Below are 114,253 nucleotides of genomic sequence, written 5' to 3' on the forward strand. Positions count from 1 at the left end.
AGCGGGGATGAGCCCTTATCGGAGGTTAAGTAATGCCAGCAGTGCAAGTGTTCCCCGCGCGAGCGGGGATGAGCCCAACACCAGAGCTGTTGAAGCGTTGCAGTGGTTGTGTTCCCCGCGCGAGCGGGGATGAGCCGATTAGCCCCAACGCCTGGAAGTCGACGGATTCGTGTTCCCCGCGCGAGCGGGGATGAGCCCGGCCGGCTACAACACCATCGATGAAAAGGCCTGTGTTCCCCGCGCGAGCGGGGATGAGCCGCGCCACGCCGACAGGCTCTTCTAGGAGGAATTGTGTTCCCCGCGCGAGCGGGGATGAGCCGCACTAGCCCCCCTGACCGCGCAGGTCACGGGGGTGTTCCCCGCGCGAGCGGGGATGAGCCCCATTCAGCGCACACCATCGGTTCGATTCCGATGTGTTCCCCGCGCGAGCGGGGATGAGCCCCAGTGTGTTCGGATCGCCCGCCTCAAACGTTTGTGTTCCCCGCGCGAGCGGGGATGAGCCCAGAAAAGACACTAGTGGACAATAGCGGACATGGTGTTCCCCGCGCGAGCGGGGATGAGCCCTGTCCGGTGAGCTGTACTTCCGCTTCGAAGTCGTGTTCCCCGCGCGAGCGGGGATGAGCCCATCTCGTAGCCAAGATTGTTCAGCGCCTTGTTGTGTTCCCCGCGCGAGCGGGGATGAGCCGCAGCCGGGTTGATCACTGGCAACGAGACCGAAGTGTTCCCCGCGCGAGCGGGGATGAGCCCGCATCGCTGCTTCAAATGTCGAGAACCCAATCGTGTTCCCCGCGCGAGCGGGGATGAGCCCCGCCCTCTCTGGGCACAAATTGGGCACGAATCGTGTTCCCCGCGCGAGCGGGGATGAGCCTGTTGGTGACGATCTCGAAGTCACTCTTCGTCGGTGTTCCCCGCGCGAGCGGGGATGAGCCGCCCTGCAACTGTTCGTGCACTGCCGACGTGGCGTGTTCCCCGCGCGAGCGGGGATGAGCCGAGTTCGCGACCATGTACGAAGCATGGGAGCGAGTGTTCCCCGCGCGAGCGGGGATGAGCCCCTGGCTATCGGAGTCGGCGCGCTGGGCGAGGAGTGTTCCCCGCGCGAGCGGGGATGAGCCTGTTGCTGGCCGGTTTGGTGGTGTGATGTTCCTGTGTTCCCCGCGCGAGCGGGGATGAGCCGCCCTCGTACACAGCTTGGAAAATCATCTTGATGTGTTCCCCGCGCGAGCGGGGATGAGCCTTCCTGGGGTTGTGAGCCACGCGTCAATCAGACGTGTTCCCCGCGCGAGCGGGGATGAGCCGGGAACACTGCAGTTGGCGAGCGCTGCCCAGATGTGTTCCCCGCGCGAGCGGGGATGAGCCCGACGCTCTCGATCACCTCACTGAATGCCTGAGGTGTTCCCCGCGCGAGCGGGGATGAGCCCATCACCCACATCAATCTTCACCGGGCTATCCGGTGTTCCCCGCGCGAGCGGGGATGAGCCGTCGATGTCAGTAGGCCTGCTGCTTCGGCATCGGTGTTCCCCGCGCGAGCGGGGATGAGCCTATTGGCACTGTGCTCGAGGCGTCTGAGGACGAGTGTTCCCCGCGCGAGCGGGGATGAGCCGCGGAAGATAAGGAAGCTGTCAGTTCTGGAAAGGTGTTCCCCGCGCGAGCGGGGATGAGCCCTTTCGATGGTGGGCGGGTGATCACACCGCCAAGTGTTCCCCGCGCGAGCGGGGATGAGCCGTTTATTTGAACTACGCGATTCTATACGGCATAGTGTTCCCCGCGCGAGCGGGGATGAGCCGCTTTGATTGCTGGACGTCGATTTTCTTTGCGAGTGTTCCCCGCGCGAGCGGGGATGAGCCGGCGGGTTGGCGGCCACGGAGCCGCCAGGCAGTGTGTTCCCCGCGCGAGCGGGGATGAGCCCGTGATTGGCTGGCCCAAGCGTGAGTTCGCCGAGTGTTCCCCGCGCGAGCGGGGATGAGCCGGAAACGAAGTGCCCACGGTTGAGGCCTTGAAGGTGTTCCCCGCGCGAGCGGGGATGAGCCGAAAAACACCACCTAGAGAGGCAAGAAAATGACCGTGTTCCCCGCGCGAGCGGGGATGAGCCCTACTAACCACCCCCCTATATAGGCCCCTATATAGGCACTGTGTCGTGTTCCCCGCGCGAGCGGGGATGAGCCGTCGTTCTCTGTGTCGAAGTTGTTGGAGACGATGTGTTCCCCGCGCGAGCGGGGATGAGCCGGACACCTGGAACGGAATCGTCGGACAGTGTCGGTGTTCCCCGCGCGAGCGGGGATGAGCCCGAAAATGACATCGATATCTATGAGGAAGATGAGTGTTCCCCGCGCGAGCGGGGATGAGCCTTGACCATGCCGGAAAAAGTCCCGCCAGTATTAGTGTTCCCCGCGCGAGCGGGGATGAGCCGCAGGAAAAGCGCGCCCACAGGTGGGCAGCTGAGTGTTCCCCGCGCGAGCGGGGATGAGCCCTATGCCCACTCTCCTCGATTCCTTGGCTCCATGTGTTCCCCGCGCGAGCGGGGATGAGCCCGAGTGGGCAGCCCGCGTCCCCTCCGGCGAAGCGTGTTCCCCGCGCGAGCGGGGATGAGCCCCCCGGACACACACTGTGTGCCGGGGTTTTGGCGTGTTCCCCGCGCGAGCGGGGATGAGCCCGAATCGGTAAAACCAAAACCGGATCCGATCCAGTGTTCCCCGCGCGAGCGGGGATGAGCCGTCGAAGCCGCCTGTCGTGGTGAGTGTGGTCGAGTGTTCCCCGCGCGAGCGGGGATGAGCCGCGTTTGGGCTTTTCGTGGCGCTCGCGACGGTCGTGTTCCCCGCGCGAGCGGGGATGAGCCCTTGACCGCAAGGTCGAGGACATGCACGCCAACGTGTTCCCCGCGCGAGCGGGGATGAGCCCCCCCGACCATCACGGTCAGGGGTTGTGTGGTTGTGTTCCCCGCGCGAGCGGGGATGAGCCGGGCTGTGGGGGCGTAGCACTCGACAAGAAACCGTGTTCCCCGCGCGAGCGGGGATGAGCCCACATCGGACAGCGTTTTCTGCCTAGTCATCGAGTGTTCCCCGCGCGAGCGGGGATGAGCCCACGGTCGTGTCCACGGTTGGTGGTGTGATCACGTGTTCCCCGCGCGAGCGGGGATGAGCCGGACTGGATTGTCGATGTGGTCTTTGGTGGCCTGTGTTCCCCGCGCGAGCGGGGATGAGCCGCGGTACATCGATACACAGGCCTCCCGTAATGAGTGTTCCCCGCGCGAGCGGGGATGAGCCCGCCATTCGCTGCTCTGGTCACCCGGTATTCTTGTGTTCCCCGCGCGAGCGGGGATGAGCCTACTGATGCCCACGCTTGCACTTATCCTGCAAAGTGTTCCCCGCGCGAGCGGGGATGAGCCCGCCATTCGCTGCTCTGGTCACCCGGTATTCTTGTGTTCCCCGCGCGAGCGGGGATGAGCCAGGCTTCGCCCACTCTCGGATCTTCCCGCCGATCGTGTTCCCCGCGCGAGCGGGGATGAGCCGATGGGTAAGTCGCTTGGTGTGACGCATGTTTTGTGTTCCCCGCGCGAGCGGGGATGAGCCCTGGTTTAATTTCCTGAGCGGTTGGGTGTCTAAGTGTTCCCCGCGCGAGCGGGGATGAGCCCCTGCTAGGCACTATTCTCACCTGGATCGCAATGTGTTCCCCGCGCGAGCGGGGATGAGCCGAGCTAGAAGACCGGACCATCGAGCAGGATGATGTGTTCCCCGCGCGAGCGGGGATGAGCCCGTTTTCGTTGGGAATTTCTGTCTCATACATGTGTGTTCCCCGCGCGAGCGGGGATGAGCCGGGCACGATCACCACGGTAAGCAAGACGTACGGGTGTTCCCCGCGCGAGCGGGGATGAGCCGTGTATCCCTCGTCGCGGGCGCGGGCGAGGGACGTGTTCCCCGCGCGAGCGGGGATGAGCCGACACCCCAGCCCCAGATCAACCATGGGACCCAGTGTTCCCCGCGCGAGCGGGGATGAGCCGTCATCGTCATGGACGACGAAAATAATCAACTTGTGTTCCCCGCGCGAGCGGGGATGAGCCCTACACCCTGAACATCTACAACTTGTCCGAAACGTGTTCCCCGCGCGAGCGGGGATGAGCCCAGGAGCAGCAGCATGACCACCTGGCTAGAAACGTGTTCCCCGCGCGAGCGGGGATGAGCCCGGTCATCGCCATTGCTCGCGCCTATGATCAATGTGTTCCCCGCGCGAGCGGGGATGAGCCGGCATTCCACATGTGCCCATACTCGGTGCATCCGTGTTCCCCGCGCGAGCGGGGATGAGCCCCAGACGCAGACAAATGGGAAGGCCTACTGCGCGTGTTCCCCGCGCGAGCGGGGATGAGCCGGTTGCAGCTGAGTTCGTTGCAGAGTGCTTAGCGTGTTCCCCGCGCGAGCGGGGATGAGCCCATCGGTTACCAGACCGATGCCGACAAGGTCGCGTGTTCCCCGCGCGAGCGGGGATGAGCCCAACAAGTTCTACCCACCACACAGAGAGGCAACGTGTTCCCCGCGCGAGCGGGGATGAGCCCGCTTTCAGCCGCCTGAGAACAGCACTCAACGAGTGTTCCCCGCGCGAGCGGGGATGAGCCCTCAGGCTTATTTGTCACCGCTTCCCGCGTCGTGTGTTCCCCGCGCGAGCGGGGATGAGCCCTCAGGCTTATTTGTCACCGCTTCCCGCGTCGTGTGTTCCCCGCGCGAGCGGGGATGAGCCCCTAGAAGAGCTAGCGGAGTTCATGGGTATCCGGTGTTCCCCGCGCGAGCGGGGATGAGCCCGAATCCACCACGAACTTACCCACGAATTCCCAGTGTTCCCCGCGCGAGCGGGGATGAGCCCCCACACCAGACCGGACGCGATAATGAGGATCGGTGTTCCCCGCGCGAGCGGGGATGAGCCCATGAGTCCGAAGCGCCTGGAGGAAGCGGCCGAGTGTTCCCCGCGCGAGCGGGGATGAGCCGAATATCCCTCGTCGCGGGCGCGGGCGAGGGACGTGTTCCCCGCGCGAGCGGGGATGAGCCGCGCAGACAATATGGAATACATGGACAACATGGTGTTCCCCGCGCGAGCGGGGATGAGCCGCCAGGACGATCAGCGTCGAGAGGATCGCCAGGGTGTTCCCCGCGCGAGCGGGGATGAGCCCGAAGCCATCGCGCAAGAGATTACCGCAATCCTGTGTTCCCCGCGCGAGCGGAGGACACTTTGGCCGAGGCAATTTCGAGCGGAAATATCCAGCCTCTGCCTCTTCGGACCACTTGTGCGTTTTACCGTTTTAAAAAAAGTCCGAAATTTAGTGTGAGCTCAACTCTGGACGTAGAGGTAACTGAATAACTTTCAGCCACCCCAAAGTACCCCCTGCTTTGGAAAATGGTTGACATATTAATCAGACAAGCCACCAGTTCCCTGGGCCTAAGCTGTCAAAAATTCGCCAGCCAAGATCCACCTGCAGTTTTCCCTGGTAAGGGTAGGCTTTCCAAGCTGGTAGCACCTCGGAAACAGGCTTACTTTTTAGTTTGTGAATTTTCTTATTGGCGGGATCCCCGCTCACCCTTTATTTGTCCACGCCGCCGTTGTCCTGATTCCACTCACTGCGCTTGTTCTTCTCGCTTGGGCATTCGTGCCTCGGTGGAAAGAGTCGTTCGCTATCCCAACACTGCTCGGTGGCATTGTCAGCTTCGTTGTTCTGATTCTTACTCGCCAGTCAGGTGAGGCCCTTCCGAAGGACCCTGGCATCCATGAGACCTATGCGGGTGCTTTCACAATCGCTGTGTTTCTGATGGTCGTCGCTATCATTGCTCTCTTCTGGGCCTACAAAAAGGGCAAGTGGAGCAATGGACTCGGATGGACGCTGCGTATCTTGGCAGCCATCTTCGCGGTGGCCGTGCTGGTTACTTCGGTGCTCACTGGGCATTCCGGTGCTGCGCTTGTGTGGCAGTAGTACACAAAGGACAGCCGCCCTATGCGGATTCAAATCATCCGGGTAGGGCGGTTTTGCAAACCTAGGGCCGCCAAAACCCACCCCGAAACGGGTAGCTGAGTAATAGGCAACATTGATACCTGGATAAATCAGTTGTAATCGTCATCCAGTAAAGAAGAGGTTTGCAATATGGTCAGTTCGGTTCTACTCATTTCTCTCGCGTTCACCGTGATAAGCGTCATAGTTCAAGCGATGTTCGTGCAACCTATGGAACCGATGGGGACTACTGAGTTCGTCGAAAGCCTGTCCTCACTCGTTCAATCGGCGTTCTAACAAGGAGTAAGTAACAATGGATTTTCTAGTTTATTTCGTTCAAACGTTCATTTCTTACGTTGTCATGTTCGGTACTTTATTCAGCAGCTGGTCCGTGTAGTCAATTTTCAGCAAAGTAGCTGCACCATAACTGGTATCTCAGTGGTCGCTGAAGATTCCGGTGCCACAATTGTGTAGCCCCAACCAAAAAGGCCGCCCGACTCGGATCCGCAACTTCCGGGTCGGGCGGCTTTTTCATGCCAAGCAACCTAGTAATAAAACGGGAACTGATCCCAGTTCGGTTCGCGCTTCTCCAAAAAGGCTTCCTTGCCTTCCACGGCCTCGTCGGTCATGTACGCCAGGCGGGTGGCTTCACCTGCGAAGACCTGCTGGCCCATCAGCCCGTCGTCGGTGAGGTTGAACGCAAACTTCAGCATGCGCTGTGCAGTAGGGGATTTGCCGTTGATTTCGCGGGCAACCTGGATGGCCTCGGCTTCCAGGTCGGCATGGTCGGCAACAATATTTACCGCACCCATGTGGTGCATGTCCTCTGCGCTGTAGGTGCGACCCAGGAAGAAGATCTCGCGGGCAAACTTCTGGCCCACCATCTTGGCCAGGTAAGCGGAGCCGTAACCGGCGTCGAAGGAGCCCACGTCGGCATCCGTTTGCTTGAAGCGCGCTTCCTGGCCCGAGGCGATGGTCAGATCGCAGATCACGTGTAGGGAGTGGCCACCGCCGGCAGCCCAGCCGTTCACCACGGCAATGACAACCTTCGGCATGGTGCGAATCAGGCGCTGCACCTCAAGGATGTGCAGGCGTCCTCCCTCGGCTTTGGCTCGGGCTTCGTCCACGGTGGAATCGTCGGCAAGCGCATCATTATGCTCATGCGTGGTGGCGTACTGGTAACCGGAACGACCGCGAATGCGCTGGTCACCGCCGGAACAAAAGGCCCAACCGCCGTCCTTCTCGCTCGGGCCATTGCCGGTGAGCAGGATGACGCCAACGGTTGGGTCGCGGCGCGCGTGGTCGAGGGCTTGGTAGAGCTCGTCGACGGTGTGGGGGCGAAACGCATTGCGCACCTCGGGGCGGTCGAAGGCGATGCGCACGGTGCCGTCCTTGCGCGCGGTGCCCACGTGGCGGTGGTAGGTGATATCGGTGAAATCGAAACCCTCTACCGTCTTCCACTGCGTGGGGTCGAAGGGCTGTTCCTTGGAATACGTCATGGGTCTGATTCTAGATGCCTTGCTGTACCCGAAATGCCGAAGGCGGAATTGGCCTACCATCGGCACTATGAAACTCTTGCTCACTTCGTTTCTTCATCCATCGATTCCCGAGTTTGTCTCAGGCAAGATCGCATATGTCGACGACGCCACGCGCTCCTTCGCCGACCAGCCGTTTGTCGATAACGAGCGCAAGCAGCTTCGCGAGATGGGCCTCGAGCTGATCAATCTGCCCATGGCCACCACTGATCCCGCTGATACCGCCCGGATTCTCGACGAAGTCGATGGCGTCTACGTCGCAGGCGGCGAGACCTACGATCTGCTCTACGTTCTGCGCAGCACCGGCAACTTTGACGTGCTCAAGGAGAAGGTCGAGGCGGGCCTACCATATATAGGTACAAGCGCCGGTTCCGTGCTCGCGGGCCCGGACATCGATTACGTGCGCCACTTGGACAACGCCGATATCGCCCCCGAGCTCACCGACTACACGGGCCTGGAACTGACCGAGTACGCCGTCGTGCCGCACGTGGGCGACAATCCGCCTTTCACCCTAGACATGTTTGCCCAGCTAGTGGGCACTTACGGCGCAGATTACAAGCTGGTGCTGCTCCGCGACGGGGAAGCGCTGCTCATCAACGATGGCCGCACGGAGTTGATCTAGGCTCTATATATGGTTTCCGTCGATGAGATTTTAGAGCGCGCCCACGTAGTCAGTTTGCCCATGGCGATGAAGTTCCGCGGGGTGACTCGTCGTGAAGCAATGCTCATCGACGGCCCCGCCGGCTGGGGCGAGTTCTCACCATTTCTCGAGTACGGGCCGCGCGAATCCGCCGCCTGGCTGCGCGCCGGGCTCGAAGCCGCCTTCGAGGGACTGCCCGAAGCACACGGATTCGTCGAGGTCAACGGCACAATCCCGGCCGTCCCTGCCGCCCAGGTCGCGTCGGTATTGGAGCGCTACCCCGGGGTGCGCACCTTCAAGATCAAGGTGGCAGAGCAAGGACAATCGCTTGACGACGACGTCGCCCGCGTGGAAGCCGTCCGCGCGCTTCGGCCGGACGCCGTGCTGCGCGTGGATGCCAACCGGGGCTGGAGCGTGGCCGAGGCCGTTGAGGCATCTCGACGTTTAGGTGAACTGGAATATATAGAGCAGCCCTGCGCCACGGTGGAGGAATTGGCGCAGGTCCGCGGGCTCGTCGATACGCCTATTGCTGCCGACGAATCGATCCGCAAAGCCGAGGACCCGTACCGCGTGGCCGAACTGGGTGCTGCGGATGTGGCTGTGGTGAAGGTCGCACCGCTGGGCGGGGTGCGCCGACTGATCCGACTAAGCGAGGAGCTAGGGCTCTCGCTGACTGTGGCCTCGGCGCTGGATACCGCGGTGGGAATCTACTCGGGTTTGGTGGCTGCGAAGCTGACCAATTCGCGCGCGGCCGGCCTGGCTACGCAGCGGTTATTCGTAGAAGACGTGGTCGAGCCCGCCGAGTTAGTCGATGGTGCTTTGGAGATTAAACCAGCGCACCCGGACCCGGAGCGATTGCACGATTTGCGTGCCACGCCCGAGCGCCGGGACTGGTGGTTTGAGCGTGTGCGACAGACGTATGGCGAGCTAGGAACTACGTAGTTTTCCCGCAGCGAATGAAAGCGTAACCGCGAGGAGGACGCCGACCAGCGGTGGGATGCCCCAACCGGTGATGCTGGCGAGGTAGGCGGCAGCGCTGGCGATGACGTAGACGGCAATGTTTGCAACCTGGAAGGAAGGCAGGACTGCTCCTTCGGGCATTTGGGTTTTTGACCATTTGGCCAGGTAATCGCCGATGATCACGCCGCCGAGCGGTGGCACAAACACGCCGAGCAATCCGAGGAATCCCACCAAGTGGTCTTGTACTCCGGCGACGGCTAGGGCGGTACCGATGATGGAGCCACCGATGATGAATGGGGTTTTGGACTTGTGATTGAACAGCGCAGCACCTGCAACACCGAAAGCGTAGGCGGTATCGGCGTTAGTCTTCCACAAGTTGCCGAAGAGCAGAAGGAGTCCGAGGGCGACCAATCCCAGCTGGTACAGGATGACTACGAAGTCTCCTTCACCGAAGGTAATGGCACCGATTGCGCCGAAGAAGATCATCAAACCATTGCCCACAAGGAATCCGATGAGGCAGGCGAACACTGCATCTCGTCCGCTGCGGGCGAAGCGAGTCCAGTTGGGAACCTGAGTACCGGCGGCCACGAACGTACCAACAACAGTGGTGATTGCTACTGATGCCGGCATTGAATTGGTTGGCTCGATGGCGAACAACCCTGCCCAGCCACCTGCTTCTTGAACGCAGAGGTACACAACCCACACCGCGAGGACTAGCATGAGTGGGGTGGTGGTTACCGATACCCAATACATTCCCTTGAATCCATAACACGCGGTCAGGCACATCAATGCGCTGGCGGCGAGCATGATAGCGACGACTGCCGCGCGCGATTCCCATCCGAAGGCCTCAGCGGTCAGCGAGCCGATCGTGCCGATGATTACTCCGTACCAGCCGATTTGGGTGCCACCGAGCAGGATGGATGCAAGTTTTGCGCCCTTTGTTCCTAGCGTGTAGCGCGACATTACTACTGTGGTTAAGCCTGTTCGCGCGCCAATCCAGCCAAGGATGGAAACGTAGGTGGTCAGAATCAATGAACCGCAGGTGATTACAAAGAGCAGTGTGGCGAAGTTGAAGGAAGTTCCGATTTCGGCTCCGGCGAGCATGGTCGGGGTAAACACCGTGAATCCCAACAGGACCATGGCTAGCGAAATGAACGAGTTCCTGGCGTGCTTGGGCACAGGGGTGACGGGGTAGTCGGGATCTACTGGGGCACTGGAGGCGGTGTGGCCGGTGGGGTCGGCCGCAGTTGCTGGAGCAGCACCCGTGTCTTCGGGTCTCAAAGTTGTACTCATCATAAATCCCATCGTGATAGCGGTGGAACACCACAAGAGGTGTTTTCTATTGACCTATTGAAAAGGTAGGTTTAACAATCCCTAAATAGTTTTAAACTGTCAACCGATAGAAATATGTTTCATGTCACCATTGGACCGGTCGACAGGTACGCCACCTGCCGTTAGAGTTTCTATCGAAATATAGTTTCTAGCAGGAAGGTGCAAGATATGAAGATCGTGAATGCTCGGCTGCGTGACCGAGAGGCAACTGGCAACCATGGGGAAGCGCTCTACGAAATTTTCATCAACGGAACCCGGATTGAAAAGGTTGTCCCACAATCGGTAGACGTCTCGCCAGAAATCGGTGAGGGGGACATCGACGCGGGAGGAAAACTTGTCACCGGCCAATTCGTCGAGGCGCACATTCACCTGGACTACGCCTTCACTGCAGGTCAACCTCGGGTCAACGAATCGGGCACCTTGTTCGAGGCGATCGAAATTTGGCGTGAGCGAAAGGAACTCGGTCTCCACAATGCCGAAGCGATCCGAGAAAACGCCTTGAAGGCAGCCAAGATGGCGGCATCTCATGGAGTTGGCTTCATCCGCTCGCACGTCGACGTAACTGATCCCGAATTAATTGCGTTGGACACCCTGCTGGAGGTGAAAGAAGACATTGCCCCGTGGATGGAGCTGCAGCTGGTTGCCTTCCCGCAGAACGGTATCTACGCCTACCCGGGTGGAGACGAACTGATGAAGCGCGCCGTAAGCAAAGGTGCTGACGTGATCGGCGGAATCCCGCACCTCGAGCCGACGCGGGAAGCGGGCGTGGAATCGGTGAAGTTCTCCTTCGAGCTTGCCGAAAAACACGGATTGCCAGTGGATATCCACTGCGACGAAATCGACGATGCCCAGTCGCGCTTCATCGAAGTGATGGCGGCCGAGGCAACTCAGCGCTCAATGGGCGCCGAAACTGTGGTCTCCCACGCCGTGGCCATGGGGTACTACGAACCTGGCTACCTCGGCCGACTTTTGCCAAAGCTGAAAAATGCTGGCCTGAGCTTTGCTATCGCTCCCAACGAAAACCTGCACCTCCAGGGCCGTGGCTTCCACAATCCTGTCCCTCGCGGAGTTGCCCCGGTAAAAACACTCACCGATTGGGAAATTCCCGTTAGTTTCTGCCAGGATTCCATCTCCGATCCGTGGTACCCCATGGGCAGTGGCGATCCCCTACGAGTCCTGGACTCCGGTCTCCACGTCGGGCACATGCTGGACAAGGAACACCTTGCCAACAGCCTCGACCACATCACGTATAACCCTGCTGGAAATCTGGGTATCCAAGACGATTACGGTGTCCGCGAGGGCGCACGAGCGAACCTAATAGTTCTTGACGCCACCTCGGATCAGGAGGCAATCCAGTATCAAGCCGACGTCCTGGTAAGCATCCACGACGGTACGACTGTCTTTACCCGTGAGCCGGAACACACTCAGTGGCAAGTGTAATGGTCAGCTACTACAGGTCCGCGTATGCACAGCTAGATTTTGGCGCGCGTACAGGTTCGCCGGAGATCGCTGGGTAAGGTTCAACCCATGAATGATCAGACTCGTCAATTTGGTGTGCCCGACAGGGACCCGAACAGGGACTCAGACCGCGACCAGGGCCAGCGCGGTGACGCGGGCCAGCAGCGTCCGCGGCAGGTCTTCCCCGACCAGTCTCAATCGGAGACGCGCTACCAGGCGTCCTACCAGCCGGAATACGAAACCCGCTATGGCTCGCAGCAGTCCAACGCGGGCTACGAGCCTTATGACGAGCCGTACCGCCCCGAAGATTACAACGCTAATTACAACGACGACTACAACTACCAAGACCAATCCAAACAGTCCGGCGGCCGTGGCTCAATGATCCTTGGCATCCTTCTCGCCCTCGCCGTTCTCGCAGGCATTGTCCTGTTCTTCATGTGGCGAGGTGCCGCCGACAAGGCAAATCAGCCGCCTCCCGCGCCGGTAACCGTGACCCAGACCCAGACGTCCACGGAAACCACTACCCGCAACTCGCCGATCATCCCAACGAGCATCATTCCGCGCGATGACCAGGGCAATCCGCAGGTCCCGACCCAGATCCCCACCGAGATTCCTACCGAAATCCCGCCGGCCGTCACCAGCGGCGCGCAAGAGGCACAAAACTGGATCGATGGTCTGATCGGCGACCTCCAGGGGCAGCTTCAGGGACAGTAGTAAGCTTGTGCGCATGCCTGATTCGCAGCCCAACTCCATGGACCTTGCCACGCACGTTGCCAGCCACCTCGCCCGCAACCTCACCGACGTAGTCATCAGTCCAGGTTCGCGGAACTCGCCCCTTACTTTGGCACTGCTTGCACGCAAGGATCTGCGAGTACATGTGCGTATCGACGAACGCAGCGCCGCCTTTACCGCACTCGGAATCGCGCGCGTCCAGCGTCGTCACGTGGGTGTGGTCACGACTTCGGGAACCGCCGTTGCGAACACGCTTCCCGCGGTCGTCGAGGCCCACATGTCGCATACCCCGCTGGCCATCATCAGCGCGGACCGGCCGGAGCGCCTGCTGGGCACCGGTGCCTCCCAAACCATCTGGCAAGAAGGCATCTTCGGCCGCTACGCACAGACGCAGCAGATTACCTCAGTAGATGATTCCATCAGCTTTGACGCAGATCAGGTGCACCTCAACGTCGCCCTTGATACTCCGCTGACTCCTGCGGAACTTCCGGCACCAGTTGGCGAGCCGCGCCGGGTTGGACCCGGTCGCCTGGATTCACAAGTGAGCTTCATCGATCACGGTGAAGTAGAGGTGGACCTGAACAAGGACACCCTGGTTATCGCAGGTGACGAAGCCTGGGAAGTTCCCGGCCTCGAGTACGTTCCTACCATTGCCGAGCCCACCGCGTATACCCCTTATCACCAGGTGCATCCTTTGGCTGCGCAGTTCTTCGCCCAGCCTGAGGTTGCTGTTAGCCACGATGGTGGGGATTTCTCTGCGTCCACGAAGCCGGACCAGGTCATCGTCGTTGGACATCCCACGTTGCACCGCGATGTGATGGCCTTGTTGGCCGACCCCGAAATCACCGTCATCGGGCTCTCGCGCACCGATACCTTCACCGGGCAGCCTGATATCCGCGGCTCCCGCGTGAAAGTCACGGGCCAATCCTCCGATCACTGGATCAAGGTGTGCGAGGCGGCCGGCGAGGTCGGAGCAAACACTGTTCGCGACGTACTAGAGAACAAGGAATTCGGTTTCACCGGGCTCCACGTTGCAGCAGCTGTGGCCGATACCTTGGCGGTGGGCGATACCTTCGTCGTCGGCTCGTCGAATCCCGTGCGTGATGCCAGCCTGGTCGGCCTACCTTTCGACGGCGTGTCTACCTATTCTGCCCGCGGAGCCGCAGGCATCGATGGCACAGTCTCCCAAGCCGTCGGCATCGCGCTGGCAACGCAAGAGCTACAGCCCGACGAAATCCGGGCACCACGCACCATCGCACTGTTGGGAGATCTTACTTTCTTGCACGACGTGAATGGTCTACTGATTGGGCCTGACGAACCGCGCCCGGGCAATCTGACCATCGTGGTGGCCAACGACAACGGTGGTGGCATTTTCGAAACCCTTGAGGTCGGAGCGCCCGAGCTGCGTGGCTCTTTTGAGCGTGGCTTTGGAACCTCCCACGAGGTCGACCTGGAAGCCCTGGCCGAAGCCTATGGCGTGGCGTATGAAAAGGCGACCTCGCTGCAGGAGCTTTTGGAGCACCTGATGGACGACGTTGAAGCACCCGAACCTATCACCATCATCGAGGCCGTGACTACCCGAGAGACCCGTCGCGCGCTGGCAGAAAGCTTGAAAAAGTAGTGGTGCGCCGCAGGCTTCGGCAGCTGATATTGGTGCTCTACGCAGCAGCCATGATCGGTGCCGTGGGCATGGTTGTGGGGCCGGCTTTAAACGACGCCACGATCATGAGCGACCCCGGTCGAGGCATGGCTACCGTGACTGGCGTGACCCCAATCCGCACTGCGGTGGATTATCAGGACGAAGAAGGCCGCTATCATTCGCCACCCACGGGCTTGCTCTATCCCACAGGACTAGGACAAGGTCAACAAGTCTGGGTCACCTATGCCAAATCCAATCCAGAATTGGTTAAAGTAGAAGGGCGAAAGTGGACGCTTTCCATCATCCCGGCTTTGTCGGTCGCCGTTGTATCAACGCTGTTGGCGGTGCTTGCGTGGTGGGGCGTGGAATCGTCCCAGCGGAAACATCGAGCAAAGCATGAGGAACACCCTAAGAAACATGGTGAACACGAAATATAATGTTCATCTAACGTTTCCTCAAGGTATAGTGCTCGTTGAACTTCATAGGAGATGATGGCGCCTATGCGTGTCGGTATCGTTGCTGAATCTTTTCTCCCCAGCATTAACGGGGTAACTAACTCGGTGTTGCGTGTGCTCGAACACCTCAAAGCACACGGGCACGAGGCAATAGTTGTAGCTCCAGGGGCGCGGGACCACAAAGAAGAAGTCCCAGACTATCTTGGTTTCCCCATCGTTCGAGTTCCTACGGTAAAAATCCCTATGGTTGATTCGCTGCCAATTGGTGTTCCTACCCTGGCCGTGCGCGAAGCACTCGCAGAGTTTAAACCGGATATCGTTCACCTTGCCAGCCCATTTGTCCTCGGTGGGGCAGGCGCAGTGGCAGCCCGCCAGCTGCGGCTTCCGGCGGTTGCGCTGTACCAAACAGACGTTGCTGGGTTTGCCACCAAGTACAACGCACCGGGATTGGGCACCGTGATTTGGGATTGGACCCGCACGCTCCACAACATGACGCAAATGACGCTCGCGCCTTCGTCGTTAGCTATTGCGGAGCTGGAAAAGCACGGGATTAAGAATGTGCGTCACTGGGGCAGGGGAGTCGATGCCAAGCTCTTCCACCCAGAAAAGCGCTCGCAGGAACTGAGGCGTCAGTGGGATCCCACAGGGCGAAAGAAGATTGTTGGCTTTGTGGGGCGCCTCGCCGCGGAAAAGGGTGTGGCGCGCCTGAAGCCACTGGATAACCGCAGTGACATTCAGCTGGTGATCGTGGGTGCCGGGCCTGAAAGTCAAGCGCTGCAGACCGCTCTGCCCGGGGCAATCTTTACTGGCGGTCTCAAGGGCGAGGAACTGGCACGCGCCTACGCCAGCCTGGATCTGTTCGTGCACACCGGCGAGTTTGAAACTTTCTGCCAAGCAATTCAGGAAGCCCAGGCCTCTGGTGTTCCTACTATCGGCCCTCGTGCCGGCGGTCCGGTGGATCTGATCCAAGACGGCTATAACGGCTACTTGTTGGATGTGGACACCTTCGAGCAGGACCTCCCAGCCGCGGCGGAGTGGCTTTTGGATGATTCGCGCCACCGTGAGCTTTGCCTTAATGCCCGCGCATCGGTAGAGAACAAGACCTGGGAGGCCCTGGGAGATCAGCTTCTGGGCTATTACGACGAAGTGCTCGAGGGCGCAAGCCGAGTACCTTTGACTTACTTTGGTCAGATCCCAGAGTTGCCCAATTGGGCGGCCCGCGCACTCGGCGCACGACAGGCTGCATAGCTAGGTAGCTAGTTTGGGTATCCGTTAGACTCGGTTTCTATGGCCAAGGCAGATTTAGACAAGAAACCCTTCGACGTTGCAGGAATGTTCGACGATGTGGGCAAAAACTACGACATCACGAACACGATTCTGTCCTTTGGCCAGGACCGAGTCTGGCGCAAACGCACCCGCGAGCGCCTCAACTTGAAGCCAGGCCAGAAAGTCCTCGACCTGGCTGCCGGTACCGCCGTGTCCACCGAAGAGCTGGCGAAGTCCGGTGCATGGTGCGTAGCCTGTGATTTCTCACAGGGCATGCTGCAGGCCGGCAAGGAGCGCGACGTACCGAAGGTCGTGGGCGATGCGATGCAGCTGCCTTTCGCCGACAACACCTTCGACGCCGTGACCATTTCTTATGGTCTGCGCAACATCCACGATTACCGCCAAGGCCTGCGCGAAATGGCGCGAGTGACCAAGCCAGGCGGCACCTTGGTGGTCAGCGAATTCTCCACGCCCATCGTGCCAATCTTTTCCACGGTGTACAAGGAATACCTGATGCGCGCGCTGCCGGCGATTGCCAAATTGGTCTCCTCCAACGGTGAGGCCTACGAGTACCTGGCAGAATCCATCCGTGCCTGGCCAGACCAGGAAGAACTAGCCGCTGAGATCAATGCCAACGGCTGGGAAGACTGCGGCTGGCAAAACCTCACGCTGGGTATTGTGGCAAACCACGCGGCTACGAAGCCTCGTTAATTAATGGTTAATCAATTACTGCACAGACCACAGGGGGGTATCGCGGCGGATCTTGCTAATGACAGATCCCGCGCCACGCCACGCACGAGCGATGAGATCGCGGTCCTCGTCGGTAATTAAGTTGCCCATCAACCGGGCAGCTGCGGGCATGAGTACCGCGCCCACGGGCCCGCGCAGGGCGATTGGTCCTGCGAATGGCAGGAACTGTGGGTACGTCAATAAGCGAGCTGCCGTACGCGCGAGCACAAAGGCTTCCCCGTAGGTGCCGCGGAGTGCAAGAGGCCACGTCAGTGTGAAATCGGTCACTTGTTTCAGCATGTCCACAGCCATGATGGCGGTTTCTAGGCCGTAATCAATGCCCTCGCCGTTGAGCGGGTTGACGCAGGCAGCCGCGTCGCCGATGAGCATCCAGTTGCCGCCAGCCACGTTGGACACGGCACCACCCATGGGCAACATTGCCGAGGTGACGTGCTGTTCTGGGCCGAGCTGCCATTCATTGCGCACGTAGTCGGCATAGGCGGAAAGCAACTTTTTGGTGTTGATCTTGGCTGGTCGCTCCGCTGTAGAAAGTGCGCCGCAGCCGAGATTGACGTGGCCATCGCCGAGCGGGAAGATCCAGCCGTAGCCTGGCTGAATTTCCCCGCTGTCGTCGCGAAGCTCTACGTGCGAATGCATCCATGGCTCCTGATCAAGAGGCGAGGTGCAATACGAGCGTGCGGCGATGCCGTACACCTCGTCGCGATGCCACTGCCTGCCCAAAAGCTTGCCGAAAGGCGAGCGCACGCCGTCGGCGACGATGACCCATTTCGGGCGCACGGTGCCCTTCGGGGTGATAATCGCGGAGATTTTTCCGCCGTCGAACTCGACGTCCTCGGCGGCACACCCTTGCCAGACCTCGGCGCCGGCGTCGCGCGCGGCATCGACGAGTGCTGCGTCGAAAACCATGCGAGGGCTTGCGCTACCCTCGGTGCCGAAATGGCCATCTGGCCACGGGGCGGTGACGGATCCGCCGTATCCGTGGAGCTTCAATCCGTTGCTGCGGTACTCGGGAAGGACGTGGTCAACGCCCAATTCCTTTAAAGAGTGGACTGCGCGGGGAGTGAGGCCATCGCCGCAAGTTTTATCGCGGGGGAAGGTCGCTGCGTCCAAGAGAAGGGTGTCAATGCCAGCTCGTGCGGCGGCTAAAGCGGCTGCCGCTCCCGAAGGTCCGGCACCAACAACAACCAATTCTCGTATTTCGCTCACTCGGTCTATTGTGCCAGAGGGTTTAAAATAACACCCTTGAGTGTGAGGTGTGAGTTCTCTGGACTACGGTGGAGTGCAATAATTGCCTAAACTACTCAGGTATCTTCAGCACGTATAAAAGCACCAAAGCACAAGGACCGTATTGATGACTTTCGGCACTACCCCCTCTCCTCGCAATGTGTCGAGCGTGGATCTCGGCGACGCAGACCTCACAGCGCGCATCAATGAAGGTATGCAGAAAGTAGAAAATCTGCTGGTGGAGGAGCTCTCTGTGGGCTCTGAATTTGTTACGGAAAAGGTCTTGCACCTAGCCAAGGCTGGTGGCAAGCGCTTCCGTCCGATGATGACTTTGCTGGCCAGCGAGTTCGGCCCGAACCCTGGCTCAGAGAACGTGATTAAGGCGGCAACAGTCGTCGAGATGGTGCATCTGGCCACCCTATATCACGACGATGTGATGGACGAGGCCGATATGCGCCGAGGAGTGGAATCGGCGAATTCTAGGTGGGGCAACTCGGTGGCCATACTGGCCGGTGACATCTTGCTCTCTCACACCTCGCGGTTGATGAGTCAGCTGGACACAGATACCGTGCGCCACTTCTCCGAGACCTTCGGCAAGCTTGTTACAGGCCAGATGCGCGAAACTATCGGCCCCGAGGGCTCCGACCCCGTCGAGCACTACATGAAGGTGATCGAGGAGAAAACGGGCGTCCTGATCGCCTCCGCGGGCTATCTGGGTTCGAAGCATTCGGGCGCGCCCGACGAGTACGTGGACGCCCTGTACAACATCGGCGGCGCCATCGGCATGATCTTCCAGATCATCGACGATGTGATTGATATCTATTCCGACACCAAAGACTCCGGCAAGACACCCGGCACAGACCTCCGCGAGGGCGTATTCACCCTCCCAGTGCTCTATGCACTCGAGGACGACTCAGAGGCCGGGGAAGAGCTTCGGGGGATGCTTACAGGCCCGCTTCACGACGACGCCGACGTCGAACGCGCCCTGACGCTTTTGGCACAGACAGACGGCAAGGCACGCTCGCTGGAAGTGGTCCGCCACTACCTCAGCATTGTCGACGACGAAATTGCCCGCCTGCCACAGATCCCTGCCACCGACGCGCTGCGAATGCTTGCTCGCTACACCATCGATAGGGTGGGGTAGGAGTTAGAAAATATAGCCTCTGAGCAGCCGATTTGCACATCACTAGGGAGGCTGTTGTAAGGTAGTCCTCGCACTTAAAAATGCATTGCCAGGTTGTCCGAGTGGCCAAAGGAAGCGGATTGTAAATCCGCCGGCGTATGCCTTCAGAAGTTCGAATCTTCTACCTGGCACCACCTAAGATCCACTGCGAAAGCAGTGGATCTTTTTTGTTGTCTGCAGGGTTGTGCGGTGGCTGTGGGTGGAGCAGGAAATCGTCGTAAAGCTGCTTTGCGCAAAGCGATGAATATGCGTTGCTTAAACGTGCTGAAAACCCGTACTGACCAGACGATTTGTGTTCTATACGCGTTGCGGGTTAATCTTTCTAAGGCTTCAACGGAGCGGGACAAACAAAGTCCTAAACCAGAGGCTGTGCCCCCTTAGCTCAGTCGGTAGAGCGTTTCCATGGTAAGGAAAAGGTCAGCAGTTCGATTCTGCTAGGGGGCTCTGCTGTTTGTCTGGTACTTTTCAGGCGGACATCATGGCGGTGTAGCTCAGCTGGTGAGAGCGCGCGACTCATAATCGCGAGGTCGAGAGTTCAAGTCTCTCCACCGCTACAACTGCCCAAAGCGAATGGTCTTCCATTCATGGTAGGGTGGTGCGTACTGTTCCTTAAGTGCAGTACACCAAGGGGCGTAGTTCAATTGGTAGAGCAACGGTCTCCAAAACCGTAGGTTGCAGGTTCGAGTCCTGTCGCCCCTGCCAGAAGTTTTATCCAGAGGAGTCCCGTGAGCGAAGACGATCCAAAGGGCCAAGGTCCTGCCCAGCCAGTGGGCAAGCGTCAGCTGAGTGGTACCAACACAACCTCCGCTTCGACCTATGAGTCGAAGAAGGTTTCCCGCAACGAGCAAGACTCCAACGAGAAGCTGGGCGGTGGCTTTCTAGCTTTCCCTGGTGAAGTTGTTGCGGAGCTCCGCAAGGTTGTGTGGCCAACCGGTAAGGAAATGGTCAATTACACCTTGATCGTGTTCGGCTTCCTGATCATCATGACTGCGATTGTGTGGGGCGTAGATGCTCTTGCAACGCGCGGCGTCGAGGCAGTTCTCGGTTAATCTCCAACTAAAAGTCGGAATTGCACGGAGTATTTCTCCTTCGCTATACTGGCTCACATAATAATCATCCCGTCTCCCAGCACCTTGGGTAGGCGGGATAATTCGTAGGGCAACCAAGAAAAGTAGGGAATCTTCCGTGAGCGATGAGAACGTAAGCTTCGAGGCAGACATCTTCGAGTCAGACATCGAAGCCGAGACCGACATGATTGAAGAAGGTGGCGCTGTCACCGAGGCAACCGACCCTGAGGAGTTCGCAGAGGCTGCAGAGACAGCGGCTGCAGAGACCGAGGCTTCTGACGAAGTCGCTGAAGAAGAGGCTCCGGCTGAAGAAGAGGTCGTCGAGCTCGACCCCGAGGACGCTGCCGCAGCACTCGGCGATACCGACGCTTCCGACGAGGACGCAGAGTACCGTCGTCGTCTGCGTGAGTTCACCCGCGAGCTGAAGAAGCAGCCTGGCCAGTGGTACATCATCCAGACCTACGCTGGATATGAGAATAAGGTCAAGACCAACCTGGACATGCGTATTGTCACCCTCGAAGTGGAAGATTCCATCTTCGATGTTGTTGTGCCTATCGAGCAGGTCATCGAGCTCAAGGACGGCAAGCGCAAGACCGTTAAGCGCAAGCTGCTGCCAGGCTACGTTCTCGTGCGCATGGAAATGAACGACGCAGCATGGTCCGTAGTTCGTGAGACCCCAGGCGTGACCTCCTTCGTGGGCAACGAAGGCAACGCAACTCCAGTTAAGCACCGCGACGTGGCTAAGTTCCTCCTTCCAAAGGACACCCCAGTCGAGGGCGAGTCTGCAGAGAAGTCTGCGGCTGATTCCGAAGGCCAGACTGTCATCGCTCGCCCTGAAGACGAGTCGAAGCCAAAGGCAACCCATGACTTCCAGGTCGGCGAGGCAGTGACCATCCTTTCTGGCGCACTGGCTTCCGTTTCCGCAACGATCAGCTCTATTGATCCTGAGACCGGAAAGATCCAGGCCCTGGTGTCCATCTTCGGTCGCGAGACCCCAGTCGAGCTCACGGCTGATCAGGTCGAGCGCATCAGCTAGTCCTCACCCGGGTAGCGTTTTGGTTTATTTCCTGCTACCGCGTAAAATCAACGTCCGCGTGTGTTCATCACACGCGGATTCGTTTTTAACCCCGTTTAACTCCCCGGTGGCTGGCAAGTAATTGGCTGGCATCCGGTAGGCAACGTTATTCATCGTGGCGTTGGCTCATATCAAGGAATTGAGGTAATCCGATGGCAAAGAAGAAGGTAACCGGTCTGATCAAGCTTCAGATCGAAGCAGGCCAGGCAAACCCAGCACCTCCAGTTGGCCCAGCACTTGGTGCACACGGCGTCAACATCATGGAGTTCACCAAGGCTTACAACGCAGCGACCGAGTCTATGCGTGGCAACGTGGTCCCAGTTGAGATCACCGTCTACGAAGACCGCTCCTTCGACTTCATCCTGAAGTCCCCACCAGCTGCAAAGCTTCTGCTGAAGGCTGCTGGCCTGAAGAAGGGCTCCGGCGTTCCTCACACCAACAAGGTCGGCACCGTGACCTGGGATCAGTGCAAGGAAATCGCAGAGACCAAGAAGAACGACCTCAACGCTCGTGACATCGAGGCTGGCGCAGCGATCATCGCTGGTACCGCTCGTTCCATGGGCATCGTCGTCGAAAAGTAAATTCATCACCGTGGTAGGGCCAGGCCTGGCCCGCACACCACAATTCCACTGACTTAAAGGAACCCAACATGGCAAAGAAGAAGTCCAAGGCATTCCGCGAAGCGGCTGCCAAGATTGATAACGAGAAGCACTACCACCCAGTAGATGCTCTTGAGCTTGTGAAGGAAACCTCTTCCAAGAACTACGACGCATCTGTTGACGTTGCAATGCGTCTCTCCGTCGACCCACGTAAGGCTGATCAGCTGGTTCGCGGCACCGTCTCCCTGCCAAACGGCACCGGCAAGACCGTCCGCGTTGCAGTTTTCGCTGAGGGCGAGAAGGCTACCGCTGCTGAGGCTGCAGGCGCTGACATCGTCGGCACCGACACCCTGATCGAGCAGATCAACGCTGGCACCATCGAGTTCGATGTTGCTATTGCTACCCCTGATCAGATGGCAAAGGTCGGCCGTGTGGCTCGTGTCCTGGGCCCTCGTGGTCTGATGCCTAACCCTAAGACCGGCACCGTCACCCCAGACGTTGCAAAGGCTATCGAAGAGGTTAAGGGCGGCAAGATTTCCTTCCGCGTTGACAAGGCTTCCAACCTGCACGCAATGATCGGTAAGTCTTCCTTCACCGCTGAGCAGCTTGCACAGAACTACGGCGCTCTTCTCGACGAAGTTCTGCGTCTGAAGCCATCTTCTGCAAAGGGCATCTACCTGAAGAAGATCACCGTATCTTCCACCAGCGGCCCAGGCGTCCCAGTGGACACCTCCGTTCAGAAGAACTACGCAGACAAGACTGCTTAAGTCTTAACGCGTCACAGTTAGCCCGTACTGCTTTAGGCAGTGCGGGCTTTCTGCTGCGCTCAACTATTCGATATCGAAGTCCTGAAAATTATGTGCGGCATGGAATGCATAAAGGGCGATTTTGGGGCGAATTCCCGGAGGACTTCGATATCGAAAAGGTGTAAACAGGTAGACATGTCTAGTCCACGCGCCATCGTCGTCGGCGGGGGAGTCAACGGGCTTACCGCCGCAGCTTTTCTTGCCCGCGCTGGCTGGGACGTCGAGGTGTTTGAGCAGGCAGATCGCGTTGGGGGAGCGGCGACCTCGTCGAGCAAGATCTTCGGCCCCGGCACCATCGTTGATCTTGGAGCCGCCGGGCACCCCTTCGGCATCACCAGCCCGGCATTCCGCGAGCTGGGCCTCGAAGGATACGGGCTGGAGTGGCTGCACGCGCCGATCGAGATGGCACACCCGCTCGAGTCGGGCACAGCAGTGCTGACACGCGACCTTGAGCGCACAGCCGAGCAGTTGGGCAGGGATGCGCGGCGGTGGACGGCCCTGCATCGGCCGATCGTGGAGCGTATCGACGAGCACCTGGACAACTTCCTCGGCCCCATCCTGCGCTGGCCGAAACACCCGGTGCGAATGGCACAGTTTGGCATCCCGGGTCTTGCAAGTGCTCAATCTCTAGGCCGAATCTTTGCATCCGAGCAGGCCCGCGCGCTGCTGGCGGGCAGTGCAACCCACGCCGTTACCTCACCGGCGAGGCCTCTGACGGGTGCTTTCGGCCTGCTCTTTGGAGGACTGGGCATGACGCGTGGCTGGCCAGTGGCCAAGGGAGGAACGCAGGCCATCGTGGATGCTTTGGTGCGCGTTCTTGATGAAAACGGCGTGAGAATTCACACCGGCATCGAGATACAGAATCTGCATGAGCTTCCGCAGGCAGACGCCACGATTCTCAATCTCACTCCACGCCAGATCCTCAGGCTTGAGGGGGTGGAGTTGCCCAGGGGCAAACAGCAACAATTGCGAAAGTGGAAATACGGAACCGCGACGTACAAGGTGGACTTCCTGCTTAAGGAACCGGTGCCGTGGAAAGATCCCCAAGTGGGCCAAGCGGGCACGGTGCACCTCGGTGGCAGTGTTGCAGAGATCGCGCATGCCGAGGACGAAGCGAAGGCAGGCCGGATGCCCGAAAAACCCTTCGTGATGGTGTGTCAGCAGTACGTGGCGGACCCCTCCCGCGGACTCACGCTGTGGACCTATGCACACGTTCCGCACGGCTTCATCGAGGCATACCGAGGACAAGTAAAAGAAGCGATTACCAAACAAATTGAGCGCTTTGCCCCAGGGTTTCGCGACGTTATTAAAGCCACCCATGAAATGTCTCCCGCCCAGCTAGAGGCATGGAATCCCAACTTTGTCGGAGGCGATATTGCGGGTGGTGCCATGGCGGGCACACAGGTGCTCATGCGGCCCGGGATTGCGCTCACACCTCACCGGATAAAACCAGGGTTGTACTTGGCCAGCAGCTCAAGCCCACCCGGGGCGGGCGTGCACGGGATGCCCGGAATGTGGGCGGCGCGGAATGCCCTAGAGGATAGCCATAGAGGACTATGAATTTGGCGCGGGAGCGATCGTCGTAAAGCGACGATTTGGTTCTTAGCATGAGCTCTTGCTATTGTCACTCCTGAAAGTTGAACGGCATGAAAATGCTGTGCTCAAGTTTCACCGAAGACCGTCGGTTATCTCCCTTAGAGGAGATCGAAGGACTTCCTTAAATGGAAGCGGCCTACGCAGGAGAAACGCGGCAAACACTTGATATGTGTGCCTCGTGCTTCTGCACGGGGCATTTTTTGTTGGAAACAACCGATGTGCTCCGGCGGATCAAACCAATGAAGCATTTGGAAGGAGGCGTGTGAAGATGGCAAACCCAAAGAATACAGCAGAGCTTGCAGCACTGAAGGAGAAGTTTGAGGGCGCTAGCTCCGTTGTACTCACCGAGTACCGCGGACTGACCGTTGCTCAGCTCCAGGAGCTGCGTGGCCAGCTTGGCTTTGATGTCGAACTCCACGTCGCCAAGAACACCCTCGTGAAGATCGCTGCTAACGAGCAGGGCATCGAGGGTCTCGATGATCTTCTGGTCGGCCCAACCGCTGTTGCCTTTATTAAGGGCGAGGCAGTTGACGCTGCAAAGACCATGAAGAAGTTCGCCAAGGATAACGATGCATTCGTTCTCAAGGGCGGCTACATGGACGGTAACGCTCTGAGCGCTGACGATGTCAACGCTATCGCAGAGATGGACAACCGCGAGACCACTCTTGCCAAGCTCGCTGGCGCATTCCAGGGCTCCTTGGCCAAGGCAGCCGGCCTGTTCCAGGCTCCAGCATCCAAGACCGCACGTCTTGTTGCTGCCCTGCAGGACAAGCAAGAAGCTGCTTAAAACAAGTTTTAAATCAACACCACATACTTATTTCAGGCCGAACAGAAATAGCGGCCTGATACAGAAAGGAAGCCATCATGGCTAAGCTCACCAAGGACGAGCTCATTGAGCAGTTCAAGGAAATGACCCTCATCGAGCTCTCTGAGTTCCTGAAGGAATTCGAAGAGGTCTTCGACGTAACCGCTGCTGCTCCAGTTGCAGTTGCTGCTGCAGGCGCACCAGCTGGCGAGGCTGCTGCTGCTGAAGAGCAGACCGAGTTCGACGTTGTTCTCGAGTCCGCTGGCGACAAGAAGATCGGCGTCATCAAGGCTGTCCGCGAAGTTGTTTCCGGCCTGGGCCTGAAGGACGCAAAGGAAATGGTTGAGTCCGCACCTAAGGCTATCCTCGAGGGCGCATCCAAGGATGACGCTGAGGCAGCTAAGGCTAAGCTCGAAGAGGCTGGCGCAACCGTTACCCTGAAGTAATTTCACTTCTTGCGTAATGCTTGAGTAACACCTGAAGTCTTCACATACTTCATTTAAACCCCCACGACCTGCACGTTGTTTTCAACGTTGCACGGTGTGGGGGTTTACTCATGCCCGCATAAAAGTTGCTGGAAAGTTAGGGTCGCCGCCGAGCCGGAAACTTGGTCTCACCCGGCTGTCTTGTAGACTGCACCCTATGCTTCCTAAGTCCCGAATCCTGTCAGCCTTCCTCGTCGGCCTTGGCGTCGCGCTCATGGTTGCCGGATTCGCCGCACCTAAGTTCTTGTTGGGTGATGGTAGGTTGCCGCTCAACCTAGAGAACACAACATATACGCTTCACGACGAGAACGGCACCGTGGAAGGTCAAGCACAGCCTGTTACTCGTCAGCTGCATATGGAGATCCAAAACCCTTCAGACGAGGACATGGCCTCGCTGCGCGTGGGTGAGACCCTCTTTCGCGGCTCTGAGGGAGATAAGCTCGAGGATCTAATCACGGCTCAAACCTGGTCTTGGCAGGTGGACCGGAAATCCGGCGATCCACTCACCCCAGCCACTGTCTCTTCCGTGATGGTTATGCCGGCGGAGGAAGTGGACATGGGAGGCCCGTGGCTGAAGATCCCGGTGAACTCCGAAGCCGACACCATTGATCTCTTTGATCCAGTTCTGCGTGGGACCGCACCTGCCGAGCGCGTGAGCAACGAGAAAATCAGCGGGCGCCGGGTGGATAACTACACTCAGAATATTCCAGCGACTAACCTGGCTCGCGAATATGCGGGAATGAATAACACCAAGACCTTCCAAGACGAAGGGGGCAACGCTTTTACTGGGTACTTGACCTATGAAGTCCAGCGCACCCTTCAGATTGATCACGTCAGCGGAATCGTTATCGGTATTGACGAGAACGTAGACATGTTCTACGCCAACGCCACCGGTGAGCGGGTAGAGGAGTTCGTGTCCTACAACGCTGCTACCCAAGACAACGAAGATAAGTTGGGCCAGCTCCGCAAACTCGTCTCCCAATCCACCTCGTGGACGATCACAGCGATCATCATTACTATTGGCGCGGTCATTGCCATCATCGGGCTGATCGGCGCTCTGCGTCCAGAGTCACGCCGCTCCAAGAATTAAAGCTGCGCAACTTTAGCCGGTTAGTAGAAACTGCTGGTGTCAGCGTATAATTTCTGCTTGGAATGCAGGTTTTTGCCCTGGGAATTCTCATAAAGTTGGCAATGTTGTTGCAGTTTTCTTAGGATTTGGTGCTAGAGTCCCTTCCAACGTGTTCGAACGGGAAGCCTCGATACGGGTCCGCACCTGGATTTGCAAATTGGTCTTTACAAAACCAGAAAAATGTTTTAGGATAAGTCGTTGCGCTGGAAGCCGTCTCCAGTGATGTGCAAACCTTGCTCACTTTGATTTGGAAAAGTCGACTTGACAAGGTGATTTTGTGCTATCTGGGGACGGTACTTCCACAGCAGACCGAATGCTAATTTATCCAGCGGAATTCCTGAAAATTGTAAAGCCAGAACAATTTTTTAGGACCCGCGTGAGGTGCTGGAAGGACCCATCTTGGCAGTCTCCCGCCAGACCAAGTCAGTGGCCGAAATCCCCGGAGCTCCGACTCGGTACTCGTTCGCGAAGATCAGCGAGCCTGTAGCCGTACCTGGACTCCTTGACGTACAGTCCGAATCCTTTTCGTGGCTTGTTGGTAAGCCTGAATGGCGCGCACGCCAACAAGAATTGCGTGGACCTGATGCCCGCATCACGAGTGGCCTCGAGGATATCCTCGAAGAGCTTTCACCGATTCAGGATTACTCGGGCAACATGTCGCTCTCTTTGTCCGAGCCATATTTTGAGCCGCAAAAATACACCATCGATGAGTGTAAAGACAAAGACATTGACTACACGGCTCCTCTGTATGTAACTGCAGAGTTCATCAACAACGACACCCAGGAGATCAAGTCCCAGACGGTGTTCATCGGCGACTTCCCGCAGATGACCGACAAGGGTACTTTCATCGTGAACGGCACCGAGCGTGTCGTTGTCTCCCAGCTGGTGCGTTCCCCAGGTGTGTACTTCGACGAGACCATCGACAAGTCCACCGAGCGTCCCCTGCACGCAGTGAAGGTCATTCCTTCCCGTGGTGCTTGGTTGGAGTTCGACGTGGACAAGCGCGATACCGTCGGCGTGCGCATCGACCGTAAGCGTCGTCAGCCTGTCACTGTGCTGTTGAAGGCACTTGGCTGGACCGACGCTCAGATCCGCGAGCGCTTCGGCTTCTCCGAGATCATGATGTCCACCCTCGAGTCCGACGGTGTTGCAAACACCGACGAGGCACTCCTGGAGATCTACCGCAAGCAGCGCCCAGGCGAGCAGCCAACGCGTGATCTTGCTCAGTCTTTGCTGGAGAACTCTTTCTTCCGTGCAAAGCGCTATGACCTGGCAAAGGTTGGCCGCTACAAGGTCAACCGCAAGCTGGGCCTCGGCGGCGATCACGATGGTCTGCTCACCCTGACCGAGGAGGACATTGCTACCTCCCTCGAGTACCTGGTGCGTCTGCACAACGGTGAAAAGGAAATGACCTCGCCTACCGGTGAGATCATTCCAATCAACACTGACGACATTGACCACTTCGGTAACCGTCGTCTGCGTACTGTCGGCGAACTGATTCAGAACCAGGTTCGTGTTGGCCTTTCTCGTATGGAGCGTGTTGTGCGCGAGCGCATGACCACCCAGGACGCGGAATCCATCACGCCTACCTCCCTGATCAACGTTCGTCCAGTTTCGGCTGCGATCCGCGAGTTCTTCGGAACCTCTCAGCTCTCGCAGTTCATGGACCAGAACAACTCCCTGTCGGGTCTGACCCACAAGCGTCGTCTCTCGGCTCTTGGTCCAGGTGGTCTGTCCCGTGAGCGCGCCGGCATTGAGGTGCGAGACGTTCACCCATCTCACTACGGCCGTATGTGCCCGATTGAGACTCCGGAAGGCCCGAACATTGGCCTGATCGGTGCGCTGGCCTCTTATGCTCGCGTGAACGCTTTCGGCTTCATCGAGACCCCGTACCAGAAGGTCGTCGATGGCAAGCTCACCGGTGAGATTCAGTACCTGACCGCAGATGAGGAAGATCGTTACGCGATTGCTCAGGCTTCCACGAAGATGGATGACGAAGGCAACATCATCGACGAGCGTATCGAGGTCCGTATCAAGGACGGCGACATCGCTGTTACTGATGCACAGGGCGTTGATTACCTGGATATTTCCCCACGTCAGATGGTCTCCGTTGCAACCGCAATGATTCCATTCTTGGAGCACGACGATGCTAACCGTGCCTTGATGGGCGCCAACATGCAGAAGCAGGCTGTGCCACTTCTGCGCCCAGAGGCTCCTTTCGTGGCTACCGGCATGGAGCAGCGTGCTGCATACGATGCCGGCGACATGGTCATTACCCCGAAGGCCGGTGTGGTTGAGAACGTCTCCGGCGATTTGATCACCATCATGGACGACGAAGGTCAGCGCGACAGCTACCTGCTGCGCACCTACGAGCGCACCAACCAGGGCACCAGCTACAACCAGACCCCGCTGGTCAACATCGGCGAGCGCGTTGAAGCTGGCCAGGTCATCGCGGACGGTCCAGGTACCAAGAACGGTGAAATGTCCCTCGGACGTAACCTGCTCGTGGCATTCATGCCATGGGAAGGCCACAACTACGAGGATGCAATCATCCTGAACCAGCGCGTTGTCGAAGAAGACATCCTGACCTCCGTGCACATTGAAGAGCACGAGATCGATGCCCGCGACACCAAGCTCGGTGCTGAGGAAATTACCCGCGAGATCCCGAACGTGTCCGAGGACGTGCTCAAGGACCTCGACGAGCGCGGCATTATCCGTATCGGTGCTGACGTGCGCGATGGCGACATCCTCGTTGGTAAAGTCACCCCGAAGGGCGAGACCGAGCTGACTCCTGAAGAGCGCCTTCTGCGCGCCATCTTCGGCGAGAAGGCCCGCGAAGTCCGCGACACCTCTCTGAAGGTGCCTCACGGTGAGACCGGCAAGGTCATCGCTGTGCGTCACTTCTCCCGCGAGGACGACGACGATCTAAGCCCAGGCGTCAACGAGAAGATCCGCGTCTACGTTGCTCAGAAGCGTAAGATCCAGGACGGCGACAAGATGGCTGGACGCCACGGCAACAAGGGTGTTGTTGGCAAGATCCTGCCGCAGGAAGACATGCCGTTCATGGCTGATGGCACCCCAGTGGACATCCTGCTAAACACCCACGGTGTTCCTCGTCGTATGAACATTGGTCAGGTCCTCGAGGTGCACCTCGGCTGGTTGGCTAAGGCTGGCTGGACCGTTGATCCTGATGATCCTGCAAACGCTGAGCTGCTGGAAACCCTGCCTGAGGCGCTCTACGACGTCCCAGCGGATTCCCTGACTGCAACCCCTGTGTTCGACGGTGCAACCAACGAGGAAATCGCTGGTCTGCTCGCCAACACCAAGCCAAACCGCGACGGTGACGTCATGGTTGACGGCAACGGCAAGACCATGCTCTTCGACGGCCGCTCCGGCGAACCGTTCAAGTACCCAGTCTCCGTGGGTTACATGTACATGCTCAAGCTGCACCACTTGGTTGATGAGAAGATCCACGCTCGCTCTACCGGTCCTTACTCCATGATTACCCAGCAGCCACTGGGTGGTAAGGCACAGTTCGGTGGCCAGCGCTTCGGCGAAATGGAGGTGTGGGCAATGCAGGCTTATGGCGCTGCTTACACCCTCCAGGAGCTGCTCACGATTAAGTCGGACGACGTTGTCGGCCGTGTGAAGGTCTACGAAGCCATTGTCAAGGGTGACAACATCCCTGATCCAGGCATTCCAGAGTCCTTCAAGGTTTTGCTTAAGGAGCTCCAGTCGCTCTGTCTCAACGTTGAGGTGCTTTCTACGGACGGCACTCCAATGGATCTTGACAGCGACGATGACGACGATCATGCAGGCTCCTCGCTGGGCATTAACCTGTCCCGCGATGAGGGTGCTGCCGCGGACACCGCGTAACTGCCAGGCACGGGAGTCGTCGATAAGCAATATCGCTTTACGACGATTCACCGGCGCAACACGACTCTGAAATAATCCAACATCGATCCTCCCGTTTGGGAGGTGAAAGGGAATTTACGTGTTTGACGTAAACCTCTTTTCCGAGCTCCGCATCGGCCTGGCCACCGCCGACGACATCCGCCGTTGGTCCCATGGCGAGGTAAAGAAGCCGGAGACCATTAACTACCGTACGCTCAAGCCAGAGAAGGACGGCCTGTTCTGCGAACGTATTTTCGGCCCAACCCGTGACTGGGAATGTGCTTGTGGCAAGTACAAGCGCGTCCGTTACAAGGGCATCATCTGTGAGCGCTGTGGCGTTGAGGTGACCAAGTCCAAGGTGCGCCGTGAGCGCATGGGCCACATTGAGCTCGCTGCTCCTGTGACCCACATCTGGTACTTCAAGGGTGTTCCTTCCCGCCTGGGCTACCTTTTGGACCTGGCTCCAAAGGACCTTGAGCGCATCATCTACTTCGCTGCGAACATCATCACCTCGGTTGATGAAGAAGCACGTCACAACGACATGTCCACGCTGGAAGCAGAAATGCTGCTGGAGAAGAAGGACGTCGAAAGCGAAACCAACGCACAGATCGCTGAGCGCGCCCAGAAGCTCGAGGAAGACCTCGCAGCTTTGGAGGCGGAAGGCGCAAAGGCTGACGCACGCAACAAGGTGCAGAAGGCCGCTGACAAGGATATGCAGCACCTGCGCGAGAGTGGCGAGCGTGAGGTCGACCGTCTCGACGAGATCTGGCAGACCTTTGTGAAGCTGACCCCGAAGCAGATGATTATCGACGAGAACCTCTACGAGGAACTCCAGGATCGCTACGAGGACTACTTCACCGGTGGCATGGGTGCGGAAGCACTCCAGACCCTGATCCGCAACTTTGATCTGGACGCGGAAGCTGAAGAGCTGCGCGTGATCATCAACGAGGGCAAGGGCCAGAAGAAGACTCGTGCACTCAAGCGCCTCAAGGTTGTCGCTGCATTCCAGCGTTCCGGCAATGACCCAGTGGGCATGATTCTTGATGCGATCCCAGTGATCCCACCAGAGCTGCGCCCAATGGTCCAGCTTGACGGTGGCCGTTTCGCTACCGCCGACCTCAACGACCTCTACCGTCGCGTGATCAACCGCAACAACCGCCTCAAGCGCATGATTGAGCTCGGTGCACCTGAGATCATCGTGAACAACGAGAAGCGCATGCTGCAGGAATCTGTGGACGCACTCTTCGACAACGGTCGTCGTGGACGTCCGGTCACCGGTCCTGGTAACCGCCCATTGAAGTCCCTGTCTGACTTGCTCAAGGGCAAGCAGGGTCGTTTCCGTCAGAACCTGCTGGGTAAGCGCGTGGACTACTCAGGTCGTTCCGTGATTATTGTTGGTCCTCAGCTCAAGCTGCACGAATGTGGCCTGCCGAAGCTGATGGCTCTGGAGCTGTTCAAGCCATTCGTGATGAAGCGTCTGGTGGACAATGACTACGCGCAGAACATTAAGTCTGCAAAGCGCATGGTTGAGCGTCAGCGCCCTGAGGTGTGGGACGTTTTGGAAGAAGCGATTTCCGAGCACCCAGTGCTTCTGAACCGTGCACCAACCCTGCACCGTCTGGGCATTCAGGCGTTCGAGCCGAAGCTTGTCGAGGGTAAGGCTATTCAGCTGCACCCACTGGCATGTGAAGCTTTCAACGCCGACTTCGACGGCGACCAGATGGCAGTTCACCTGCCACTGTCCGCTGAGGCTCAGGCCGAGGCTCGCATCCTGATGCTGTCCTCGAACAACATCCTTTCGCCAGCATCCGGCAAGCCACTGGCTATGCCACGTCTGGACATGGTCACCGGCCTGTACTTCCTGACCATGGATAAGGGCCCTGATGAGATTGGTGGCGAAGGCCGCTACCAGCCAGCAGACGAGAACGGCCCAGCACGCGGCATCTACTCGTCGTACGCTGAGGCAATCATGGCTCGCGACCGTGGTGTTCTTGGCCTGCAGGCTCCTATCGAGGTCCGCATCGATCACCTGCGTCCAACGCTAGAGATCGAGGCTGAGCAGTTCCCTGATGGTTGGGAGAAGGGCCAGTCCTGGACTGCCCACACCACCTTGGGTCGCATCATGTTCAACGAGCTGCTGCCTTACAACTTCCCTTACCAGGAAGGCGCTATGGTCCGTAAGGGCGGCGGCGCTGGAAAGATCCTGTTGGGCGACATCATCTCCGCGATGGTGGAGAAGTACCCAATGATCACCGTTGCCCAGACCCTAGACAAGATGAAGGATTCCGGTTTCTACTGGGCAACCCGTTCTGGTGTGACCATCTCTATGTCGGACGTTCTGGTCCTGCCTAACAAGACTGAGATTCTTGAGCAGTACGAGAAGGAAGCAGAAGAGATCGAGCGCAAGTTCTGGGAAAAGGGTGCGCTGACCGAAGAGAACCGCTACGACCGCCTCGTCGAGCTGTGGCAAGATGCCACCAACAAGGTGGGTCAGGCCGTGGAGGACCTCTACCCAGACGACAACCCAATTCCTATGATCGTGAAGTCCGGTGCTGCCGGTAACATGCGTCAGATCTGGACCTTGGCTGGTATGAAGGGCATGGTTGTGAACTCGCGCGGCGAGTACATCACCCGTCCTATTAAGACCTCCTTCCGTGAAGGTCTGTCGGTTTTGGAGTACTTCAATAACTCCCACGGTTCCCGTAAGGGCCTGGCCGATACCGCTCTGCGTACCGCTGACTCCGGCTACCTGACTCGTCGTCTTGTCGACGTTGCACAGGACGTCATTGTTCGCGAGGACGATTGTGGAACTCGCCAGGGCGTACGCCCGCCAGTTGCTGAGAAGGTCGGTGACAAGTTCGTTCGTCACGAGCTCGTCGAGACCACTGTGTCCGGCCGCGTTCTCGCGTCTGACCTGAAGGATGCCGAAGGCAATGTTCTCTTCGAAGCAGGCACCGACCTGACCGAGGAACGCATCGACGCCATCGTCGAAGCAGGTATCACCGATGTCAAGGTTCGTTCCGTACTGACCTGCCAGACCCCAACCGGCGTCTGCGCTAAGTGCTACGGCAAGTCCATGGCTTCCGGCCAGCTCGTTGACATCGGCGAGGCAGTTGGCATTGTCGCTGCTCAGTCGATTGGTGAGCCTGGTACCCAGCTGACCATGCGTACCTTCCACCAGGGTGGTGTCGGCGGCGACATCACCGGCGGTCTGCCACGTGTTCAGGAGCTGTTCGAGGCACGTGTGCCAAAGAACCGCGCACCGATCGCGTCCGCAGCGGGCACCGTTTCGCTTTCCGACGAGGGCAACTTCTGGACCTTGACAATTACTCCAGATGATGGCTCTGATGACATCGTCTACGAGAAGCTGTCGAAGCGCCAGGGTCTTGCTCAGGTGCGTCGTCCAATGGAATCCAACCCGAATGCAATGATCGAGCGCTCCCTGCGCGCCGGCGACCACGTTGAGCTAGGCGACCGCCTGCTGCGCGGTGCTGCCGATCCGCATGACGTGCTTGAGGTTCTTGGTCGTCGTGGTGTTGAGAAGCACCTGATCGACGAGGTTCAGGCTGTGTATCGTACCCAGGGTGTGTCTATCCACGATAAGCACATCGAGATCATCATCCGCCAGATGCTGCGTCGCGGTACCGTTATCAACGCTGGTACCACCGACTACTTGCCAGGTACCCTGGCTGATCTCTCCGAGGCAAAGCAGGTCAACTCTGCTGCAGTTGCTGAGGGCGGCGAGCCAGCTGAGCTGCGCTCCGAGATCATGGGTATTACCAAGGCATCGCTGGCTACCGAGTCGTGGCTGTCGGCTGCATCGTTCCAGGAGACCACTCGCGTGCTCACCGACGCTGCCATTAACAAGCGCTCTGACCAGCTCATCGGCCTGAAGGAGAACGTGATCATCGGTAAGCTGATCCCAGCTGGTACTGGTATCTCGCGCTACCGCAACATCACCGTCAAGCCGACCGAGGCTGCAAGTTCCGTTGCTTACTCTGTACCAAGCTTCGGCGACTCGATCTACGGCGACGATGGCTACGGTGAATTCACCGGCGCTTCCGTCCCACTGGACGAGTACGGCTTCGAACAGATGTAACAGCAGGCCTCTGGCTAATTCGGTCTGCACATAGGCTTCCGGCCCCGCACCCCTTCAACAGGGGAGCGGGGCCGGAGGCTTTTTGTTTGTTAGCGGCGTTCTACGTCGCTGCCTGGACGGTCTTTGCGTGGCTTGCGCACCACTTCAACACCTCCCATGAACCCGAGGCCGACTACACGAACGACAGGCGCGTCTGCAGGCAGTTCGTTCATTGAATGAGTCACGCCTGCACCGTCTCTCACCGCGAAGCCGCCCATGAAACCGTGGCCTTCCGATTTCACGCGGACATCTTCCGGAACGATGATCTGAATACCGCCCATGAAGGCCCAAGCGCTGATGGTTATTTGCTGGGCCGCAAAGCTAGCCTCACGCAGATCAAGCATATTGGCACCCATGAAACCGATCGAGGTGTGGTTCCGTGCCACCATCCAGTCGCCAGCGTAGCTGGTTGCACCCAGGATTCCGATGGAGCGCTTCGTGCCACCCTGGGATGGAGTGACCCGGTTGTAGGAGCCAGGGGCAGGGGAGCGGTGCTCAGCTGTGGCCGGAACCTTGTATTCTTGCTGGTTATCAGGATCGATGAGGTCTCTGACTAGATTGTTAAGATCTTCGCTATACGTGGTTGCCCACGCCTTTTTCGTGCGTTCGTCGAACTCTTGGTAGTTCAACTGACCGTTGGACATGGCCTCGGACAATATGTTTGCAGTGTTTTGGCGCTCGTCGTCAGTGGCGCGTTTACGGGACGGTTGGGCTTCTGCAGGCTCGCTCATAAACATGACAATACCTTCCGCAACGATAGCTTTTGTGGCGGAAAAGTGTTCAAAAGATGCGTTGGTTAAGGCGATTTTTGGAATATGGACACCATGTAGTAACGTTGCTCGGGTATCCCACGTCTAGATGGTGGGACCTCAAAATGCCCAGTAGGCCAGCGAGAGCGGCTGACTGGCTTTCACGTGTTTTGATACAAGTGATTTTTTGGGGATCAGAGCTTGCGAGTTCAACCAAGCTTTTTAATTTAATCGGTCGGTTTCCCCGGCCGGAAACCGATCAGATAGATAGAAAGACGGTTCATGCCAACTATTCAGCAGCTGGTCCGCAAGGGCCGCCACGATAAGAGCCGCAAGGTTGCTACCGCAGCTTTGAAGGGTTCTCCACAGCGTCGTGGCGTGTGCACCCGTGTGTACACCACCACTCCTAAGAAGCCTAACTCTGCACTGCGTAAGGTTGCCCGTGTGCGCCTTACCTCCGGCATCGAGGTTTCCGCATACATCCCAGGTGAGGGCCACAACCTCCAGGAGCACTCCATGGTGCTTGTTCGTGGTGGTCGTGTGAAGGACCTTCCTGGTGTTCGCTACAAGATCATCCGCGGCGCACTGGATACCCAGGGCGTTAAGGACCGTAAGCAGGCTCGTTCCCGCTACGGCGCAAAGAAGGGACAGTAATCAATGCGTAAGAGTGCTGCTCCAAAGCGTCCTATTGTTAAGGACCCTGTATACCAGTCCGAGCTCGTAACCCAGCTCGTTAACAAGATTCTGCAGGACGGCAAGAAGTCCACCGCAGAGCGTATCGTCTACGGCGCACTTGAGAAGTGCCGCGAGAAGACCGGTACCGATCCAGTTGGCACCCTTGAGAAGGCTCTTGGCAACATCCGCCCAGACCTCGAGGTTCGCTCCCGCCGTGTTGGTGGCGCAACCTACCAGGTGCCAGTTGAGGTTCGTCCAGGCCGTTCCAACACCCTCGCACTGCGTTGGATGGTCATGTTCACCCGTCAGCGTCGTGAGAACACCATGATCGATCGTCTCGCTAACGAGATCCTCGATGCTTCTAACGGCCTTGGTGCTTCCGTCAAGCGTCGCGAAGATATGCACAAGATGGCAGAAGCCAACCGTGCATTCGCACACTACCGTTGGTAATTTGTCAGTCGCAATGACCAACAACATGAGCCCGATCGACCAGCTTCTAGCTCCTCTGCGAATTGAATATCATTTCACAGAAAGTGCTTTGTTAGCTGGCCGTTCGGGCTTTTGTGCACTGGGGATAAAGTAAAAGATATCTCTTTACCCCCGCTCATACTGCCAATGAGCATAAATAGTGGCAGAATTGACCGAGAACTATCCACTTTCGGCGTCCGCTGGTGACCATCCACGACGTCCACGACTACTTAAGTTGGGGTAAGACTGTGGCACAAGAAGTGCTTAAGGACCTACACAAGGTCCGCAACATCGGCATCATGGCTCACATCGATGCCGGTAAGACCACCACGACCGAGCGTATCCTGTTCTACACGGGTATCAACCGTAAGGTGGGCGAGACCCACGACGGTGGCGCTACGACTGACTGGATGGAGCAGGAGCAGGAGCGTGGTATCACGATTACCTCCGCTGCTGTGACCTGTTTCTGGAACAACAACCAGATCAACATCATCGACACCCCGGGCCACGTTGACTTCACCGTTGAGGTTGAGCGCTCCCTACGCGTTCTGGACGGCGCAGTTGCTGTCTTCGACGGCAAGGAAGGCGTGGAGCCACAGTCCGAGCAGGTCTGGCGTCAGGCTGCAAAGTACGACGTGCCACGTATCTGCTTCGTTAACAAGATGGACAAGCTCGGTGCAGACTTCTACTACACCGTTAAGACCATCGAAGACCGCCTCGGTGCTAAGCCACTCGTTATGCAGCTGCCAATTGGCGCTGAAGACGACTTTGACGGCGTTGTTGACCTGCTTGAGATGAAGGCTCTGACCTGGCGCGGCAAGGTTGAGGTTGGTGCTGAAGCTACTGTCGAGGAGATCCCTGCAGATCTTCAGGAGCGTGCAGAAGAGTACCGCGAGAAGCTCGTCGAGACCGTTGCAGAGTCTGATGAAGCTCTCATGGAGAAGTACTTCGGTGGCGAAGAGCTCTCCGTAGAGGAGCTGAAGGCAGCTATCCGCAAGATGGTTGTTAACTCCGAGATCTACCCAGTCTTCTGTGGTACCGCATACCGCAACAAGGGCATCCAGCCACTGCTGGACGCTGTTGTTGATTACCTGCCAAACCCACTGGACATCGGCGAGGTTCACGGCGTTGCAATGGGCGACGAGACCAAGGAACTGACTCGTAAGCCAGATGTCAACGAGCCTTTCTCCGCACTTGCGTTCAAGATTGCTGTGCACCCATTCTTCGGTAAGCTTACCTACGTTCGTGTGTACTCCGGCCAGGCTCACCCAGGTGAGCAGATGCTGAACTCCACCAAGAACTCCAAGGAGCGCGTCGGCAAGCTGTTCCAGATGCACGCTAACAAGGAAAACCCTGTTGAGCACGCAGACGCTGGTAACATCTACGCCTTCATCGGCCTGAAGAACACCACCACCGGTGACACCCTGTGTGACCCTGCAAACCCAATCATCCTTGAGTCCATGGACTTCCCGGATCCAGTTATCCAGGTTGCTATTGAGCCTAAGACCAAGGCCGACCAGGAGAAGCTTGGCGTCGCAATTCAGAAGCTTGCTGAAGAGGACCCAACCTTCACCGTTCACCTCGACGATGAGTCCGGTCAGACCGTTATCGGCGGCATGGGCGAACTCCACCTGGATGTCCTGGTTGACCGCATGAAGCGCGAGTTCAAGGTTGAGGCAAACATCGGTTCGCCACAGGTTGCTTACCGCGAGACCATTCGCAAGAAGGTCGAGCACCTTGACTACACCCACAAGAAGCAGACTGGTGGTTCTGGTCAGTTCGCTAAGGTTATCGTCACCATCGAGCCTTACAACCCAGATCCAGAGACTCTGGAAGAGGGCGAGTCCGCAACCTACAAGTTCGAGAACGCCGTCACCGGTGGCCGCGTCCCACGTGAGTACATTCCTTCCGTGGACGCTGGTATCCAGGACGCAATGCAGTACGGCTACCTGGCTGGCTACCCACTGGTCAACATCAAGGCAACGCTGGAAGACGGCGCTTACCACGACGTTGACTCCTCCGAAATGGCCTTCAAGATGGCTGGTTCGCAGGTTCTGAAGGAAGCTGTTGCTAAGGCAAAGCCAGTCCTTCTCGAGCCACTGATGGCCGTCGAGGTTGTTACTCCTGAGGAGTACATGGGCGACGTCATCGGCGACCTGAACTCCCGTCGTGGCCAGGTTGGCGCAATGGAAGATCGTTCCGGCGCAAAGGTTGTCAAGGCTACCGTTCCACTGTCTGAGATGTTCGGTTACGTGGGCGATCTTCGTTCCCGTACCCAGGGTCGCGCTAACTACAGCATGGTCTTCGACTCTTACGGTGAGGTTCCTGCAAGCGTTTCCCAGGAGATCGTCGAGCAGCGCACCGGCAACTAGTCGGAGCTGATTGCAACGCCTAGAAATGAAGGCGTTAAAATTAAGGGGATTGTTGTTCGCTGGATACAAACTGCTTGAAGCTATGCCAGTGGCTTCAAGAAGGTGAACAACATAACCCGCCCTGGCGGCGTAGCGGTCGGGCTGAAATACCACCCCAAATAATGTGGTGTTTGAGCCGGCCGTTACCCTCTAGGTTGGTTCGGTTTCCGAATCGGCCGCTGCCACAACCACTCACAAGGTGAATGTGGTTTGAAAAACGGCCTTGAGAAATCTAGGATCATGTAACTGGCACATTGTGAAATGGCTGTAGTTGGTTCGTCCACATACAAAATGGACGCACTGGCGAGGCATCTGTAAACCCACGTGGCTGCGAGAGTCGTAGTCACAATGAAGTCCAGGAGGACATACAGTGGCAAAGGCTAAGTTCGAGCGTACAAAGCCGCACGTTAACATCGGCACCATCGGTCACGTTGACCACGGTAAGACCACCACCACCGCTGCGATCACCAAGGTACTTGCAGACAAGTACCCTGAGGAGAACAAGGCTTTCGCTTTCGACGCTATCGATAAGGCGCCAGAAGAGCGTGAGCGTGGTATTACCATCAACATCTCCCACGTGGAGTACAACACCCCTAAGCGCCACTACGCACACGTTGACGCTCCAGGCCACGCCGACTACATCAAGAACATGATCACCGGTGCTGCTCAGATGGACGGCGCTATCCTTGTTGTTGCTGCAACCGACGGCCCTATGCCTCAGACCCGTGAGCACGTGCTTCTGGCTCGCCAGGTTGGCGTTCCTTACATCCTCGTTGCGCTGAACAAGTGCGACATGGTTGACGATGAGGAAATCATCGAGCTCGTGGAGATGGAAGTTCGTGAGCTGCTCGCAGAGCAGGAGTACGACGAAGAGGCTCCAATCATCCAGATCTCCGCTCTGAAGGCTCTTGAGGGCGACGAGAAGTGGGTCGAGTCCATCGTTGAGCTCATGCAGGCTTGTGATGATTCCATCCCAGACCCAATCCGCGAGACCGAGCGCGACTTCCTGATGCCAGTCGAGGACATCTTCACCATCTCCGGCCGCGGTACCGTTGTTACCGGCCGTGTTGAGCGTGGCGTCCTGAAGCTGAACGATGACGTTGAAATCATCGGCATCAAGGAAAAGCCAGTCACCACCACCGTCACCTCCATCGAGATGTTCAACAAGCTTCTCGATACCGCTGAGGCTGGCGACAACGCTGCACTGCTGCTCCGTGGCGTGAAGCGCGAGGACGTTGAGCGTGGCCAGGTTATCATCAAGCCAGGCGCTTACACCCCTCACACCAAGTTCGAGGGCTCCGTCTACGTTCTGTCCAAGGACGAGGGCGGCCGCCACACCCCATTCTTCGACAACTACCGTCCTCAGTTCTACTTCCGTACCACTGACGTGACCGGCGTTGTCAAGCTGCCAGAGGGCACCGAGATGGTTATGCCAGGCGACAACGTTGACATGACCGTTGAGCTCATTCAGCCAGTTGCTATGGACGAGGGCCTGCGCTTCGCTATCCGCGAGGGCTCCCGTACCGTTGGTGCAGGCCGCGTTACCAAGATCATTGAGTGATCCAATTAACGCGCTAGCTTGCTAGCACCTCTTAATCGCCGTCTCCCGGTTCACCCGGGAGGCGGCGATTTTGCGTTTGCCGATAGAATCACAACCTATGGAAGATCCCACGCGCATTCCGCGCGTCCTCGAAGCACTGCGTCGCACGTGGGAAGGGCAACCCGAGCTGCCACTATCTACGCTCTTCGGCGTCCTGGCCAACCGCGGTGCGGGGTGGGGCACCACGGACGAAGAGCTAATAAAGATGCTTTACGACGAGCACCTGCTCCACCCAGCCAACCTTCCTTTAAGTAGCGAAGGTAGATCAAAGCATCACTTTCTGATCTCCACTGTGGAGCCTGCCATGAGCATCACTCTTTCCCCCTCCCATGTGGTGGTCAGGACAACACGCAACAGAAACAGGCAACCGGCGCTGTGGGCTTACGAAAAACTCCGCGCCACCGGACCTGGCCAGCCACTGGTAATCACCGACGACGAAGGTATCGATCACCGCTTCGGTGTGGTCAACTTAATTTCCAGGCTTGAACCTGGCGAAGCGCCCGAGCTAACGGGTTTAGAGCGTGCGGACATTGGCAACACGAAGTGGCTGGTTGTTTTCCAGGACGGTTCACGTCTCACCATCGGACATACCCTGTCAGTGTGGCAACCCAGCCAGCGCGAAGTGCATTACTCCACGGTTTCTTGGGCACGAATCCTCAAGTGCGAACCGGGCGAAGAATTCATCTACATCTCCACCGCCAGGAGCCAGCAGAGGCTCGGGGTAGTGGACTCGATTGTCCTGATCGAACAATAGGAGCGCCGTGGTGTCGTTTAAGGATCGACGCGGTTGAGGTGCAGCTTATACACAGTGTCGATGTCGAGGTCCTCGACTGCGTCGCGGAAATCGGCCTCAACATTCTCTATGAGAGTGACCAGGGTGCGCAGATCCGCGTGAGGGTCTGCGGCAACGGTGAAGGTGATGGTGGGGCGCTTCTTCACCATGGCAACGCTGGTATCCACGCCGGTGACCGGCTCGGATTCCTTCATGTAATCGCCCATAGCAGATGCCATACGGGCCAGATGGACTGTGGTTTTGCCGGAATCATCATCGCGCACATCGCTGCGAGAAAAACCACGCCCGCGCAAGTTCGTACCCAGCATGGAAAGGCCAATTACGACGAGAACAAAGGCGATGATTCCTAAAGCCCAGGGGTACCAGGAGGACTCGTGCAAACTGGTGAGCACTCCAAAGTTGATGGAGTGAAGCCACGGGCTGAGATAGGGGATATCGAAGTAGAGTCCGATCGGGACCAACCCCGCGGCCACGAGAATTGCGCCTGCGATGAGAGTGACAAGGCGGTCAAAGAAGGAAAGTGTGTGCGTCATCAGAACTCCTGCGGGCGGGGAGGAAGAACTGTTACCTTGACCTTCGGCGTGGGATCCAGCAAGGTCATTTCGGGGCGCAGCGCATCCTTGATGGCTTCTTCATGAACCGAATCATTCTCGTCGTCGCCAACCTCTACGCTCAAGTGCGTGCGATCGGCGCGGGAGCGAACGTCGTCGGCCCCGAACTCCTGCTGCATCGTCGCCGTTGACTTGCGCGCGATGTCGACAGGACGCATCCAAATTGAGGCAGTAGAAGTTACCTTGACGTGGGTGTGCATGCGGGGCCGCAGAGCTGCAATCATCACCCACAACCCGACCAAGACCATTAATACGCCGATGGCTACCGTGCCGATGTTTGCGAAGTTGCTTACTAGGTAGTTTGCGGCGGCGACTAGCCAACCGTCGGCAGGATTCTTCTTATCCACGATCATCCAGACGTCGCGGATCAAAACTCCTGCGACGGCGAGGAGTACCACCCCGATGACAAGAGTGTAGAAGCGCGCCCGGGGGTATGCCCGGGGTTCTTGGCCATAACCTGGTTGTTTGTCGGCGCTCATCGGTTTCCTCCAAACGGTTGGATCGTAATTGGCTTTAGGGCTGTGGGTTCGGGCACCTTCGGCCGAATCGGCGAGCGTGGCTGAGGTGCCGTCACGCTGCGCGGAGTTTCACGGGCAGCAACTTCCACCTTGACCTCAGGGAAAGGACGCACCTCAACTGATTTGAGGGGTTGTGCGCGGGCAACGGTGACCTTTTGCATAGCTCGCGTGGCGGGAGAAACCGGCGAAGTAACCTGCACGGGCGGGGGTGTTCTGACCGGCTGAAGCGCAACAGGAGTTACTGCATCCAAGAAGCCGTAACTGCGCACACGGACTGGAAGTGGGGTCTGAACGTGGGCGACTCGCGTATTTCGGGTCAAAGTGATGGGTGTCAGGGACGCCCTGCGCTGAATTGTGGGATATTCCACGTGGAACGTTGGCAGAATGATGCTGCGTGCATCAATCCCGGTCTGATGCCAGCGCAAATCCTCGCGAGTTACTCGCTGCCCTGATGCATCGGCAACGAAAGATGCAATGACCACGTTGATGCGAGCGACACTAAACCCCGTCAAGGATTCCACGCGCGCCGAGATTGACTCTCTGATTTCCTCGACCACAGCGCGGGCAGGGGAGGGGAAAGCAATGGCTAGCTCGGCATCAAAGTGCACGGCATTTGCTCGCCGGTCAATCGTGGCCACGAAGCGTGGCAGGCTACGCCCAGCCAGACCCGCTAGCTTTGCATCCTGCTTCACGGCTCCTGGCACGGAGTTGGTGGCGGCGGTGGCGATTTTCTCAAAGACTCGCTCGTTGATTTTAAAGGACTGGTCAGACATCAACTGCGACCCTTGCCCGAGAGGGTGCTGATCGCTTCAGCGATGTCCAGCTTTCCGTCGAGCTGGGCTCCGACCACGCCACCGATTGCGCCAAAGAGCAGGACCCACAAAGGCCCAGACCAGCCGCCAAGAATGATGGAGAAGGCGATGACAACGCCAATGACAATGCCTGCCAACATCTTGTTTTCGAACAGATTCTTCATTTCCCAGCTTCTTTCAAGGGATTGCTTAAATGAGCCTACTGTGAGGCATCGACGGCATCGGCGATGATGACATCCACCACCTCGATGCCTGTGGCGCTTTGTACTGCAGAACGTACCTCTCGGGACAGCTCAAATAGGTTCGGGCGAGAGGAAGCATCCACGACGAGGTGCACCTCTATCCCGTCGACCTCATCTATTGGGCCGTGATGGATGGCTGTGACCCCATCGATCCGCTCGCCGGGAAACAATAGAGCTACTTCGCCGTATTTTCCCGGGTGAAGGTCTGCGACACCTGCAACGCTAAGCGCCGCATCCCGGGCTGCGCGCCCGACCTCCAGTGAAATGGTCTCAGACATTATTGCTCAGCGGAGGTGGACGAATCTTCCTTGTTATCGTCCAGGTTTGGTACGTGGACGTCATGGACCGTGATGTCGACCTTGTCCACGATCAACCCAGTCATGCGGGTAATCGCAGTGGTGATATTCTCGCGGATCGCGTTAGCTAGCTCATGGATAGCCACACCGTATTCAGCAATGACGGCAATACCAACGGAAGCATGGCCCTCAGAGACTTCCACAGAGACACCCTGCTGGATGTTGCTGGAAGAAGTGAGAGATTCCCGGATCGCGCCGACCATACGGGCTGCGCCACCGCCGAGCTTGTACACGCCTGAAACCTCGCGAGCCGCGATGCCGGCCACTTTGCCCACCACTGTGTCTTCGATGATGGTGGTGCCGTGCTCAGTTTCCAAGTTCAAGTTGCGCTGACGGGCTGGGGTTTCAGCGGAGCCCTGCTGTGCGCCAGAATTGGTGGAGGAAGTGTTATTGGGAGTTGCCATGATGAACCTTTCAGACGCATCCGGAAGTGAAATGCGTCTCAGTAAACGAAATTATGTTGTGGGTACCGGGCCGTGAGGTGCCAAAAGAACGCCAGGATAAGGCCGATTAACAATGGTCATCGCCACAAAAAGTCCGATGGGGCCCACTCTACCGAAACCACGCAGAATGCAACGTTAACTTTGTTCAGGCGCTATTTGCCTTTTGCCGTCACCTCGTGTTTTAATGCTTAAGTTGCTTTAACACAGCGTTTGTCCTGCTGGCCATCGGCCAGATCAGATTACGGCGCTGCTGGTGAGGCGAACATGACACCTTTGCACAGGCAATCGTCGTAAAGCGAAAACCTGACGAAGGCCCCGCGATCGGGTACAGGCCACATGGCACTTCCGAGAATGGGGACCGGAGAAGGGGCATGGCAAATAAACAGCGGCAGTACGTAAGGCACACGCTTATCCCGTATATGGGGGTATACGTCCCTTCCGAGTCTGACATCCTAGGAGCGCTCGCTTCTGGGCGGCAGCACTGAACACGACGCTTTTGTTTGTTGCGTCTGTTTATCTACTGGATCTTGTCATGACAGTCATCAAGTAAAAGACACTGGCGTTTATGCCGTGGCCTAGCCCGGACAACGTTATAGAGAAATCGAGAAGCTAACACCCCACCGCTTCACCAAAAGGTGGAATGTGGGGGATGCGAGGAAGAGGAAAGCGTGGCGGGACAAAAAATCCGCATTCGGCTCAAGGCCTACGACCACGAAGCGATCGACGCGTCTGCGAAGAAGATCGTCGAAACGGTTACCCGCACGGGTGCCCGCGTCGTTGGACCAGTGCCGTTGCCAACCGAAAAGAACGTCTGGGCTGTTATTCGTTCTCCACACAAATACAAGGACTCTCGCGAGCACTTCGAGATGCGCACTCACAAGCGTCTGATCGACATCCTCGACCCAACGCCAAAGACCGTTGACGCTCTCATGCGTATCGATCTTCCGGCCAGCGTCGATGTGAATATTCAGTAATCGCAGATCCCCGAAGACTTTTGTAGCGGAGAACAAATAATGAACAACACAGAGATCAAGGGCATTCTGGGCACCAAGCTCGGCATGACCCAGGTCTTCGACGAGGAAAACCGGGTTATCCCTGTTACCGTCGTCGAAGCTGGGCCATGTGTGGTTACCCAGATTCGCACCACCGAAACCGATGGCTACAACGCCATCCAGATTGCCTACGGTGAGATGGATCCCCGTAAGGCAAACAAGCCAGAGGCTGGCCATTTCAAGAAGGCCGGCGTTACCCCTCGTCGCTACGTAGCGGAACTTCGCATGGACGATGTTTCCGGCTACGAGCTGGGCCAGGAGTTCACCGTTGATATCTTCGAAGGCGAGACCTTCGTTGACGTCACCGGTACCACCAAGGGCCACGGCTACGCAGGTGCTATGAAGCGCCACGGCTTCGCAGGCCAGGGTGCCGCTCACGGTAACCAGGCTGCGCACCGTCGCGTTGGTTCGATTGGCCAGTCGGCCACCCCGGGCCGCGTTTTCAAGGGCACCCGCATGGCAGGACGCATGGGTAACAACCGCGTTACCACGCAGAACCTGAAGATCCAGAAGATCGACGGCGAGTCCAACCTGATCCTCATCAAGGGTGCAATCCCTGGTGCTAAGGGCAGTGTTGTCACCGTCAAGACCGCAGTGAAGGGCGGTGCTCACGCATGACCAACCTGACACTAGATGTCCAGACTGCTGACGGTTCAACCAACGGCACTGTCGAACTTCCGGCAGACCTGTTTGACCGTGAGGCTTCTATCCCACTGATGCACCAGGTTGTCAACGCACAGCTTGCTGCAGGACGCCAGGGTACCCACAAGGTTAAGACCCGTGGTGAGGTTCGTGGCGGTGGCCGTAAGCCATTCCGCCAGAAGGGTACCGGTCGCGCTCGTCAGGGCTCGATTCGTGCACCTCACTACACCGGCGGTGGCATTGTCCACGGCCCAGTGCCACGCGATTACTCGCAGCGCACCCCTAAGAAAATGATCAAGGCAGCTTTGGCTGGCGCCCTGACCGACCGCGCACGCAACGCACGTATCCACGTCGTCGAGGAGCTCGTTCCAGGCCAGGACCCATCCACCAAGGCAGCTCGCGCTTTCATCGAGCGGTTGACCGATCGCAAGTCGGTTCTGCTCGTCGTAGGCCGCGAGGACTTGAACGCACGTCGCAGCGCTAATAACCTGCCAAACGTTCATATCCTCGAGCCAGCTCAGCTGAACACCTACGACGTGTTGAACTCCGACGATGTTGTGTTCTCTGTCGAGGCGCTGCACACGTTCACCAACCGCAACGCTGCTGAGGCAGTAGAAGCGCAGGAGGAGAACTAATGGCTAACACCTCGAACGCTCGCGAAATCATCATCGCGCCGGTCCTCTCTGAGAAGACCTACTCGCTGATGGAGCAGAACACCTACACGTTCTTCGTGGACCGTTCTGCAAACAAGACCCAGATCAAGATTGCCGTGGAAGAGATTTTCGGCGTCAAGGTTGCTTCCGTGAACACCGTTAACCGTGAGGGCAAGCGCAAGCGCTCCCGCATCGGTTTCGGTAAGCGTAAGGACACCAAGCGCGCATACGTAACTCTCCGCGATGGCAGCGACTCCATCGATGTCTTCGGCGGCTCGGTCGCTTAAGACCTCCCACCTGAAGACTTCGAAGACAAGGAACAATTATGGCTATTCGTAAGTACAAGCCGACAACTCCGGGTCGCCGCGCCAGCTCTGTTTCCGAGTTCAGCGAGATCACTCGCTCAACTCCGGAAAAGAACCTGCTGGCTCCGCTCCCGAAAAAGGGTGGTCGTAACTCTCACGGCCACATCACCACCCGTCACCGCGGTGGTGGACACAAGCGTCGTTACCGCATCATCGACTTCCGTCGTAATGACAAGGACGGCGTGCTGGCAAAGGTCGCTCACATCGAGTACGACCCAAACCGCACCGCAAACATTGCACTGCTGCACTACTACGACGGTGAAAAGCGCTACATCATTGCGCCTAAGAACCTGAAGCAGGGCATGGTTCTCGAGTCGGGCCCGAACGCAGATATCAAGGTTGGCAACAACCTGCCACTGCGCAACATCCCAACCGGTACCACCATCCACTCCGTGGAGCTCAAGCCAGGCGCAGGCGCTAAGCTTGCTCGCTCCGCTGGTGCTTCCATCCAGCTTCTTGGTAAGGAAGGCTCCTACGCAGTTCTGCGTATGCCTTCTTCCGAGATCCGTCGCGTGGACATTCGTTGCCGCGCAACCGTTGGTGAGGTCGGCAACGCTGACCAGATCAACATCCGCTGGGGTAAGGCCGGCCGTATGCGCTGGAAGGGCTGGCGCCCAACGGTCCGCGGTGTTGTCATGAACCCTGTGGATCACCCACACGGTGGTGGTGAAGGTAAGACTTCCGGTGGTCGTCACCCTGTGTCCCCTTGGGGCCAGAAGGAAGGCCGTACCCGTAACCCTAACCGTTATTCCAACAACATGATCGTGCGACGTCGTCGTGCGAACAAGCGCTAAGAGGAGGTAAACAGACATGCCACGCAGCCTAAAGAAGGGCCCGTTCGTCGATGAGCACCTCCTCAACAAGGTAGACGCTCAAAACGAGAAGGGCACCAAGCAGGTCATCAAGACCTGGTCTCGCCGTTCCACCATTCTTCCTGATTTCATTGGCCACACTTTCGCCGTCCACGACGGTCGCAAGCACGTCCCAGTGTTCATCGATGAAGCAATGGTTGGCCACAAGCTCGGTGAGTTTGCACCTACCAAGACCTTTAAGGGTCACGTCAAGGACCAGAAGGGACGTCGATAAGCGATGAGTGAGACAATCACCTCCGCAACCGCTACCGCGAAGTACGTCCGCATCTCTCAGATGAAGGTCAACCGCGTCCTAGATCTCGTTCGCGGCAAGTCCGTGTCCGAGGCACTGGCTATTCTGAAGTACGCACCACAGGGCGCAGCGAAGCCTGTTGCCAAGGTCGTTGCTTCTGCAGCAGCCAACGCTGAAAACAACTTCGGCCTGGACCCACGCACCCTCGTTGTATCTGAGTGCTACGCCAACGAAGGCCCAACCATGCGTCGCTTCCAGCCACGCGCTCAGGGCCGTGCGTTCCAGATCCGCAAGCGCACCTCCCACATCACTGCGGTAGTTGAAAGCCAGAAGGAAGGGGCCAAGTAATGGGCCAGAAGATTCACCCACACGGCCTCCGCCTGGGTATTACCGCTGACTGGAAGTCCCACTGGTACGCCGATAAGAACTACTCCGAGTACGTCGCTGAAGACATCAAGATCCGCGAGTTCCTGTCCAAGGGCCTGGACCGCGCTGGTATCGCTGATGTTGTCATCGAGCGCACCCGTGACCGCGTCCGCGTTGACATTCACACCGCCCGTCCGGGCATCGTGATTGGTCGCCGTGGCGCAGAGGCAGATCGCATCCGCCGCGAGCTGGAAAAGCTCACCGGCAAGATGGTCGCTCTGAACATCCTCGAGGTCAAGAACGTCGACGCTAACGCAACTCTCGTTGCTCAGTCGATCGCCGAGCAGCTGGTTAACCGTGTCGCATTCCGCCGTGCAATGCGCAAGTCCATCCAGTCTGCAATGCGTCAGCCACAGGTCAAGGGCATCAAGGTGCTCTGCTCCGGCCGTCTCGGTGGCGCAGAAATGTCCCGCGTTGAGCGCTACCACGAGGGCCGTGTTCCTCTGCACACCTTGCGTGCAGAGATCGATTACGGTTTCGCTGAGGCTCACACCACCTTCGGCCGCATCGGCGTGAAGGTATGGATCTACAAGGGCGACGTCGTTGGTGGCGTTCGCGAGTCCGAGCTCAACGCACCGTCCGCAGGCCGTGGCCGTGGTGATCGTGATCGCCGCCCACGCCGTGGTGGCCAGCGCCGCCAGCGTGCAGAGCAGAAGAAGGAGGGCTAAGACTCAATGCTTATCCCTAAGCGCGTCAAGTACCGCCGCCAGCACCGCCCGACTCGTTCTGGTGTGTCCAAGGGTGGCAACAAGATTCAGTTCGGTGACTACGCAATCCAGGCTCTCGAGCCAGCGTACGTAACCAACCGTCAGATTGAGGCAGGCCGTATTGCCATCAACCGCCACGTCAAGCGTGGTGGCAAGGTCTGGATCACCATCTTCCCGGACCGTCCATTGACCCAGAAGCCACTCGGCGTTCGTATGGGTTCCGGTAAGGGCCCAGTGGAGAAGTGGGTGGCTAACGTTAAGCCAGGCCGCATTCTCTTCGAGATGTCCTACCCAGATGAGGCAACTGCTACCGAGGCTCTGCGCCGCGCGGCTCAGAAGCTGCCAATGAAGGTCCGCATTATCGCTAAGGAGGACCAGTACTAATGGCTGTAGGAACCCCAGCACACGAATACCGTGAGCTCTCTCCGGAAGAACTGTCCGAAAAGTTGACCGAGGCAAAGGAAGAGCTGTTCAACCTGCGCTTCCAGCTTGCTACCGGCCAGCTGACCAATAACCGTCGTATCTCCGCGGTTAAGCGCAACATTGCTCGTATCTACACCGTGCAGCGCGAGCGTGAGCTCGGCCTGTCGGTTGTTCCAGGAGCTGAGGCGTAATCATGAGTGAGGCTAACGTGACTGAAAACACCGATAAGGGCGCACAGAAGATCCGTCAGGGTTATGTTGTGTCCGACAAGATGGATAAGACCATCGTTGTTCAGCTCGAGGACCGCAAGTCCCACGCGCTGTACAGCAAGATTATGCGCAAGAACAAGCGCGTAAAGGCTCACGACGAGGAGCAGATTGCCGGCGTCGGCGACCTGGTTCGCATCGCTGAGACCCGTCCTTTGTCCAAGGACAAGCACTTCCGTCTCATCGAGATCGTAGAGAAGGCTCGCTAAAGCATTTTCGCTTTACGACGAGCGCTGGCCCGCAACCTTCCCGGTTGCGGGCCTTTTGCTGTTCTTGTGCGCTGCCCCAAACCAGCGTGGTCGATACTGGAATCGACCAACCCGAAAAATAAGCCATTTATGCTTGCTTAAGTGCACATTAAATCAGCGTGGTCGATTCCAGGAACCAGCTGTGAAATTCCGCGCAAAAACTGCGAGGCCACGCCAGGTTTGCTTAGGTGAGAGGTATGACGACTCCGCAAAACAAGCAAGATCCCCCGGAGCAACCAGAACATCGCACCGCCGGGCCGACATCAGTACCGAGGGCTCGACAATTGCTGCCAGTATTGATCAGCCTGGTCCTCGTACTCTTGGTCGTGGGGGTGATCGCGAGGCAATTCAACAAACCCACCGAACAAGCTAACCCCGATGAACGAGCCCAGGCAGCCCTAGATCACACACTCGCCCAGGCCGAGCAAGACCTAGCTGGTAAAAATATCCAGGTCGAAGGTGAAGTGAAGTCTCAGTCCTGGCGCGGTTACACCGTCACCATCACCGTGGATCCCACCGACCGCATCGCAATTGAGGACTCAGCCGATTTCCTCAAAGGCCAGTGGTCCAAAGACCCGCTCGACCCGAGTTACTTCACCGGGTGGGTGGAATCCGATAACCCACCGACGACGTATCGCATCGACCCACGCGTGGCAAACTCCTGGTTGGTCGAGCTGCTTAGTCAACCCGTCCCGGGGATTTCGCATGTCGAAGTTGTAGCAAATAACGCTGATACCGGGCAGGGGACAAGGTCTGATCGCATCGAGTTCACCGTGGCCAATAGCTGGCAAAATATGGCCGTGCAGCAAGGCCGCGTCACTGAGCTGATCGATGCCTATGTGCCGGTCTACGATGCAGCACCGATTCTCAACTTTGAAACCCAGGCCGATAACAGCCCGCGTCTCAGCCTCCAGCGATTGGAAGCCGCAGACATTGGACCGTCGCTGACAATGATGGCTGAAATCATGAACGCCACCGAGACGGCGACAGAAAACAGCAGCGTAAAAACCGTCCTTGTGCGCAATACCGACGGACTGCTCGAAGTAGAAATTAAGCAAGCCACCAACGCCACGCCACTGGATGAGGCAACCAAAGAGCGCATCGTGCATCAGAATCTTCCAGAGGCGCGGATAGTAGCATAATTTCAGGTTACGGCACGTATTCACAGAAAAGACGATTTGGAAAAGCCACTAACGGCGTGGTTTAATATCTTGGTTGTCTGTGCTGGTCGGCATGCGACGTTGATTTCCGAACGTCCACGCCGAGACCCTTCGACAGTAGTTCGTCGCAAAGCATAGCTTCGAAGACATTGACCACGTGCGTACAGGACGGAAATCTGGCGCACAATAATCCAGGTCAGGAGACCAACAGTGATTCAGCAAGAATCGCGTCTGAAGGTCGCCGATAACACTGGTGCACGTGAAATTCAGTGCATCCGCGTCCTCGGTGGATCTGTTCGACGCTTCGCCGGCATCGGCGACACCATCGTCGCCTCCGTCAAGGACGCTGCCCCAGGTGGCAACGTTAAGGCGGGCGAGGTTGTACGCGCAGTTATCGTGCGTACCAAGAAGGAAACCCGTCGCGCAGACGGCTCCTACATTGCATTCGATGAGAATGCAGCCGTACTTATCAAGAATGACTCTGAGCCACGTGGCACCCGTATCTTCGGCCCAGTTGCTCGCGAGCTTCGTGACAAGAAGTTCATGAAGATCGTTTCTCTCGCACCGGAGGTGATCTAGTCTTATGAAGATCAAAAAGGGTGACATGGTTCAGGTAATTTCCGGACCAGACAAGGGCGCTCAGGGCAAGGTCATCGAGGCCTACCCAAAGCGCGACAAGGTCCTCGTTGAGGGCGTTAACCGTGTGAAGAAGCACGTCGCAAACTCCGCCAACGAGCGTGGCGCTGAGTCCGGCGGCATCGTAACCCAGGAAGCTCCAATCCACGTGTCCAACGTGATGATCCTGGATACCGATGGCAACCCATCCCGCGTGTCTTACCGCTTCGATGAAGACGGCAAGAAGGTTCGCGTTGCTAAGTCGAACGGGGAGGACATCTAAGATGGCTGACAACTACACACCACGCCTGAAGACCCAGTACCGCGAAGAAATCCGCGGCAAGATGGGCGAGCAGTTCGGCTACGACAACGTCATGCAGGTCCCTGGCCTGACCAAGATTGTTGTCAACATGGGCGTCGGCGATGCTGCACGTGACTCCAAGATGATCAATGGTGCTCTCGAAGACCTCACCGCGATCACCGGCCAGAAGCCACAGCTGCGTCGCGCAAAGCAGTCCATTGCTAACTTCAAGCTCCGCGAAGGCATGCCAATCGGCGCAAAGGTTACCCTGCGCGGCGACCGTATGTGGGAGTTCCTGGACCGTCTGCTGACGGTTGCACTTCCTCGTATCCGCGACTTCCGCGGCCTGTCGGACCAGCAGTTCGACGGACATGGCAACTACACCTTCGGCTTGACCGAGCAGACCATGTTCTACGAAATCGACGTTGACAAGATCGACCGCCCACGCGGTATGGACATCACCGTTGTTACCACCGCGACCAACAATGAAGAAGGCCGCGCTCTGCTCCGCCACCTTGGATTCCCATTCAAGGACAAGGACGGCAAGATGCAGCAGGCATAAGCCTCGCTCGCTTCTCGACGAAAAAACAGCGCCCTTCCTCACCGATTTCATTCGGAGAGGAAGGGCGCTGTTTTTGGTTATGCCGCTACTTATTCAAACTACTTGGCAGCAGCGGTTGCTGATCCAGTGCCTAGCTCTGCTGCAGCCTGCTGGGCTTCCGCAAGCTTGACGCGTGCGGCCTTTTCATCTTCGGTTGCCTTAACCAGACGTGCTTCTGCAGCTTCGAGTTCTTCTTCCGCTGCGTGTAGCAACTCTTCTGGCTTGGTTTCTGCGTTCTCGGACTTCTTCTTGCCTGCGTCTGCAGGGATCAAGATGATAATCGATGCCAGCGCGATCAGAGCCATGATCAAGATGACGCCCATCGCAACCATGCCTGCTTCACGCACCAGGACGTTATCTTGGCGTCCGGAGAACTGGAGGACGTTGCCCAGGACGGAGGAACCGGAGGTCTGCATTGCGGTGAAGATCGAGGTAGGAATTGCTGCACCGAAAGCAGCGCCCAAAGAAGATGCCATCTTGTACACACCCGAGCCGGAGCCCGCCTTTTCGTCGGGAAGAGCGCTCAAGGCCGCGTCGGTCGATGGGGTGGCGTAGAACGCAAGACCCAGGCCGAACAGACAGTAAGCAATAACGGCGAGAACAACGTAGGTGCCTGTCATGGTGTTGGTGAACATCAGCAATGCGACGCCCACGGCCACGATGCTTGCACCCCAGACCATGGGCTTCTTGTTACCGTAACGCTGCAGCAGCTTCTCACCAACGCGGATGAACACGATGATAAACAGTGCATAGCCAATGGTGAGGTAGCCGGACTGAGCTGCAGACCAGCCTGCGGCACCCTGCATCACCCAGAGGGAGACTGGGATCAATCCCGCGGTTGCGTTGATCAGGAAGTTCGACACGGTTGCGCCGGTGAAGACTGGGTTCTTGAACAGGTCGAAATCAACCAGAGCGTCCGGGTTGCCTAGCTCTACCTTGATAAACCAGGTCAGCGAAGCAATGCAGATCACGATAAGTGCCCAGGTGATCCAGCTGGTCCACCCGATCGTGGAGCCCTGGGTGATCACGAGCAGCAGGGTCAGAACGAATAGAGCCAGGGAGATGATGCCTGGGTAGTCGGTCTTCTTGTTGGAGTCCTTCGCAGGAGCATCCTCTGGGATTTGGCGCATCAGCATGATGGAGATGACCGAGATAACTGCGGAGATCAAGAAGATGGAGCGCCAGCCCAGTGGGGTGGCTGCCATAAAGCCACCGAAGAGAGCTGCCAGGCCGGAGCCACCCCAAGAACCGATGGACCACATGGACACGGCGCGCTGACGCTCCTTGCCCTGCCAGTAGGTCTTCAGAAGGGCCATCGTGGAAGGCATGATGCATGCCGCCGACAGGCCCTGGAGGATACGGCCGGCGATGAGCATGGTGGTAGCAAGTGCTGCTGGGCCACCGGCTAGGCCAACGAGGAGGGAACCGATGATACCCAGGATGTTGCCCAAAGTAGCAATCTTGACGCGGCCGACCTTATCGGCGAAGCCACCGGCCACGACGATGAACATGCCGGAAAACAGTGCGGACAGGGAGATCGCGATGTTCATGACGGCCGGTGGGGTACCGATGTCGTCACCGATTGCCGGGCCGATGTTGAGGGTGGTCTGAGCAAAAAGCCAGAAGGTGATAACGGCAAGCACGATACCGAGCAGGGCAGAGTCATTGCCCTTGAACTCGGTCGCACGTTTCATTGTTGTGGTCATGTTTTATGCATCCTCTTTCTTGACTAGCCATGGAGAAGCAGCAACAACGGCAGCTTCGACACCTCGGTCGAGCGTTGGCTGCAGGTCAGGGGCGAAAGCTGGGTTGTGATTGCCTGGGGCGTTCTTCCAATCCTCGAAGCCACCAACGCACCAGTAGACGTAAGGCACGTTCATGGAATCAGGCACGATGGAGAAGTCTTCCGATGCCGAGACAGGATCGATGTCGAGAGAATCTTCGCCGAAGAACTCGTCGAAAGCTGCGCGCACCTGCTCATACGGCTCCTGGTCGTTGGAGGTCAGTGGGTAGATGTCGTAGTACTCGAACTCTGGCTCCTTAGGGGAGCGAGCTGCCACGCACTCAGCGCGAACGATGCGCTCGATTGCCTCGTGCATGTGTGCTTCGACGTCCTTGTCGTATGCGCGAGTGTTGACCAGAAATTCGGCGTCATCCGGGATGATGTTCGACTTGGTGCCGGCGTGCAGTGCACCCACGGTAACTACTGCCATGTCGTTCGGAGCAATTTCGCGGCCGACGATGGTTTGCAGGCGGGTCACGATGGTGGACGCGAGAACCACTGGGTCAACGCTGAGCTGTGGCATGGAGCCATGGGAGCCCTTGCCGAAGACTTTGATGCGAATCGACGATGCGGCGGTGAAGATGGTTCCAGGCTTGCTTGCCACGGTTCCACCAGGGGTGACAGCAACAACGTGCTGGCCAAGGTAGACGTCAGGCTTTGGCATAACGTCAGCGATGCCTTCGTCGACCATTTCCTGCGCGCCAGCTGCGATCTCTTCTGCTGGCTGGAAGACACCGACGTAGGTGCCAGCCCAGGAATCCTTGTGTGCGTTGAAGAACTTCAGCGCCGTCAGCAGACTCATGATGTGGAAGTCATGGCCGCAAGCATGGGAAACGGCGAAGTTCTCGCCACTGCGCTCGTCGACCTGCTCAGCAGTAGAGGCATACTCCTTGCCGGAGACTTCTTTGACGGGGAGAGCGTCAATGTCGCCACGCATAGCTACGACTGGACCCTCGCCATTTTCGACGATTGCGACGAGACCAGTTTTGCCGACCGTGTGCACCTCGATGCCCGCAGCTTCAAGCTCGCTACGGATTCGTGCAGAGGTTTCATACTCTTGCAGGGATAGCTCAGGGTGCTGGTGAAAGAACTTCAGCAGTTCTTCGCGCTCGGAACGAGTGCTGTCCATATCGGACAGAATCTTGGTAAGAGCGGTGTTACTCATTGTTACCCTTCCGTAAAATTCATTCATCTGAAATTTGCGCATGGGAACATAAAACAAGGGTTTACCATCACTTTTACCTTGCCCCCATACAGGTCCAAGCCTAGATCCGGCCCCGTCATTCTGCTTTGTGAACAAATACGAGGTGTTACCTTGGGACCCCTTTCGGGGGCAAAAATATAGTAGATATTATTTATTGAGGCTTGTTAAAAGGGGTGCTTTAATGGTGAAGATAATTGAAAGTTGACGGGAGCAAAGATGGCACTCAATGAGATCGCGGAAGCAGCGGTGAGTAAGAAAGTAGAACTGCTAGATAAGGACTTCCCGCGTTTTGCTGTGCGCGCGATCCTCGCGGGTGTCTACCTCACGCTGGGCACGGGCTTCGCCGGTGTGGTGGGCCAAGCCGTCGAATCAGCAAACCCTGGCCATGGGTTGGGCAGCGTCGTCTTTGCGTTCCTTTTCGGCTTGGGCCTGTTCTCCATTGTTATCCTCAACGCTGACCTCGCTACCGGAAACATGATGTTTGCTTCTTACGGAGCAACAACGAAACAAATCGGTTGGGGCAAGGCAGTCTGGTTTGTCGTAGCTACGACGATCTTCAACCTTCTCGGAGCTGTCATCATCGCCGCGATCCTGGGCTATTCCGCAAAATTCGCCTCGATGGACCCGAATCACCTGATCTCTACTCTTTCTCAGGGAAAGCTGGAAAAGGAGCCCCTCCAGGCCTTCGTCGAGGCCATCGCCGCGAACTTCGTGGTCAATATGGGCGTCGTGGGGGCGTTGTTTGCGAAGGATTTCGTGTCGAAATTCTTCGTCATCGTGCCCATTATTGCTATCTTCGTCGGGCTGGGTCTCGAGCACGTGATTGCAAACTTCTCGCTAATGACCATTACTATGTTTGGCTCGAACCCGCTTCCTAGTGCGATGACCGTTTCCAACGTGGCCATCAACTGGGCCGTTGTCTGGCTGGGGAACTTTATCGGTGGTGGCCTACTGATTGGCGGAGTGTATGCATGGCTAAACAAAACAAAGACCGCCTACACGGACTAGCAGCCCCTCTTGCAGCCCCCTTTCGGGCGTGGAAATGTTGTTTTCCACAGGAATCCCACATTTTTGCCACTCTGTCGGTCAAAGGGGTAGAAAATAGGCAGCCAGAAAGTAGCTATAAATTCGGGGTCCGGGGGGACACATGACACACACAAGTGCAACAAACAAGATCAAAGAGCGAGTACAAAAACTACTCAATCAAGCAGCGGACCGCGAGGGAACACCCGAGGGAGACGCCTTCTATGACAAGGCATTTGCCCTCATGGCTTCCTATGGGTTCGACGAGCGCGATCTCAGCACGCAGCAAGACGCCGACAACGTCGGCAGGAAGACCTTCGCTTTTAGCGGTGCCTACACAGATATGCAGGCCTACCTACTCAACAGCATCGTTCATGGACTGCATTGCGTCGCCTTTTCCTCCGGCACCTACCGCTCCACGAAGGTCAAACAGATGATGGTGTTCGGCACCGAGCGTCACCTCGATCGCGTGGACCTGCTATTTACGCTGCTCAATGCGCAAATGATTGCGCAGGCCAAAAACGTCCGCGCGCAGACCGAGTTGGGAGTCTCCGTCATCGTCGCCAGGCGATCCTTCATGGTCGGTTTCGCCAGCCGGGTAGGCGAGCGCCTCCGCCAAGCGGAGAAGACAATGTCGAATTCATCAAGCGGTTACGCAGTAGCGCTTATCGACGACGCCGTGAAAGCCGAGGAAGCCCGTGCCGCTTTCGCAGAAGCCGAGGGGATCACCTTGGCCTCGTCGAAATCCCGGCGTTCCATGGACACCGACTCGTATTTTCAGGGGGTCAATGCGGGAAATGGCAGCGACATCGGGCAGACGCGACTAAGAAACCGTGCGGCCTTACCCCGCTGATTTGGCGGCGGATTTCTCAGGTCGCGCGAGCTCACCCGAGTAGAGATTGAACCGGCCCGGGCGAGCAAAGCCGACCAGTGCCATGTTTGCCTCGCGCGATAATTCCACAGCAAGTGACGATGCCGCAGAGACCGCGACAAGAGCTGGGAAGCCGGCCATCACTGCCTTTTGCACAAGCTCGAAGGAAGCGCGTGAACTCATTACTAGGATGAGGTTTTTGGCTGGCAGGAGGCCTTCCATGAGTAGGTGGCCGATGACCTTATCGGCTGCGTTGTGCCGGCCAATATCCTCGTGGATCACAATCGGATTTCCCTCAAGGTCAAAGGCTCCTGCTGCATGAATTCCACCAGTTTTGCGGAACTGCTTTTGTCCTTCACGCAGCTTGTCGGGCAGTGCCATCACAAGAGCCGGGTCCAAGGCAATGGGCTCGATGGGTGCATGAGTTTTGTCCATGATCTCATCGATCGACGAGGTTCCGCAGACCCCGCAAGCGCTGGTGGTTGGGCTAAGCCGAATGAACTTCGGGTCAACCTCGCGGGGCTGGTTAGCCTGGGTGACCAGGTTGAGGTCGAGCACGTTATAGGTGTTCTGCCCGTCGGGCCCAGTTGCCCCCGCGCAGTAACGTGCGGTGGAAATTTCGGCCGGGTCGGTGATAATTCCTTCGCCGTAGAGCCACCCGTGGGCAAGCTCGATATCGTGGCCAGGTGTACGCATCGTGGTGGTCAGGGTGCGACCGTTATCGCGGATTTCCAGAGGTTCCTCCACCGAGACGGTATCTGCTCGTGTGTCCACGGTATATGCGTCGCCGTCGAGAGTGACCTTGGTAACCGCGAAGTTTCGGTTAATCCGTCCCACTATCTGCTGTACTCCTCAAGAATCGAATTGATCAGTGCAATCTTTTCTCGCACCTCGGCCACCACTTGCTCGTCGGAAGCACCCTTATTCGAGGCAGTTGCCATGCCAACCAGGAACGCAGTTACCGGAGCCGCCGCCCGAGAAGGGCCGTGCGCGACATTCCTGGTCAGATCCAAAAGATCACCCACAAGCAAGCGTGTGACCTCGGGGGAGATCCCCAGAGCAGTTGATGCTTCGTTCAACCATTCGTGGGTCGATTTAATTTCTTCGGGGCTATCTTTTGCCATGGAATCACTATCCCTTCCGGTCGTTGGCGTTTACTCCCAGTGGCTCCAGGTGTACTACCAGAGACTTCGAGACCGGAGTCTCGGAGCCGTGAGCGTGCTCCTCCAACGGGACAAGGATGTTGAGCTCGGGGAAGTAGCCGGTTACGCAATCAACCGCGTGGTCGTATTCGACCAGGCGGAAGTTCTTCGCGCGACGCTCGCCGGATTTGTAGACAGAAACGACATCGACCAGGTCGCCGTCCTTGAGGCCACGCTTGACCAAGTCGGCCTTGTTAATGAACAACACGCGACGGCCACCGCGGACTCCCCGGTAGCGATCATCTAAGCCATAGGAAATGGTGTTGTACTGGTCGTGGCCACGCACGGTAGAGAGCAACAGCTGATCGTCGCGAAGCTCAATTGTGTTTGTGGGGTTGATGGTCAGCTGCGCCTTGCCGTCCGAGGTGTTGAAGATGCGCTCGCGGGCTGCGTGCGGCAACATGAAGCCGCCGGGGCGCTTGAGGCGCTCGTTGTAGTTCTCGAAACCTGGGATGGTGTTGGCGATGTGATCGCGGATGACGCCGTAGTCGTCGATCATTGGCTGCCAAAAATCGTCGCCGAAGGTCTCGCGGCCGATGGAGCAGATGATGTCGACCTCGGACTTGAGATCTAGGTCCTTGTTGGCCTTGCGCTTCGGGCGAGAACCTGAAACTTTCGAGTCCGAGGCCTCAACAGAGGTCATCTGTGGGCCGGATTTCTGCGGGTCATAATCCGTGCGCGAACGAACGGGGAGGATCAGGCCCTTGTCGCCAGGCCATGCGCAGGTGGCATTGAGCTTGGTTAATAGGTGCACTGTCATCTGGTTCTTAGACATGCCGTCTTCTACCGCGGTGGTATCCGAGATTGCGCGGACATAGTTGCCACCGAGGGAGAGGAAGAAATCACTCTTGCCGTCGCGCAACGCCATGGCCGTTTCCACCGAGCTCCGTCCGTGCTCGCGAGGAACGTCAAAGCCGAATTCCTTCTCCAGGTTGGACAGGAACCACTCGGGCATCTTCTCGGAAATACCCATCGTGCGGTCGCCCTGGACATTCGAGTGACCGCGGAAGGGGAAGGACCCCGCGCCGGGCTTGCCAATATTGCCGGTCAGAAGCAGGAAGTTCATCATCTCCTGGATGGTGTTGACGGCATTCTTGTGCTGGGTCACCCCGAGCGTCCAGCACAAGGTGATCGTTTCGGCCTTCTCAACATAGTCGACGATCGTTTTTACCTGGGCCTGCTTGATGCCGGAACCGCGCTCTAGGGCGGCGTCATCGAGCGAGTTGAGGTAAGAAATGGTCTCGTCCACGTTCGAGCAGAAGGTGTCCAAGAAGGTGTGGTCGAGCAAATCTCGGCGAATCAGCTCGCGGTTGATCTGCTGGAACAAGGCACGGTCGCCGTCGAGGCGGACCTGAACGTACTCATCGGCCAGCTTGTTGGGAATGTTCAGCGCACCCTTGACCGACTGGGGTTCCTTGAACTTCATCAGGCCGGTCTCAGGCATGGGGTTAATGGCGATCATCTTGCCGCCGTTGACCTTCTGCTTGTGGAATGCCGTCAACGAGCGCGGGTGATTGGTGCCAGGGTTCTGGCCCACCGAGATAATCAGGTCAGTGTTATGTAGATCCTGCATGGTGCCGGTGCCCTTGCCCACGCCGACCATGTTCGCCAAAGCAATACCAGTGGAATCATGGCACATATTGGCGCAGTCAGGCAGGTTGTTGGTGCCCATTCTGCGACCAAGCAGACCAATTGCGTAGGCGGACTCATTGACCGCGGTGCCTGAGGTGTAGAAGTGCGCGCGATCAGGATCGGTGTTTTTGAGCTGCTCCGCAATCATGGAGAAGGCTTCAGACCAGGAAATTGGCCGGTATGTTTCGGTGCCGCTGGAACGGTCGTAGAACATTGGCTCTTGCAAGCGACCCAACTGGTCAAGCTCGTAATCGGTCATCTCGCGCAGCTTCTCAATGGGAGTAGAGGCGAAGAATTCCCGAGATACCCGCTTCGGGGTGGTCTCCTGAGCGATCGCCTTGGCGCCGTTCTCGCAAAATTCCACGATGCCAAGCTCACCCTGGGGTGGCTCTGGCCAGGCGCACCCAGGACAGTCAACGCCGCCGTGTTTATTCAAGGTGAGTAGGGGCATTACAGCGTGGGCTGGGACGGCGTGGGCCATGGCGTGGTAGACGCCTTCGAGACCCGCAGCAGCGGTGGTGCGGTGGCCGATCCGCGGATTATCAAAACGATTGGCAACCGGATTCGAGCGTGAAATTTCCGTCGGAGTAGACATAAGCCGAAGCTTACTTAAGAAATAGTCGGGTGAAAACAGTTGAAATGGAAACCAGCTGGCTGGCAGTGGCCAAGGAACTCGTCGACAAGCGAAAAGGCGATTTTGTCCTGCGTTAATGTACGTGTAACGTTGGTCGGCGGATTAGTGCGTGCTATTGTAGCGCGCCACGAATCCTCAAAGTACATATGATTCCAACTTTGTTGCAGGCCCCTCGCCGACATGCGGACCGAGTGTATGGATTGGGCAGCGAGCACCACGCGTTATTGAGCGCGCGGAGCGTAAGTAGCCCCCGACAGACCACACGGATAACGCGACCTAATTATTTAATTATATGGGTCAGGTGGGGAAGGAACCGTAACGAGAAAGGTAACGGTCAATTCCATGACCATGACAGATCCAATCGCGGATATGCTGTCCCGCGTGCGCAACGCAAACAATGCGCACCACGACACCGTGTCCATGCCTTCTTCTAAGATCAAGGCGAACATCGCCGAGATCCTGAAGCAAGAGGGCTACATCGCTGACTACAAGGTCGAGGACGCAAAGGTCGGCAAGACCCTGTCCCTCGAGCTGAAGTACGGCCCAACTCGCCAAGCATCCATTGCTGGCCTGCGCCGTGTTTCCAAGCCTGGTCTGCGCGTGTACGCAAAGTCCACCAACCTGCCTGAGGTTATCGGCGGCCTGGGCGTGGCTATCATCTCCACGTCCCAGGGCCTCCTGACCGATCGTCAGGCTCGCGAGAAAGGCGTAGGCGGGGAAGTCCTCGCTTACGTCTGGTAAATAGGGAGGTAGAACAATATGTCACGTGTAGGTAAGGCACCTATCGCAATCCCTAAGGGCGTTGAAACCAAGATCGACGGCCAGAACGTAGAAGTCAAGGGTCCTAAGGGCACCCTGTCTTACGTCGTTCCAGCTCCGATCTCCGTTGCTGTCGAGGAAAATGAAATCGTGGTCACCCGTCCGGATGACCACCGCACCAACCGCTCCCTCCACGGTCTGTCCCGCTCGCTGGTCAACAACATGGTTGTTGGCGTCACCGAGGGTTACAAGATCAACATGGAGATCTTCGGCGTTGGCTACCGTGTGGCGCTGAAGGGCAAGAACCTTGAGTTCGCCCTCGGCTACTCGCACCCGGTCCTCATCGAAGCGCCTGAAGGCATCACTTTCGCTGTTGACGGCAACACCAAGCTCTCTATCGAGGGCATTGACAAGCAGCTGGTAGGCCAAATTGCTGCGAACATCCGCCGTCTGCGCAAGGACGATCCTTACAAGGGTAAGGGTATCCGTTACGCGGGCGAGCAGATTCGTCGCAAGGTCGGAAAGACGGGTAAGTAAGCAATGAGCAACACTGCAGAGAACACCAAGCGCACCCCGGTTGGCAAGGACATCTCGTCCCGCCGCCGCGAGGCTCGCGCACGTCGCCACTTCCGCATTCGCAAGACCCTGCGCGGCACCCCAGAGGCTCCACGTCTCGTTGTGCACCGCAGCTCCCGCCACATGCACGTTCAGGTCATCGACGACCTGGCAGGCCACACCCTGGTTTCCGCTTCCTCCATGGAAGCAGATGTGCGCTCCACCGAGGGCGACAAGAAGGCCAAGGCAGCAAAGGTCGGCCAGCTCATCGCTGAGCGCGCAAAGGAAGCCGGCATCGAGCAGGTCGTATTCGACCGCGCTGGCTACAAGTACCATGGTCGCGTCGCAGCGCTTGCAGACGCAGCTCGTGAAGGTGGACTGAAGTTCTAATGACTAACATGACCATGAACATCAACGGAAGGAACGCGTAATGCCGGGACGTGAACGGCGTGACGGCGGACGCTCCGCCGACGACCAGAACAACAACAACCGCAACGATCGTAACGAGCGCGGTGGCCGCGGCCGTCGCGACGATCGTCGTAACCAGAATGATGAGCGCGACAAGTACATCGAGCGCGTAGTCTCCATTAACCGTGTTGCAAAGACGGTTAAGGGTGGCCGCAACATGTCCTTCACCGCTCTTGTCATTGTCGGCGACGGCCAGGGCATGGTCGGCGTTGGCTACGGTAAGGCTAAAGAAGTGCCAGCTGCTATCCAGAAGGGCTCCGAAGAGGCTCGCAAGAACTTCTTCCGCGTCCCAATGGTTGGCGGCACCATTCCTCACCCAGTCCAGGGTGAAGCAGCAGCGGGCATCGTTATGCTCCGCCCAGCTGCTCCTGGTACCGGTGTGATCGCGGGTGGCGCAGCTCGTCCAGTTCTTGAGTGCGCAGGCATTCAGGACATCCTGGCGAAGTCCCTGGGCTCCGACAACTCCCTCAACGTTGTGAAGGCAACCGTTGCGGGTCTCAAGGCCCTGGCTCGCCCTGAAGAGGTTGCTGCTAAGCGCGGCAAGACTCTCGACGAGGTCGCACCTGCACGTATTCTGCGCGCTCGCGCAGGTCAGGAGGCGTAATCACCATGGCTTTGAAGATTACTTTGCACCACGGCAAGGTTGGCAGCAAGCCAGTTCACCGTGCAAACCTTGAAGCTCTGGGTCTGCGCAAGATCGGCCAGACCGTGACCAAGCAGGACAACGCCGCAGTTCGTGGCCAGATCCTGAAGGTCGCTCACCTGGTTACCGTCGAAGAAGTAGCAGGGGAGTAGAGATTTCATGAGCGACATTATTAAGCTCCACGATCTGCGCCCAGCCAAGGGCGCTAACAAGGCTAAGACCCGCGTTGGCCGCGGTGAGGCTTCCAAGGGTAAGACTGCTGGTCGCGGTACCAAGGGTACTAAGGCTCGTAAGCAGGTTCCACACGCATTTGAGGGTGGCCAGATGCCACTTCACATGCGTCTACCTAAGTTGAAGGGCTTCAAGGCTCAGAACAAGACCATCTACCAGGTGGTTAACGTTTCTGATCTGGAGAAGGCTTTCCCACAGGGCGGCGACATCGCTGTCTCTGACATCGTTGCAGCGGGCCTGGTTCGCGCAAAGCAGCCAGTTAAGGTCCTGGGCAACGGCGACTTGGGCGTCAAGCTCAACGTCACCGCAACCAAGTTCTCCAAGTCTGCAGTAGAGAAGATCGAAGCTGCTGGAGGCTCTGTCACCGAGGCATAAGCCACGCTGATAGCTAAAAACGGCCGCATCCTTTTTGGATGTGGCCGTTTTTCGCGTCTGCGACTACTGTCCGAGCTCCTTGCGACGCTCCATCGCAATACGCAGCCGCTCGGAGCGTTCCTCTTTCTGGGACCTGTCTAACTCTTCAAGGATTTTTTCTTCTTCATCCCCGATTCCGTAGAGGCTGCGCACTCCCCAAGAAGCAAGGGCACCTACCGGAAAGACGAGCCAGAAGAGCGGGAAGTCGAAAGCAAAAAGCCCGAGGAAGAACATGATCATCACAACGGCCCAAATCACGCTGTCGGCGCGTCGGACCAAACGACCTCGTTTCTCAATCCTGTCGAGTTCCGCATCCGCGCCGAAAGAAGACTGCGTTTCTACTACCTCGGCGGGTTTTTCCGGCATGTCCGCGAAAACTTCAGCGAGATCGCTCCGGTAGATGGCAGTGACAACTTTGCCTGTGCGTGCATCAAACTCGGTGATGTCCATGTAGCCATTCGCGAAAAGTTCGCTCAAGCGATCAAGAGCGGAATTTCGATCGGCATCCCCGACGCGGATATCACCGCTGTTGTCCATGATGCCTCCATTTTTCGGGAAATTTTTAAGCACTTTTTCGCATTCTATTTTTCATCTTATTTGTAACGATATGCAGAAGCCATCCTACCGAAGGTCGGGGTAGGGAAATCGTCGTTAAGTGTTCTGTGCTTGACTTTTTATGCTCTTGTATGCAAAAAAGTAACAAATTTTGGCTTATCCAGGCCCTGAAAATTAGGCTCTGGTCGATTGGCTGATAGAGTGAAAAAGTCAATTGTGTTTTGAGGCGAGCGATTTAGCCTGCCTACATTCCATTCCGAAAACCTTCAACCCATACAGAGGGGTAGAAGCCAGGAGGCTTTGTGTCTGCCATTCTTCAGGTGTTCAAGGATCCGGATCTGCGTAAAAAGGTCCTAATTACCCTTGCGTTGATCATCCTGTACCGCATCGGTGCCCAGATTCCTACGCCAGGCGTTGATTACGCTGTGGTTGCTGGGCGTCTGAAGCAGCTTACCGAGGAGTCAGCGAGCGTGTTCTCGGTGATCAACTTGTTCTCGGGTGGTGCTCTGCTTCAGCTGTCCATCTTCGCCATCGGCATCATGCCGTATATTACGGCTTCGATTATTGTCCAGCTGCTCACTGTGGTGATTCCGAAGTTCGAGGAGCTGAAAAAGGAAGGCCAAGCGGGCCAATCGAAGATGACGCAGTACACGCGTTATCTCACCGTGGCTCTGGCACTGCTGCAGTCTGCTGGCATTGTCGCGCTGGCAGACCGTGAGCAGCTCCTTGGCCCGGGTAACCCAGTTCTTGTGGAAGACCGCAATCTTTTCACGCTGATCATGATGGTGGTTGTCATGACTTCGGGTGCGGTATTTGTGATGTGGCTCGGTGAGATCATCACTGAAAAGGGCGTCGGCAACGGCATGTCCCTGCTGATCTTCGCCGGTATTGCAACACGTATCCCAACAGAGGGCGTAGCCATCTTCCAGCAGTCCGGTGGCTTGGTGTTCGCCCTCGTGGTTGTTGCTGCAATCGTCTTGGTTATCGGCATTATCTTTATCGAGCAAGGACAACGCCGCATCCCTGTGCAGTACGCAAAGCGCATGGTGGGCAGGCGCCAGTACGGTGGTTCGTCCACCTATCTGCCGCTGAAGGTGAACCAGGCAGGCGTGATCCCCGTGATCTTTGCTTCCTCGCTGATGTATGTTCCGGTGCTGATCACCCAGATCATCATCTCGAACCAGGTCACTCCACCGGATAACTGGTGGATGCGCAACATCTACTCCTGGCTGCAGACGCCTTCCTCGTGGCAGTACATTTTGATCTACTTTGTGCTGATTATTTTCTTCTCCTACTTCTACGTCTCCATTCAGTACGACCCAACTGAACAAGCCGACAACATGAAGAAGTACGGTGGATTTATCCCAGGCATCCGCCCGGGACGACCAACTGCTCAGTACCTGGCATATGTGATGAACCGTCTGCTCTTCGTCGGCGCACTGTACCTGGCGCTGATTGCGGTATTGCCAAACTTGGCGCTTGGCCAAACAATGGGTGGACAAAGCACTATGTCCGCGTTCGGCGGTACGGCTGTGCTGATTATGGTTTCTGTAGCGTTGACTACAGTGAAGCAAATTGAATCCCAGCTCCTCCAATCCAACTACGAAGGACTTCTGAAATAATGCGACTTGTACTCCTCGGCCCTCCGGGCGCAGGTAAGGGCACCCAGGCAGCTATCCTCTCCGAGAAGCTTGGCGTCCCACACATCTCTACCGGCGATCTCTTCCGCGCCAACATTGGCGAGGGCACCCCGCTCGGTGTCGAGGCTAAGAGCTACATTGATGCCGGCAAGCTCGTTCCTACCGATGTCACCGCTCGCATGGTGGAGTCCCGCCTTGCTGAGGAGGACGCAGCAAACGGCTTCCTGCTCGATGGCTTCCCACGCACCGTGGAGCAGGCTGAGATCCTTTCCGATCTGCTTGCTAAGTCCGGCGTGGAGCTCGACGGCGTGCTGAACTTCGTCATTGACGAGGATGTTGTTGTTGAGCGCATGCTCGCCCGCGGCCGCGCAGACGATAACGAAGAGACGATTCGTACCCGCCTGCAGGTCTACAACGAGGAAACCAAGCCTCTGATCGAGCACTACGGTGACCAGATCATCTCCATCGAGGCAGAAGGCGACGTTGAGGAGATCAACGCTCGCGCAATGGAGGCCCTGGGTAAGTAAAACTTGCCCCTGGCTCTTAGGCCTTCACGCCTTCGGGCTAAGGCGCCGGTACCTTGACGCTTTGTCAGGTACCGGCGTTAAATTTTTCTCATACACTGATCTCGTTTCAGACTCTTTCTCGCTCAAGTACAAAGGAGGGCACTGTCGTGGTGTTCCATAAACGTAAGAAGGTTATTCCAGGCAAGACCCCTGGTGAACTGGATGCCATGGAGGCCGCAGGTCGCATCGTAGGCATCGCTCTCCAAGAAGTTCGCGCGGCAGCAGTTGTCGGGGCTACCACGGCGGACCTAGATAGGGTCGCGGAGGAAGTTATCCGCGCCCACGGTGCCATTCCAACTTTCCTGGGTTACCAGGGTTTCACGGGTTCGATCTGTACGTCTGTCAACGAGGTTGTTGTGCACGGCATTCCTAGCGACGAAGTAGTGCTCAAAGCAGGGGACTTGGTCTCCATCGATTGTGGCGCCACCTTAGATGGTTGGGTCGGAGATTCGGCGTGGAGCTTCGGTGTTGGCGAGCTCGCCACAGACGTAGACAAGCTCAATCGTGCTACCGAACAGGTACTCCTTGAAGGTTTGCAGGCCATGGTGCCGGGCAATCGCCTCACCGACGTCTCTCACGCCCTTGAGATGGCAACTCGCAAGGCAGAACGCGACTTCGGCATCGAGCTGGGCATCCTCGACGGATACGGCGGCCACGGCATCGGACGCACCATGCACGAGGATCCCTACCTCGCCAACGAGGGGAAGGGAGGTCGCGGCCCATTCATCGAGGAGGGTTCTACGCTCGCCATCGAACCCATGCTGATTCTCGGTGGGGAAGTTGATTCAGAGGTGCTTGACGACGATTGGACCGTGGTTACCTTCGACTCTTCTCCTGCCGCGCACTGGGAGCATACGGTGGCAGCAACCTCCCAGGGTCCCCGCATTCTTACCCCCCGTACTAACAGTTAGATAACAAACTTATAAGTCTTCAACTATGCTGTGCTCATGTCTTTGATTTCCCGACGCGTTGGCGCCGTATGCGCAGCACTGATCACTGCAGTTGGTATCTTTGCGGCACCAGGTGCACAAGCTCAAACCCTTTCTCCTGATTCCGGCATTGTTTCCACCCCTCCTTTCGATATTCAAACCGAAGCGGATCGTATTTCCCAGCAGGTCGAAGATTCTGCATGGGCTGCGCGCAATGACGCACAGCGTGCCGTCCACGCAACAAATGGCCTTGATGCCAACCTGACCAACCAAGTCAGCGCTGGCATCGACCAGGCAATCGAGGTTGTCTACCCAGGCATCATTGAGCGCCGCACTCCTCGCCCAGCACCAGAACCAGCACCGGCACCTGCTCCAGCGCCGGCTGCGGCAGCGGTCCAGCAAGAAGCCTTTGACTATGGCTCCTGCCCAGCTGATGCAAAGGTCTGCGTGGACATTGCAGGCCAGCGTTCGTGGCTGCAGAACAACGGCGAGAAGTACTACGGTGCTGTTCGCGTGTCCACCGGCAAGGTTGGTCAGGAAACCCCTACTGGCACCTTCTACGTGACCCGCCAGGTCCGCGATGAGATCTCCTACGAGTTCAACAACGCACCAATGCCGTTTGCAACCTACTTCACCAACAACGGCCACGCTTTCCACGAGGGCTCCCCAGACAACATGTCCGCTGGTTGTGTTCGTATGTACCGCGCTGATGCAGAAAAGTACTTCAACGATCTGCAAATCGGCGACAAGGTTTACATCTACTAAGCACTCCGGCAGTGGCGTAAATTCATTCGTCGTAAAGCTTTTTCCTCACCGTTTCCGCGCGACCTGCGGGAACGGTTTTGTTTTTGGGGCTTGACGCGCTATAGTTGACCATTGGTGTAGCACAAGATGTGCTCATCATGATAGTGGACCACTAAATATGCAGGTATACATGGAGAATTGTATACCGGGAATGCGGAGTTTATGGCTAAAGAAGGCGCAATTGAGGTTGAAGGCCGTATTATCGAGCCTTTGCCAAACGCAATGTTTCGTGTCGAACTAGACAACGGGCACAAGGTTCTTGCCCATATCAGCGGCAAGATGCGCCAGCACTACATCCGTATCCTCCCTGAGGACCGTGTCGTTGTGGAGCTGTCTCCATACGACTTGGACCGCGGGCGCATTACGTACCGCTACAAGTAAGACATAATTAAGCCTCCTTACCCAGGGCGCACACATGTGTGCACCTGCTACTACCTCTGGCTGCGATGGCTGGAGCCACGCGTATCACGACCCAACACCCGGTACGGACCGGGGCAAGTGTCGGTTGGCGTGGGCGGATAGGGAGAAAACCATCGTAACAACCCGAAAGGCACGTACCTTATGGCACGTCTAGCTGGTGTTGATCTGCCCCGCAACAAGCGCATGGAGATCGCACTTACCTACATCTACGGAATTGGCCCAGCCCGTTCCAAGGAACTGCTTGAGCAGACCGGCATTTCCCCTGACCTGCGTACCGACGACCTGACCGATGATCAGGTTGCAGCGTTGCGTGACGTGATCGAAGCATCCTGGAAGGTCGAGGGTGACCTCCGCCGCGAAGTTCAGGCTGACATCCGTCGCAAGATTGAGACCGGTTCCTACCAGGGACTGCGCCACCGTCGTGGCCTGCCAGTTCATGGTCAGCGCACCAAGACCAACGCACGTACTCGCAAGGGTCCTAAGAAGACCATCGCAGGAAAGAAGAAGTAATTCATGCCTCCTAAGTCTCGTGGCGCGCGTCGTCGCGTCGTAAAAAAGAATGTGACCACTGGTCACGCATACATCAAGTCCACCTTCAACAACACCATCGTGTCGATCACTGATCCTTCCGGTGCTGTCATTGCTTGGGCATCCTCTGGCCACGTCGGATTCAAGGGCTCCCGTAAGTCCACTCCGTTCGCTGCACAGCTGGCTGCTGAGAATGCTGCACGTAAGGCAATGGATCACGGCATGAAGAAGGTTGACGTTTTCGTCAAGGGTCCAGGTTCCGGTCGTGAAACCGCAATCCGTTCCATCCAGGCTGCAGGCCTCGAAGTGTCGTCGATCTCGGACGTGACGCCACAGCCATTCAATGGCTGCCGTCCACCGAAGCGTCGTCGCGTTTAAGGGAAAGGAAAAAGGTTCTAAATTATGGCTCGTTATACTGGCCCAGCAACCCGTAAGTCCCGTCGTCTCCGCGTCGACCTCGTCGGTGGAGACATGTCCTTTGAGCGTCGCCCATACCCTCCGGGGCAGGCTGGCCGCGCTCGCATCAAGGAATCCGAGTACCTGCTGCAGATGCAGGAAAAGCAGAAGGCCCGTTTCACCTACGGTGTAATGGAGAAGCAGTTCCGTCGCTACTACGAAGAGGCTAACCGTCTCTCCGGCAAGACCGGCGACAACCTGCTCGTTCTGCTGGAATCCCGCCTAGACAACGTTGTCTACCGTGCAGGTCTGGCTCGCACTCGTCGTCAGGCGCGTCAGCTGGTCTCCCACGGTCACTTCACCGTTAACGGTAAGAAGATGAACGTTCCATCCTTCCACGTGTCTCAGCACGACATCATCGATGTTCGTGACAAGTCCAAGAAGATGATTTGGTTCGAAGAAGCTCAAGACAACCTGGTCGATGCTGTTGTTCCAGCATGGCTCCAGGTCGTTCCTGAGACCCTGCGCATCCTCGTGCACCAGCTGCCCGAGCGCGCTCAGATTGAGGTGCCTATCCAAGAGCAGCTCATCGTCGAGCTTTACTCGAAGTAATCACTTCATCCCGCCAACCCGATGCGAGTCTACGGTTTTTCGTATACTTCGAATCTGGCAAGTCGGAAAATCTTTCAAATATTCGTTCCTACCGGCGTCAAATAGCGGTCGCCGACAAAGGAGAAGTCCATGCTCATTTCACAGCGCCCTCAGCTAACTGAGGAATACATCGATACCAACCGTTCGAAGTTCGTTCTCGAGCCACTCGAGCCAGGTTTCGGTTACACCCTTGGTAACTCCATGCGCCGTGTCCTGCTGTCTTCCATTCCTGGTGCAGCTGTGACCTCCATCAAGATTGACGGTGTGCTCCACGAGTTCACCACGATCAATGGTGTCAAGGAGAACGTTTCGGAGATCATCCTGAACGTTAAGGAACTGGTTATTTCCTCTGACTCTGACGAGCCAGTAGTTATGTACCTTTCCAAGGAAGGCCCAGGCCAGGTTACTGCAGGCGACATTCAGCCACCTGCAGGTGTGGAAATCCACAACCCTGACCTCGTGCTGGCAACCCTGAATGAGCAGGCAAAGCTGGACATGGAACTCATTGTTGAGCGTGGCCGTGGCTACGTTCCAGCAATGCCAGATTCCGCTGGTGAGGTTGGCCGCATCCCGGTTGACCAGATCTACTCTCCAGTGTTGAAGGTCAGCTACAAGGTCGAAGCTACTCGTGTTGAGCAGCGCACCGACTTTGACAAGCTCACCATCGACGTGGAGACCAAGAACTCCATGTCTGCACGTGACGCACTCGCATCTGCAGGTTCGACTCTTGTCGAGCTCTTCGGCCTGGCCCGTGAGCTCAACACTGAGTCCGAGGGCATTGAAATCGGACCATCCCCACAGGAGACCGAGTACATTGCCGCCTACAACCTGCCAATCGAGGACCTCAACTTCTCCGTTCGTTCCTACAACTGCCTGAAGCGTCAGGAAATCCACTCCGTCGGTGAGCTCGCTGAGTGCACCGAATCGGACCTGCTGGATATCCGCAACTTCGGCCAGAAGTCGATCAACGAAGTCAAGATTAAGCTCGCTTCCTTGGGCCTGACCTTGAAGGACGCTCCGGAAGATTTCGACCCAACTCAGATCGAGGGATATGACGCTGAGACCGGCGACTACATCGATTCAAGCGCGGAAGATACCGAGTAATAGCCACGCGACATAGAGCCTTTGCTCTTTGGTTTTAGACTGAGGAATTAGGGCTCGCGCGCTCAACAATCCGCACACGAGGAGTACGAAAATGCCTACCCCAAAGAAGGGCGCCCGATTCGGCGGATCCGCATCCAACCAGAAGCACATTCTGGCTAACCAGGCTGCGGCTCTGATCGAGCACGGTGCCATCACGACGACTGACGCAAAGGCAAAGGTCCTGCGTCCTTACGTTGAAAAGCTGATCACCAAGGCTAAGGGTGGAACCCTGGCCGACCGCCGCGAGGTTGCGAAGCACATCCCTAACAAGGCTGTTGTTTCCTACCTGTTCAACGAGCTCGCTGAGAAGTTCGAGAACCGTCCAGGCGGCTACACCCGCATTGTCAAGCTGGAGAACCGTGCCGGCGACAACGCACCAATGTCGCAGATCTCCCTCGTTCTCGAGGAGACTGTTTCTTCCGAGGCAGAGCGCGCAACCCGCGCTGCAGCTTCCAAGCAGGCTGAGGCTGAGGAGGCTCCTGCAGAGGAGGCTCCAGCAGAGGAAGCCGAAGCTGTAGAGGCTGAGGCTGAAGAGGCTCCTGCTGAAGCAGAGGCTGAGGAAGCTAAGGAGTCCGAGGAGAAGTAATTCTTCCTAGACCCGCGACCGCCTGATTCTTACCTTTTGGTAGGAATCAGGCGGTTTTCGCATTGCTAGGGCTGGTTGGTCGATACTGGAATCGACCAACGCGGAAAATGAGCCGGTTAGGTCCATACTGGGAAACATTAATTCCGCATGGTCGATTTCAGCTGTGCGCCATATCGAAACATGCGGAAATCAGCCTCGAAATTCCGCCCTCATGGGTGCATAAACAAACATAAAATCCAGAGTTAGATATCAAATTCCAGTTGCCCCCAACCTCCCGAGAAGCACACGGCTTGGTACGCTGAACCAATCATGGAGAATGCTTCACACCCCCTCACGCGCCTGCGCATTGATTTGGCGTACGACGGCACCGACTTTCATGGGTGGGCGCGGCAGAAAGCCGGGCCTGAAGGTTCAGTGCGCACCGTCCAGGAGGTACTTGAGGATGCGCTGAGCACGATTTTGCGCGTACCTGTCCTACTGACAGTTGCGGGCAGAACCGATGCGGGTGTGCATGCCGCTGGCCAGGTAGCGCATTTCGACGTGCCACTGGATAGCCTGAACCAACGCACCATTGAGGGAGATCCGCACAGGCTGGTGCGACGCCTTGGCAGATTCCTACCCGAGGACATTCGCGTCGACGCAGTTTCTTTTGCCCCGGCGGGCTTTGATGCGAGGTTTTCTGCTCTCACGCGCAGATACGTGTACCGAATCACTACGCACCCTGGTGGGGCGTTGCCCATGCGGGTGCGCGATACCGCGACGTGGATGAAGCCCGTAAACCTGTCCGCGATGCAGGATGTTGCCCAGGCACTTGTTGGTCTCAACGATTTTGCTGCTTTTTGTAAGCCCAAACCGCATGCGACCACCATTCGAGAATTGCAGTCTTTTACGTGGCGCGATTCGTCGACAAGCATTGAACCGATGCTCTACGAGGCTGAGGTGATCGCCGACGCCTTCTGCTGGAACATGGTGCGATCGCTGGTCGGTGCGTGTTTGACGGTCGGGGAGGGCAGACGGGAGCTTTCGTGGGCCGACATTTTGCTCGCGCAAAAGCAACGCTCCTCGGAGGTACCGCTGGCTCCGGCGCGGGGACTCACGCTGATGGGCGTGACGTATCCGCCGGATAGCGAACTTGCTCTGCGAACTGCGACAACCCGGGGCATGCGTGAACACAGTGAACTTGATCCACCGCCTGAACAGGATTAAGGCGATTGATCCCGAAACTAAAGGTGTGCAGGTCTACAATCAGGGAGACCTTGCTTCCTAAAGAGGCTGAAGAAGAAAGCGCGAACTACTAATGAGCACTGAAGTAGCCATTTGGGTGGCAATAGCTGTTTTTATGCTGCCTGGACTAATCATTGCATTAGTCTCTGGGCTGAAACTCCCGGCTGCTGTAGCCTCGGCGATGCCGGTGACATTTGGCATCGTGGGTTTGTCCGCGTGGGTGTGGGGTGCGCTTCATGTGTCCTTCAACTGGGCCACCTTCCTTGTGTTTTGGTTCGTGGTGCTCGTAGTGGCCACGCTGTGGCGCTGGATGTTTCTGCGACGAGAGATCAAGCAACAACCGGGAATCTCGTGGCGTGAGAGGCTATGGGGCGGGAAGAACCGCGAGGGCAGCATTTTCGATCCGTCGTGGATCCTGCCGGCAGCAGGCGTGATTGTGGGCGCGTGGCTGCTGATTTCGAAGCAGGTGCGCTGGCTCAAAGCCACACCGGGCGGAGTAAACAACATTGTGCAGGGCTGGGATTCCCAGTGGCATGCGAACTTGGTGCGTTTCATCATGGAAGAGGGCGTTGCCTCGGCAACTAGGATGGGCGAGCTGCAAAACCTAGAAACGCATGCTGTGATGCTCTACCCGTCGGGGTTTCATGCGGGCACGGCTCTATTTGCCCAGGCTGCGTCGCTTGATCCTATCCCCGCGGTGAATTTGGCCAGCATTGTTGGCCCAAGCCTGGCTCTGGCCATGTCCATGGCCTGCATCGTGTGGTCGATGGTGGGCAATCGAGGCCTCGTGTACCAAATTGGTGCGGGGCTTGCGCCGATTCTGGTTTTCGCCACCCCGGTAATTATTTGGATTGGCAACTATGTGGGCGCGTGGCCGTACCTCTTTGCCATGACCATGACCGGAATGGTGATTGCGCAGTTTATCGGGGTGCCACGGAACCACGTCACGGCGCTGGCCGCCGTGTTTGGCTTCTTGGGCCTGATTCAAGTTCATCCTTCATCGGTCACCGTCGTTGCTCTGGCCGTGGGAATTTTCTGGTTGTTCTATCAGCTGTGGGCTCCAGCGACAACGCGGCTGAAGGACTTCTTCTGGTTGGTCAGCCCGGCGGTGGTCGGCGCCTTGCTCTACCTGCCGCAGATCCTTGCGGGGTCGACACAGGCCGAGGAGGTCGCCTCCTGGGAGCGTGATGGGGAACTGACCAACGCGGAAGCCTGGTCGCGTGCGTTCTTCATGGACACTCGCCACGTCAAAGAGTTCTTCCCGAATTTTGATCCCACAATTTTGCTGTGGCTCGCGCTCATCGGTGCGCTGTTTGTGGTGGTGTGGCAGCGCCTGATCTGGGTTGCTGTGACCTATGTGGTTTTCCTTGTCGTTCTCGTGCACAGCCTGCGCCCATTTGATGGGTGGTTCGGCAACGTGCTCGAAACTGTGACTGCCGTGCACTACAACGGCGCGCACCGATTAGTCATGCCGGTGGCCATGATTGTGATAGCCGGGGCCGCCGTCGGCATCGCCGTGCTGATTCGCGTGATCACCTTCGCGCCACTGGCCGCTCGCGCGGAAAGCCCCAGGTGGGCTCGTGTTACCGGCGCGCTGTCTGTCGTGCTGGCCGTTGTGGCTGGCTGGGGCGCCACGTGGTGGGTGACCGATACTTCTGAGGATGCAGCCCGGGCCATCTTCAAGTCGTCGAGGGTGACAGGGCGCATGGTCAATGAGGACGACCTTGCCGCCTTTGACTGGCTGGGATCCCAACCGGCGGCCTACGAGGGCTTGACAATGGGCGAGCCCGCCGACGGGCACTCATGGATCTATGCATACAACGGCGTGCCAACAGTCTCTCGCCATTATCAGTGGCCGAATGCCGGCGATAATTCGAGCACGAAGAAGCTTTACGCGCAGGGCTACCTTCTCGGCGCGGGCACGCGTGACAACCCAACTGCTCCCAATGTGATCGACAAAGCCGCGGAAGCCCTCGACGTTCGCTTCTTCCTGATCAGCCCCTACAATTTCTGGGCGCAGCAGACCAACCGCTGGGAGCTCACCCGTGGGCTGTGGGCCACCAAGGGTGTGACACCTGTGTACCGAAAGGGCTCAACGGTGATTTTCGCCGTCAACGCCGCATTTACCGAAGCGGAACTCTCCGAGATGGAAAGAAGTGCAGTGGAGGCGGGCTCGGATCCGTTGGGCAACACCGCAAACGAAAGAGCAAGCAACCAAACAAGCTCTCCAGTTGAGGCAACAGCAGGGAGCTTTTACACTGGGCCCTAGCGCTGCGAGAGGGGCTCGCAGCACGCAATAGTTCGGGGATTCGGGGGAATCACGTGGCTGGCAAGCTTTTGCCTACCACCCGTGCGCAGGTTTCGGGGCATAAGTTCCTGCGCAGGAGGGTAGAGCACGGTTTAGTTTTTGGCGATATTCGCATGATCCACGACCCGCTGGCGTCGCGTCAGCGGGCGGGCATACTCGGGCTCGTGGCCGTTGCGTTGATAGCGGCGGTGTCGGGGTTGCTCGCATGGCTGCAGCCGAATTCGGATCCCGGCGATGCGCCGGTGGTGCGTTCGGAGCAAGGTTCGTTGTTCGTGCGTATCGACGATCGCCTGCACCCAGTTTCCAACCTCTCGTCGGCACGCTTAATCGTCGAAGAGCCCGTCACACCTGCAACAATCGGCGAGAACAAGCTGGCGGAAGCCCTGCAGGGCGTGCCTGTGGGTATCCCGCACGCGCCGAACGATTTCGCCCCCGCGCCGACTGATCCCGCCCCGGGCGCGTGGGCCGTGTGTCACAGTGGCACGGAAGTTACTGTTGTTGCGGGTGCGGCCACGCATTTGCTTGACGACGATGCCGCTGTCATCGCCCGAGTCGGCCAGACCGAATGGCTGGCTACTGCGCAAACCCGCACGCAACTTCCGCCGGAGCACGATCCTCAGGGCCGGGCGATTCGGCGCGTGCTGGGAATCTCGGCGCAGACCCCGAGATGGGAGCCTCCCGCCGAAGTCTTAAGCGTGCTTGATGAGGGAGCACCAATGAACATGCCGTTCCCGCTGCCGGAAGTGTTGGTGGCAGGCGACGGCAACCAGGAAGAGGCGTGGATCCGCCTTGCAAGCGGTGGCATCCAGCCAATTACTACAACTCAGGCGGCCATGTTCAACGATGCGGGCGCATTTTCCCGAGACATCGATCGCGCGGAACTTGCTGCATTCCCCGATGCCGCTGAACCGCTGGAGATCACCCTGCCGGCTCATATGTCGCAGTTTTTAGATCCCGCAGAGCAACCTCTGTGCATCACGGACCAAAACACCCTGGCTACCTCTCCCGACACCGACCTGGCGCAGGGGAGAATCGAGCTTTCTGGCCAGTCCGCCGCTACCCATTTTGCAGGCTTGAGCGCCGGTGCCGTAGGAGTAGATACTGGGCATGGCTACCACGTGATTTCCCCGGTGGGTCAGCGCCACGAGCTAACAAACCCCCAGGCCCTGCAATCGCTGGGAGTGCAACGAGTCGACGAAGTGCCGTGGAATCTCATTCGCCTCTTGCCAGAAGGTCAGGTGCTAAGTAGGGAAGCTGCGCTGGCAAGCGCCTACTAATTTTTTGTATTCTTGGCGGGCATCGATACGAAATTGTAGTTAGAGTGGTGTGTCATGAGTATTCCCCAAGGTCTGGTTAATATCGGTGGCACTTTGAGTAACGCACTCGGGTCGACGTTCCAGAGTCGCAGCGTGGATGCGGAAGACATTCGGCCAGTTGGTTGGTACCGGCACTCTCAGGGAGTGGAGAAGCTACTCAGTAGTTTCCAAGCGGTGCCGAAGGGCCAACGCGTTCGTCTGGCGAAGAAAACGTCGAATCTTTTCCGCGGACGCTCAGGAAATGTCGCTGGTCTTGATGTCAGCGAGCTCAACGGCGTGATCGAGGTCGATCCCGTTGCGCGTACCGCGGATGTGCAAGGCATGTGCACCTACGAGGATTTGGTTGATGCCACTCTTCCCCACAAGCTCGCGCCTTTTGTGGTCCCGCAGCTGAAAACCATCACCCTGGGCGGTGCGGTTACGGGCATGGGCGTGGAGTCCACCAGTTTCCGCAATGGCCTGCCACATGAGTCCGTGATTGAGATGGACATCTTGACCGGCACCGGCGAGATTGTCACCTGTTCGCGCACCGAGAACGTGGACTTGTTCCGTTCCTTCCCCAACTCCTATGGCTCGCTGGGTTACGCTGTGCGCCTGAAGATCGAGCTGGAGCCAGTGAAAGATTTCATTGAGCTCAATCACGTTCGCTTCCACGACCTGCAAAGCTTCCAGGATGGCCTAGCCAAGGCGGTAGAGGAAAAGCAGTACGAGGGCCAGCCACTCCACGGCATCGATGGCGTCTCCTTCTCACCTGAGGAGTCCTATTTGATCCTTGCGGTGGCCAGCGACGAGGAGGGCCCAGTTTCGGATTACACCCGCGACCAGATCTACTACCGCTCGCTGCATCACCCAGAAGGTGTAAAGCGCGATCGTCTGACTATCCGTGACTACATCTGGCGCTGGGACACTGACTGGTTCTGGTGCTCCCGCGCTTTTGGCGCCCAAGAACCAACGGTACGTCAACTGTGGCCACGAGAGCTGCGCCGCAGCTCCGTCTATTGGAAGCTGATCGGCGTAGACCGCAAGTTCGACGTTGAGCACAACCTGTTGAACAAACCTAAGGGTCTTCCGCACCGCGAGCGCGTAGTCCAGGACATTGAGGTCACCGTGGACAATCTCGCGGAGTGGATGGACTGGTTCTTTGGTGCCTGTGACATCCAGCCGGTGTGGTTGTGCCCGATCCGGCTGCGCGATGGCTCCGAGGAACTCATTGGCACCGGTGAGGTTACAAAGGATGCCACGGTGCCGTGGCCGTTGTATCCATTGGACACTAACTCCACCTGGGTCAACGTGGGCTTCTGGTCTGCGGTGCCAGGTGACTTGGTCACCCCGGAGGCCACTCCTGGTGCTTTCAACCGGGTGATTGAGAAGCGTGTCTCCGAACTCGGCGGCCACAAGTCGCTGTACTCAGAGGCCTTCTACAGCCGCGAGGAGTTTGAAAAGCTCTACGGCGGGAAGCTGCCCCAGAAGTTGAAGCAGGTCTATGACCCGGATCAGCGCTTCCCAGGGCTATATGAAAAAACCGTCAGTGGCGCGTAGCCGCTTACGGAACAAAAAATTGCACAAGCTAGTTACTTTAAGACTCTAAGATAAGGAAAGTACGAACCATGAGCTCCGCTTTTGAACCGCTGACCGTCGGCGAGATCATTGACACCTTTATTGAGGGCGAAAGCCCGTTCTATTGGAAAGCCTTCGACGGATCGACTGCGGGTTCGCCAGATGCGAAGTACACGGTCAACGTTAATTCGCCTGAGGGGCTGTCCTACATTGTTACCTCGCCGGGCGATGTCGGTCTCGCGCGCGCGTACGTCACCGAGGGCATCACCGTCGAGGGCGAACACCTCGCGCACCCTTATGGCATTTTCGACGCATTGCGTGAACTCTACGGAAAGATTAAGAAGCCTGATTTCGCTACATTGGCGAAGGTCATGCGCTCTTTGGCATCGATGGGCTGTATCCAGGTCCAGCCCGTGCCCGATGTCGAGCGTTCCTCGTGGATCGAGCGCACCATCCGCCAAGGTCTGTCGCGCCACTCGAAGGAGCGCGACGCGGAGGTAATCTCCGATCACTACGACGTGGGCAACGAGTTCTACGAGCTCTTCCTGGGCAAGGCCATGACCTACACCTGCGCCTACTACCCAACAGAAGATGCGTCGCTGGACGATGCTCAGGAGAACAAGTACCGCCTCGTCTTCGATAAGCTGCGCCTCAAGGCAGGCGATACCCACCTCGACGTGGGCTGCGGCTGGGGTGGCATGGTCCGCTATGCTGCGCGCCGGGGAGTGAAGTCGCTCGGCGTGACCCTGTCGAAGGAGCAGGCAGACTGGGCACAGGCCAAGATCGAGGAGGAAGGCCTCCAGGATCTTGCCGAGGTGCGCTACATGGATTACCGCGATGTGAAGGAATCAGGCTTCGACGGTATTTCCGCCATCGGCCTGCTCGAGCACATCGGCGTGGACAATTACAAGAGCTTCTTCGAGTTCTTGCAGGGTAAGCTGCGCACCGGCGGCATCATGGTCAACCACTGCATCACTTACCCGGACAACCACAAGACAGCCAAGGGCACCTTCATTGACCGCTACATCTTCCCAGATGGCGAGCTGACCGGTTCCGGCACCATCACCCAGGCGATGCAGGACATCGGCCTTGAGGTCGTGCACACCGAGTCGCTGCGTTTCGATTACATGCGCACCCTGCGCGATTGGTGCGAGAACCTGAAGGGGAACTGGGACCGCGCCGTGGAACTTGCAGGTGAGCCAACCGCGAAGCTGTGGGGCATGTATATGGCTGGCTCCGAGTGGGGCTTCGAGCACAACGTGGTCAACCTTTACCAGTTCGTGGGCGTCAAGCTCGACGAGGATGGCGGTCGCGGCGGAGTGCCAGAGCGTCGCTGGTGGAACGACTCGGTGTTCTAAACAGGTTCCTAAAAAGATTTCGCTTTACGACGATCGCCCCTGCCCAGGATCCAACTCCGGTCAGGGGCGTTTTCGCGCCGCACATTGATACTGGACTATGCATATATATGTGTAGTACTATATGAACTATGGAACTCAAGCACGCAATCCTTGGCCTTCTCTCCCTTCAACCCATGAGCGGCTACGACTTGGGCCGCGCGTTCGAGGGTTCCGTCGCGCATTTCTGGCACGCCGACTTGTCGCAGATCTATCGCACCCTCGGTCGCCTCGAGGCTGCCAAGCTCATCGGAACCGAGGTCATCCCACAAGATGGCAAGCCGGACCGCAAGGTCCATTCGCTGACACAAGCTGGCAACGCCGAGTTGAATAAGTGGTTGGACTCGGACCTCGAGCCCGATAAGCCCAAGGAACCCTTCCTGGGCAGGCTCTTCTTCGCGGCCCCGCTGGGCGAAGACCGAGTCCTCGCGCTGTTGGCGGAGAGGCGGGAGCAGGCGGAGGAAGTCGTCGAAAAGCTTTCTGATCTTGAAATCCCCGGCGATTCGTTGGATGCCCAGCTGCGGGCAGCGACCAGAACGAACGGGCTGGTCCACGCACGCGCGGAGATCGAATGGATCGATGAGACCGTGCGCGCCCTAAAAAGAACCTGATAAGAAAGGCCTGATCCCCATGTCCGAATCCTTTCATCTTGAATTTCCGGTTGAACACGGCTTAAAAAACGGCGAGACCATCGTATTTCTCCACGGCGGAAGCTCTGCAGGCTGGACGTGGTTGGACGTGATCAATCATCTGCCGGGCAGGCACATGCTTGCTCCGGACTTGCCTGGCTACGGGGAGCGCTACGCCGAGGACTGGCCGGGCCTCGACGGTGCGGCTGATGATGTGGCGGAGCTGATTCGGGAGCGTGCGGTGGCCGGTAGGGCCCATGTGGTGGGGCTCTCCCTCGGTGGTGTTGTGGCGATACGCCTGATCACTCGCCACCCAGATGTCGTGCTTTCGTGTGCCACTACGGGGGCTCCGGTAGGCGGCTACTCACGGGTGGAAAAACTTGTGATCTCCCCGCAAGTCCCGCTGTGGCATCGGCGCTGGTACTGGGCACTCCAGGCACCACTGTTTCGTATTCCGAAAGATGCGCAAGAACTGTTCATTACTACGGCATCACGGCCGAGTCCGCGCTCGAATCGGGCCATGTTTTACGAAGTGGTTGACAAGACTCTGACCGAATCCACTATCCCATTTTCGGGTCCGGTGTTGGCAGTGACGGCAGAACATGAAACTTCATCGGTGAGAAATGCGTTCCCGATGCTGGCTGAAAAGCTGCCGCAGCTGCAAACCTGGACAGCACCGAAGGTCCACCACGCATGGAGCGCCGAGGATCCCGAGCTCTTCGCCCGCATGGTGCAAACTTTCGCGGACACTGGAAAGTGGCCGGTAGCGAAGAAGGACTAGTTGCTTAAGTTGTCCCACTGCTCATCGGGAATAGTGCCGTCGTGATAGGAGCGCCACACGGCAAGGAGCGCGATGATCATCACCAAAATGAACCCGGATGCCGGGTCCATGGACATGCCAAGAAACCCGACAAAGACCAACCCCCACGAGATCGGCCAAGGTAGTCGGCTTATGTTCTCGATGTGGTTGATTGCGATTCCCGCGATGATGCCTACCAGCCCTGTCATCAAATACCACTGGAATGTGGCACGCTCGCCGGTGAAGGCACCTGTCCAGCCGTCGATGGCCGCATCGATGACAAGTGGACCAGAACCGATAATTCCGAGGATGATGTGCAGAGTGCACACGAGGATTAAAAGGGGTCCGATAAGGGCGCGCCTACGGAAGGCTTTCGTGGGTGAATTGTCTGCGCCCGACATGATTCTTAATATAACCACAAAACTAGCTGTAAAAAAGCTTAAGGTTCTGAATTAATTTTACATTAATCAGATCGAGATGGTTTTTAGTGGGAACGAGTGCGGACCCTAAAGCGTTTGCACATACATGGAAGCAAAGACAACAACCGCATCGCCCACGATGCGCGAGATGATTTCAGAGAAGATCTCATCTTTTGAGGCCCACCACCAAGGGCTGAAGTCACGCAAAGGTGGCTTTCTCGTGGGACCGGGAACTGTCCTGCTGGGCTGGGTTGTACTGATCGTCGGTATTATTGCGATCCCGCTTCCGGGACCAGGTTGGTTGACCGTCTTTATTGGCGTGGCCATTATCTCGCTGGAGCAGAAGTGGGCCCGCTACGTGCTTACATTTGGTGTCCGTGTCTATGACGCGTTCTTCGCGTGGTACCACCGCCAAAACCGCACCACGCGCTACGCCGTTATCGCAGCAGGTGTGGCCATCATCTGGGTGACTTTCATGGCGCTGTTCTACGGTGCCTGGACGATGGGCTGGGCCAACTTCGCAGACCCTGCGATGTACGCGCTGGGCTTGCATCATAAGTAGCGCTTGCTAGTTGTGCTGCGCCGAGCAAACATTCCGAGCAAATATTCCGTGCACAGCGATCACGCAGGAGACCATCACCAGTACAACGATGCTGATTAGCCCGGCGCGAGAAACCGCGCCGTCGTCGGCGTGGACTGCAGGAGTGACCTCTACCGGATGCATTTGAGCTGGTACCGAAGGTGGAATATCGGTGAGCGCCGCATACGGATCTAGATACCCGTCGGCGGGCTCTGCGGCAGCGTAGATTCGCTGCCTAAGTTGTGCCGCAGTTTCGGTAGGGTAGCGCTGCTTCAGCGTAGCGGCTATTCCACTGACTACGGGCGCAGCAAAGCTGGTGCCCGCGAAGTACTCGACAGTGCCGCTGCGTGAGGTAATGATTCCGGCCGCGAACCCATCTCCTTGAGGAGATAGAGCAGCCAGTGGGGAACCCGCCGCGGACACGCTTGCCATGTTCTGCGGGGTAGCAACCGAATAATCGGCAAGGTCGTATCCACTGTCTCTGGCACCGACGGCAATCACCGTGGGAAGGTGGGCTGGGTAGACGAAAGAACCTTGGGGACAAACGTCAGAGACGTTGCCCGCGGCAGCGACCACTAGTGCTTGTTCGGCTTCTGCCCTCTCGAGTGCCTGACGCAACACGCCGTCGTCGATACGCGTGGCAATCGACGGTGAGACGCACGAGACAACGGAAATATTGATCACGTCCGCGCCATTGTTGACGGCATCGTGGATGGCGTGCGCGAGTGTCTCGAGGCTTCCGGTTGTCTCCGACGTATCGGGTGCGGCCTCAAAGTAACCGGAGGTCTGGCGGATGGAGACGATGTGCGCGTCAGGGGCGATGCCATAGTCGTGGCCTGCGATGATCCCGGCGACGATGGTGCCGTGTCCGTCACAGTCGAAGAGCGGATTAGGTGCCGCTGGAGCGACGAAATCCGCGCCGGGCATGACGCGCGCGAGCTGGGGATGAGGAAAGACCCCGGTATCAATGACCGCGACTTTCACCCCCTGGCCAGTGGAAATACTGCGCTGCGCAGAATGATTGGGAGGCGCTGGTACCTCGTGGAGCGGCTCGGGCGAAGCGCATTCGCGGTCTTGCGCGTGAGACGGTGGCGCAAAAACGGGAACAGAAACTAAAAGTGTGACGAGAAGTGCCCACGCTGTGAACGAGGTGCGCCTGCTCACCCCACACCTCGGATCATGGAAAAGAAGCCCGCGACGTGCATCGCCAGCGGGATGACCGCGATGATGGCCACCTGCTCGGCGCGCTCAAACCACACCACGGTTGTTGGCTCGAGCTCCGAGACATACTTCGACCACAGCGGGCTGCTAATCGGGATCACGGCAATAAGAAGCGTGATGACTACCAGCACTGGGTGAGCATCACTCGCGGTAATGGCCACGCTGGCGGCAATGACTGCCAGCAGGACCGTGACGGTGAGCGCGGCTCGCGGAATAGGGAAGTGGTGCCTCGAACCGTGCACAGCCAGTGCCCCGGCGGTACACAGCAGCAGGCCCCATGCCCACCCCCCGCCGGTAATTGCTAGGACCACCAGCCCCGGAACCAATCCGATACAGGTGCCCAACAGCAACCCATCGGCGATAAGTTTGGCGCACTGGGCGCGCTCATCCACATCGGGTTGGTGATCGTTGGCGTTGGGAAGCTCCTCGCCTGCGGTGGGCACACGTGGAATTTTCAAACCGCTCAACCTTGTTCCCAACCCAGGAGCGACCATAACCAGCAGCAGCGCGATCAGGATGGAGATCGCCGCCGGCGCGGCCTCTCCCGGCAACCACAGGCCAATAACGCCACTGCCAATGACCAAGAAGCTGGCGGCCAATGTCGCGGTGACTCGCGACGACACCACCCCAGTCATACGCGCCGCGAATAACAGCACGGAAGAGCTTGCTATCGCGACCAGCAATCCGATGCCCAGTGTCCGCGGCGCGAGACTATCGCCCGCTACCCACAAGCCTGGGGCCGCCCCGCCTGCCAGAATGGCCGCCACATATAGCGCTTGGCGGTGAGTATAAACCGCCAGGAGCGTTGCGACGATCGCCGCAGCCAGCAGCGCAAACGCAACCGGAATAAGCGATGACATAAGGATTGCACCGGCCACGATGCCGGCCAAGGAGGCGAGAGTATCCAGCCCCTTCGTCTCTGCCAGGCCATGGGCGCGCGCGACCAAGGACTCGGCGGCATCGCGTACCACGGGCGTGGCCGCCTCGGTTTTCGGACGCACAACAATGATGCTGCCGTCGCGCAATTCAAGGCTGTGCAGTGGCGTATCTGCGTTGAAAACAGCGCCGGCCGCAGATGTAAACTCCCACGGCTGGTCGCTCTCGGGCAGTGCTAAGAGCACTGCGAGCTCTGGCAGCAGTTCATTTAATGTGGATGAACTTGGTAGCGCCATGTCGGCGCTGGAATGGTGCCCGCCAATATCTAATCGAATGGTCACACGGACTATGTGATGCGTTGCCGAAGTCACGTTCGAAATTACCCCCGTAATTTTCTTGAGCGGTCCCCTCACCGCCCGAACATGACCATCATGGCTTAACATCGCAGTCGTGTCCACAGCTAGGGGGATCATGTCGGGGGACGTGTCTTGCTGTGAATACCGTGATCACCGTGATCACAAGGAAACGGGGGTTTCTAGTGCTCGGAACATACCGAGAAACAACAATTGTGCCGCTCAAACCAGAAGAGCAGGTTCAGGCGCCAGCCTTGCCGCAGGGTGCGCTGAAAGTAGAGGCGGTTCCAGAGGCCCAAAAGCCACAGAAGGAACCGATTATCCGCATCATCATGCCGATAGTCATGGTGGCTGCGATGGTGGCCATGGTCTTAATCATGGCGCTGTCCGGCCAGGGGATGAGCCCGATGATGATGCTGCTCCCGCTCATGATGGGCATGAGCATGATCATGATGATCGCGCCACCCGAGCGCACCGGAGACATTGATGAGCAGCGACGGGTATATCTGCGCCACTTAGATGCTCTCGGCGAGCAGGCGGTAAAGAACGCTCAGGCGCAACGCGCTCATGAGCAATTTCGTCACCCTGACCCAAAAACGCTGGTCAATGGTACTGACCCGGCCAGACTTTGGGAGCGGTCAAGCACGGACCCGCATGCCCTTGAGGTTCGCCTCGGGCTCGGGGTGGCCTCCTTGTGCACCCCGGTCGACGTCGATGATCCAGGTTCCACCGAGGACCTTGATCCCGTGTGCGCCGTGATTTTGCGGCGTACCGTCGCGGCGATTAGTGCGGTGCACAGCATCCCGATTGTGTTGCAGCTGCGTGCATTTCGCCTGATCACGTTGTCGGGCGATAGGGCAGAAGTAACGGCCGCGTCCATTCTTTCCCAGTTAATCTTCTTCCACGGCCCCGAGACAGTGGGGGTGGATAATCGCAGTGCGTCGGGGAGTTTTCAGTGGTTGAAGTGGTCTATTCACTCGCGCGAGCCGGAGCAGGCCGAGTGTCGAGTCATTGTGGTTGATACCTCCTCGCCGGACTTGACTGATGTGGTTTTGCGGGCGGATTCGTCGTTAAGCGAGGGCTCTAACGCCTTTGTGTGCGTGATTGTGGTGGCCGCCGATGCCGACGACCCTGTGCACGGGTTTGCCGACGAGGACGGCATTCACCTCCATGTCAGCGGCGATGGGGTGGAAGCGCACACGGTTGTGGGCCCAGAGACGCTGGGTGCGCCCGACGATTTCGGGCTGCAGGACGCGGAGCGTGTCTCGCGCGCACTTGCCGCTTTTCGACGACCCGCTGGTGGGCGGGCCGAGACTCATAGTGATCTGATGTCGCTGCTGGAGCTTCCTGCGATCGATCAGATCCGCGACCATGAGCTGTGGCCGGGTAGATTCGGCACGCGAGGGCTTTTGACTGTGCCGATCGGCGTGGACGAGCGTGGCTATCCCGTCCAGCTGGATCTGAAAGAGGCCGCGCACGGCGGAATGGGACCGCATGGGCTGTGCATCGGGGCAACGGGATCAGGTAAGTCGGAACTTTTGAAATCGCTAGTTGTGGCGCTTGCCGTGAGCCATTCGCCGGATGAGCTGAATTTTGTGCTGGTGGATTTCAAGGGTGGCGCGACGTTTCTGGGCTGTGAGGAATTGCCTCACACATCGGCTGTGATTACCAACCTGGATAATGAAGCGGTACTGGTCGAGCGCATGTTTGATGCGATTTCTGGCGAGCTGAACCGCCGCCAAGAGTTACTCCGGCACGCGGGCAATTTTGCCAACGTTACCGAGTACACGCAGGCACGATTGACCACGCGACCGGATCTCGCGCCACTGCCGAGTTTGATGATCGTGGTCGATGAATTCTCTGAGTTGTTGGGTCAGCACCCTGATTTCGCAGAGCTGTTCGTCGCGGTGGGGCGGTTGGGCAGATCCCTGGGTGTGCACCTGCTGCTTGCATCGCAGCGCCTAGAGGAGGGCAAGCTGCGCGGGTTGGATTCGCACCTGTCGTATCGCATCGGCTTGAAAACTTTCTCGGCCGCGGAATCACGGCAGGTTCTTGGAGTTACTGATGCCTACCAGCTGCCCTCTCAACCAGGTGCGGGCTATCTGAAACGCCACTCCGACCAACTCACGCGATTCCAAGCCGCGTATGTTTCTGGTGCGCTGGAGAAGTGCGAACTTGCGCAGGTGCCACAAGAAGTTGCCTCCGTGCAGATGTACCGCAATTGGCAATCACTAGATACAGGGGCGCGGAGTGCTGAAACGACAATCACGGTCGACGAAACAACCACACTTCTGCGCGAAGTGGTGGCGTTGGCTAGCCGGGTAGCAGCCGTGCGGGAGCAACATGCGCATCAAGTGTGGTTGCCACCGCTGCCCGCGGAGATTGAAATTTCCCAGGTGTGCGAAGACAAAGGGCCGATGCGCTGCGCTATCGGTATCGTGGATCAGCCCTATCACCAGCGCCAAGATGAACTGGTGATCGACTTAAATCTCGCAGGTGGCCACGTAGCAATTGCCGGCGGGCCGCAAACCGGAAAATCCACCGCGCTGCGCACAATTATTTCCTCGCTGGCTGCCACACACTCTAGCGCTGACGTGGCTTTTTATATCGTCGATGCAGGCAACGGCGACTACCAGGACCTCGAGCGACTACCGCACGTTGCTGGCATTGCGACGAAGAACCAACCCGAAAGGTTGCGACGCGTCATCGACGAGGTCACGGGATTTCTTTCCAGTCCCACCCAGCGCCAGGTCGTGTTAATTCTCGACGGGTGGCACGCGCTGGTTGGGGCGGACCAGGAATTCGACGACATCAAAAACCAGGTCGCTGCCATTGCCTCCGACGGCCCGGCCGCAGGAGTTCACCTAGTCATTTCCACCCAACGGTGGTCGGCGATCCGCGCTGTTATCCGGGATCTCATTGGCACTCGCTTAGAACTCAAACTCGGCGAGTCCATGGATTCGGTGGTTGATAGAAAACTGCAAAATAAGCTTCCGGTGGCTCCCGGCCGTGGCTTAGATGGGCAGGGTCGATTCATGCTTGTTGCCCGCACCGCGCTGCAAGATGTGGCACACATTGCAGCTCAGGCGGCGCGCGCCGGGCAGTCGCAAGTCCCGCAGCTGAAGATGCTGCCGAGCTCCATCGACGTGGCGCAACTGGCAGGAACCCACCGACTTCCACTGGGAGTCGGCGGGCCAAATTTGGCACCGGTCGGGCTGCACTCCTCCCATTTCCTAGTTACCGGAGCACAGGGATCTGGCAAGTCCACGGTGCTCGCATCATTGATGTACAGCGTTGCGCAGCTGCCTCGGGAGGAAGCCCGCCTTGTCATCGTCGACCCGCGCCGCCGCCACTTGGGCACCATAGACACCACCATGATCGCTTCCTACGCGCCAACGACGGAAGCCACGGCGAAGGCGATCAATTCCACTGTTGCGACGTTGCGCGCTCGCCTGCCACATTCAGACATCACACCGGAAGAAATCGCCGCCCGTTCGTGGTGGCAGGGTCCAGACATCTACCTCGTCATCGACGACTTCGACCTCATCCCCGAAGATCACGTCCGCGTACTCATTGAATTGATCCCACATTCCGCAGATATTGGCCTACACGTCTATATAGGGCGCAAATTCGGCGGTATTTCACGGGCACTGATGGGTCGATTCTTAGGCACCCTGCGGGACCAGCAGCCCACAGTTTTCATCATGGATGCCCACCGCGAGGAAGGCGCGATCTTCGGAGTGCGCCCCGGTCCACAACCACCCGGGCGCGGCACGCTCATTCAGTCCGGCGAGGTCTTCGGCACCGTTCATGCCGCCACGGCGCCTACACCCGTCGCAGTCTCCGGAGAGACCACATCATGAATTCAATCCTGATCTCGATCCAACCCTCAGTCACCGTCATCACCGCCGAAACCGCCTTTTATCGCTATGACAATCCCAGCCCCGCCGAACTCGCCGACTACCTCTTGACTTTGATTCAAACGGACGCTTCCGAATACACCGTTGCCATTTCCGCCGATGCCGAGCTCGCCGCGCAGGTCGCCGAAGAGTGCGCGGCGCGAAGTTTCCAGATCAGCACATTTTCGCTTCACGACGACGCCCCTGCCCCAGATCCCGAGCCTGCCCTCAGCGAGGATTCTGCAATTGACTCCGAAGGCCCCGCACTTGGCGAGATCTCCAGACCACTCGCGAATGCAGAAAACATGGAGCCCAAAGCTCGCCGTGGATCAATGATCGTGCTGTCCATTGCAGTGGTAGGAGTTCTCGGTGCAGGCCTGTGGGCGGTAGCGACAACAATTGCCGACGACAACTTTAAAAATAAGGAAGCCGTAGTTGCGTACGTGGCCGGCGAGGAACATCCGCCAAGCCAAGTACCGTCAGAACCTTCTGAACCTTCTGAGCCTTCCGCTGAAGTTGCCGATGACGTTGTCGCTGAACCTGATCCTGGCCCGGACACGGTCGTGCTCAATGAAGCCGGGCTCAGCGTGGAGCTTCCCACTGGCTTCCAGCTCTCGAACGACGGGGACATGTGGAAAGCAGAAGGAAACGACCCTGATTTGCGCCTGCAACTTGCTGTTGACGATCTGTTTGGGCTTCCCGTACAGGAGCTATTATCCCAGGTTGAGGCTGATATTGAGCAAGACCCGGATCTGAGTTTGATCTCCGTGGATGCAGCTCGGATTGAATACCACCAAAACGCTCCCGATGGGTCTGAAGCAACCTGGATCACGTGGGTTGAAGATGGCAAACAAGTCTCCCTTGGGTGCCACACTCGCTTTGCCCCTTCGACGGTGCAGCGCGCGACCTGTTCGATGGCTCGCGATTCGGCGGACTTTTCAGCGGAACCAGCTAATTAAATAGTTTTTGGGATCCGAGGGAACCGAAAGACTTGTTTGGCAGTCAAAGAGAAGTAGAAGGGTCCGCAAGGATCTTTCCACCGGCAAGTACATGAGCCGTGCGCTCGTAGGAAAACTAACCAGGGGGATCAACAACAATGACTCAACCAACCGATACGGCCAGCGCATCATTGCGCACTGAAGCCGATGTCATGCGCGAAGCCGCTAACCACACCGATAACGTCAACGACTCTGTTTCACAGGAGCTAGCGCGTGTCCAGGACGTCGCACAATCCACCAGTGGCTTTTGGCAGGGTGCAGCACAAAGCACCTTTTCTTCTTTGATGGTGCGCTATGACGATGCTGAGCGCCGTCTCTCTGAGGCATTGCGCGACATCGCGCTGAACATCCGTGACAACGCAAGCAACTACGAAGAAGCAGAAGCAATGAACGCCGAAGCTTTCCAAACCATTGCACCTGATGAGGGCCTCGCGCTCTAACCGGCACACCTCAAACCCAAAAGAACATAAAGAAATAAAGAATAGGACTGCATATGACTCACTCAATTCAGTATGGTTTCGGTAGCCTCGCGGGGGCCGCAGATGACCTGCAGGCAAGCTCCGCTCGTGTTGGCGCAGAATTGGAAGAACTGAAGAATCTCCTTCGCCCAATGGCCGCTACGTGGACAGGCGAAGCCTCAGAAAACTACCAAATGCACCAGCGCAAATGGGACGAGGCTGCGGCCGAGCTGAACATGATCTTGGATTCCATTTCCAAGACTGTCAGCGATGGCAACATGCGGATGAAGGGAATCAACGACGCAGCTGCGGCTAGCTGGCTTCGTTAATCTCTAATTCAAGCTCATTAAAGGTGGCATCTGCTCGCTGCTCACCAGCTGTAGTTGGCCCACAGCGCAAGGGGGCGGACGTGGCTTACAACTGGTGGCGCGCAGGGATAAAAGCGGAGAGTTTTCGTGCTGGGCAGCGCGGAAACCCTTCAGTAGTCTAAGGCTCGGTGCAGTCGGGGGGACATGCGCCGAGCCTTGCCACGCTTCAGGGAGCAAATAGTGCTAAGAGCGTTTTGGTTTCTTAGGTTGTGCTGGAGTATCCTCTTCAGAGCTGTGTATTTTCAGGCAGGCAATCGTCGTCAAGCGATATTGCGTGCACACTCCACGGGTCTCCACCGGCCGCCGCAAGGAGTGGGAAATGCGTTGTTCGTTCCGGCCGGCAGCCATCGAGACAGACTTTTAAGGAGTCATGCATGTCTACTTACCACCCAAAGAGCGGTGACGTTACCCGTAAGTGGTACGTCATCGACGCTACTGACGTGGTGCTGGGCAAGCTTGCATCTACCGTTGCAGACATCCTGCGCGGCAAGCACAAGCCAATCTACGCACCAAACGCCGACACCGGCGACCATGTCATCGTTATCAATGCTGACAAGGTTCACATTTCCTCCAACAAGCGCGACCGCGAAATGCGTTACCGCCACTCCGGTTACCCGGGTGGTCTGAAGTCCATGACCCTGGGTCGTGCACTTGACGAGCGCGCAGACCGCGTCATCGAAGAGTCGGTGAAGGGCATGATGCCACACAACCGCCTCTCCCGTGAGTCCATTAAGAAGCTGCACGTTTTCACTGGCTCTGAGCACCCATACGCAGGCCAGAACCCAGAGACCTACGAGTTCAAGCAGGTGGCACAGTAATGACTGAAGCAAACAACACCAACATCGACAACGCAGCAGAGGACAATGTTGCTGACGCTGGCGACATCGCTGCTGCAACCGCTGCAACCGAAGAGTTCAACTACACCATCGGCGACGCAGTTGCTGGCGTAGCAGACTCCGAGGACGAGCAGGTTCAGGTTGAGGCTCCAGTTCTGCACGAGGGCCCAATCCAGACCGTTGGTCGTCGTAAGCGCGCAATCGCTCGCGTGACCGTCACCGAGGGTACCGGCAAGATCACCGTTAATGGTCGCGAGTTCGCGGATTACTTCCCGAACAAGCTGCACCAGCAGGACATCTTGCTGCCACTGACCACCCTTGATCGTGAAGGTCAGTTCGACATCAAGGCAAACATTGCAGGCGGCGGCCCAACCGGCCAGTCTGGTGCTCTGCGCTTGGCTATCGCTCGTGCGCTGAACATCTACAACCCGGCTGAGCGCCCAACCCTGAAGAAGGCTGGCCTGCTCACCCGTGACGCTCGTGCTGTTGAGCGTAAGAAGGCAGGTCTGCACAAGGCCCGTCGCGCACCTCAGTACTCCAAGCGTTAATTTTTCTCGCTTCTGTACCGCCACGACCTCGTGGTTTACGCCATCTCTTCCAGTTTTGGGAGGGGTGGCGTTCGCGTTTTTCTGCAGAACAGTCATAATGTTTCTTATGACTCGTCTCTTTGGAACAGACGGTGTCCGTGGCTTGGCCAACGACACCCTCACCGCATCCCTTGCCCTGAAGCTCGGCGCAGCAGCAGCGACCGTCCTGACAAGGAATCGAGATTCCAGTAGGCGCCGACCTACCGCACTGATAGGGCGCGACCCTCGCGTCTCCGGCGAGATGCTTGCGGCCGCCATGGCAGCAGGTATGGCTTCGCGAGGAGTAGACGTCCTGCGCGTGGGTGTCATTCCAACCCCAGGCCTAGCCTTCCTGACTGATGACTACGGCGCCGATATCGGCGTGATGATCTCGGCGTCGCACAACCCGATGCCAGATAACGGCATCAAGTTCTTCTCCGCAGGTGGCAAGAAGCTTCCTGATCACGTCGAAGATGAAATTGAAAAGGCTCTCGATGATCTGGAAGAAGGGGGCCCAACCGGAACCGGTGTCGGTCGTGTGATTGAAGAGTCGAGCGACGCGCAGGGCCGTTACTTGGCGCACCTGAAAGAATCAGTAGACACCGACCTGAGCGGAATCAAGGTGGTTGTCGATACTGCAAACGGCGCGGCCAGCGAAGTAGCTCCAAAGGCATATGCTGCTGCAGGCGCTGACGTAGTGGCTATTTTCAACAAGCCGGATGCGTTTAACATCAACGACAACTGTGGTTCCACCCACATTGAACAGGTGCAGCGCGCCGTTGTTGAGCACGGCGCAGACCTCGGCCTTGCTCACGACGGTGACGCGGACCGTTGCTTGGCAGTAGATGCAGAGGGCAACGTTGTCGACGGTGACCAGATCATGGCCATTCTGGCTGTGGGCATGAAAGAGAACTCCTCGCTGCGCAAGAACACCCTTGTTGCCACAGTGATGAGCAACCTCGGGCTGAAGCTAGCTATGGCGCGCGAAGGCATCCACGTTAAGGAGACCGCAGTGGGCGACCGCTACGTGCTTGAGGAGCTGAACAAAGGCGGATACTCCCTTGGCGGCGAACAGTCCGGCCACATCGTTGCACCGGCCTACGCCACCACCGGCGACGGCACCCTGACCGGTTTGATGCTCATGGCACGCATGGTTGAAACAGGAAAGTCCCTCGCTGAGCTGGCTAGTGTAATGCAGGTTCTGCCTCAGGTCCTGATCAACGTGCCGGTATCTAACAAGGCTTCGATCATGCAGTCTTCGAATGTGCAGAACGCCATCGCCGAAGCAGAAGCTGAACTGGGAGAGGCCGGCCGTGTGCTGCTCCGCCCATCAGGCACTGAGGAGCTCTTCCGCGTGATGGTGGAAGCTTCCGACCAGGAACACGCCCGCAAAGTGGCAGGCAGCCTCGCAGCAGTGGTGGCTGCTGTTTAACAACTTGTAATTATTCGGGCTTTCGAATACTAGGTTCCCTGGAAATTTAAGGAATTTTCCTTTTCCAGGGAACCTTTTGCGTCCCCGCACAGTCCAAGAAGAAGTAAGCGCATTTAACCAATGCGGAAAACCGCTGCAGGGTATTCAATTTCCTGCGGGGACTGTCAGGGGGAGGCAACGTGCATGTCTGAGTTGAACGCGAATACTGATGCAATCCATTCCGCGCTTCACGGCGCACGACAAGAAATTGAAGCACTGCGGGTGGCGGGTGGCAATCACACACCACAACTGCAAGCAAGCGATGTTGGGCTGGGATTTGCTGAGCAAGGCCAGCGCCTTGCGTCGCAGCTAAGCAAAGTCCATGCCTCGATGATTCAACGGCTGGATAATCGCTTGACCCATTTCGATGCGCTTGGCACTTTGGCCTCTGAGATTTCGGAGCAAGACACTAGCGCTGCGGAAAGGTTGGGCACACATGAGCTCCGTTGATACTCGCACCTTGATGGCCCAAATCGCCGGTGAAGTGTCATCCAACCCAGAAGTATCTGCGGCTGCTGGCCCAGCAATCAGAAGTTACTTAGCTGAGCTTCAAGGATCATTCGCGGAGCGTGACGGGCTGCAACCGAGCAGTATTTCGGCTGCTGGAACCCAGCTGTTCGCTGCACCGCGGAAGAAGGGCCCATCGGGTAAATCCAGTAATCAGGGTGGCGACGGCGAGGGTTGGACCATCCGCGAGTGGGGCAGTGCGGCGAGTTTGGCATCGGGAATCGAGCATTTCTTCGGAACTTATATCGCGCCATTGTTTTCGGGGATTGGAGACGGACGCCCAGCAGAAAACGAAGAACGCATTGAGCAGGACCAGGATGACTTTTCTGAGGGCGTCGAACAATTGCGCTGTTCGATGGAAGAAGGCGGTCAATCAGTTGGGACAATCGTGGAGTCAACGGAATTGTCCTCGAACGCTTTTCTCCAGCTAGCGCTTAGAGTTCTGAAGACTGCTCGAATGAGCACACCGTTGGGAATCTCCAGCACAGTGATCACCGAATTAGTCCTGCAGGCTTTAGAAAATGCGAAGGCCGTCAACGAGGATGCCAACTCCTGCATTGCTGAGATCCTGGACCAATTGGGAGATGAATGCGAGGAACTAGCGGATCGCGTTCCCGAGCCGCCTTGTGAGACGTATTCGCCGCCACCGTGTGATGTAGAAACACCGAAGGTGACAACGCCACCGGAGGTTGAACCAAACCCGTCTGGCAATGGTGGTACGCCTGCAGCTCCGGAGATGCCTTCGTTGCCTGAGAAGCCGGAAGTGGAAGAGATCCCGGAAGAAGTACTCCCCGCTGAGGACGTTTCAAACAAGAATGTGGATGTTGAAATCTGTGAGACGGAAACACTAGATAGCCGAGGAAGCACACTGGAAAGCTCGGCAACGACAACTGCATCGGCTGGACTCACGGTGAATTTCAATATTGATGTTGATTTCAGCGCTGCCGGGCAGGTTGATCATTCCCAGATTGAAAAGGTCACGCCGCCATCGGTAGGCATGCAGGATGTCCAAGGCATGATGCAAGGGCCGATGGGGCAACTAGATTGTGCAAGTATTCTCGGTGCGCTCAGCCTGATCACTGCAGAGTTCTTCGAAGGGTGCACCACGGAGCTCTGCGTGGAGCCGATGGCTGAAGTCGAGCCTGTGGAAGAGCAGGAAGCGGAGCCTTGCCCTCCAGAACCTGAGCCCGAACCGGTACCTGAACCAGTGCCCGAACCAGTGCCTGAACCCGCAACAGGACCAGAGCCAGAACCCGTAGAGCACGCAGAGGGCGTGATCCCTCCACCTCCGGAGCTGGCTGACGTCGCTGAACCACCGCCACCACCAAAGAAGCAATTCTTCGAAACTGCGGCAGTAGCGGATGCACCAGATCCCACCACCGAACCAGCCACTTCGATTCCACACAACCAATCCGCACCGGAGCCTATCCACTCACCTGATGCGCCGGAGCCTGAAAGCCGAGTACGAAAGGTTGATACGTTCTAATGGATTTTCAAGAATTTGCGGAGCAGTTTCAGCAGCGCACCGCGAAACGCATGCTGGATTTCGAGGTGGCATTGGCAAAGGCCCAAAAGCAGATGGAGGAACAAGTTCGCCAGCAACAACTAGCGCGTGAAATGAACATCAAAAAACCGCCGACAATGTACCCAAAGGGAACAATTCGCGGCGGTCGAGTCCAAGGTGTGTTGCGACGGGAGGACCCCAGTCAGGCGAGCTAAATCCTTGCGTCGTCCTTAGCAAAACCAGCCTTCTCTGCGAGCTCCTCGCCGGAGAAGGATTTCACCTTCGGACCTGTTGCATCGATCGCAGAGTAGTCGGAGTACTTTTTGTCCTGTCCAAGTTGGTGCAGCAGGTAACCGGTGACCAATCCTCGAGCCGTCTCACGCGCACTGGACTGCGACCAGCCCTGCCCGATTAGAAATTGGAAACCTGAGTCTTCGGAGAACCCTTGCTGGTTACCATTATCAATCTCGCGGTAGACCACATCGCCCTTCCAGTTGTAGGCGAGCTTGGCAGGGTTACCTGCGTTAAACAGCTCGGACTTGCCGGAACCAATGACCAAGCCAGGAATATCTAATGCACGCGCAGCGGAAACTGCGGAAGGAGCAACGTTTGCAGGGTAAATCGTCGCAACGCTCTTGACCTTAGGATTATCTGCGGCCGTAAGCACTGCTGCGCCACCGCCCATGCCGTGGCCAACAAGCCCCAACTTGGTAGGGGAGACCGTGGTGTTGCCTTGGCCCAGCTTGACACCTGCAAGGATTTGCAGGCAAGTTTCCAGGTCCGCCGCGAAACCGCTGTGGTTCGGGTTGAAACCCTTCTCAGTGTCTGGGGCTGCAACGACAATTCCCCAGCTTGCCAAGTGCCGCAAAAAGCGGTGGTAATCCTTCACGGACTTCATCCAGTCATGGCCAAATGCCACGCCGGGAACACCGTTTCCTTCGGCTGGGGTGTACACCTTGCCAGGTAGACCGGTGAAACCAAGGTCGCCTTCCATGACGCGGTGGGGACCACGCTTGGACAATTCGCTGAGTGTTTTCTTCAAGTTCGCAGACACGACCTTAACGATACTGTATTTCGCTACCTCCGGGGGTAGGCGGATCCCTTTACGGTTTAGGCATTTTTCCGGCCAGTTTTCTTATCACGGTTCGATCAAGGCGCTGGGGATTCGCCAAGGTATTGCGAATGGGCCCGCGTAGTTTATTCTGTTCCCATGTGTGGAATCGTTGGATACGTTGGAGATAATCAAGGCCTAGATATAGCAGTCAATGCACTGCGCCGAATGGAATACCGTGGATACGACTCGTCGGGTATTGCCGTTGCGCACGATGGTGCGATTGCATCGGCGAAACGTGCTGGTAAGCTGGCCAATCTCGAAGATAAGATCAACGAGGTCGGGGCTGAATCCCTAAGTGGAACCACGGCAATTGGCCATACCCGCTGGGCTACCCATGGCCGCCCGACCGATGAGAACGCACACCCGCACCTGTCTTTTGATGGCAAAGCTGCAATCGTGCACAACGGCATCATTGAAAACTTTGCAGTTCTGCGCGAAGAGCTCAAGCGCGACCAGATCGAGATGAAGTCCGAAACTGACTCCGAGGTTGCAGCGCACCTTCTGGCCAAGGCGTATAACGAGGGCGAGACTGCCGGTGACTTCCGTGCCTCGGCTCTGAAAACCTTGAACCGCCTCGAGGGTGCTTTCACCTTGCTGTTCCTGCACGCTGATCACCCTGATCAGATCATCGCAGCTCGTCGCTCCACGCCATTGATCGTTGGCGTGGGCGAGGGCGAAATGTTCCTGGGCTCGGATGTTGCTGCGTTTATTGATTACACGAAGGAAGCAGTAGAGCTTGGCCAGGATTCCGTGGTGATCATCAAGAAGGACTCCTATGAGATCCTCAACTTTGATGGCACCGAAGCTGAAGGCAAGCCATTCACCATCGACTGGGATATCTCGGCAGCGGAGAAGGAAGGCTACGACTCCTTCATGATGAAGGAGATCCACGAGCAGCCTGCCGCCGTGCGCGATACTTTGGCTGGTCACTGGGACGGTGAGCGCGTCATCCTCGACGAGAACTCCATTTCGGATACGGATTTGAAGTCCTTCAACCAGGTCTTCGTTGTTGCGTGTGGTTCCGCGTACCACTCCGGTCTGGCTGCAAAGTACGCCATTGAGCACTGGGTGCGCATCCCAGTACAGATTGAAGTGGCCTCGGAGTTCCGCTACCGCGACCCAGTTCTCGACGAGCGCACGCTTGTCCTTGCAATCTCCCAGTCGGGCGAAACCGCCGACACTCTCGAGGCGGTGCGCCACGCGAAGTCGCAGGGCGCGAAGGTTCTGGCAGTGTGCAACACCAACGGCTCGCAGATTCCTCGCGAATCGGACGCTGTTCTCTACACGCATGCGGGCCCAGAAATCGGCGTGGCTTCCACGAAGGCGTTCTTGGCCCAGGTGGCTGCGAACTACATCGTCGGTTTGGCGTTGGCGCAGGCCAAGGGCACCAAGTACCCCGATGAGATCCGCGAGATCTGGGAGGAACTCGAGGCGATCCCAGCCAAGGTGCAAAAAGTCCTAGGCGTTCGCGAGCAGGTCGAACAAATCGCTCACACCCTGGGCCCCATCAAGACCATGCTCTTCCTTGGCCGCGGCGTGGGCTACCCAATTGCTCTTGAGGGTGCTTTGAAGCTCAAGGAGCTTGCCTACATTCACGCCGAGGGTTTCCCTGCCGGCGAGCTCAAGCACGGCCCGATCGCGCTGATCGAGGACGACCTGCCCGTCGTTGTCATCGTGCCTTCGCCACGTGGTTTGCCTCAGCTGCACTCGAAGATCGTCTCCAATATTCAGGAGATCCGTGCGCGCGGTGCGAAGACCATCGTCATCGCCGAAGAAGGCGATACCGCCGTCGAGCCTTACGCGAACTGGTTGGTGCGCATTCCGCAAACCCCAACCATCATGCAGCCGCTGCTGGCCACCGTGCCTTTGCAGTTCCTAGCTGCAGATATTGCCCATGAGTGCGGCAACGAGGACATTGATAAGCCACGCAACCTGGCAAAGTCGGTCACCGTAGAGTAGAAATTCGCTTTACGACGACGCGTATCGCTCTCGGGACATTGGTCTGAAATATCAGGACCTGATGTCTCGGGAGTTTTTGTATTCCCGCGTCACGGAAAACCTTGAGCGCGATATCGAATTCTCCGAAAAGCGACCCGAAAACACCCCTTTATGCCTTATATCCACCACCTAAATTTCCAGTCTTCGATATCGCTCTAAAGGCATTTGAGGCATTTAAGGCATTTAAGGGGCAGCAAACAGATCAGCGGGCATGGTCAGCTCCGGCAGCGGGAGCTCGGCAATTTTTTCGGCCTCATCGGCGGGCACGCCCACCATGCGCAGCATTGCCCGAGCGAACTGCACGTCCAAGTGGGACGAGTCGCTCGTCGTTAAGCCTTTGCGTACCGCTGCAAACAGGGCGCCGAAGGTGCATGTCACGGCGAGGTCGACATCTTCGAGGATGAAGCGGCCTTCGTCGACGCCGCGCTGGAGATCGCGGGCGGCGCGGGGCCGAATGTGCTGTCGAGGGCGGGGTGGGCCGCTCCCATGTGCACGAAGAACCACCCCCATACTTCCTCGGTGAGTGAGTAGCGCACGAGGTATCGCAGCGAGGCGGACCAGACTTCGGCGGGGTCGTCGAGCTCTGAGACGGACAGGTCCAGGGCTTGGCCGATGTACTCCATGGATTGTTCGGCAACTTCTTGCAGGATCTCGTCGAGGGAGGAGAAGTGGTTGTAAAAGGTACCCGTGCCAACGTCGGCACCTGCGGTGATATCGGAAATGGCGATGGTTCCGGGGGCCTTTTCGGACATGGCACGGTGCGCGGCTCGCAGTAGCTTGGCGCGGGTGGTGGCGCGCCGCTGTGCTTGGCGGTTGGGGGTAGCGGACATGGACATACCTTAAAACAAAGTCCCAGTGTGGACGTGCGGGTGGGGGTAAAAAATAAAACTGAATCTTGTGTCATTAATGAATCATCTGTCAGTAGGTGACCTAGGCAATATGACGCGCAACACGTTTCATTCAGAGGAGAGTTACATGACACTCGCAGACCATTCCGCCACCGGCTCGTCCACCGGTCAGGATTACGACACCGACGTCGCCATCGTCGGCGCAGGCCCTGTGGGCACCCTGCTCGCTGTGCTGCTGGGCCAGCGCGGACACCGCGCCACTGTCGTCGAGAAGTGGCCAACGTTTTACGAGCGCCCACGCGCCGTCACCTTCGACCACGAAATCGCCCGCATCTTGGGCTACATCGGCATCGACGCCGACAACCACCCAGCGATGGAGCAACACGACAGCCTGTACTACTGGAAGAACGCCAAGGGCGAGACCCTCATGGAAGTGGATTGGAACTCCATGACGGATTCCGGCTTCCGCACCCGCTACTGGTTCTACCAGCCAGAACTCGAACGCCACCTGCGCGAACTGGCTCAGACCTTCCCAACCGTGGAGCTGCGCCAGGGCTTTGAGGTCGTCGGCTTTGAACAAGACGCGGACTCGGCAACCATTACCGGCAAACTTGCTGCCACCGGCGAAACTGAGCAGATTCGCGCGAAGTACGTTGTCGGTTCCGACGGTGCGAACAGCTTCGTCCGCGACCAGCTGGGCCTGTCCTACGACGACCGTGGCTACTTCTTCGACTGGCTGATCCTGGATCTCAAGACCGATCAGCTCGAGTGGGAGCCAGCGCACTGGCAGCTCTGCGACCCGAAGCGTCCCACCACCATCGTTCCTGGTGGCCCAGGGCGACGCCGCTGGGAATACCAGGTGCTCCCAGGCGAGGACCCAGTCGAAATCGCCAGCGAAGAAAATGCATGGAAGCTGCTGGAGCCATGGGGGATGACCCCCGACAACGCGGAGCTCGAGCGTTCCGCGATCTACCGTTTCCAGGCAGCGTGCGCCGACAAGTGGTACAACGGCCGCGGCATCATCGCCGGCGATGCCGCCCACTTGATGCCACCGTTTGCCGGCGAAGGCATGTGCGCAGGTCTGCGTGACTCTCTTGCACTGGGGTGGCGCCTCAATGCCATCCTCGAAGGCAAAGGCGACGAGTCCCTGCTTGAGTCCTACTCCAGCGAACGCCGTGAGCACGTCAATTACTACATCGACTTCTCCATGATGCTCGGCCGCGTCATCTGCATCACCGACGAAGACGAAGCAGCAGCGCGCGATGAGCGCATGATCAAGGAACTGGCAGAAGCCGACGGCCCCGTCGATACGGACGTTGCCGTCCTCGGCCCAGGCCTGTGGATCCAGGATTCGCCACTCGCTGGTGAGCTGTCTGTCCAAGGCTTTGTCACTCAAGGTGAGCACACGGGGCGTTTCGACGAGATCGCGGGCCGTGGTTGGCGCGTGATCGGCTGGAAGACGAACCCGGCCGATGTCATCGCAGACTCCGTGAAAGAAGCACTGGCGAAATACGATTTCGAGTACGTTGAGGTTGGGCCGGCTGGCTCGGATTCCCCGCTGACCGACAGCGGAATCTTTACCCGGTGGTTCGAAAACAACGGCCATACCTTTGCCGTGATCCGCCCCGACTTCTACACCGCCGCCACCGCAACCGATGCAGCCGAACTAAACAACAACCTCACCCAGTTGCTTGCAATGTTGGCCAACAAGACTGCTGTCGCGGAAGCTTAAAACCCAACAAAGCCAGAAAGAGACTAGAAAATGAGTTTGGCGTTTCATCATCACACCCTTGGCCAGCACGTGTTGTTTGGTGCGGGCAAAGCAGCAGAGAACCTGAAATCCGAGGTCGAGCGCCTCGGCGCGAAAAAAGTCATGGTCATCGCCGGCGAGCGTGAGCTCGAGCTAGCCAATGAGGTTGCAGCCCAGATCGATGTGGCAGTGCTGCACGACGAGGTAGTGATGCACGTGCCCGTCGAGGTTGCCGAGCGTGCCCGCAAGGTCGCCGAAGACAACGACATTGACCTGCTGGTATCTGTTGGCGGCGGGTCCACCACGGGTACCGCGAAGGCCGTCTCGTTGACCACGGGGATCCCCTCGATTGCTGTGGCCACCACCTACGCCGGTAGTGAGGCCACCGATGTATGGGGCCTGACCGAAAACGAGATCAAGACCACCGGATCCGATATCAAAGTCCTGCCAGTCAGCGTCATCTACGACTCCGAGCTCACCTTGAGTTTGCCCGTGGAGATGTCGGTGGCGTCTGGGCTGAACGGTATTGCGCACTGTGTGGATTCGATGTGGGCGCCGAAGGCTGATCCGATCAACGCGGCGATGGCCGCCGAGGGTATCCGCGCACTCAATGAGGGTCTGCCGTTGATCGTGGAGGATTCCCAATCGATTCACGGCCGCGACCTGGCCCTCTATGGTGCGTATCTGTCTGCGGTGTCGTTTGCCTCGGCGGGCTCGGGGATCCACCACAAGATCTGCCATATTCTCGGTGGCACGTTTAACCTGCCACACGCCCAAACCCATGCCACGGTCTTGCCGTATGTGTTGGCGTTCAATGTGGGTGATGCCCCGGAGACGGAAGCTCGGATGGCGCACGCCTTTGGCGCAGACACGGCAGTCGAAGGCTTGCAAGCCCTGCGCGAGAAGTTGGATGCGCCGAAGGCATTGAAGGATTACGGCTTTAGCGCCGAGGGTATTGCTGAGGTTGTCCGCCAGGCATTGGAGAAGATCCCTGCCTCGAATCCGCGCGAGGTCACCGAGGAGAACCTCACCGAGTTGCTCACCGCAGCGCTCAATGGTGATGACCCGCAGACCCTGATCAAGAAGTAAGTAACAAGTTAAGGATAGAAGAATGTCGAATATTCCTACCTCCGAGTCCACCCGCCCCGTGATTTCCGTGGAGCAGACTGCGGTAGAAGAAGACCTGGTCAACGAGGTTGTGGCCTCTTTTGATGGCACGGAAGATCCGCGTTTGAAGTTTGTGATGCAGCGCCTGGTGGTGCATCTGCATGATTTCATCCGCGATGTGCGTTTGAGCGAGGATGAGTGGAACTTTGCTATTGATTTCCTCACCCAGGTTGGCCACATTACTGATGACAAGCGCCAGGAGTTTGTGCTGCTTTCGGACACGTTGGGTGCGTCGATGCAGACCATCGCGGTGAACAATGAGGCGTATGAGGATGCCACTGAGGCCACCGTGTTCGGCCCGTTCTTCCTCGATGATGCCCCGGAGATTCAGATCGGTGACGATATGTCCTTCGGTGCGAAGGGGCAGCCTGCGTGGGTGGAGGGCACTGTGACAGATACGGATGGTAATCCTGTTGCTGGTGCGCGCATTGAGGCGTGGGAGTGCGACGAGGATGGTCTCTACGATGTGCAGTACGACGATGATCGCACCTCGTGCCGTGCGCACCTTTATACCGACGAGAACGGCCATTACGCGTTTTGGGGCCTGACTCCTGTGCCGTACCCCATCCCGCATGATGGTCCGGTGGGCAAGATGTTGCAGAAGGTGGGTCGTTCCCCGTTGCGTGCCGCGCACTTGCACTTCATGGTCACCGCGGAGAACCTGCGTACGCTGGTCACGCACATTTTCGTCGAGGGGGATCCGCAGATCGAGATTGGTGATTCCGTCTTCGGCGTCAAGGACTCGTTGATTAAGAAGTTCGAGACTCAGCCTGCCGGTACCGCGACTCCGGATGGCCGTGATCTCGGCGATACCGAGTGGGCGAAGTGCCGCTTCGATATCGTGTTGGCCCCTGCAGGCAAGTAAAAAGATTTCGCTTCACGACGATTGAAACACCGGCAGCTCTGATTCCCAGAGTTGCCGGTGATTCTTTGGGCAGGGCCCGCCTTGACTAGGCTGTGGAAAAGTAGAGTACTGCCAACCTCGAGGACCGCACCGCATGAAATCAGCCGTATTTACCCAGCGACTTAACGGAGGCATGCGCATCGTCTTGATCGCAATTGCCGCCCTCATGATCGGCGGGGCGTTCTACCGCTGGTTGGCAGCCCCCGCCATCGTCGAGGTAGCAATCTTTCTCGGCCTCGCCGTAGTTGCGCTGCTTTTGTTGTTCGTCAAGATCACCGTGCGCGTCCACCAAGGCGGGGTGGATATTCACTTTTCAGGTGGTCTGTATAACGAGCAGATCCCGGCCTCAACCATTACAAGTGTCAGCGAAGGCCCAACGACCAAGCCCAGCGATGGCGCAGGGAAGCGCCATATCGACGGTGCCACGGCCTTCATCGTGGGTGGTCCCACCGTCCGGATCGAACACGGCACCGACGAACTAGGCGCACCCCAGGCCACGCTTGTGTCAGTCAAGGACCCGGCCGAGGCAGTCACCGCGATCGAAGAACTCATCGCCTCCACGCATAACCACGAAGGCCAATAAGGAAGTAGCCTAAATTTATGCTTGCCGCACTCCGCTTCGCCTTTATCGATTCGATCAACGTCTTACTCATCGGCGTGATCGTCGCGGTGGGCATCACTATCCCGCCTGTTCGGAAGAAATACGCCAAGGTCACAAGTCTGCTCATCCTCGGCGACTGGCTGGGCGTGGCCACGCTATCGCTGGTCATGCTGTTTATCTTCGACGGGTTGGGCACCATCGTGCGCACCTTCGTCGAAGGCCCCATCTTCGGCTGGTTACTCATCGCCACGGGCATCTTAGTCGGGGTGATGGCGCTGCGCGGCGGCGATAATTCCAAACTGGTCAGCACCATCATGGTGCCCATGCGCGAACCAACTCTGCGCACAGTTCTCATGGGCTTCATCTTGGGCCTGGTGCAGTCGGCTACATCGGCCCCGTTTTATGCAGGACTTGCCGTACTTTCCGCCAGTGGCATCGACGCGGGCACACGCTACGCCGGCTTGCTTCTGTACGCCACGGTTGCGCTCAGCCTGCCAATTGTGTGCGCACTATTGGTTGGTTGGGTGCGCAAATCTCCAGAGTCGTTCGTCGGAAAGCTTTTTGATAAAGCACGCCGCAACCCACAAAAGGTCTCGCTGTGGGCAAGCTGGTTCGTGGCCGCGTTGTTGATTCTTATTGGTGTGGGGCACTTAATGGCACAATAAGGACCATGAGTTTGCTTGTCACCCGCATTGATCTAGATGCAATCGCGCACAACACACGCACCATCAAGGCATTGGTCGAACCAGCCGCCTTGATGTGCGTGGTCAAAGCCGATGCATACAACCATGGCGTCCAGCGCGTCGTACCGGTGATGGATGCGGAAGGCGCGGACGCCTTCGGAGTGGCCACCTTGGCTGAGGCCAGGATCGTCCGCACGCTGACCGATAAGCCAGTGCTGGCATGGATCTGGGCACTTGACGACGATTTACCCGCCAACGTTGAGCTCGGCGTTCCTTCCCTGGCACACTTGCGCGTGCTTATAGCCGACCCCACGCCCCGCCGGATCCATCTCATGATGGACACGGGCATGAACCGCTCGGGCATCGACGAAGATAATTGGGCGGAAGCCTTCGAGATGGCTGCTGCGGCAAAGCATCTTGAGGTGGTGGGTTTAATGACCCATCTCGCGTGCGGCGACGAACCGGAAAGCCCGTTCAACGATCAGCAGGCGGAGAACTTTCGCAAAGCAATCGCCCAGGGCCGAGCTGCGGGCCTTGAGCTGAAAACGAACCACCTGGCCAACACCCCGGCCACCCTGACCCGCTCGGATTTGCACTTTGACATGGTGCGGCCGGGGATTGGCCTCTATGGGCTCGAACCGGTGGAAGGGCGCACCCACGGCCTGATTCCCGCCATGAATTGGGTGGCTGAGGTCACCGTGGTCAAGCCGATTTCCAAGGGTGAGGGCACAAGTTACGGCCTGACCTGGACTGCTCCCGCAGATGGGTTCACCGCAGTCGTTCCGGCAGGCTACGCCGATGGGGTCTCGCGCAATTGGCAGGACAAGATCGAGGTCACCATCAATGGGCATCGCTACCCGCAGGTGGGCCGGGTCTGCATGGATCAGATCGTGATCTGGTTGGGCGATAACCCGCACAACGTCGAGATTGGCAACGAGGCCATCATTTTCGGCGCCGGTGGCATGGACGCATCCGAGCTCGCCGAGCGCGCCGACACCATCAACTACGAGGTCGTGTGTCGCCCCAACGGGCGCACCGAGCGCACCTACGTTGGCACCGGACTTATTGCAGAAAGGATCTAGCTCGGCCATGAAAGACTCCTTCCCGTCACAAGGCCGCAAGCAGTGCGACACCCGCGAGGACACCCAACGCCTTGGCGAGGAACTCGGCGCAGCACTGGAAGCCGGCGACGTAGTAATCCTCGACGGCCCACTCGGCGCGGGCAAAACCACCCTGACCCAGGGCATTGCCAAAGGCATGCAGGTCAAAGGGCGCGTGACCAGCCCGACGTTCGTGATCGCACGAGAGCACCGCAGCACGGTCGGCGGTCCCTCACTGATCCACATGGACGCGTACCGGCTTATCGACGAGTCCGGGTCCGGCGATCCGTTGGGAGAACTCGATTCCCTTGACCTTGATACCGCGCTGGAAGATTCAGTGGTTGTTGCCGAGTGGGGTGGGGGACTAGTGGAACAACTGAGCCAGGATTTCCTGCTAGTTTCCCTCGATCGTGAGACACTTGTGCAAGAGGATCCAGATTCCGAAGGCCGGATTATTTCGTGGAGGATGCATCATGTCGCTGACATTTGATCAAGGCGGGGACTACGCCAAATTTCGCCCTACCTATCCAGGCGAACTCGCGCACAGCCTAGCCGAGCAAACGGAGAGCCACGGCTTCGCCCTCGACATCGGCTGCGGCACCGGTCAGCTCACCGAGTCTCTCACCACTGAGTACGACCTCACCGTGGGTACCGATATTTCACTTCCGCAGGTTAAGGCGGCTACCGGTGAGGCCATTTATGCGGTCGCCGATGCCGTTGCGCTACCCATCACTGATCACTCCGCCGACCTGATCACCGTGGCGCAAGCAGCGCACTGGATCGACTTGGACGGGTTCTATGCCGAGGCACGCCGCGTCGCAGCCCCAGGCGCATTGATCGCCCTGGTCAGTTACGGCCTGTGCATGATCGACGATGCGGAAGCCGACCGCGCCTATCAGGAGTTCTACTTCGGAGATTTCCACCAGTTCTGGGACGAGCGCCGCGTGCACGTGGAAACCGGCATGAAGCATCTGCCGTTCCCCTTCGAGAAGGTGGAAATTACCAGCCCTGACATCGTGCGCACCATGAGCGTGCAGGACTTCATGGCCTACTTGGGCACCTGGTCCGCCACAGCGAATGCGCGCCGGGACGGCCACGAGCACCTCTTCGACGATTTTGCAGAAACCCTGGAATTGGTGTGGGGCACTCGCCAACTCACGGTGCGCTGGCCGGTGTCAATTGTGGCTGGACACATCGGAAACTAAATAGGGAACTAGGCAGGGAACGAACATGCTGGATTACTTAGCCACAAACCCACTACTCGCCCTAGCCATCATGTTGGCGCTGGGCCTGGCTATTGGAAAAATCCAGGTGTTCGGCGTTTCCCTGGGCGCAGCAGCCGTACTGTTTGTGGCACTCGGCCTGGCAACGGCTAATCCCGATATCCAGATCCCGTCGTTGGTCTACCAACTTGGTCTGGCCATGTTCGTCTATGTCATCGGTTTGTCCTCGGGGCCAGTATTTTTCCGCGAATTCAAAAATCGCGGTTGGAAACTGACCGTTTTCATGCTGGTGATGATTGTCGTACTCGTAGGCCTGGGGTGGGCCTTTATTAAAGGCCTCGACCTGGATCCGGCCATGGGTGCGGGCATGTTTGCTGGTGCCCTGAGCTCCACCCCCGGTATGGCAGCCGTGGTGGAAATGGTTAGTCCCGACCAAGCCCAAGCACCGGTGGTGGGCTACTCGCTGGCCTACCCTGGTGCGGTCATCGGGCCAATCCTCGTGGCCGCGATTGGTGCCGCGGTGCTGAAAGTCAATCACAAGAAAGACGCCGAAGATGAGGGACTCATCACCGCTCCCTTGAAGTGGACAGGCGTGGAGATCCGCGAAGGCATTACAGGAACGATCGGGCAGCTGCGAGAGATCACCGGCGAAGAAATCTTGGCCACCCGCATCACCAACGACCCCGATGACCATAAACTAGCCGACCAAGACGCACCCTTGCAGCCGGGGATGATCTTGCTCATTCACGGCACCGCGGAGGCGCTTGAGTCTGCAATTGCCCAGCTCGGGGAAGAACGCGAAATCAAGATTGAAGATACCGATCTGATTTACCGTGAATACACAGTCTCCAATCCTGAGGTCGCGGGCCATCAAATTCGCGACCTCGACCCGGCCTCAAAAGGCTTCCTTATTGCCAGGGTGCGCAGAGCCGACTCCTCGATTGTGCCCACTGCAGGCACCGTGTTGAACTATTCGGACCGCGTCCGCGTGGTCACCGCACCGGGGCGCGTGGACAAGGTGCGCGATTACATCGGGGATTCGGAAAAGTCGCTCGGCAACGTCGATCTTTTTCCCTTCGCCTTGGGGCTGACGATAGGTCTTCTTATCGGAGCCATCCCGATTCCGCTGCCAGGGGGCACCACGCTCACTTTGGGCTTCGGTGGTGGCCCGATCGTCGCGGGCTTGATTCTCGGTGCGGTCAACCGCACGGGCCCGATCCACTGGCAATTACCCTTCCACGCGAACCGGACGATTTCTACGCTCGGGCTTGCGCTGTTCCTGGCGGGTGTTGGTACCTCTGCGGGTGCGGGTTTCCGCACCGCCTTGACCGATCCTGCGTCGTTGACATACATGGGCGTGGGCCTCGTCATCACGCTCTTTTCTGCTCTTGTCATTGGCTTTGTGGGGATGTGGCTGTTCAAGCTGAAGTGGGATGAGGCGATGGGTGTTGCCGCAGGCATGACAACGAACCCGGCGGTAATTAGTTACCTGAATACACAAACGCGCACCGACCTTGCTGAGCGAGGCTATGCCACTGTTTATCCGACAACAATGATCGGAAAAATTGTGGCCAGCCAGGTCTTGTTCTTGCTAGTTGTCTAAGTGGTTGTAGGATCGGGATCATGAATCTCAACAGCAAAGACAAAGGTTGGCTCGGCATCGTTATCGCCGTCTGGGTCATCATCCTGGCGGTATTGATCTTCATCGTGCCAAAGGGGAACGCGGGCGCGTCAGGGCAAAGCTCCCTGAGCAAGGCCTTGAGCGAAATCACCCCGGCCACCGGACCAGCCTTGATGGCCGATGCTGAGATTAACCCTTCCTATGTCTACGGCGATTCCTACCAGGGTATTTTGACCCTGTGCCACAACGAGCCTGAAGAACTGCAGCAGATCAAGATGGAGCTTGCTGGCCAGCAGCTCGATCTGAGCGGTGAGTACGACTACGTCATGCTTCTGCCAGTGGATCAGTCTGCTGAGATCGCCATTGATCAGGTCTCCACCGGCCAGGTCAAGCTGTGCCCAGAAATCCAGGGTCAGGCCGCCGCCATGCAGCAGGCCATCCCAATGAACACCCCGCTGCCGTTCTACAAGGACGGTAACGTCTGGGCCCTGGGGTACCGCCTCTAATGTGGGTTCTTGCCCTCGATACAGCTACACCAGACCTTGTCACAGGCCTAGTCAATACCGAAACAGGTCAAAGCATCGATGAGGTAGTGCCTGAGACGCGTAATCACAACGCGATTTTGGTACCCACCGTACAAAAGCTGCTCGAACGCGGCGGGCTCACCTTCGCCGCCCTAGGCGCCATCGTTGTCGGTTCCGGCCCCGGCCCCTTCACCGGGTTGCGCGTGGGCATGTCCACGGCCAGCGCATTCGGCCAGGCCCTGGGGATTCCGGTTCATGGTGTTGTCACGCATGATGCTGTTGCATCGCTTATCGACGAGCCACGGGTCCTCGTGGTTACCGATGCGCGTCGTCGCGAAGTGTATTGGGCAGCCTACAACCAGGGCGAGCGCGTGGCGGGTCCCGATGTGATCGCTCCAGCCTCGCTCACTCTTGACCATGACGTAGATGCCATTAGCGTGCCGGATCACCTCCGCGACGCGCTTGCCGTGAAGGCTGAAAAGGTCAGCTATGTTGCGCCCACCGCGGCAGCGTTGGTTACTGTTGCCGACTTAGAGGCCGCACCGGAGCCACTGGTGCCACACTATCTGCGCAGGCCGGATGCGAAAGTGCCAGCGCAAAAGCCGAAGTCACCCGCAATTCCTGAGGTTCAATTGTGAAACTACGCACGCTGACTCGCACGGACGCGGATCGCGTCGCCGAAATCGAGGCCATCCTGTTTGCGGAGGATAATCCCTGGTCGCGCGAGATTTTCCTGGTTGAGTTTGCGGCACCGCACACGTTTTACGTGGGCGTCTTCGACTCGGATGAGGAAGAGGACAGCGAAGACGACGAGCTGATGGGCTACGCCGGTCTTGCCATGCTCGGGCCGCGCGACGACCCTGAGTTCGAGGTGCACACCGTGGGCGTTGATCCGCAGTACCAGCGCCGCGGAATCGGCAGGTACCTGATGGAACAGCTCACGCACGTGGCCGATCAATACGACGGACAGATGTTCCTGGAAGTTCGCACCGACAATGTCGCTGCCATCGCTCTCTATGAGAAATTTGATTTTAAGCAGATTGGGCTGCGCAAGAACTACTATTCGCCCTCCGGGGCGGATGCGTACACAATGAAGCGCCCCAGCCTGAGTGAAAGGACATAAACGGTGATCGTTTTAGGCATTGAATCTTCCTGCGACGAGACCGGTGTTGGAGTTATTCAGCTTCACAACGACGGCGCCATGGAGATCCTCGCTGATTCCGTCGCCTCCTCCATGCAAGAGCACGCGCGCTTTGGTGGCGTGGTTCCCGAGATCGCCTCGCGCGCGCACCTCGAGGCGATGCCCCAGGTGATGGCCGATGCGCTGGCACAGGCTGGTATCGACAAACCCGATGCTGTCGCCGCGACGGTGGGCCCAGGCCTTGCCGGCCCTTTGCTGGTCGGCGCATCGGCTGCGAAGGCCTACGCCGCTGCGTGGGGAGTGCCGTTCTACGGCGTCAACCACCTCGGCGGGCACGTGGCAGTAGCCAACCTCGACGGGGCAGAAGAGCTTCCTCATTCCATCGCGCTGTTGGTCTCCGGCGGGCACACACAGTTGCTGGAAGTTGAGGCGGTGGGCAAGCCCATGAAGGAGCTCGGCTCCACGCTCGACGACGCGGCAGGCGAGGCCTATGACAAGGTCTCTCGCCTTTTGGGGTTGGGCTATCCGGGTGGTCCGATCGTCGATAAGCTAGCACAACGTGGAAACCCGAAGGCGATCGCCTTCCCGCGTGGCCTCAACCGCCCGCAGGATCTGCGCGGCGAACACCGCCACGACTTTTCCTTCTCGGGGCTGAAAACATCCGTGGCGCGTTATGTCGAGCGCGCTGAGCGTGAGGGCGAAGTCATCTCACTTGAGGATGTCTGTGCTTCCTTCCAAGAAGCCGTCGCCGACGTTTTGACGCAAAAGGCGATCCGCGCGTGCCAGGACACCGGCGCGACAACGCTGCTCCTTGGTGGCGGTGTTGCGGCCAATTCCAGGTTGCGTTCATTGGCCGGGGAGCGTTGCGACGAGGCGGGGATCGAGCTGCGGGTGCCTCGGTTTAATCTCTGCACCGATAATGGCGTGATGATTGCCGCACTCGGTGCGCAACTGATTCACGAGGGCGCACCGGAGTCCGGATATGGTGTGGGAACCGACACGTCTTTGGAAGCTGAAGTGCCTTTGGTGCTTGAGGGGCGTTAATTCTTAGCTCTCTGAGCTGGGCTTTCGTGAAAATTCGCTCATTTGTTTCACTTCATGTTGAGACTTAGCACTCTCATGGGTAGAGTGCTAAATAGGTTGTTTGACACACAGTTGTTCACCCGCGACGACGGCTGTGCAGGAATAAACCAACCAGCACAAGAACAAAACTGATATCTCACGAAAGGTTTCACAACGTGGCAAACGTAAACATCAAGCCATTGGAAGACAAGGTTCTGGTTCAGATCGTGGAGGCGGAGACCACCACCGCATCCGGTCTGGTTATCCCTGACTCGGCAAAGGAGAAGCCACAAGAGGCTACCGTCATTGCTGTGGGTCCTGGTCGCACCGATGACAAGGGCAACAAGATTGCCGTTGACGTCAAGGAAGGCGACACCGTTATCTTCTCCAAGTACGGCGGCACCGAGCTGAAGTACAACGGCGAAGAGTACCTGCTGCTCTCCGCACGCGACCTGCTCGCAATCGTCGAGAAGTAGTCGGGGGTCTTTTTAACCCATGGCAAAACTTATTGCATTTGATCAGGAAGCCCGCGAGGGCATCCAGCGTGGTGTAGATACCCTCGCTGATGCGGTCAAGGTAACTCTGGGCCCGAAGGGGCGCAACGTCGTCCTCTCCAAGTCCTTCGGTGGTCCGACCGTGACTAACGATGGCGTGACCATCGCACGCGAAATCGATGTCGAAGATCCATTCGAGAACCTCGGCGCACAGCTGGTGAAGTCGGTTGCTGTGAAGACCAACGACATCGCTGGTGATGGCACCACCACCGCAACCCTGCTGGCGCAGGCGCTGGTGAAGGAAGGCCTGCGCAACGTTGCTGCCGGCGCGAACCCAATCGAGCTGAACAAGGGCATCTCCGCTGCTAGCGAAAAGGTCGTCGAAGAGCTGCGTGCTCGCGCAACCGATGTCTCCTCCTCCGAAGAGATCGCCAACGTAGCTACCGTTTCCTCCCGCGACTCGGTCGTCGGTGAGATGGTGGCAGGTGCAATGGACAAGGTGGGCAAGGACGGCGTTTTGACCGTTGAAGAGTCCCAGTCCATTGACTCCTACGTTGACGTCACCGAGGGTATCTCCTTTGATAAGGGCTACCTCTCTCCTTATTTCGTGACTGACTCTGAAACAAGCCACGCAGTCCTGGAGAACCCATATGTTCTCTTGGTCCGTAACAAGATTTCCTCTTTGCCAGACTTCCTGCCACTGCTGGAAAAGATTGTTGCTACCAACAGGCCAGTGCTGATCATCGCCGAAGACGTCGACGGTGAACCACTGCAGACCCTGGTTGTGAACTCGATCCGCAAGGCCATCAAGGTTGTTGCAGTGAAGGCTCCATACTTCGGTGATCGTCGTAAGGCGTTCATGGATGACCTGGCTGTAGTTACCAACGCGACCGTGGTCGATCCTGAGGTTGGCATCAACCTCAAGGACGCTGACCTGGACGTCCTCGGTTCCGCACGCCGCGTCAACGTGACCAAGGACGATACCGTCATCGTTGATGGTGCTGGTACCGCTGAGGCTGTCGAGGCTCGTCGTGAGCAGATTCGCCGCGAAATCGAGAACACCGATTCCACCTGGGACAAGGAAAAGGCAGAAGAGCGCCTGGCAAAGCTGTCCGGTGGCGTCGCGGTCATCCGCGTCGGTGCTGCAACCGAGACCGAGGTCAACGAGCGTAAGCTGCGCGTCGAAGACGCTATCAACTCTGCACGTGCCGCATCGCAGGAAGGCATCATCGCCGGCGGTGGTTCCGCACTGGTTCAGATCTCCGAGATTTTGAAGGAGTACGCGGACGAGTTCGAAGACGACCAGAAGGTCGGCGTCCTGGCGGTCTCCCGTGCGCTGGTGAAGCCTGCGTACTGGATCGCAGACAACGCAGGAATTGACGGCGCTGTTGTTGTCTCCAAGATTGCCGAGCGCCCCAACGGTGAAGGCTTCAACGCTGCCACCATGGAGTACGGCAACTTGATCGAGCAGGGCATCATTGACCCAGTTAAGGTCACCGCATCGGCTGTTGTGAACGCAACCTCTGTTGCTCGGATGATCCTGACCACTGAGGCATCTGTTGTAGAAAAGCCTGCTGAGCCTGCGGCTCCTGCAGCCGGTGTCCACGGACACCATCACTAGAATCCACTAAGAGTGGGTTTTAAGAGGCGGGCCTGAGCGGGCTCGCCTCAACGCTTCTGTGATTGCTCCCGTGTTTGTCAGCGCAATGCTGCAAAACACGGGAGTTTTTCTTTTTACTTCGCGCGCGCTGCGACGGTAGGAACCGCCGGTGCACCCTTCGCGCGAACCTTGCGTGGCTGGCGTGCGCGCAGCAGGTTTTGGCGCTCAGATTCGCTCATGCCACCCCAGATGCCATAAGGCTCAGCGACCTTGAGAGCGTGCTCGCGACACTGCTCAAGAACAGGGCAGGTGTAGCAAATGGACTTTGCGCGGTTCTCGCGCTGAGCGCGTGCGCGTCCGCGCTCGCCGTCTGGATGGTAGAAAACATCCGATGCCTGGCCACGGCAGGACCCGTGCAACTGCCAATCCCAGAAGTCGGCGTTTGGTCCTGGAAGCTGCTGCGGCTGAGACATGGTGGTATTCCCCTTTAAATGAGCACCGTTAAAGCGTTGTACGCGGGTGGTGGACACGG

113 protein-coding genes, 4 tRNA genes, 1 pseudogene and 1 CRISPR repeat array (1 of these 119 only partly in view) are annotated in these 114,253 nt (G+C 57.8%); of the genes and pseudogenes, 96 read left to right on the plus strand and 22 right to left on the minus strand.

Annotated features, from left to right (window positions below; all coding sequences use genetic code 11):
• Positions 1-5,151: a CRISPR direct-repeat array (repeat unit 28 nt; unit sequence GTGTTCCCCGCGCGAGCGGGGATGAGCC) (it extends 3,250 nt beyond the left edge of the window).
• Between the two features lie 373 nt (positions 5,152-5,524).
• Positions 5,525-5,947: a DUF2231 domain-containing protein gene (locus ACXZ66_RS02510; RefSeq protein ID WP_458750271.1), complete on the plus strand. Its 423-nt coding sequence runs from the start codon at positions 5,525-5,527 to the stop codon at positions 5,945-5,947.
• Between the two features lie 560 nt (positions 5,948-6,507).
• Here the strand turns inward: ACXZ66_RS02510 and ACXZ66_RS02515 are convergent.
• The gene (locus ACXZ66_RS02515; protein WP_458750272.1) at positions 6,508-7,461 is read right to left on the minus strand and encodes a 1,4-dihydroxy-2-naphthoyl-CoA synthase; all 954 of its coding nucleotides are present in this window, start codon (positions 7,459-7,461) and stop codon (positions 6,508-6,510) included.
• A 67-nt stretch (positions 7,462-7,528) separates the two neighbouring features.
• Here ACXZ66_RS02515 and ACXZ66_RS02520 point away from each other — a divergent pair, with 67 nt between their 5' ends.
• Positions 7,529-8,119, plus strand: a complete 591-nt coding sequence (locus ACXZ66_RS02520; protein ID WP_458750273.1) for a Type 1 glutamine amidotransferase-like domain-containing protein — start codon at positions 7,529-7,531, stop codon at positions 8,117-8,119.
• A 9-nt stretch (positions 8,120-8,128) separates the two neighbouring features.
• Positions 8,129-9,079 (plus strand): o-succinylbenzoate synthase, encoded by a 951-nt coding sequence (locus ACXZ66_RS02525; protein WP_458750274.1) that lies wholly within the window; start codon positions 8,129-8,131, stop codon positions 9,077-9,079.
• Here ACXZ66_RS02525 and codB read toward each other — a convergent pair.
• Entirely contained in the window at positions 9,065-10,393 is a 1,329-nt protein-coding gene (gene codB, locus ACXZ66_RS02530; protein WP_458750276.1) for a cytosine permease, read from the minus strand. The two genes, ACXZ66_RS02525 and codB, sit on opposite strands and share 15 nt — an antisense overlap.
• A gap of 204 nt (positions 10,394-10,597) precedes the next feature.
• On the opposite strand from codB, the gene ACXZ66_RS02535 reads away from it, so the two are divergent.
• The 6 genes from ACXZ66_RS02535 to ACXZ66_RS02560 all read left to right on the plus strand — a co-directional run bounded on the left by ACXZ66_RS02535 (position 10,598) and on the right by ACXZ66_RS02560 (position 16,690).
• Positions 10,598-11,869, plus strand: coding sequence for an amidohydrolase family protein (locus ACXZ66_RS02535; RefSeq protein WP_458750277.1), 1,272 nt, complete (start codon positions 10,598-10,600; stop codon positions 11,867-11,869).
• Positions 11,870-11,956: 87 nt separating this feature from the next.
• Positions 11,957-12,601 (plus strand): hypothetical protein, encoded by a 645-nt coding sequence (locus ACXZ66_RS02540; protein WP_458750278.1) that lies wholly within the window; start codon positions 11,957-11,959, stop codon positions 12,599-12,601.
• A gap of 13 nt (positions 12,602-12,614) precedes the next feature.
• Positions 12,615-14,240, plus strand: a complete 1,626-nt coding sequence (gene menD, locus ACXZ66_RS02545) for a 2-succinyl-5-enolpyruvyl-6-hydroxy-3-cyclohexene-1-carboxylic-acid synthase (protein WP_458750280.1) — start codon at positions 12,615-12,617, stop codon at positions 14,238-14,240.
• The gene (locus ACXZ66_RS02550; RefSeq protein WP_458750282.1) at positions 14,240-14,695 is read left to right on the plus strand and encodes a DUF3592 domain-containing protein; all 456 of its coding nucleotides are present in this window, start codon (positions 14,240-14,242) and stop codon (positions 14,693-14,695) included. The genes menD and ACXZ66_RS02550 overlap by 1 nt, the downstream gene beginning before the upstream one ends.
• Positions 14,696-14,758: 63 nt before the next feature.
• Positions 14,759-15,961 carry a glycosyltransferase family 4 protein gene (locus tag ACXZ66_RS02555; protein ID WP_458750283.1) on the plus strand — a complete coding sequence of 401 codons (1,203 nt, stop codon included), beginning with the start codon at positions 14,759-14,761 and terminating at the stop codon, positions 15,959-15,961.
• Positions 15,962-16,000: 39 nt separating this feature from the next.
• Positions 16,001-16,690 (plus strand): demethylmenaquinone methyltransferase, encoded by a 690-nt coding sequence (locus ACXZ66_RS02560; RefSeq protein WP_458750285.1) that lies wholly within the window; start codon positions 16,001-16,003, stop codon positions 16,688-16,690.
• A gap of 15 nt (positions 16,691-16,705) precedes the next feature.
• Here the strand turns inward: ACXZ66_RS02560 and ACXZ66_RS02565 are convergent, their stop codons facing one another.
• Positions 16,706-17,944: a geranylgeranyl reductase family protein gene (locus ACXZ66_RS02565; protein WP_458751242.1), complete on the minus strand. Its 1,239-nt coding sequence runs from the start codon at positions 17,942-17,944 to the stop codon at positions 16,706-16,708.
• A gap of 136 nt (positions 17,945-18,080) precedes the next feature.
• Here ACXZ66_RS02565 and ACXZ66_RS02570 point away from each other — a divergent pair, with 136 nt between their 5' ends.
• The 15 genes from ACXZ66_RS02570 (at position 18,081) to ACXZ66_RS02640 (ending at position 34,691) form a co-directional block, all read left to right on the plus strand.
• Positions 18,081-19,097 carry a polyprenyl synthetase family protein gene (locus tag ACXZ66_RS02570; RefSeq protein ID WP_458750287.1) on the plus strand — a complete coding sequence of 339 codons (1,017 nt, stop codon included), beginning with the start codon at positions 18,081-18,083 and terminating at the stop codon, positions 19,095-19,097.
• An 87-nt stretch (positions 19,098-19,184) separates the two neighbouring features.
• Positions 19,185-19,270, plus strand: a tRNA-Tyr gene (locus ACXZ66_RS02575).
• A 237-nt stretch (positions 19,271-19,507) separates the two neighbouring features.
• Positions 19,508-19,580 (plus strand) — tRNA-Thr (locus ACXZ66_RS02580).
• Positions 19,581-19,616: 36 nt separating this feature from the next.
• A tRNA-Met gene (locus ACXZ66_RS02585) sits at positions 19,617-19,690 on the plus strand.
• A gap of 72 nt (positions 19,691-19,762) precedes the next feature.
• Positions 19,763-19,838, plus strand: a tRNA-Trp gene (locus tag ACXZ66_RS02590).
• A gap of 23 nt (positions 19,839-19,861) precedes the next feature.
• Positions 19,862-20,185 carry a preprotein translocase subunit SecE gene (secE, locus tag ACXZ66_RS02595; RefSeq protein ID WP_458750288.1) on the plus strand — a complete coding sequence of 108 codons (324 nt, stop codon included), beginning with the start codon at positions 19,862-19,864 and terminating at the stop codon, positions 20,183-20,185.
• Between the two features lie 136 nt (positions 20,186-20,321).
• Positions 20,322-21,239 carry a transcription termination/antitermination protein NusG gene (gene nusG, locus ACXZ66_RS02600; protein WP_458750289.1) on the plus strand — a complete coding sequence of 306 codons (918 nt, stop codon included), beginning with the start codon at positions 20,322-20,324 and terminating at the stop codon, positions 21,237-21,239.
• A 191-nt stretch (positions 21,240-21,430) separates the two neighbouring features.
• Complete coding sequence (gene rplK, locus ACXZ66_RS02605) at positions 21,431-21,859, plus strand: 50S ribosomal protein L11 (protein WP_458750291.1); 429 nt, start codon at positions 21,431-21,433, stop codon at positions 21,857-21,859.
• A 68-nt stretch (positions 21,860-21,927) separates the two neighbouring features.
• On the plus strand, positions 21,928-22,644 hold the full coding sequence (gene rplA / locus ACXZ66_RS02610; protein ID WP_458750293.1) for a 50S ribosomal protein L1: 717 nt from the start codon (positions 21,928-21,930) through the stop codon (positions 22,642-22,644).
• 174 nt (positions 22,645-22,818) lie between these two features.
• Complete coding sequence (locus ACXZ66_RS02615) at positions 22,819-24,243, plus strand: phytoene desaturase family protein (RefSeq protein WP_458750295.1); 1,425 nt, start codon at positions 22,819-22,821, stop codon at positions 24,241-24,243.
• Between the two features lie 304 nt (positions 24,244-24,547).
• Complete coding sequence (gene rplJ / locus ACXZ66_RS02620) at positions 24,548-25,066, plus strand: 50S ribosomal protein L10 (RefSeq protein ID WP_458750296.1); 519 nt, start codon at positions 24,548-24,550, stop codon at positions 25,064-25,066.
• Positions 25,067-25,143: 77 nt separating this feature from the next.
• Positions 25,144-25,530 (plus strand): 50S ribosomal protein L7/L12, encoded by a 387-nt coding sequence (rplL, locus tag ACXZ66_RS02625; RefSeq protein ID WP_458750297.1) that lies wholly within the window; start codon positions 25,144-25,146, stop codon positions 25,528-25,530.
• A 196-nt stretch (positions 25,531-25,726) separates the two neighbouring features.
• Positions 25,727-26,659: a DUF3068 domain-containing protein gene (locus tag ACXZ66_RS02630; protein ID WP_458750298.1), complete on the plus strand. Its 933-nt coding sequence runs from the start codon at positions 25,727-25,729 to the stop codon at positions 26,657-26,659.
• Between the two features lie 420 nt (positions 26,660-27,079).
• Entirely contained in the window at positions 27,080-30,574 is a 3,495-nt protein-coding gene (rpoB, locus tag ACXZ66_RS02635; RefSeq protein WP_458750300.1) for a DNA-directed RNA polymerase subunit beta, read from the plus strand.
• 118 nt (positions 30,575-30,692) lie between these two features.
• Entirely contained in the window at positions 30,693-34,691 is a 3,999-nt protein-coding gene (locus ACXZ66_RS02640) for a DNA-directed RNA polymerase subunit beta' (RefSeq protein WP_458750301.1), read from the plus strand.
• Positions 34,692-34,780: 89 nt separating this feature from the next.
• On the opposite strand, the gene ACXZ66_RS02645 is transcribed toward ACXZ66_RS02640, so the two are convergent.
• Positions 34,781-35,461, minus strand: coding sequence for a DUF1707 domain-containing protein (locus tag ACXZ66_RS02645; RefSeq protein WP_458750303.1), 681 nt, complete (start codon positions 35,459-35,461; stop codon positions 34,781-34,783).
• A 300-nt stretch (positions 35,462-35,761) separates the two neighbouring features.
• Between ACXZ66_RS02645 and rpsL the strand changes: the two genes are divergently transcribed.
• The 5 genes from rpsL (at position 35,762) to ACXZ66_RS02670 (ending at position 41,387) form a co-directional block, all read left to right on the plus strand.
• Positions 35,762-36,133 (plus strand): 30S ribosomal protein S12, encoded by a 372-nt coding sequence (gene rpsL, locus ACXZ66_RS02650; RefSeq protein ID WP_018297794.1) that lies wholly within the window; start codon positions 35,762-35,764, stop codon positions 36,131-36,133.
• A gap of 3 nt (positions 36,134-36,136) precedes the next feature.
• The gene (rpsG, locus tag ACXZ66_RS02655) at positions 36,137-36,604 is read left to right on the plus strand and encodes a 30S ribosomal protein S7 (RefSeq protein WP_458750305.1); all 468 of its coding nucleotides are present in this window, start codon (positions 36,137-36,139) and stop codon (positions 36,602-36,604) included.
• 266 nt (positions 36,605-36,870) lie between these two features.
• The gene (gene fusA, locus ACXZ66_RS02660; protein WP_458751244.1) at positions 36,871-38,994 is read left to right on the plus strand and encodes an elongation factor G; all 2,124 of its coding nucleotides are present in this window, start codon (positions 36,871-36,873) and stop codon (positions 38,992-38,994) included.
• A gap of 409 nt (positions 38,995-39,403) precedes the next feature.
• Complete coding sequence (gene tuf / locus ACXZ66_RS02665; RefSeq protein WP_458750306.1) at positions 39,404-40,594, plus strand: elongation factor Tu; 1,191 nt, start codon at positions 39,404-39,406, stop codon at positions 40,592-40,594.
• 97 nt (positions 40,595-40,691) lie between these two features.
• Positions 40,692-41,387, plus strand: coding sequence for a hypothetical protein (locus tag ACXZ66_RS02670; RefSeq protein WP_458750308.1), 696 nt, complete (start codon positions 40,692-40,694; stop codon positions 41,385-41,387).
• 17 nt (positions 41,388-41,404) lie between these two features.
• Here the strand turns inward: ACXZ66_RS02670 and ACXZ66_RS02675 are convergent, their stop codons facing one another.
• From ACXZ66_RS02675 to ACXZ66_RS02700, 6 genes are read right to left on the minus strand one after another with little or no spacing between them, the layout of a single operon-like run.
• Positions 41,405-41,959 carry an Asp23/Gls24 family envelope stress response protein gene (locus ACXZ66_RS02675; RefSeq protein ID WP_458750310.1) on the minus strand — a complete coding sequence of 185 codons (555 nt, stop codon included), beginning with the start codon at positions 41,957-41,959 and terminating at the stop codon, positions 41,405-41,407.
• Positions 41,959-42,516, minus strand: coding sequence for a hypothetical protein (locus ACXZ66_RS02680; protein ID WP_458750311.1), 558 nt, complete (start codon positions 42,514-42,516; stop codon positions 41,959-41,961). The genes ACXZ66_RS02675 and ACXZ66_RS02680 overlap by 1 nt, the downstream gene beginning before the upstream one ends.
• A complete protein-coding gene (locus ACXZ66_RS02685) occupies positions 42,513-43,328 on the minus strand; it encodes an Asp23/Gls24 family envelope stress response protein (RefSeq protein ID WP_458750312.1) in 816 nt (271 codons plus the stop codon). Before ACXZ66_RS02685 ends, ACXZ66_RS02680 begins: the two co-directional genes overlap by 4 nt.
• Positions 43,328-43,531, minus strand: a complete 204-nt coding sequence (locus ACXZ66_RS02690; RefSeq protein ID WP_458750313.1) for a hypothetical protein — start codon at positions 43,529-43,531, stop codon at positions 43,328-43,330. Before ACXZ66_RS02690 ends, ACXZ66_RS02685 begins: the two co-directional genes overlap by 1 nt.
• Positions 43,532-43,566: 35 nt before the next feature.
• Positions 43,567-43,887, minus strand: a complete 321-nt coding sequence (locus tag ACXZ66_RS02695; RefSeq protein ID WP_458750314.1) for a hypothetical protein — start codon at positions 43,885-43,887, stop codon at positions 43,567-43,569.
• Positions 43,887-44,369: an Asp23/Gls24 family envelope stress response protein gene (locus tag ACXZ66_RS02700; RefSeq protein ID WP_458750315.1), complete on the minus strand. Its 483-nt coding sequence runs from the start codon at positions 44,367-44,369 to the stop codon at positions 43,887-43,889. The genes ACXZ66_RS02695 and ACXZ66_RS02700 overlap by 1 nt, the downstream gene beginning before the upstream one ends.
• Positions 44,370-45,076: 707 nt before the next feature.
• On the opposite strand from ACXZ66_RS02700, the gene rpsJ reads away from it, so the two are divergent.
• The 15 genes from rpsJ (at position 45,077) to rplE (ending at position 52,932) form a co-directional block, all read left to right on the plus strand.
• Positions 45,077-45,382, plus strand: a complete 306-nt coding sequence (gene rpsJ, locus ACXZ66_RS02705) for a 30S ribosomal protein S10 (RefSeq protein ID WP_018297782.1) — start codon at positions 45,077-45,079, stop codon at positions 45,380-45,382.
• Between the two features lie 39 nt (positions 45,383-45,421).
• Positions 45,422-46,078 (plus strand): 50S ribosomal protein L3, encoded by a 657-nt coding sequence (gene rplC, locus ACXZ66_RS02710; RefSeq protein ID WP_458750316.1) that lies wholly within the window; start codon positions 45,422-45,424, stop codon positions 46,076-46,078.
• Positions 46,075-46,737 carry a 50S ribosomal protein L4 gene (rplD, locus tag ACXZ66_RS02715; protein ID WP_458750317.1) on the plus strand — a complete coding sequence of 221 codons (663 nt, stop codon included), beginning with the start codon at positions 46,075-46,077 and terminating at the stop codon, positions 46,735-46,737. The genes rplC and rplD overlap by 4 nt, the downstream gene beginning before the upstream one ends.
• Positions 46,737-47,042, plus strand: a complete 306-nt coding sequence (rplW, locus tag ACXZ66_RS02720) for a 50S ribosomal protein L23 (protein ID WP_458750318.1) — start codon at positions 46,737-46,739, stop codon at positions 47,040-47,042. The genes rplD and rplW overlap by 1 nt, the downstream gene beginning before the upstream one ends.
• A 38-nt stretch (positions 47,043-47,080) precedes the next feature.
• Positions 47,081-47,914, plus strand: a complete 834-nt coding sequence (gene rplB, locus ACXZ66_RS02725; RefSeq protein ID WP_458750319.1) for a 50S ribosomal protein L2 — start codon at positions 47,081-47,083, stop codon at positions 47,912-47,914.
• 16 nt (positions 47,915-47,930) lie between these two features.
• Positions 47,931-48,206 (plus strand): 30S ribosomal protein S19, encoded by a 276-nt coding sequence (rpsS, locus tag ACXZ66_RS02730; RefSeq protein WP_458750320.1) that lies wholly within the window; start codon positions 47,931-47,933, stop codon positions 48,204-48,206.
• A 3-nt stretch (positions 48,207-48,209) separates the two neighbouring features.
• Positions 48,210-48,572, plus strand: coding sequence for a 50S ribosomal protein L22 (gene rplV / locus ACXZ66_RS02735; protein WP_458750321.1), 363 nt, complete (start codon positions 48,210-48,212; stop codon positions 48,570-48,572).
• Positions 48,572-49,318, plus strand: a complete 747-nt coding sequence (gene rpsC, locus ACXZ66_RS02740; protein ID WP_018297775.1) for a 30S ribosomal protein S3 — start codon at positions 48,572-48,574, stop codon at positions 49,316-49,318. Before rplV ends, rpsC begins: the two co-directional genes overlap by 1 nt.
• 6 nt (positions 49,319-49,324) lie before the next feature.
• Positions 49,325-49,741, plus strand: coding sequence for a 50S ribosomal protein L16 (gene rplP / locus ACXZ66_RS02745; protein WP_018297774.1), 417 nt, complete (start codon positions 49,325-49,327; stop codon positions 49,739-49,741).
• Positions 49,741-49,971, plus strand: coding sequence for a 50S ribosomal protein L29 (gene rpmC, locus ACXZ66_RS02750; protein ID WP_458750323.1), 231 nt, complete (start codon positions 49,741-49,743; stop codon positions 49,969-49,971). Before rplP ends, rpmC begins: the two co-directional genes overlap by 1 nt.
• A gap of 2 nt (positions 49,972-49,973) precedes the next feature.
• Positions 49,974-50,255 (plus strand): 30S ribosomal protein S17, encoded by a 282-nt coding sequence (gene rpsQ / locus ACXZ66_RS02755; protein ID WP_458750325.1) that lies wholly within the window; start codon positions 49,974-49,976, stop codon positions 50,253-50,255.
• A 236-nt stretch (positions 50,256-50,491) separates the two neighbouring features.
• Positions 50,492-51,436 carry a hypothetical protein gene (locus ACXZ66_RS02760; protein WP_458750327.1) on the plus strand — a complete coding sequence of 315 codons (945 nt, stop codon included), beginning with the start codon at positions 50,492-50,494 and terminating at the stop codon, positions 51,434-51,436.
• A 228-nt stretch (positions 51,437-51,664) separates the two neighbouring features.
• Positions 51,665-52,033 carry a 50S ribosomal protein L14 gene (gene rplN / locus ACXZ66_RS02765; RefSeq protein ID WP_458750328.1) on the plus strand — a complete coding sequence of 123 codons (369 nt, stop codon included), beginning with the start codon at positions 51,665-51,667 and terminating at the stop codon, positions 52,031-52,033.
• A gap of 4 nt (positions 52,034-52,037) precedes the next feature.
• A complete protein-coding gene (gene rplX / locus ACXZ66_RS02770; RefSeq protein WP_458750330.1) occupies positions 52,038-52,352 on the plus strand; it encodes a 50S ribosomal protein L24 in 315 nt (104 codons plus the stop codon).
• A gap of 1 nt (position 52,353) precedes the next feature.
• Entirely contained in the window at positions 52,354-52,932 is a 579-nt protein-coding gene (rplE, locus tag ACXZ66_RS02775; protein WP_018297768.1) for a 50S ribosomal protein L5, read from the plus strand.
• Between the two features lie 98 nt (positions 52,933-53,030).
• Here the strand turns inward: rplE and ACXZ66_RS02780 are convergent, their stop codons facing one another.
• Together ACXZ66_RS02780 and ACXZ66_RS02785 are read right to left on the minus strand one after the other, a co-directional pair.
• Positions 53,031-54,677 (minus strand): MFS transporter, encoded by a 1,647-nt coding sequence (locus ACXZ66_RS02780; protein WP_458750331.1) that lies wholly within the window; start codon positions 54,675-54,677, stop codon positions 53,031-53,033.
• A gap of 3 nt (positions 54,678-54,680) precedes the next feature.
• On the minus strand, positions 54,681-55,919 hold the full coding sequence (locus ACXZ66_RS02785) for an amidohydrolase (protein ID WP_458750332.1): 1,239 nt from the start codon (positions 55,917-55,919) through the stop codon (positions 54,681-54,683).
• Between the two features lie 255 nt (positions 55,920-56,174).
• Between ACXZ66_RS02785 and ACXZ66_RS02790 the strand changes: the two genes are divergently transcribed.
• Entirely contained in the window at positions 56,175-56,966 is a 792-nt protein-coding gene (locus tag ACXZ66_RS02790; protein WP_458750334.1) for a formate/nitrite transporter family protein, read from the plus strand.
• A gap of 139 nt (positions 56,967-57,105) precedes the next feature.
• The gene (locus ACXZ66_RS02795; protein ID WP_458750335.1) at positions 57,106-57,834 is read left to right on the plus strand and encodes a DUF2786 domain-containing protein; all 729 of its coding nucleotides are present in this window, start codon (positions 57,106-57,108) and stop codon (positions 57,832-57,834) included.
• Here the strand turns inward: ACXZ66_RS02795 and fdhD are convergent.
• The 3 genes from fdhD to ACXZ66_RS02810 are packed head-to-tail and all read right to left on the minus strand — an operon-like array spanning position 57,823 to position 61,281.
• A complete protein-coding gene (gene fdhD, locus ACXZ66_RS02800) occupies positions 57,823-58,692 on the minus strand; it encodes a formate dehydrogenase accessory sulfurtransferase FdhD (protein WP_458751246.1) in 870 nt (289 codons plus the stop codon). The genes ACXZ66_RS02795 and fdhD overlap by 12 nt on opposite strands.
• Positions 58,689-58,976, minus strand: coding sequence for a DUF6457 domain-containing protein (locus ACXZ66_RS02805; RefSeq protein WP_458750336.1), 288 nt, complete (start codon positions 58,974-58,976; stop codon positions 58,689-58,691). The genes fdhD and ACXZ66_RS02805 overlap by 4 nt, the downstream gene beginning before the upstream one ends.
• Positions 58,977-58,983: 7 nt before the next feature.
• On the minus strand, positions 58,984-61,281 hold the full coding sequence (locus ACXZ66_RS02810; RefSeq protein ID WP_458750337.1) for an FdhF/YdeP family oxidoreductase: 2,298 nt from the start codon (positions 61,279-61,281) through the stop codon (positions 58,984-58,986).
• 381 nt (positions 61,282-61,662) lie between these two features.
• On the opposite strand from ACXZ66_RS02810, the gene rpsH reads away from it, so the two are divergent.
• Genes rpsH through rplO form a run of 6 tightly spaced genes read left to right on the plus strand, consistent with a single transcriptional unit; the run spans position 61,663 to position 64,351 of the window.
• Entirely contained in the window at positions 61,663-62,061 is a 399-nt protein-coding gene (gene rpsH, locus ACXZ66_RS02815; RefSeq protein WP_458750338.1) for a 30S ribosomal protein S8, read from the plus strand.
• Between the two features lie 18 nt (positions 62,062-62,079).
• A complete protein-coding gene (gene rplF, locus ACXZ66_RS02820; RefSeq protein WP_458750339.1) occupies positions 62,080-62,616 on the plus strand; it encodes a 50S ribosomal protein L6 in 537 nt (178 codons plus the stop codon).
• A gap of 3 nt (positions 62,617-62,619) precedes the next feature.
• Positions 62,620-63,024 carry a 50S ribosomal protein L18 gene (rplR, locus tag ACXZ66_RS02825; protein ID WP_458750340.1) on the plus strand — a complete coding sequence of 135 codons (405 nt, stop codon included), beginning with the start codon at positions 62,620-62,622 and terminating at the stop codon, positions 63,022-63,024.
• A 40-nt stretch (positions 63,025-63,064) separates the two neighbouring features.
• Positions 63,065-63,706, plus strand: coding sequence for a 30S ribosomal protein S5 (gene rpsE / locus ACXZ66_RS02830; RefSeq protein WP_458750341.1), 642 nt, complete (start codon positions 63,065-63,067; stop codon positions 63,704-63,706).
• A 5-nt stretch (positions 63,707-63,711) separates the two neighbouring features.
• Positions 63,712-63,897, plus strand: coding sequence for a 50S ribosomal protein L30 (gene rpmD / locus ACXZ66_RS02835; RefSeq protein ID WP_018297755.1), 186 nt, complete (start codon positions 63,712-63,714; stop codon positions 63,895-63,897).
• 7 nt (positions 63,898-63,904) lie between these two features.
• On the plus strand, positions 63,905-64,351 hold the full coding sequence (rplO, locus tag ACXZ66_RS02840; RefSeq protein WP_458750342.1) for a 50S ribosomal protein L15: 447 nt from the start codon (positions 63,905-63,907) through the stop codon (positions 64,349-64,351).
• A gap of 63 nt (positions 64,352-64,414) precedes the next feature.
• On the opposite strand, the gene ACXZ66_RS02845 is transcribed toward rplO, so the two are convergent.
• Positions 64,415-64,927, minus strand: coding sequence for a DUF1707 SHOCT-like domain-containing protein (locus ACXZ66_RS02845; RefSeq protein ID WP_458750343.1), 513 nt, complete (start codon positions 64,925-64,927; stop codon positions 64,415-64,417).
• 320 nt (positions 64,928-65,247) lie between these two features.
• Here ACXZ66_RS02845 and secY point away from each other — a divergent pair, with 320 nt between their 5' ends.
• The 17 genes from secY to ACXZ66_RS02930 all read left to right on the plus strand — a co-directional run bounded on the left by secY (position 65,248) and on the right by ACXZ66_RS02930 (position 81,817).
• The gene (gene secY, locus ACXZ66_RS02850; RefSeq protein ID WP_458750344.1) at positions 65,248-66,567 is read left to right on the plus strand and encodes a preprotein translocase subunit SecY; all 1,320 of its coding nucleotides are present in this window, start codon (positions 65,248-65,250) and stop codon (positions 66,565-66,567) included.
• Positions 66,567-67,112 (plus strand): adenylate kinase, encoded by a 546-nt coding sequence (locus ACXZ66_RS02855; RefSeq protein WP_458750346.1) that lies wholly within the window; start codon positions 66,567-66,569, stop codon positions 67,110-67,112. Before secY ends, ACXZ66_RS02855 begins: the two co-directional genes overlap by 1 nt.
• A gap of 146 nt (positions 67,113-67,258) precedes the next feature.
• Entirely contained in the window at positions 67,259-68,062 is an 804-nt protein-coding gene (map, locus tag ACXZ66_RS02860; protein ID WP_458750347.1) for a type I methionyl aminopeptidase, read from the plus strand.
• Positions 68,063-68,098: 36 nt separating this feature from the next.
• Positions 68,099-68,845 (plus strand): L,D-transpeptidase, encoded by a 747-nt coding sequence (locus ACXZ66_RS02865; protein WP_458750349.1) that lies wholly within the window; start codon positions 68,099-68,101, stop codon positions 68,843-68,845.
• A 201-nt stretch (positions 68,846-69,046) separates the two neighbouring features.
• On the plus strand, positions 69,047-69,265 hold the full coding sequence (gene infA, locus ACXZ66_RS02870) for a translation initiation factor IF-1 (RefSeq protein WP_018297748.1): 219 nt from the start codon (positions 69,047-69,049) through the stop codon (positions 69,263-69,265).
• Positions 69,266-69,445: 180 nt separating this feature from the next.
• Complete coding sequence (gene rpsM, locus ACXZ66_RS02875) at positions 69,446-69,814, plus strand: 30S ribosomal protein S13 (RefSeq protein WP_458750351.1); 369 nt, start codon at positions 69,446-69,448, stop codon at positions 69,812-69,814.
• Between the two features lie 3 nt (positions 69,815-69,817).
• Entirely contained in the window at positions 69,818-70,210 is a 393-nt protein-coding gene (gene rpsK, locus ACXZ66_RS02880; protein WP_458750352.1) for a 30S ribosomal protein S11, read from the plus strand.
• Between the two features lie 24 nt (positions 70,211-70,234).
• Positions 70,235-70,840, plus strand: a complete 606-nt coding sequence (gene rpsD / locus ACXZ66_RS02885; protein WP_458750354.1) for a 30S ribosomal protein S4 — start codon at positions 70,235-70,237, stop codon at positions 70,838-70,840.
• A gap of 129 nt (positions 70,841-70,969) precedes the next feature.
• Positions 70,970-71,983 carry a DNA-directed RNA polymerase subunit alpha gene (locus ACXZ66_RS02890; RefSeq protein WP_458750356.1) on the plus strand — a complete coding sequence of 338 codons (1,014 nt, stop codon included), beginning with the start codon at positions 70,970-70,972 and terminating at the stop codon, positions 71,981-71,983.
• Positions 71,984-72,074: 91 nt separating this feature from the next.
• Positions 72,075-72,608 carry a 50S ribosomal protein L17 gene (gene rplQ / locus ACXZ66_RS02895; RefSeq protein WP_458750358.1) on the plus strand — a complete coding sequence of 178 codons (534 nt, stop codon included), beginning with the start codon at positions 72,075-72,077 and terminating at the stop codon, positions 72,606-72,608.
• Positions 72,609-72,917: 309 nt separating this feature from the next.
• A complete protein-coding gene (gene truA / locus ACXZ66_RS02900; protein WP_458750360.1) occupies positions 72,918-73,814 on the plus strand; it encodes a tRNA pseudouridine(38-40) synthase TruA in 897 nt (298 codons plus the stop codon).
• A gap of 91 nt (positions 73,815-73,905) precedes the next feature.
• Positions 73,906-76,101, plus strand: coding sequence for a DUF6541 family protein (locus tag ACXZ66_RS02905; RefSeq protein WP_458750362.1), 2,196 nt, complete (start codon positions 73,906-73,908; stop codon positions 76,099-76,101).
• 53 nt (positions 76,102-76,154) lie between these two features.
• Entirely contained in the window at positions 76,155-77,417 is a 1,263-nt protein-coding gene (eccB, locus tag ACXZ66_RS02910; RefSeq protein ID WP_458750364.1) for a type VII secretion protein EccB, read from the plus strand.
• A gap of 54 nt (positions 77,418-77,471) precedes the next feature.
• Positions 77,472-78,995, plus strand: a complete 1,524-nt coding sequence (locus ACXZ66_RS02915) for an FAD-binding oxidoreductase (protein WP_458750366.1) — start codon at positions 77,472-77,474, stop codon at positions 78,993-78,995.
• A 68-nt stretch (positions 78,996-79,063) separates the two neighbouring features.
• Complete coding sequence (locus ACXZ66_RS02920; RefSeq protein WP_458750368.1) at positions 79,064-80,371, plus strand: class I SAM-dependent methyltransferase; 1,308 nt, start codon at positions 79,064-79,066, stop codon at positions 80,369-80,371.
• 128 nt (positions 80,372-80,499) lie between these two features.
• Complete coding sequence (locus tag ACXZ66_RS02925; RefSeq protein WP_458750370.1) at positions 80,500-81,018, plus strand: PadR family transcriptional regulator; 519 nt, start codon at positions 80,500-80,502, stop codon at positions 81,016-81,018.
• 19 nt (positions 81,019-81,037) lie between these two features.
• Entirely contained in the window at positions 81,038-81,817 is a 780-nt protein-coding gene (locus tag ACXZ66_RS02930) for an alpha/beta fold hydrolase (protein WP_458750372.1), read from the plus strand.
• Here ACXZ66_RS02930 and ACXZ66_RS02935 read toward each other — a convergent pair.
• Positions 81,814-82,236 (minus strand): DUF6463 family protein, encoded by a 423-nt coding sequence (locus ACXZ66_RS02935; RefSeq protein WP_458750373.1) that lies wholly within the window; start codon positions 82,234-82,236, stop codon positions 81,814-81,816. The two genes, ACXZ66_RS02930 and ACXZ66_RS02935, sit on opposite strands and share 4 nt — an antisense overlap.
• 124 nt (positions 82,237-82,360) lie before the next feature.
• On the opposite strand from ACXZ66_RS02935, the gene ACXZ66_RS02940 reads away from it, so the two are divergent.
• The gene (locus ACXZ66_RS02940) at positions 82,361-82,816 is read left to right on the plus strand and encodes a TIGR02611 family protein (RefSeq protein WP_458750375.1); all 456 of its coding nucleotides are present in this window, start codon (positions 82,361-82,363) and stop codon (positions 82,814-82,816) included.
• A gap of 6 nt (positions 82,817-82,822) precedes the next feature.
• Here ACXZ66_RS02940 and ACXZ66_RS02945 read toward each other — a convergent pair whose 3' ends face one another.
• Complete coding sequence (locus ACXZ66_RS02945) at positions 82,823-83,998, minus strand: S8 family serine peptidase (protein WP_458750377.1); 1,176 nt, start codon at positions 83,996-83,998, stop codon at positions 82,823-82,825.
• Positions 83,995-85,272 carry a type VII secretion integral membrane protein EccD gene (eccD, locus tag ACXZ66_RS02950; RefSeq protein ID WP_458750379.1) on the minus strand — a complete coding sequence of 426 codons (1,278 nt, stop codon included), beginning with the start codon at positions 85,270-85,272 and terminating at the stop codon, positions 83,995-83,997. The genes ACXZ66_RS02945 and eccD overlap by 4 nt, the downstream gene beginning before the upstream one ends.
• A 197-nt stretch (positions 85,273-85,469) precedes the next feature.
• Between eccD and eccCa the strand changes: the two genes are divergently transcribed.
• From eccCa to ACXZ66_RS03000, 10 genes are all read left to right on the plus strand, one after another.
• Positions 85,470-89,147: a type VII secretion protein EccCa gene (gene eccCa, locus ACXZ66_RS02955; protein ID WP_458750380.1), complete on the plus strand. Its 3,678-nt coding sequence runs from the start codon at positions 85,470-85,472 to the stop codon at positions 89,145-89,147.
• A complete protein-coding gene (locus ACXZ66_RS02960; RefSeq protein WP_458750381.1) occupies positions 89,144-90,142 on the plus strand; it encodes a type VII secretion-associated protein in 999 nt (332 codons plus the stop codon). Before eccCa ends, ACXZ66_RS02960 begins: the two co-directional genes overlap by 4 nt.
• Positions 90,143-90,279: 137 nt before the next feature.
• Positions 90,280-90,621 carry a WXG100 family type VII secretion target gene (locus tag ACXZ66_RS02965; protein ID WP_458750383.1) on the plus strand — a complete coding sequence of 114 codons (342 nt, stop codon included), beginning with the start codon at positions 90,280-90,282 and terminating at the stop codon, positions 90,619-90,621.
• 53 nt (positions 90,622-90,674) lie between these two features.
• A complete protein-coding gene (locus tag ACXZ66_RS02970) occupies positions 90,675-90,968 on the plus strand; it encodes a WXG100 family type VII secretion target (RefSeq protein ID WP_458750384.1) in 294 nt (97 codons plus the stop codon).
• 413 nt (positions 90,969-91,381) lie between these two features.
• On the plus strand, positions 91,382-91,825 hold the full coding sequence (rplM, locus tag ACXZ66_RS02975; protein ID WP_458750385.1) for a 50S ribosomal protein L13: 444 nt from the start codon (positions 91,382-91,384) through the stop codon (positions 91,823-91,825).
• Entirely contained in the window at positions 91,825-92,391 is a 567-nt protein-coding gene (rpsI, locus tag ACXZ66_RS02980; protein WP_458750386.1) for a 30S ribosomal protein S9, read from the plus strand. Before rplM ends, rpsI begins: the two co-directional genes overlap by 1 nt.
• Positions 92,392-92,497: 106 nt before the next feature.
• Complete coding sequence (gene glmM / locus ACXZ66_RS02985; RefSeq protein WP_458750387.1) at positions 92,498-93,841, plus strand: phosphoglucosamine mutase; 1,344 nt, start codon at positions 92,498-92,500, stop codon at positions 93,839-93,841.
• Positions 93,842-94,024: 183 nt separating this feature from the next.
• Positions 94,025-94,330 carry a hypothetical protein gene (locus ACXZ66_RS02990; RefSeq protein WP_458750389.1) on the plus strand — a complete coding sequence of 102 codons (306 nt, stop codon included), beginning with the start codon at positions 94,025-94,027 and terminating at the stop codon, positions 94,328-94,330.
• On the plus strand, positions 94,317-95,873 hold the full coding sequence (locus ACXZ66_RS02995) for a hypothetical protein (RefSeq protein WP_458750391.1): 1,557 nt from the start codon (positions 94,317-94,319) through the stop codon (positions 95,871-95,873). Before ACXZ66_RS02990 ends, ACXZ66_RS02995 begins: the two co-directional genes overlap by 14 nt.
• The gene (locus ACXZ66_RS03000; RefSeq protein WP_458750392.1) at positions 95,873-96,106 is read left to right on the plus strand and encodes a hypothetical protein; all 234 of its coding nucleotides are present in this window, start codon (positions 95,873-95,875) and stop codon (positions 96,104-96,106) included. Before ACXZ66_RS02995 ends, ACXZ66_RS03000 begins: the two co-directional genes overlap by 1 nt.
• Here ACXZ66_RS03000 and ACXZ66_RS03005 read toward each other — a convergent pair.
• A complete protein-coding gene (locus ACXZ66_RS03005; protein WP_458750393.1) occupies positions 96,103-96,945 on the minus strand; it encodes a dienelactone hydrolase family protein in 843 nt (280 codons plus the stop codon). The two genes, ACXZ66_RS03000 and ACXZ66_RS03005, sit on opposite strands and share 4 nt — an antisense overlap.
• A 156-nt stretch (positions 96,946-97,101) precedes the next feature.
• Between ACXZ66_RS03005 and glmS the strand changes: the two genes are divergently transcribed.
• Complete coding sequence (gene glmS / locus ACXZ66_RS03010) at positions 97,102-98,964, plus strand: glutamine--fructose-6-phosphate transaminase (isomerizing) (RefSeq protein ID WP_458750394.1); 1,863 nt, start codon at positions 97,102-97,104, stop codon at positions 98,962-98,964.
• A gap of 222 nt (positions 98,965-99,186) precedes the next feature.
• On the opposite strand, the pseudogene ACXZ66_RS03015 reads toward glmS, so the two are convergent.
• Positions 99,187-99,839 (minus strand): annotated as a pseudogene (locus ACXZ66_RS03015) (TetR/AcrR family transcriptional regulator).
• A 139-nt stretch (positions 99,840-99,978) separates the two neighbouring features.
• On the opposite strand from ACXZ66_RS03015, the gene mhpA reads away from it, so the two are divergent.
• From mhpA to groL, 15 genes are all read left to right on the plus strand, one after another.
• Complete coding sequence (gene mhpA, locus ACXZ66_RS03020; protein ID WP_458750395.1) at positions 99,979-101,583, plus strand: bifunctional 3-(3-hydroxy-phenyl)propionate/3-hydroxycinnamic acid hydroxylase MhpA; 1,605 nt, start codon at positions 99,979-99,981, stop codon at positions 101,581-101,583.
• A gap of 30 nt (positions 101,584-101,613) precedes the next feature.
• Positions 101,614-102,690, plus strand: coding sequence for a maleylacetate reductase (locus ACXZ66_RS03025; protein ID WP_458750397.1), 1,077 nt, complete (start codon positions 101,614-101,616; stop codon positions 102,688-102,690).
• 22 nt (positions 102,691-102,712) lie between these two features.
• On the plus strand, positions 102,713-103,633 hold the full coding sequence (locus ACXZ66_RS03030) for a dioxygenase family protein (protein WP_458750398.1): 921 nt from the start codon (positions 102,713-102,715) through the stop codon (positions 103,631-103,633).
• A gap of 133 nt (positions 103,634-103,766) precedes the next feature.
• Positions 103,767-104,255 (plus strand): hypothetical protein, encoded by a 489-nt coding sequence (locus ACXZ66_RS03035; RefSeq protein WP_458750400.1) that lies wholly within the window; start codon positions 103,767-103,769, stop codon positions 104,253-104,255.
• Between the two features lie 17 nt (positions 104,256-104,272).
• Positions 104,273-104,938 carry a sulfite exporter TauE/SafE family protein gene (locus ACXZ66_RS03040; protein ID WP_458750401.1) on the plus strand — a complete coding sequence of 222 codons (666 nt, stop codon included), beginning with the start codon at positions 104,273-104,275 and terminating at the stop codon, positions 104,936-104,938.
• Between the two features lie 5 nt (positions 104,939-104,943).
• Positions 104,944-106,038, plus strand: coding sequence for an alanine racemase (alr, locus tag ACXZ66_RS03045; RefSeq protein ID WP_458750403.1), 1,095 nt, complete (start codon positions 104,944-104,946; stop codon positions 106,036-106,038).
• Between the two features lie 7 nt (positions 106,039-106,045).
• A complete protein-coding gene (tsaE, locus tag ACXZ66_RS03050) occupies positions 106,046-106,546 on the plus strand; it encodes a tRNA (adenosine(37)-N6)-threonylcarbamoyltransferase complex ATPase subunit type 1 TsaE (RefSeq protein ID WP_458750405.1) in 501 nt (166 codons plus the stop codon).
• Positions 106,530-107,261, plus strand: coding sequence for a class I SAM-dependent methyltransferase (locus ACXZ66_RS03055; protein ID WP_458750406.1), 732 nt, complete (start codon positions 106,530-106,532; stop codon positions 107,259-107,261). Before tsaE ends, ACXZ66_RS03055 begins: the two co-directional genes overlap by 17 nt.
• A gap of 25 nt (positions 107,262-107,286) precedes the next feature.
• Positions 107,287-108,882: an aspartate:alanine exchanger family transporter gene (locus tag ACXZ66_RS03060; protein ID WP_458750408.1), complete on the plus strand. Its 1,596-nt coding sequence runs from the start codon at positions 107,287-107,289 to the stop codon at positions 108,880-108,882.
• Between the two features lie 20 nt (positions 108,883-108,902).
• On the plus strand, positions 108,903-109,406 hold the full coding sequence (locus ACXZ66_RS03065) for a hypothetical protein (RefSeq protein ID WP_458750409.1): 504 nt from the start codon (positions 108,903-108,905) through the stop codon (positions 109,404-109,406).
• The gene (gene tsaB, locus ACXZ66_RS03070; protein WP_458750411.1) at positions 109,406-110,062 is read left to right on the plus strand and encodes a tRNA (adenosine(37)-N6)-threonylcarbamoyltransferase complex dimerization subunit type 1 TsaB; all 657 of its coding nucleotides are present in this window, start codon (positions 109,406-109,408) and stop codon (positions 110,060-110,062) included. Before ACXZ66_RS03065 ends, tsaB begins: the two co-directional genes overlap by 1 nt.
• Positions 110,059-110,547: a ribosomal protein S18-alanine N-acetyltransferase gene (rimI, locus tag ACXZ66_RS03075; protein WP_458750412.1), complete on the plus strand. Its 489-nt coding sequence runs from the start codon at positions 110,059-110,061 to the stop codon at positions 110,545-110,547. The genes tsaB and rimI overlap by 4 nt, the downstream gene beginning before the upstream one ends.
• A gap of 3 nt (positions 110,548-110,550) precedes the next feature.
• Positions 110,551-111,609 carry a tRNA (adenosine(37)-N6)-threonylcarbamoyltransferase complex transferase subunit TsaD gene (tsaD, locus tag ACXZ66_RS03080; RefSeq protein ID WP_458750413.1) on the plus strand — a complete coding sequence of 353 codons (1,059 nt, stop codon included), beginning with the start codon at positions 110,551-110,553 and terminating at the stop codon, positions 111,607-111,609.
• A 194-nt stretch (positions 111,610-111,803) separates the two neighbouring features.
• Positions 111,804-112,103 (plus strand): co-chaperone GroES, encoded by a 300-nt coding sequence (gene groES, locus ACXZ66_RS03085; RefSeq protein WP_018297709.1) that lies wholly within the window; start codon positions 111,804-111,806, stop codon positions 112,101-112,103.
• Positions 112,104-112,122: 19 nt separating this feature from the next.
• A complete protein-coding gene (gene groL / locus ACXZ66_RS03090; RefSeq protein ID WP_458750415.1) occupies positions 112,123-113,742 on the plus strand; it encodes a chaperonin GroEL in 1,620 nt (539 codons plus the stop codon).
• A 113-nt stretch (positions 113,743-113,855) separates the two neighbouring features.
• On the opposite strand, the gene ACXZ66_RS03095 is transcribed toward groL, so the two are convergent.
• Positions 113,856-114,194 (minus strand): WhiB family transcriptional regulator, encoded by a 339-nt coding sequence (locus tag ACXZ66_RS03095; protein ID WP_018297707.1) that lies wholly within the window; start codon positions 114,192-114,194, stop codon positions 113,856-113,858.
• Positions 114,195-114,253: the final 59 nt, after the last annotated feature.

The sequence above is a fragment of the Corynebacterium sp. S7 genome, assembly GCF_054401105.1.

Coding starts and splice junctions, on each gene's coding strand:
- ACXZ66_RS03040 (WP_458750401.1), top strand. CDS start 104,273: ATGCTTGCCGCACTCCGCTTCGCCTTTATCGATTCGATCAACGTCTTA.
- truA (WP_458750360.1), top strand. CDS start 72,918: ATGGAGAATGCTTCACACCCCCTCACGCGCCTGCGCATTGATTTGGCG.
- ACXZ66_RS02630 (WP_458750298.1), top strand. CDS start 25,727: ATGCTTCCTAAGTCCCGAATCCTGTCAGCCTTCCTCGTCGGCCTTGGC.
- rplM (WP_458750385.1), top strand. CDS start 91,382: ATGTCTACTTACCACCCAAAGAGCGGTGACGTTACCCGTAAGTGGTAC.
- rplK (WP_458750291.1), top strand. CDS start 21,431: ATGGCAAAGAAGAAGGTAACCGGTCTGATCAAGCTTCAGATCGAAGCA.
- tsaB (WP_458750411.1), top strand. CDS start 109,406: ATGTGGGTTCTTGCCCTCGATACAGCTACACCAGACCTTGTCACAGGC.
- ACXZ66_RS03030 (WP_458750398.1), top strand. CDS start 102,713: ATGTCGAATATTCCTACCTCCGAGTCCACCCGCCCCGTGATTTCCGTG.
- ACXZ66_RS02965 (WP_458750383.1), top strand. CDS start 90,280: ATGACTCAACCAACCGATACGGCCAGCGCATCATTGCGCACTGAAGCC.
- rpsK (WP_458750352.1), top strand. CDS start 69,818: ATGCCTCCTAAGTCTCGTGGCGCGCGTCGTCGCGTCGTAAAAAAGAAT.
- ACXZ66_RS02805 (WP_458750336.1), bottom strand. CDS start 58,976: ATGGCAAAAGATAGCCCCGAAGAAATTAAATCGACCCACGAATGGTTG.
- rpsM (WP_458750351.1), top strand. CDS start 69,446: ATGGCACGTCTAGCTGGTGTTGATCTGCCCCGCAACAAGCGCATGGAG.
- ACXZ66_RS02535 (WP_458750277.1), top strand. CDS start 10,598: ATGAAGATCGTGAATGCTCGGCTGCGTGACCGAGAGGCAACTGGCAAC.
- ACXZ66_RS02960 (WP_458750381.1), top strand. CDS start 89,144: ATGAATTCAATCCTGATCTCGATCCAACCCTCAGTCACCGTCATCACC.
- ACXZ66_RS02760 (WP_458750327.1), top strand. CDS start 50,492: ATGACGACTCCGCAAAACAAGCAAGATCCCCCGGAGCAACCAGAACAT.
- glmM (WP_458750387.1), top strand. CDS start 92,498: ATGACTCGTCTCTTTGGAACAGACGGTGTCCGTGGCTTGGCCAACGAC.
- rplL (WP_458750297.1), top strand. CDS start 25,144: ATGGCTAAGCTCACCAAGGACGAGCTCATTGAGCAGTTCAAGGAAATG.
- ACXZ66_RS02780 (WP_458750331.1), bottom strand. CDS start 54,677: ATGACCACAACAATGAAACGTGCGACCGAGTTCAAGGGCAATGACTCT.
- rpsI (WP_458750386.1), top strand. CDS start 91,825: ATGACTGAAGCAAACAACACCAACATCGACAACGCAGCAGAGGACAAT.
- ACXZ66_RS02845 (WP_458750343.1), bottom strand. CDS start 64,927: ATGGACAACAGCGGTGATATCCGCGTCGGGGATGCCGATCGAAATTCC.
- rpsQ (WP_458750325.1), top strand. CDS start 49,974: ATGAGTGAGGCTAACGTGACTGAAAACACCGATAAGGGCGCACAGAAG.
- rpmC (WP_458750323.1), top strand. CDS start 49,741: ATGGCTGTAGGAACCCCAGCACACGAATACCGTGAGCTCTCTCCGGAA.
- rplE (WP_018297768.1), top strand. CDS start 52,354: ATGGCTGACAACTACACACCACGCCTGAAGACCCAGTACCGCGAAGAA.
- ACXZ66_RS02865 (WP_458750349.1), top strand. CDS start 68,099: ATGTCTTTGATTTCCCGACGCGTTGGCGCCGTATGCGCAGCACTGATC.
- rplR (WP_458750340.1), top strand. CDS start 62,620: ATGAGCAACACTGCAGAGAACACCAAGCGCACCCCGGTTGGCAAGGAC.
- rpmD (WP_018297755.1), top strand. CDS start 63,712: ATGGCTTTGAAGATTACTTTGCACCACGGCAAGGTTGGCAGCAAGCCA.
- rplQ (WP_458750358.1), top strand. CDS start 72,075: ATGCCTACCCCAAAGAAGGGCGCCCGATTCGGCGGATCCGCATCCAAC.
- infA (WP_018297748.1), top strand. CDS start 69,047: ATGGCTAAAGAAGGCGCAATTGAGGTTGAAGGCCGTATTATCGAGCCT.
- codB (WP_458750276.1), bottom strand. CDS start 10,393: ATGATGAGTACAACTTTGAGACCCGAAGACACGGGTGCTGCTCCAGCA.
- ACXZ66_RS02905 (WP_458750362.1), top strand. CDS start 73,906: ATGAGCACTGAAGTAGCCATTTGGGTGGCAATAGCTGTTTTTATGCTG.
- rplP (WP_018297774.1), top strand. CDS start 49,325: ATGCTTATCCCTAAGCGCGTCAAGTACCGCCGCCAGCACCGCCCGACT.
- ACXZ66_RS02695 (WP_458750314.1), bottom strand. CDS start 43,887: ATGTCTGAGACCATTTCACTGGAGGTCGGGCGCGCAGCCCGGGATGCG.
- ACXZ66_RS02790 (WP_458750334.1), top strand. CDS start 56,175: ATGGCACTCAATGAGATCGCGGAAGCAGCGGTGAGTAAGAAAGTAGAA.
- ACXZ66_RS02570 (WP_458750287.1), top strand. CDS start 18,081: ATGACTTTCGGCACTACCCCCTCTCCTCGCAATGTGTCGAGCGTGGAT.
- rplO (WP_458750342.1), top strand. CDS start 63,905: ATGAGCGACATTATTAAGCTCCACGATCTGCGCCCAGCCAAGGGCGCT.
- ACXZ66_RS02935 (WP_458750373.1), bottom strand. CDS start 82,236: ATGTCGGGCGCAGACAATTCACCCACGAAAGCCTTCCGTAGGCGCGCC.
- ACXZ66_RS02995 (WP_458750391.1), top strand. CDS start 94,317: ATGAGCTCCGTTGATACTCGCACCTTGATGGCCCAAATCGCCGGTGAA.
- ACXZ66_RS02670 (WP_458750308.1), top strand. CDS start 40,692: ATGGAAGATCCCACGCGCATTCCGCGCGTCCTCGAAGCACTGCGTCGC.
- ACXZ66_RS02680 (WP_458750311.1), bottom strand. CDS start 42,516: ATGAGCGCCGACAAACAACCAGGTTATGGCCAAGAACCCCGGGCATAC.
- rplC (WP_458750316.1), top strand. CDS start 45,422: ATGAACAACACAGAGATCAAGGGCATTCTGGGCACCAAGCTCGGCATG.
- rplV (WP_458750321.1), top strand. CDS start 48,210: ATGAGTGAGACAATCACCTCCGCAACCGCTACCGCGAAGTACGTCCGC.
- ACXZ66_RS02560 (WP_458750285.1), top strand. CDS start 16,001: ATGGCCAAGGCAGATTTAGACAAGAAACCCTTCGACGTTGCAGGAATG.
- ACXZ66_RS02940 (WP_458750375.1), top strand. CDS start 82,361: ATGGAAGCAAAGACAACAACCGCATCGCCCACGATGCGCGAGATGATT.
- ACXZ66_RS03055 (WP_458750406.1), top strand. CDS start 106,530: ATGTCGCTGACATTTGATCAAGGCGGGGACTACGCCAAATTTCGCCCT.
- ACXZ66_RS02555 (WP_458750283.1), top strand. CDS start 14,759: ATGCGTGTCGGTATCGTTGCTGAATCTTTTCTCCCCAGCATTAACGGG.
- ACXZ66_RS02855 (WP_458750346.1), top strand. CDS start 66,567: ATGCGACTTGTACTCCTCGGCCCTCCGGGCGCAGGTAAGGGCACCCAG.
- ACXZ66_RS02795 (WP_458750335.1), top strand. CDS start 57,106: ATGACACACACAAGTGCAACAAACAAGATCAAAGAGCGAGTACAAAAA.
- rplW (WP_458750318.1), top strand. CDS start 46,737: ATGGCTAACACCTCGAACGCTCGCGAAATCATCATCGCGCCGGTCCTC.
- ACXZ66_RS02890 (WP_458750356.1), top strand. CDS start 70,970: ATGCTCATTTCACAGCGCCCTCAGCTAACTGAGGAATACATCGATACC.
- ACXZ66_RS02810 (WP_458750337.1), bottom strand. CDS start 61,281: ATGTCTACTCCGACGGAAATTTCACGCTCGAATCCGGTTGCCAATCGT.
- rpsD (WP_458750354.1), top strand. CDS start 70,235: ATGGCTCGTTATACTGGCCCAGCAACCCGTAAGTCCCGTCGTCTCCGC.
- rpsL (WP_018297794.1), top strand. CDS start 35,762: ATGCCAACTATTCAGCAGCTGGTCCGCAAGGGCCGCCACGATAAGAGC.
- rpsC (WP_018297775.1), top strand. CDS start 48,572: ATGGGCCAGAAGATTCACCCACACGGCCTCCGCCTGGGTATTACCGCT.
- ACXZ66_RS02930 (WP_458750372.1), top strand. CDS start 81,038: ATGTCCGAATCCTTTCATCTTGAATTTCCGGTTGAACACGGCTTAAAA.
- mhpA (WP_458750395.1), top strand. CDS start 99,979: ATGACACTCGCAGACCATTCCGCCACCGGCTCGTCCACCGGTCAGGAT.
- rplJ (WP_458750296.1), top strand. CDS start 24,548: ATGGCAAACCCAAAGAATACAGCAGAGCTTGCAGCACTGAAGGAGAAG.
- rpsH (WP_458750338.1), top strand. CDS start 61,663: ATGACCATGACAGATCCAATCGCGGATATGCTGTCCCGCGTGCGCAAC.
- ACXZ66_RS02515 (WP_458750272.1), bottom strand. CDS start 7,461: ATGACGTATTCCAAGGAACAGCCCTTCGACCCCACGCAGTGGAAGACG.
- ACXZ66_RS03095 (WP_018297707.1), bottom strand. CDS start 114,194: ATGTCTCAGCCGCAGCAGCTTCCAGGACCAAACGCCGACTTCTGGGAT.
- tsaE (WP_458750405.1), top strand. CDS start 106,046: ATGAAAGACTCCTTCCCGTCACAAGGCCGCAAGCAGTGCGACACCCGC.
- rplX (WP_458750330.1), top strand. CDS start 52,038: ATGAAGATCAAAAAGGGTGACATGGTTCAGGTAATTTCCGGACCAGAC.
- ACXZ66_RS02615 (WP_458750295.1), top strand. CDS start 22,819: ATGTCTAGTCCACGCGCCATCGTCGTCGGCGGGGGAGTCAACGGGCTT.
- rpsG (WP_458750305.1), top strand. CDS start 36,137: ATGCGTAAGAGTGCTGCTCCAAAGCGTCCTATTGTTAAGGACCCTGTA.
- ACXZ66_RS02990 (WP_458750389.1), top strand. CDS start 94,025: ATGTCTGAGTTGAACGCGAATACTGATGCAATCCATTCCGCGCTTCAC.
- ACXZ66_RS02525 (WP_458750274.1), top strand. CDS start 8,129: ATGGTTTCCGTCGATGAGATTTTAGAGCGCGCCCACGTAGTCAGTTTG.
- ACXZ66_RS02685 (WP_458750312.1), bottom strand. CDS start 43,328: ATGTCTGACCAGTCCTTTAAAATCAACGAGCGAGTCTTTGAGAAAATC.
- rpsS (WP_458750320.1), top strand. CDS start 47,931: ATGCCACGCAGCCTAAAGAAGGGCCCGTTCGTCGATGAGCACCTCCTC.
- alr (WP_458750403.1), top strand. CDS start 104,944: ATGAGTTTGCTTGTCACCCGCATTGATCTAGATGCAATCGCGCACAAC.
- ACXZ66_RS02645 (WP_458750303.1), bottom strand. CDS start 35,461: ATGAGCGAGCCTGCAGAAGCCCAACCGTCCCGTAAACGCGCCACTGAC.
- rpsE (WP_458750341.1), top strand. CDS start 63,065: ATGCCGGGACGTGAACGGCGTGACGGCGGACGCTCCGCCGACGACCAG.
- glmS (WP_458750394.1), top strand. CDS start 97,102: ATGTGTGGAATCGTTGGATACGTTGGAGATAATCAAGGCCTAGATATA.
- ACXZ66_RS02700 (WP_458750315.1), bottom strand. CDS start 44,369: ATGGCAACTCCCAATAACACTTCCTCCACCAATTCTGGCGCACAGCAG.
- ACXZ66_RS02520 (WP_458750273.1), top strand. CDS start 7,529: ATGAAACTCTTGCTCACTTCGTTTCTTCATCCATCGATTCCCGAGTTT.
- ACXZ66_RS02785 (WP_458750332.1), bottom strand. CDS start 55,919: ATGAGTAACACCGCTCTTACCAAGATTCTGTCCGATATGGACAGCACT.
- rplD (WP_458750317.1), top strand. CDS start 46,075: ATGACCAACCTGACACTAGATGTCCAGACTGCTGACGGTTCAACCAAC.
- ACXZ66_RS02915 (WP_458750366.1), top strand. CDS start 77,472: ATGAGTATTCCCCAAGGTCTGGTTAATATCGGTGGCACTTTGAGTAAC.
- menD (WP_458750280.1), top strand. CDS start 12,615: ATGCCTGATTCGCAGCCCAACTCCATGGACCTTGCCACGCACGTTGCC.
- ACXZ66_RS02540 (WP_458750278.1), top strand. CDS start 11,957: ATGAATGATCAGACTCGTCAATTTGGTGTGCCCGACAGGGACCCGAAC.
- ACXZ66_RS02690 (WP_458750313.1), bottom strand. CDS start 43,531: ATGAAGAATCTGTTCGAAAACAAGATGTTGGCAGGCATTGTCATTGGC.
- rplF (WP_458750339.1), top strand. CDS start 62,080: ATGTCACGTGTAGGTAAGGCACCTATCGCAATCCCTAAGGGCGTTGAA.
- rplB (WP_458750319.1), top strand. CDS start 47,081: ATGGCTATTCGTAAGTACAAGCCGACAACTCCGGGTCGCCGCGCCAGC.
- ACXZ66_RS03025 (WP_458750397.1), top strand. CDS start 101,614: ATGAGTTTGGCGTTTCATCATCACACCCTTGGCCAGCACGTGTTGTTT.
- ACXZ66_RS03035 (WP_458750400.1), top strand. CDS start 103,767: ATGAAATCAGCCGTATTTACCCAGCGACTTAACGGAGGCATGCGCATC.
- rplA (WP_458750293.1), top strand. CDS start 21,928: ATGGCAAAGAAGAAGTCCAAGGCATTCCGCGAAGCGGCTGCCAAGATT.
- ACXZ66_RS03065 (WP_458750409.1), top strand. CDS start 108,903: ATGAATCTCAACAGCAAAGACAAAGGTTGGCTCGGCATCGTTATCGCC.
- ACXZ66_RS03060 (WP_458750408.1), top strand. CDS start 107,287: ATGCTGGATTACTTAGCCACAAACCCACTACTCGCCCTAGCCATCATG.
- ACXZ66_RS02925 (WP_458750370.1), top strand. CDS start 80,500: ATGGAACTCAAGCACGCAATCCTTGGCCTTCTCTCCCTTCAACCCATG.
- ACXZ66_RS02675 (WP_458750310.1), bottom strand. CDS start 41,959: ATGACGCACACACTTTCCTTCTTTGACCGCCTTGTCACTCTCATCGCA.
- ACXZ66_RS02970 (WP_458750384.1), top strand. CDS start 90,675: ATGACTCACTCAATTCAGTATGGTTTCGGTAGCCTCGCGGGGGCCGCA.
- ACXZ66_RS02920 (WP_458750368.1), top strand. CDS start 79,064: ATGAGCTCCGCTTTTGAACCGCTGACCGTCGGCGAGATCATTGACACC.
- groL (WP_458750415.1), top strand. CDS start 112,123: ATGGCAAAACTTATTGCATTTGATCAGGAAGCCCGCGAGGGCATCCAG.
- ACXZ66_RS03000 (WP_458750392.1), top strand. CDS start 95,873: ATGGATTTTCAAGAATTTGCGGAGCAGTTTCAGCAGCGCACCGCGAAA.